This is a genomic window from Mycobacterium bourgelatii, assembly GCF_010723575.1.
GTDB classification, from domain to species: domain Bacteria; phylum Actinomycetota; class Actinomycetes; order Mycobacteriales; family Mycobacteriaceae; genus Mycobacterium; species Mycobacterium bourgelatii.
Genome location: NZ_BLKZ01000001.1, coordinates 4,831,925 through 4,947,267, shown reverse-complemented (window position 1 = coordinate 4,947,267; position 115,343 = coordinate 4,831,925). Strand labels below are relative to the sequence as shown.

Below are 115,343 nucleotides of genomic sequence, written 5' to 3'. Positions count from 1 at the left end.
GAAGGACCGCAGTGAGCGCGCGAATGTTCTGGAACTTAGCCGACCTGGCGTCTACTTCCATGACGTCGCGCCAGTCCTCTATGGCTTGGAAAAGTCGGTCTACCTGACGAATCACACCATCGACCTGTCCGCTTTTTGCCGATGCATCGATGACGCCGGGCTTGGTCACCGGCCCGAGGGCCTTCTTGGTGGAATGCCCTGCGGCACAGATGACGGCGTGCTTTCCGCGGCGACGCGAGTGATCGGTCCGAACGAAGCGGCAGATGAGCGACCGGTGGAGCTATTGCGCCCTCGGTTGAGTTGGAAGAACAAGTCGCGGCAGTGCGATCCGGCGATCGACCGCTGGTGGATCGCCCGTCGATACCGTCGCATGCAGGAAGCGATGGGGCGCAAATGAAGCCGGATCAACTTCGCATCGAGCTACTGTCGATCCTGGCTGCTGCTGAAGAGCCAGTCACGACGACAGACGCCCGGATTGCGATCGCTCGCATGCTTCATGCCCACGACCGTCCGGTGGTGGCCGAACAGGTCTATCGCGCCTTGGTGCTGTTACAGCGGCGGGGGCTAGTGCGTCGCGTCGACGACTCCTCGAGTCGTGGGGTGCGATGGGAACTGGTCGTGCCCTTCTGCGAGATCCCCGGTCCGTTGCGCGGTTACCGACAGCATCCAGTGCAGAGTGTGCGCACTGCGTCATGTTGTGGCCGAACCGGACCCTACAGCGCCGAGAGGGTGTGACTGAACTGAAACTGAATGAAATTCTGCCGAGGAGGTAGATCGCCGGCGAGTGTGCTGCCAGGTTGAGCGCTGTTAAAACTTCGAACTAGCATGTGCTGGAACAGAAATCGCTGCGTTCAGACGAACTGACGCACCGTCAAGATTCTGTGGAAGTCTCGAAATATATTTCTGCACAGAGTATTTCGCTGAAGATCACCGGCGTTTCATCCCCCGCAGTTCCCGGCGGTAGCTAGAATGAGATCCAGTCGGATGTACTTAGGTTGCGTGCGGATTTCGATGAGCCGCGACCTTTTCCCGAGAAGGAGAGTTCGGAGTGTCCGAAGAGGTGGAGGCTGCGGTAGACGGGGCGGCGCTGAAACCTGTATCGAAGGTTGGCTCTCCGATGCGTTGGTTGCGCGGGAGAAATCAGCGTCCCGGGGTGGTGTCGATCGTAAGGGCGGCGCGTCGGAAGCTGCCGGGGGATCCGGAGTTCGGTGACCCGTTGTCGACCGCCGGTCCTGGTGCCCCCAGTGCGGTGGCTCGTACCGCTGATCGGTTGCTGCGAAGTCGTGATGCTGCCTCGCGCGAGGTGAGCCTAGGGGTGCTGCAGGTGTTGCAGGCGTTGTCGGATTCGGTGTCACGCCGGATTGTCAATGAAGAGGTGACGCTGGTTTTCACTGATCTGGTCGGGTTTTCGTCTTGGGCGTATGAGGCTGGGGATGATGCCACGGTGGCGTTGCTGCGCCAGGTGGCGAGCGCGGTGGAGACGCCTTTGTTGGGTGTTCGGGGTCAGGTTGTAAAGCGGTTGGGTGATGGGATTATGGCGGTGGTTTCTGATCCCACCGCTGCGGTGCGGGCCGTTGTTGCTGCCGAGGCTGCCATCAAAGAGGTGGAGGTGCAGGGGTACCGGCCGAGGATGAGGGTGGGTATTCACACTGGGCGCCCGCAGCGGTTGGGGTCAGATTGGCTTGGTGTCGATGTAAATATCGCGGCTCGGGTCATGGAGCATGCCAGCAAGGGTGGGATCATGATCTCTGGTCCCGCGTTGGATCTGATTGCGCAGCAAGATTTGGACGAACTGGGGCTCTATGCCAAGAGGGCGCCGCGGCCGATTTCGGTTAGCAAAGTGACGGGCATTCCGCCCGATCTGGCCATCTACCGTCTCAAGTCGAGTAGTGACTCGACGGCGGTGTTGTGCGGAGACTGTTGTTAATTCACCATTCGTAATGGTAGCCACAAGTGTTTTTGTGGTGACTAGCCACTATCTCGAACTAGGTGAATACGATCGAGGCGGGCCCTCATCAATTCGTGCCCATGAACATTAACTAGCGTTGACTGGTTCGGTTGAGGTGGTCGCCGTCAAACCTGTTCCTGTGGGAGCGCAGGTCTCTGCAGTACCGTGCCCATCAACTGTAGGTGAGAATACGTTGCACGGATATGGCACGAGCTCGCTGGGGGCGAGCATTCGTCTTGGGGGCGAGATGGCATCCGCCCAAGTTCATACCATGCGCATGAGTGGCGTGCGAGACGGTGGCACGGGCAGCATGGTCAAAAGCTTGGAAAGGGCAGTGCAAGGGAATTTGAATCGTCCGGTCGAAGGCAATATCGCGTTGCTTTTCTAAGATCGAACTCTGCGCCCCGAGCAGCTGAATACGGGTTCTACTGCACCGGCTGTCTCTAGCAGGAGGGGTGCGCCAGGTTGCGTTCGATTCCTGCACGTGGCGCCACCACCACGTAGTTTCCTGGGGGTCGCCTCCTCGGCCGGCTCTACCCATCCACGCGGCTTACTCTCGAGACTTGGCCACGAGGTACCTGCCTGGCGCGCATCCCTGGATCTTCGCGCCACCCTATAACGGTCTCCCTCGTAGATGCTTCAACATGAACGGCCGGAGCAACAAATGTCGACTTGCGCTGCGATGCTGAGCTAGTCCCAGATGGGCTATTCCTGCTCGCGCAAACGGTCTGTAAATAGACGCCTGATAGGGCGCTATAGCTGTTTATTTTCGTCAACCAAAACCTGTTCTCGGGTTCGCCAGGGCTAGTTGGGCGCTATAGCGCCATAATTGTTATGCGACTCGTAACGGCTTTCGAAAAGCAGGCAAAATTCGATTTCCTTCTGACTGCAAACTTATGTAGAGTCTGCTGCGGTAGGCAAGGTAGTTTTGGCGCGTCATACAGTGACTCTGTCCGCCCAAATTCAAGCTGGCGACCAACACCGCTTTCTGTTAACTTAGGAGCGCAGCCATGATTTCCAAGCCGTACAAGGTGGATGGAATGTGCTGCGGAGAATGCGAAATGGCAGTCTTGGATGCAGTAGCTCAGGCTCGAGGAGTAGAAGCGGCCGAAGCTAGTGCGCGCACCGGGGTACTCGTCATTGAGAGTTCGCTTCCAGTCGACACCCTGGATGTGCTGGACGCGGTAAAGAATGCCGGTTTTACCGCGAGGTTGTTCTTGTGCGAGCACCCGCTGTCGTCCATCGACTCCGACTCTTGGCGTAGCTCGGCAACGGACGCCTGAACTGGGCAAGAAACTAGGCAAGAGAGGAAGGGGTCTCATGGAGGGGGATTACGTACTATCGGATGGCTTGCGTGGTCCCGATGGAAAGCTTTACCAACTGCGTTTCCGGGGCAACGTGCTGGGCGCGGGCCAACTCATCGGCGTCATCGCCAGAGACGGCTTGGGCGGCGGAGGGTATGTGGAGATTAGCCGACCGAAGGTGCATTTTCACGCTATCGCCCCTGTCCTGCACGGCTTACGGAAGTGGGCCTATTTGACCAATTACTCCGTCGATCTTCTCACCGTCTGCGAGTACATCGATGAGGCCGGATTGGGTTTCGGCGCTAGGGATTTCGGAGCTCACGCTGTTGAAAGCACGAGTGTTGAGCAGCGGCGGTCCGCCTGAGCAAAACTGACGGGCCGGTAGCGCCGCAGCGGTTGCGTCCACGGAAGTGGTGTACGAGTCGGGCTGAGAGTTGAGGGCCGGGCGTAGTAAGAGCGTTGTGTCTGAAGGCGTATCGCTGGAAGTCAAAGGCGGATTCCTGATGTCGTCGAAAGTCTGGGTGAACCGCCCCGGTGAATTCGGAAACTCCAATCAGACTGTGCGCCAAGTGTTTAGTCGCGTTGGGTAGGACGAGTCTGTCTGCTGGTTAAGCAGGGTTGCAGACTTCGTCTGACCGTGTGCGTCAGAAATCCTCGTGGTGATTGCGTCGTGTGTCGTTGCGGCGGAGCCAGCGCGTACTTTCAGGAGGTTTGGGATGCGCAGAGTGTGGCGTGGTGGGGGCGGCCGTTGGTTGGTGATGGGGTTGATGGGGGTCCGGGTTTGCCGGGTGGGGCTGGTGGGTTGTTGTACGGCAATGGTGGTAGGGGCGGTGATGGCGGGGTTGGTCAGGCTGGTGGTGCTGGGGGGTCGGCGGGGTTGATCGGCCATGGTGGGGCTGGCGGTGTGGGTGGTCCGGGTGAAAGCGGTGGTGCGGGGGTAATGGCGGCTGGCTGTATGGGAATGGGGGTGCCGGTGGGTGGTGGGGGTGGGTGGGGTGGGTGGGCGGTCATGGTGGTGGTGGGGGGGCACCAGTGGCGGGGTGGTGGGTGGTGCATGGTGGGGATGGCTGGGGTGGGTTGGCGGGTTTGGGCTGGGTGGTGCAGTGGCGGGTGATTTCGCTGGGGTCGGTGGTGATGGTGGGGCCGGCGGTCATGGCGGTTGGTTGTATGGCGATGGTGGTGTCGGCGGTGCTGGCGGGTCTGCTCTGGTTGGTCATGGTGGCGGGGCCGGTGGTGCCGGTGGTGACGCGGGGTTGCTGGGTGTCGGTGGTGCGGGCGGGGCGGGCGGCAACGGTGCAGTCGTTAATGCGGATGTGGATGCGCACGGTGGGCGCGGTGGTGACGGTGGTGCGGGTGGCTGGTTGTATGGCGCCGGCGGGGCCGGCGGCGCCGGCGGCGTGCGGCCGAGCAATGTCGGTGGGTTTGGTGGCGCTGGCGGTGCGGCAGGGCTGCTGGGTGATGGTGGGGCCGGGGGTGCCGGCGGAGCGGGGATCGGCAATTTCCAATACGGAGGACGCGGGGGCGACGGCGGGGCCGGCGCAACGGCGGATTGCTGTATGGCACCGGCGGAGCCGGCGGCGACGGCGGAACGGGGGGCGGCTCCAAGCAGGACACCGGAGGGCACGGTGGCAACGGCGGGGCTGGTGGCAACGCCGGGTTGCTTGGCAACGGCGGAGGGGGGCGGAAGTGGAGGGACTGCCGACGTTAAGGGGTGGAATGGGATGGCGGAGAATGGGGCCGGCGGGGATGGTGGGAATGCCATACGGTTCGGAAATGGTGGCGACGGCGGGGCTGGTGGCGCCGGCGGGCGTAGGTCAGGGGCACCTGGCTCCGGTGGCCTCGGCGGGGCCGGTGGGTCGTGGTCTGGACAACCCGGCAGGACTGGCCCCAACGGCTGACCCGAATTCACCGCGGCCCGAATCTGGCCCTCGGTGGCGGCCACCGGTCGCGACCGCGATAGCGGCGCCGTCGTCCCGCGATAGGCGGTGTTCACTGAGACGTCGTCGTGGGGGGCGGGCGGACATGCTCGGTGGATGAGATGCAGCGCTGGCCACAACTTCACCGATCGCATTGCATGTCGTACGTGAGCTACTCCGGGCGTACCCGCCGCCCGTCCTGGCGTTTAGAACGCTCCAAAGTCAGCTGTTTTCCCAAATCGCATCGTTGCGAGCAGGTGGCGACCCTGTGAGAAGAACCAGAAGTTTACTGACTGACCTGTTAATTCGCCCTTACGGCACCAGTATGCGAATTATACTTCTGGCGTTCTTGCCAACATGTACTCGGCCTCTACGTAGGAGTTCCTCCGTGAATGGGGTTTATGCATGAGTTCGCTGTCTCGACGGATGTTGCCGACACCAACCTGTCAGCACCAGCGATCAGCGCCGCAGCCGTCAGAGTCCCAGGAGGCGACCGCGACTCCGGAAGTTCCCGCGAAGCCTTCCGCGAAACCTTCCAAACCGGGAATGCGCGCGCCGGAGCCGACATCGGCGTCTACCGAGTTGACCAAGGTGTCGATTTATCTCGACGAGCACGCCGACGCGTTCTTGGAGAGCGTGCGCGCCACGGCACGCACCGCCGAGCCTCGGGTAGATGCCACAAGAAGCGCCGTCGTTCGTCTCGCGCTTACGCGAATGGCTCAGCAACTCAGCGCCGACGAGGTGGTTGCCCAACTTCACCGTCGCGCATCGGACCACAGGGGGCCTGGCCGTAAACGTGCGTGAAGGGGGCGACTTTACGGCCGTAGCCAGGGCGGTGTCCGGATAGTCGCTCGCTAGCCAAGAGGCCCTACGTTTAGCCTCGGTGTTGGGTGATCGCCGGGGCTTGCCCACCCGGGCCGGGCCGCCCCTCAGGGGTCTGGCAATTGGGTGGCGAGGCCCCTTGCGCAGCTACCAAAGCCTGGCTGTGCAACCAATGCCGCCGCCAGTAGTCGATCACGGGTTGTTAGGGCCATCCGTCGGTGCCGGATTTGCCTGGGCTACCGCCGGGTCCGCCTTGGCCTCCGGGGCCGCCCTGACCGCCTTTGGCGGTGCCGCCGCCCGCGCTGGCGTTACCGCCATCACCTCCGGTGCCACCGGTGGTGCCGATGCCGGAGCTGTTTCCGCCGGTACCGCCCTGACCGCCATAGCTGTCGCCTGCGCCCTGAATGGTGCTTGCACCCCCGCCGCGACCGCCGTTGCCTCCTGTAAGACCGGTCCCGCCAGTCCCGCCGGCGTGGCCGATCGCATCTCCAAGTCCGAGGTGGTCCGCCTGGCCGCCGGCACCGCCATTTCCTCCCTTGGTGGCGCCGTTACCGCCGTTGCCGGGTGCGCCGCCGATGGCGGCATCGGTCGAGTCAGCGTTGTATATTACAGCCCGGCCGCCGTTGCCCCCGTTGCCGCCAGCGCCGGTGGTGCCGTGACCCCCGTCGCCCCCGGCGCCAGCGATCGGGGCCGTTAATCCGTTCATATAGACGTTGCCGCCGTGACCGCCGTTGCCGCCGGTGGTGCCGTCGCCGCCAGCACCGCCGGTGCCGCCGATAACCACGCCGGTAGATCGGGGATTAACAACATCCGCTTGACCGCCCCAGCCGCCGTGGCCGCCGGTGCCGGTGGCGCCGCCGCTGGCACCGGGGGCGCCGTCGCCGCCGATCGTGTTGCCGAGGCCGCGGTTCACCGCATCGCCGCCCCAGCCGCCGCTGCCGCCGCCTGCCAGGCCGGTGCCGCCGAGGCCGCCCGCGCCGCCGAGGGCGGCACCTGTTGCCTCACTGTTGTTGATGCGTGCTGCGCCGCCCCAGCCGCCGTCGCCGCCCTGGCCGGTTTCGCTGTTGCCGCCGTTGCCGCCGGCCCCGCCGGTGATGGTGGCATTAGGGGCTATAGGGCTGTCGTAGCCGTTGCCGCCGTCGCCGCCGCGGCCGCCGGTTCCGGTGCCGGCGGCGTTGCCACCGGCACCGCCATCGCCACCGCGCCCTCCGTAGCCTTTTCCTCCGTTGCCGCCGTCGCCGCCGTTGCCGTTGCCGCCTGGGGCGGCGTTACCGCCCGGCCCGCCCGCCCCGCCGTTGCCGAAGGCGCCGCTGTTGCCGCCATTGCCGCCGTTGCCGGCGTTTATGCCGGGGGTCTCGGGGCTGTAGCCGGCCCCGCCGTTGCCGCCGTTGCCGCCGTTGCCGTGGATGGTGACACCTGAGGCTCCGGCGGCGCCGGCAGCGGCGCCGGGGCCACCGGCTAGGCCGCCGGCCCCGCCGCGTCCCACTGCGCCGGGATCACCGCCAGTGCCGCCAGCACCGCCGTGGATGAAGTCGGCGGTTCCGGCGCCACCGGCACCGCCGTTGCCGGGTGCTCCGGGGTTGCCGCCGGCCCCGCCGTCCCCCCCGTCGCCGTAAGCGCCGGCTCGAGACAGCCCGAATTGGCTGGCCAGGGCCGAACCGCGCCCACCGACGCCGCCCCCGCCGCCGGCGCCGCCATCGCCGCCGTCGCCGCTCGCACCCCCGGTGCCGCCCCAGCCGCCGGCGGTGACGGCATCCCAGCCCGCTCCTCCTGCTCCACCGGTTCCGCCGGCCCCGCCAACGCCACCGCGCCCGCCGGCGCCGCCGTCACCGAAGAACAGTCCACCGTTACCGCCGATGCCGCCGTTGCCGCCGATGCCTCCGGTACCGCCGGCGCTACCGGCACCACCGGCCAAGGTGGCGCTGCCTGGTGTGCCGGCGGTGCCTACAGCACCGGCGCCACCTGCCCCGCCGGTGCCGCCGTGGCCGCCGTGGCCGAAGAACAGGGCGCTGCCGCCGGTGCCGCCCATTCCGCCGGGCAAGCCGGCGGCGCCGGTGCCGCCCATTCCGCCGGGGCCGCCGTTGCCCCACAGCCAGCCGCCGGTGCCGCCGGTGCCGCCGGGGCCGCCGCCTACTCCGCCGGTGCCGCCTGCTCCGCCGTTGCCGATCAGCCCTGCCGGGCCGCCGGTACCGCCGGCTTGCCCTGGTGCTCCCGACCCGCCGGCCCCGCCGTTGCCCCAGAGAATGCCGCCGGCCCCGCCGTCGGCGCCGGTTCCGGGTGCTCCGTTGGCGCCGTCACCGATCAACGGGCGCCCCAGCAGCAGGTTGGTGGGCGTGTTGATCACGCCCAGGATACTGTTTTCTACGGTCTGCAGGGAGGGGATATTGGCGGCTTCTGCGCTGGCGTAGGTTGTCGCGGTGCTGGCCAGGGTTTGGGCGAACCGTTCGTGGAAGGCTGCGGCTTGGGCGCTGAGCATCTGGTATTGCAGGCCGTGGTGGGTGAACAACGCCGCGATCGCTGCGGAGACCTCATCGGCCCCCGCTGCCAGCAGTTGCGTGGTGGGCGCCGCTGCGGCTGCGTTGGCCGCGCTCAATGATGAGCCGAGCGTGCTGAGGTTTTCTGCGGCGGCTGACACGGCGTCGGCGCCGATAAAGACATACGACATGGCAAAGCCTTCCTGGCTGATTAATGGGCCGACTGCCGTCGGCTAGCCACTCACCGAACTGCACCACACAAATGTGGTGGATGTAGTTCAAATGCTAATCGGTGTTGATGTCAATATCGTTGACAACAACAAGCCTGGGGGTGCCAACCCGGGGTTCCGGCCACCGTCTAGAGGTTTCTTCCGGTGCGTAATCAACGAGTCCATTCCATCTATGGCGCTATAACGTCTATTTTGACTTGTTTGGGTGCTATAAAACGTCTTTATGGTGGGGTTGTAGCGGGTAGGCGGCATCGATCCGGGGTTGAGAAAACCTGTTCTGGCCTGGTCTTACCTGGTTGGGTGTGGGGTTGGGGTGGTATCTGAATTCGGGGTGGGTGAGGGTGCCTCGTCGTGTATGTGGGTGGTGGTGTCGGGGGTTTATTTGTGTAACTGCTAGGCCTGGTGTGAGGAGGCGTCGTTGATTTGGCGACATAATTAGATCGCTGAGTGTATCGGTCAAAAGTGTGATGTTGTTAATATCGGCGGGCGGAGTTGGCGTGGGCGTGGCATGCTGGTTCGTGGTGGGCTGTTGTGACTTTGTTGTCACTATTTAATGTGACTTTTTAGGGGGCTTGGATGAATTCTTCATTTTCTGCGCGAGGCTTATTAGGTGCGGCGCCGTGCGGTTGGTCGCCCAGTGCTGATGACAGGCGATTTCCCCAGTCCGCATTCCTTACTGAGGCCCTGCTGAGTCAAGCCAGTGCGCGCCGATACGCCAGCGGGCCCGTCCGTCCGACAGCAGAGGCGTGTACGCCGTGAGCGCTTCCGGGGATCGGTTTGGCCGATCTCGGCTTACCTGCCCTAACGACGTCCGCAGCAATCAACCAAGGAGCACCGTGTGAATGCCTTTCTTCCGGCGTATCCGACCGAGTTCAAGGCCAAGGCCGTGTCCCGGGTGATTGATTCCGGGCACACGATCGCCGAGGTTGCCCGCGAGCTTCGCCTCAATGAGTTTCTCTTACGGCGGTGGCTCGCTGACGAGCGAACCTGCAGGTCGATCGGGCAATCAGGCGGAGAAGCCGACTTGCGGTTGGCGGCCGACGATGGCGACTGTGACCGCCGTCGTAGCGGCCGCCGACCATCTCACCGACAAGGCCGCAAAGGTTGACGTCGCACCCAGCCGTCGGGCACGACGGTAGCCGAGCGGGCAGTCGGCAGGGAACCGGGGGAGTTAGCCCATCCCACGGGTACCTACTTCAACAGCGTTGGCAGTCGCTCCAGTAGCCCCGGCAAGGCGCGACTCGCCGACTCGCGGATGGTGAGTGTCACATATGGGGTCAACGGTGTCGGCTCGGGATTCACCTCGACCACGGCGGTGCCGCGCGCCAAGGCCATCTCGGGCAACCCGGCCGCCGGATACACGATCGCTGACGTACCGACTACGACCACTACGTCGGCAGATTCCATCGCGTCAACCGCGTGCCGCCAGGGCCCCTGGGGCAGCGCCTCACCGAACCACACGATGTCGGGCCGGATCAGGCCGCCGCAATGGCAGACCGGTGGCTCCACTTCGATGGTCGGCTCGGTCATCGCCGGCAGCTCTTCGTGAAAGGGCTTATTGCAATGCGCACAACGGAATTCGAACAAGCTGCCGTGCAGATGGTGTACGGGAGAGCTGCCCGCGCGTTCGTGTAGGTCGTCGACATTCTGGGTGATGACGGTGACGTCGGCGTCCTTCTGCCAGTCGGCGATCGCCCGGTGCCCGGCGTTGGGCTCGACCGTTCCGACGAGGTAGTGGCGCCAGAGATACCAGCCCCACACGCGCTCGGGGTTGCGTTCCCAGCCCTGCACACTGGACAGCTCGTAAGGGTCGAAACGGGCCCACAAGCCGTTCTTGTCATCGCGGAATGTCGGCACCCCGCTCTCCGCGGAGATGCCCGCGCCGCTCAGCACCGCCACTCGCATCCCACAAACATAGTCGTGCTTGGTAGATACTGGGGATGTGGAGCTGCGAGATTTACTGCGGGTTGACGTCAAGGCGGGCAAACCGCTGTTCGACCAGCTCAGGACTCAAGTGATCGAGGGCGTCCGGGCCGGCCAGCTGCCGCCCGGCACGCGACTGCCGACGGTGCGCGACTTGGCGGGCCAGCTTGGGGTCGCGGCCAACACGGTGGCCCGCGCCTACCGGGAGCTCGAGTCCGCGGCGATCATCGAAACGCGGGGTCGTTTCGGCACTTTCATCTCCCGATTCGACCCGACTGACGCCGCCATGGCCGCCGCGGCCAAGGAATACGTGGAAGTCGCCAAGGCGCTGGGGCTCACCAAGGAAGACGCCATGCGTTACCTGCTGGCCGTCGACGTCGACGAATAAGCGGACGGTCAGCCAAATTCGAGCAGGGTCAGGACTGGGCGCAGCGAATCGAAGACCGTCAATTTGTAGACCGTCGACAGGGCGGCGTTGAGTAATGCGCCGCGGCCCGGCGGCAGGTGAATGTCGCGAACCGCGCGAACGCCGGGCACCTTGTTCACCAGTTCTGCGGCCTCGCCGACGGACATGCTGAACGGCATCGGCGGTACCTTGTAACGCAACGACGTGCGCATCCCGAGGCGGCTCCAGATCGAGAACCAGCGCGGCGGCAGGTCGAAGAGCATCTGGCCGCCCGGAAACTTCTTGGCACATTGGGCGATCAAATCCATGGACTGCTCGGGTTGTAGGTACATCAGCAGTCCCTCGGCGGTGATGAACACGCCGTCGGAGGGGTCGACCGAGTCCATCCAGCTGTAGTCCAACGCGGACTGGGCACACACCGACACCCGCGGCTCCGCCGGCAGCAGACGCGAGCGAATATCGATGATCGGCGGCAGATCGACTGTCAGCCAATGAAACTGGCCGTCCGGGATCGCGGCGTCCAAACGCCAGAAGCTGGTCTGCATGCCCTCGGCCAGGGCCACCACGGTCGCCGACGGGTGCTGACGCAAGTAGAGCTGCGTTTGGATGTCGAAAGCCCGTGCGCGCAGCGCGATGTCCTGGCCGGTGCGTCCGAACTTGGCGAAGTCGAACTGGATCGAGTCGACCAACTTGACCGCCATCGGGTCGTCGATCAGTGCATCGGGTCGGCGCGCTTCGGCGGCCCGGGCGTTCAGCGTCAGCAGCGCGGTTTCGGAGACTCCGGCCAGAGTGACCTTCGCTCGTGACGCGTCTTCAGAAGAGGTCATCGCAACACCTTGTTCAAGGTCCGCAGATTGCGGGTCGTGGTCGAGGACTTGTAACGCTTCTTGCCCATTGTCTGCCCGATGGTGCTGTCCAGGGTGCTGCCCTTGGGCACCTGCCAGTAGATGACGCCCTCACCGCGGCTGATCCGCTCGTCCGGGCCGGCGGTCAGCGCGGCCAGCTCGTCGAGCACGTCGGCGTCGGCGACGAAGGTTATGTAGGACTGGTAGCCCTCAACCTCCGGCTCGAAGGGGTACGCCGCGACGATCTCGCGGACCGTGTCGATCGGGTAGGACAACACCCACGCGTCGTAACCGAACCGTTCGCGCAGGGCGGCTTCGGCCTTCTTTCGTACCGTCGCGACTGATGAGGTCGATCCCAGCAGGATGTTACCGGTGGCCAGGATGGTGCGGACGTCGGTGAATCCGGCGTCGGTCAATGCAGCGGACACGTCGGCCATTTTGAGGTTGACGCCCCCGACGTTTACGCCGCGCAGGAAGGCCGCGAATTTGGTCGCCTCGGATCGGGTCATGGTCCAATTCCACCAGTCCGGGTAGAGACGTAGGCTTTCGGCATGAGACGCCAAGTCTTCGACGACAAGCTGCTGGCCGTGATCAGTGGGAACTCCCTCGGGGTTTTGGCCACCATCAAGCGTGACGGGCGACCCCAGCTGTCCAACGTCTCCTATTACTTTGACCCGCGTCGCCTGGTGATCCAGGTGTCGATCACCGAGCCGCGCGCCAAGACCCGCAACCTGCGTCGTGACCCGCGTGCGTCGCTATTGGTCGATGCCGACGACGGCTGGTCGTACGCGGTGGCGGAAGGCACGGCGGAGCTCACGCCGCCGGCTGCGACTCCCGATGACGACACCGTCGAGGGGCTGATTGCCTTGTATCGCAACATCGCTGGTGAACATCCTGACTGGGACGAGTTCCGCGAGGCGATGGTCACCGACCGCCGCGTGCTGATGACGATGCCGATCACGCACGTCTACGGCCTGCCCCCAGGTAAGCGCTAACCGCGTTAGGCTGCTGATATGCCTGAATCGGAATCCCCAGCCGACGAGACCAAGCGCAAGTTCCGCGAGGCGCTCGACCGCAAGCTGGCCAAGTCGGCCGGCAGCTCGGACCACAAGGACGGCAGTGACAAGAAGTCACACGGCCCGCACGGCCACGGGCCTGAGGGGAATCGCCGCGAATTCCGGCGCAAGAGCGGCGGCTAGCGTCAGCGGGCGCTCCCGGGAAATTTTCGAATGCATTGCCGGTGAGCCATTTTGGGGCGCTGAGCGGCCGAAACCGCGGGCTGCGCCAAGTCGCCGAGCGGGTGAGAGCTAGAGTTCGACCATGAGTCAGCTCTGCCTCGCACAGGAGCCCGAGGCCGATCAACTGCTAGAGGAAAATCCGTTCGCCCTGCTGACCGGGATGCTCCTGGATCAGCAGATTCCCCTCGAAGTGGCTTTTGCCGGGCCGAAGAAGATCGCCGATCGGATGGGTAGCTTCGACGCCGCCGAGATCGCCGACTACGACCCCGAGAAGTTCGCCGCGCTGTGCTCGGAAAGGCCTGCGATACACCGCTTTCCGGGCTCGATGGCCAAGCGCATCCAGGCGCTGGCACAGATCATCGTGGACCGGTACAACGGCGACGCGGCAGCCGTGTGGCAGGCCGGCGACCCCGACGGGAAAGAACTGCTGAAGCGGCTCAAGGGGCTGCCCGGCTTCGGCGAGCAGAAGGCGAAGATCTTTCTGGCATTGCTGGGCAAGCAGTACGGCGTGCGGCCGCCGGGCTGGCAAGCCGCCGCCGGTGACTACGGCAAACCTGGCAGCTACTTGTCCGTCGCCGATATCGTCGACGCCGAATCCCTTGGGCGAGTGCGTTCCTATAAGAAGCAGATGAAAGCTCAGGCCTCTGAGAAAGCTAAAGGAAAGGCGGCCAAATGAAGACGCACATCACGTGTCCGTGTGGCGAAGCCATCGTCGGCAAGGACGAGGATGAACTGGTCGAGCTGACGCAGGCTCACTTGGCCGCCGTTCACCCGGGTCTCGAGTACGACCGCGACGCGATCTTGTTTATGGCCTACTGACCTCACGGCCCCCCCAGCACCCGCGAGCGCGCGTGTTTGTACAGCGACGCGCCGTGCGCGGCGTACATTTGCGCACCCTCGCGGCAGAAATTTACGGCACCACCGTCGAGCCGATCGTCGGCATGAACTGGCACTGCCGCTCCTTGGTGGTGACCTGCCCGAAGATCGTCGACATGATGCTGCCCGATCCGGTGTCGGCGATCGCGGTCAGCGTCGTCGGGCCGTCCGGGTTGATGTCGGGGCGCGGCTTGAGCGTGACGCTTCCGGATTTGCCGGTGGTGAGGTTTATCCAGGTCACGTTGAGAGGCAATTTTTGCACTTCGGCCGGTCCCGGGGTGCCGACGGCGGTGAACACGTAGGCGGTCTGGCCAGGTCCGGGACCTGGCGCGGGAATGGGGGCCGGACCGGCCACCGACAAGGCCGTCGCGAAGGCGTTAGTGCCGTCGGCAATGCAGTTGGTGCCGATCGACGGGTACATGAAGTCCTGTGTGACAGGTGTGTCCGGCCCGAAACCCGGTGGCGGGGACGCGGCCTGCGCGGGCGCCGGAGTGGGCGCGGATGCCGGGGTCGCCGCGGGCGCGGGTGCCGGAGCGTCCGGCGGGGGAGCGGGTGTGGCCGCGCCCGGCTGCCGGGCGGGGACCTCGGCGCGCACCGGGTCGACGGGGCGCTGCGAGGAAAGGTGCGGTTCCGGAGCCGGCGGCGCAGCCGGCGGCGGCCCAGCCGCGTGATTGGGGTCGATGCCCGTCGGAAGGTGGGGGAGAGTGCCCGGCTGCACCCCCGCCGGAGGCACATGCGGAACGCCCTCGGTCGGGACGACGCCGTTGGGGCCGGACGGCTCCGCGACGAACTCACCGACCGACTTGGCGACGTTCTGGGCCTCGGCGGGGGCCGTGGGATTGCGTTGGGTGAACGCCTGAGCCGCGGCCATCAGCATCTGTGTGGCTTGGCCGGGGTTGGTCGCCGCCTGCTGGATTATCGGGCTCAACTGATCTAACGCGGGAAGCCCCGGTAGCTGTTGGATGGGGCTGGGCGGCGGTGTCGCCGGGTCGGCTGCCGCGCTCGGACTAAGAGCGAGCGCGGCAGCCGATGTGACGACGACTGCGGCCAAACCTTTGGACAGACTCCAAGTGCTTGCCACGGTGTTCTCCCGGTGGTGGTTGTAGTGGTCTAGCCGTCGGACGGGGATCGCTCAGGGCAGCGCTGCAAGCAGCGTCTGCGGCGGAGCCGGAGCGCCCGGGTTAGCCGGTGCCCCGGGAGCACCCGCTGCGGGCAATCCCGGAATTGCGTTGGTCAGACCCGGTAGTGCCGCCTGGGCCAGACCGGGCAAAGCCGATGCGATGCCGGGAAGCGCCGCGGCAGGAGCCGCGGCCGCAGCCGGAGCGGCAGGCGCCGTGAGACCCGGAAGCGGGGTGTTCACCCCGGGGATGGTCGGAACCCCGGCAGGCGGTGCGGTGTTGGCTGCGGCCGGCGTGGCGATGGCCGGGAGCGGCGTGTTGACACCCGGAATGGACGGCACGCTCGCGGGCGCTTGTGCCGGTGCCGCCGGAGCGGCGACGGGGGCCGTGAGACCAGGGATCGGCGTGTTCACTCCCGGAATCGACGGGACCGACGCGGGCGAACCGGCCGGCGCCGACGGTGCGGCCGGGGACAACCCTGGCAGCAGCGAGGTCGCGGCGGGTACTGGGTCGGGTGCCCTCGGTGTGGCCAGCGGCGGGGTGGCGCCCAGCGCCGTCGCCAGGTTTTGCAGGATCTGCGGTGCATTGGCGGCTGAAGCGATCAGCTGCTGCGGAATGTTGCTCACGTCGGGCGCCGGCGCCGGTGCCGGATCTGCGTGGGCGATACCGCCCGTCAATAGTGCGGCGGACGAACCGAGCAGGATGGCGGCGGCTCGTACGACGGTCCAAGTGGTTGGCATGGCTCTCCCTGGTTGTCGATGACAGGTCCCCCACAGGACCTGATGCCGAAGCTATCGCGGTACAGAAGTGACTCAAGTGACACGTGTGGCATTTATGGGATCGTTATTGATACGAGCGGTCGCGGTGACCGGATCCGCGGCCCTCGATAGAGTCGGACGAATAGACACCATCTCGGCCGCCCCGGCGGCACACTCGGGCCAACCACTGGCCAGTCGGATCGCTCATGCGGGGCCGTTACTGCTGGCACTGAGCGTGGCCGTGCGGTTTGCCTTGACCTACCTCGCGCCCCGCGGCGCGAACTTCGTCGACCTGCACGTGTATGTGAGTGGGGCGGCCGCGCTCAACCATCCCGGCACCCTGTACAGCTACGTTTACGCAGATCAGACGCCGGATTTCCCGCTCCCGTTCACCTACCCGCCCTTCGCCGCGGTGGTTTTCTACCCGCTGCACCTGCTGCCGTTCGGGTTCGTGGCGTTCTTGTGGCACGCCGCGATCGTGGCGGCGCTGTACGGCGTGGTGCGGATCAGTCAGCGGTTGATGGGTTCTGGCGACGGCGGCGGAGGCCGGCGTGTCGCGATGTTGTGGACGGCAATCGCGATCTGGCTCGAGCCGCTGCGCAGCAACTTCGATTACGGCCAGATCAACGTGATGCTGGTCTTGGCGCTGCTGTGGGGCGTCTACACCACGCGGTCGTGGCTGTCGGGTCTGCTCGTCGGTGTGGCCGCCGGGATCAAGCTGACACCGGCGATCACCGTCGTCTATTTCCTCGGCGTACGGCGCTGGGCTGCTGCCGCCTTCTCGGTCCTCGCCTTCCTGGCGACCATCGGTGCGTCGCTGCTGATCGTCGGGGAGCAGGCGCGCTTCTACTTCACCGATTTGCTGGGCGACGCGCGGCGGGTGGGGCCGGTCGGCACCTCGTTCAACCAGTCCTGGCGCGGCGCGATCTCCCGGATCCTGGGTCACGACGCCGGCATGGGGCCGCTGGTCCTGGCCGCGCTCGCGGTCACCGCGGTCGTGGCCGTGTTGGCTTGGCGAGCGCTCGACGACGCGGACCAGCTGGGCAAGCTGTTGGTGGTCGAACTCTTCGGGCTGTTGGCGTCACCGATCTCCTGGACCCACCACTGGGTGTGGCTGGTCCCGTTGATCATGTGGTTGCTGCAGGGGCCGATGCGCGACCGGCTGGGCGCGCGAATCCTGGGCTGGGGCTGGTTGGCATTGACCGTCGTCGGCGTGCCGTGGCTGCTGAGCTTCGAGCAACCGACCATCTGGGAGATCGGCAGGCCCTGGTATCTGGCCTGGGCTGGGCTGATCTACGTGGTGGCGACGTTGGCGACATTGGGCTGGATCGCCGGCCGGAATGTGCTGGCGCGCCGCGGTGCGTCGGCGGAGGTCGAGTAGTCACCGGCCGACGTCGTTGCGACCCCGCGCCGAGCGTCACGTTGGTGTGGCCGTCGACGCCGAGCGTCACGCCAGCGTGACGGGCCGATGGTGTTGGGCGGGTGCAGTTTGCGACGACGCGCCGAGCGTCACGTTGGTGTGGCCGTCGACGCCGAGCGTCACGCCAGCGTGACGAGCCGACCGGGCGCCGAGGCTGCAGTTTGTCCAACACGCCACTTTCCGGCGCGTTGCTGGATGACAATACGGTGGCCGCACTAGTGACTCAGGGAGCAGCCATGTCGTCATATGTGATCGCTTTGCCCCAGGTATTGGCCGCGGCCGCAGAGGATTTGACCGGTATCGGGTCGGCGGTGACGGCGGCGAACGCGACGGCGGCGAACTCGACGACGTCGTTGGCGGTCGCGGCGGGCGACGAGGTCTCGGCGGCGATTTCGGCCCTGTTCGGCAGCTATGCGCTTGAATATCAGGCTGTCAGCGGGCAGGTGGCGCAGTTCCATGAGCAGTTCGTGCGGGCGGTGGCCTCGGGCGGGTTGATGTATTCGACCGCCGAGGCCACCAACGCGGGAGTTCTCCAGCCGATACTCGACCTGATTAATTTGCCTACCAACGTATTGTTCGGGCGTCCGTTGATCGGCAACGGAACCGACGGCGCGCCCGGAACCGGCCAGGCCGGCGGGCCGGCCGGCTTTCTCATCGGCAATGGCGGCAACGGTGGTTCAGGTGGGATCGGACAGGCCGGTGGGCCCGGTGGTGACTCCGGTCTGTTGTTCGGCAATGGCGGGGCCGGTGGGGCGGCGGGCCCGGCGCTACGGGCGCGGTGGGCGCGGCCGGTGGGCGCGGCGGGGCCGGTGGGTTCCTGGGCGGGTTTGGCGGACCCGGCGGGCCCGGCGGGACGGGCGGGGACGGCGGTCTCAACCAGGCCGGGGGCGCCGGCGGGGTGGGTGGTGCCGGCGGCCTCACCAGGGCGCTGCTGTTGAACATGGGCGGGGCCGGCGGCCCAGGCGGTGCCGGCGGTACGGGTGGCCCGGGCAGTCAAAACGTTCCCCCGGTGCAGGGGGCTTCCGGCGCGCCTGGAGGTGAAGGTGGGGCAGGCGGTGCCGGCGGCCAGACTCTGGGGCTGTTCGGGACCGGCGGGCCCGGCGGGACCGGTGGTGCAGGCGGGATCGGTGGCGTCGGCGCCGACGGTGCTTCAGCCGCGTTGCCTGCCGTAGGGGCTGGCGCGGGTGGTAACGGCGGCATCGGTGGCAACGGTGGTCCCGGCGGTGTCGGTGGGATCGGCGGATTCTTCGGGTTCGAGGGCGATCGGGGCCTCTTCGGTAACGGTGGCAACGGGGGTGCCGGTGGAACGGGCGGCGCGGGCTACAACGCGGCTACCGGCCTGATACCGGGGGCATCCGGTGAGGTGGGCGGTCAGGGCGGTAACGGCGGTCAGGGCGGCAATTCTGGGGCCGGTGGCACGGCCGGCAGCGGCGGCAAGGGCGGCGCTGGCGGTCCCGGCGGCAATGGCGCCGACGGCGCCGGGTTGGTTTCTAACGGCGGTAACGGCGGGCCCGGTGGTACCGGAGGTGTTGGCGGGGCGCCCGGCAGCGGCGGCAACGCGGGCGGTTGGGGTGATGGTGGTGCAGGCGGTCAGGGCGGAGCCGGGGGTAACGGCTCGGCGGCCATCGTGGCCGGCGCAGCGGGGGGATCCGGCGGTAATGGTGGTGCCGGCGGCACCGGCGGGGCGACCAATGGAACCGGCGCCACAGCCGGCCGCGGTGGCAACGGCGGCAACGGCGGTTCGGCTCTACCGGCGGCAGCGGCCTCGGCGTCGACGGCGGTGTAGGCGGAGATGGCGGCAACGGCGGGGCGGGCGGGTTCGGTGGCACCGGCTTTGCCGGCGCCAACGGGGGTCTAGGCGGCATCGGCGGCAACGGTGGCGGCGGTGGTCAAGGCGCCACCGCACAAGGCGGTCTTGCCGGCCAAGGCGGCAATGGTGGCCGAGGCGGCGGTGGGGGCACCGGCGGCGACTCCAGCGGCACAGGAATCAACGGCAGCGGCGGGGCCGGGGGCAACGGCGGCACTGCCGGCAACGGGGGGCCGAGCACCAAGCCTGCGATCCTAGGCGCGACCGCCGGCGCTGGAGGCGGAGGTGGTGGCGCCGGAGGCTCAGGCGGCAACGCAGGCACAGGTGGTGTGGGCGGCATTGGCGGTGACGGCGGCGCCGGTGGAAGCGGCGGTGTCGGCGGCGGTGCGTCCTCCACCGACTTGGGCGGCGGGGGAGTTAGCACAGGCGGTGGAGGTGGGGCCGGTGGCGCCGGCGGCGCCGCCTCGGGCGGTGCCGGCGGGTTAGGTGGCGGGGGCGGTGGCGGCGGGGCAGGTGGCTATGCGTTTGGCCCGGGCGCTGTCGGCGGCGGTGGTGGCGGTGGCGGTGCGGCCGGGTCGGCGGACAAGGCCGCAGGCGATGGCGGTGCCGGCGGCAACGCCAACACGTTTGCCGGCGGTGCCGGCGGGATCGGCGGCACCAACCCCACCGGCACCGGCGGTGGTGGCGGTAGCGGCGCCGGCTTCAACACGCCGCAATCCGGCATCGGTAACGGCGGCGACTCGGGCGCAGACGGTGGCGCAGGTGGCACCGGCGCCTTCGGCAACGGCGGCGGTAGCGGCGGCGCCGCATTGGGCGAAGGAGGCGGCGCCGGCCTCAGCAACGTGGGCGGCGTCAGCAATGGCCGTCCCGGTCAGTCCGTCCAGTAGTACGGAGGCCAGTCACAAGGCTAGGCGGAGGTACCGTCGCCGCGGTCTAGCTTCCGAGGATCCCGTTGATGTCGCGCGCCATGTCGATGTCGTTTTGCGTGATCCCACCCGCGGAATGCGTCACCAACTTGAAAGTGACTGTCCGCCAACGGATATCGATATCGGGGTGATGGTCCTTGCGCTCGGCGTGCTCGGCGACCCGGCGCACGGCGTCGATGCCGTCCAGAAACGCCGGGAATTTGATGGAGCGGCGCAGGGCGCCGTCGGCACGCTCCCATCCATCGAGTTCGGGCAGTGCGGCGTCTACCTGGTCATCCGTTAACACAGCCATATGTCCGACGGTATACCGTCCTGCCCATGCCGACCCAGATCGTCGTCGCCGGAGCCATCATCTGTGGTTCGACCGTGCTGGTGGCGCAACGGGTTCGGCCGCCGGAATTGGCCGGTCGTTGGGAGCTGCCCGGCGGCAAGGTGGCCGAGGGGGAAACCGAGCAGGCCGCACTCGCCCGTGAGCTGGCCGAGGAACTCGGTCTGCAGGTCGACCAGATGACGGTGGGTGCTCGCCTGGGCGGCGACGTCGCGCTGAACGACAAGATGACACTGCGCGCCTACCGCGTAGACCTGCTTCGCGGAGAACCGCACCCCCACGACCACCGGGCATTGCGCTGGGTCACCGCGGCCGAATTGGGCGACGTGGACTGGGTGCCGGCCGACCGTGCCTGGTTATCCGACCTGTCCGAGGCGTTAGAAGCGTCGGGCTGAAACATCCTTTTGCCATGAGCAAAGCACACAGTTGCTTAACAGCAATAATTCAGCTTTGTTGAAGATATCCGTAGTCAACTGTATTTGATGGCAACTAAACAATCCGGGACAAATGAGGTCATCCGGTGACGGTCATACCTCGTGTCGGCGGACCGCTCGAGGAGTTGTTACAGCGTAGCGGGCGCTTCTTCACCCCCGGTGAGATATCGCCTGACCTGCGCACGGTGACCCGCCGCGGCGGCCGCGAGGGTGACGTTTTCTACCGGGACCGGTGGAGTCACGACAAGGTGGTTCGGTCCACTCACGGCGTCAACTGCACGGGCTCGTGCTCGTGGAAGATCTACGTCAAGAACGGAATCATCACCTGGGAAACCCAACAAACGGACTATCCGTCGGTGGGGCCCGACCGCCCCGAATACGAGCCGCGCGGCTGCCCCCGCGGCGCGTCGTTCTCCTGGTACAGCTATTCGCCGACCCGGGTGCGCTATCCGTATGCCCGGGGGGTGCTGGTCGAGATGTATCGCGAGGCCAAAGCCCGCCTGGGGGACCCGGTGTTGGCGTGGGCCGACATCCAGTCAGATCCCCAGCGCCGTCGCCGCTATCAGCAGGCTCGCGGCAAGGGCGGACTGGTCCGGGTGAGCTGGCCCGAAGCGACCGAGATGATCGCGGCGGCCCACGTGCACACCATCAAGACGTACGGTCCGGACCGGGTTGCGGGCTTCACGCCGATCCCGGCGATGTCGATGGTCAGCCACGCGGCAGGTTCGCGTTTCATTGAACTCATCGGCGGCGTGATGACGTCGTTCTACGACTGGTACGCCGACCTGCCGGTGGCCTCGCCGCAGGTCTTCGGTGACCAGACCGACGTGCCCGAGTCCGGGGACTGGTGGGACGCTTCGTATTTGGTCATGTGGGGTTCCAACGTGCCGATCACCCGAACCCCCGACGCGCACTGGATGGCCGAGGTCCGCTACCGCGGGACCAAGGTGGTGGTGGTCAGCCCAGACTATGCGGACAACACCAAATTTGCCGACGAGTGGATGCGTTGCGCCGCGGGCACGGACGCCGCGCTGGCCATGGCGATGGGCCACGTAATTCTCACCGAATGCTATGTGCGCAAACAGGTTCCGTTCTTCGTAGACTATGTGCGTCGCTACACCGATCTGCCGTTCCTGATCAAGCTGGAACGCCGGGCCCAGGGACTGGTGCCAGGAAAGTTCCTGACCGCGGCCGACATTGGCCAGGAACTCGACAATGCGGCGTTCAAACCGGCGTTGCTCGACCAGGTCACTGACTCGGTCGTCGTGCCGCACGGTTCGCTCGGATTCCGCTACGGCGAGGACGGCGTCGGAAAGTGGAACCTGGACCTTGGGTCGGTGATCCCCGCGCTGAGCGTCTCCGGCTCCGGCGATGCCGAACTCGTCGAGTTGCCGCGCTTCGACACCGTCGACGGCCACGGCGAAACGGTGTCGCGCGGCGTTCCGGTGCGTCGGGTCGGCGAGCATCTTGTGTGCACGGTGTTCGATCTGATGCTGGCGCACTACGGCGTGGCGCGCGAGGGTCTGCCCGGGCACTGGCCCGCTGGCTACGACGACGCCACCCAGCAGAACACCCCGGCGTGGCAGGAGACGATTACCGGTGTGCCGGCCGCGCAGGCCATCCGTATCGCCAAGGAATTCGCCCGCAACGCAGAGGAATCCGGCGGCCGATCGATGGTCATCATGGGCGGGGGCATCTGTCACTGGTTCCACAGCGACGTCATGTACCGATCCGTGCTGGCGCTGCTGATGCTGACCGGGTCGATGGGGCGCAACGGCGGGGGATGGGCGCACTACGTGGGCCAGGAGAAGGTCCGCCCGCTGAGCGGGTGGCAGACGATGGCCAACGCGACCGACTGGGTCCGGCCCCCGCGGCAGGTCCCGGGTGCGTCGTACTGGTATGCGCACACCGACCAGTGGCGCTACGACAGCCACGCCGCCGACAAGCTGAGCAGTCCGCTGGGCCGTGGCCGGTTCGCCCACAAACAGACCATGGACCTGCTGGCGTCGGCGGCGGCGATGGGGTGGAGCCCGTTCTACCCGCAGTTCGACCGGTCCAGTCTGGACGTGGCCGACGAGGCGCACGCCGCGGGACAAGACGTCTCGGCATACGTCACCGACCAACTGGCGCAACGCAATTTGAAGCTGGCCGTCACCGATCCGGACAACCCGGTCAACTGGCCGCGGGTGTTGACCATGTGGCGGGCCAACCTGATTGGCTCTTCCGGCAAGGGTGGCGAGTACTTTCTGCGGCACCTGCTGGGTACCGATTCCAACGTGCAGGCGCAACATCCGGACCCCGACATACCGGAGGGCAAGCTCGACCTGATGATGTCGATCGACTTCCGCATGACGTCGACGACGTTGATGTCGGACGTGGTGCTGCCCGCCGCCACCTGGTACGAAAAGGCCGACCTGTCCAGCACCGACATGCACCCGTATGTGCATGCGTTCAGCCCGGCGGTCGATCCGCCGTGGGAAACGCGTTCGGATTTCGATGCATTCGCCGCCATCGCTCGCGCGTTCAGCGGGCTGGCCAGGCGCCATCTCGGCACCCGGACCGACGTGGTGCTGACCGCGCTGCAGCACGACACCCCCGACGCCATGGCCTATCCCGATGGCACTCAACGGAACTGGTTGGAGACCGGCGAGACACCGGTGCCCGGCAAGACCATGGGCAACCTCACCGTGGTGGAACGCGACTACGCAGCAATCTACGACAAGTTGCTCTCCCTGGGCCCGCTCGTCGAGCGGTTCGGGATTACCGTCAAAGGCTATACCGTACATCCCTTCCGCGAGGTCAGCGAACTGGCGGCCAAGTTCGGGGTGATGAATTCCGGTGTTGCAGTGGGCCGCCCGGCGATCACCACCGCCCAGCGGATGGCCGACACCATTCTGGCGCTGTCCGGGACGTGCAACGGCCGCCTCGCCGTCGAAGGGTTTCTGGAGTTGGAGAAGCGCACCGGGCAGCGGCTGTCACAGTTGGCCGAAGGCAGCGAGGAGCGCCGCATCACCTACGCCGACACCCAGGCGCGTCCCGTCCCGGTGATCACCAGCCCGGAATGGTCGGGCAGTGAGACCGGCGGGCGCCGCTATGCCCCGTTCACCATCAACATCGAACACCTCAAACCGTTTCACACCCTGACCGGCCGGATGCATTTCTACCTGGCCCATGACTGGATCGAGGAGCTCGGCGAACAGCTGCCGGTATACCGGCCACCCCTGGACATGGCGCGGCTGTTCGACCAGCCGCAGCTCGGACACTGCGTGGACGGAATCGCCCTCACCGTAAGGTATTTGACACCGCATTCGAAGTGGTCGTTTCACTCGACCTACCAGGACAACCTGTACATGCTGTCGCTGTCGCGCGGAGGGCCGACGATGTGGATGAGCCCCGGCGACGCCGCCAAAATCAGAGTGCGCGACAACGATTGGGTGGAGGCGGTCAACGTCAACGGCATCTTTGTCTGCCGCGCGATCGTCTCGCACCGCATGCCCGACGGGGTCGTGTTCGTCTATCACGTGCAAGAGCGCACCGTGGACACGCCACGCACCGAGACCAGCAACAAGCGCGGCGGCAACCACAACGCGCTGACCCGGGTGCGGATCAAGCCCAGCCATCTCGCCGGCGGCTATGGCCAGCACGCGTTTGCCTTCAACTACCTAGGCCCCACCGGAAACCAGCGCGACGAGGTGACCATCGTGCGCCGTCGCAGCCAGGAGGTGACTTACTAGATGAAAGTCATGGCGCAGATGGCGATGGTGATGAACCTCGACAAATGCATTGGCTGCCACACCTGTTCGGTGACCTGCAAGCAGACTTGGACCAACCGGCCCGGGACCGAGTATGTGTGGTTCAACAACGTCGAAACCCGTCCCGGCGTCGGCTATCCACGCGCGTACGAGGATCAGGACCGGTGGCGCGGTGGCTGGGTGCGCGACAAGCGGGGGCGGTTGCGCCTGCGCGACGGCGGCCGAATCGAAAAGCTGTTACGGATTTTCGCCAACCCCAGGCTCCCGACCCTCGACGACTACTACGAGCCGTGGACCTACGACTACGAGAACCTGACCCGGGCGCCGGCTGGGGACACATTCCCGACCGCCGCGCCGCACAGCCAGATCACCGGTGAACCGATGAAGGTGTCGGCGGGTCCGAACTGGGACGACAACCTGGCCGGCTCAACGGAAAGCCTGCCCAATGACCCGATCCTGCAGAAGATCAGCGCCGAGGTGAAACTCAGGCTCGAAGAGACCTTCATGTTCTACCTGCCACGGATCTGCGAACACTGCCTCAACCCGTCGTGTGTGGCCTCGTGCCCGTCGGGCGCAATGTACAAGCGCGCCGAGGACGGCATCGTGCTCGTCGATCAGGACAGGTGCCGCGGCTGGCGGATGTGTGTGTCGGGATGCCCTTACAAGAAGGTGTATTTCAACCACAAGACCGGCAAGGCCGAGAAGTGCACCATGTGCTATCCGCGCATCGAGGTCGGGTTGCCGACGGTCTGCTCGGAAACCTGTGTCGGACGGCTGCGCTACCTCGGGTTGGTGTTTTACGACGTCGACCGGGTGGCCGAGGCGGCGTCGGTGGAACACGACACCGATTTGTATGGTGCGCAGTGCCGAATCCTGTTGGATCCCAATGATCCCGAGGTGATCGCGGGTGCGCGTGCGCAGGGCATCTCCGAGGAATGGATCGACGCCGCACAGCGCTCGCCGGTGTATGCGCTGATCAGCACCTACCGGGTGGCACTGCCCCTGCATCCGGAATACCGCACCATGCCCATGGTTTGGTACATCCCGCCGCTGTCGCCGGTGGTCGACGCGGTCAGCCAGAGCGGGCACGACGGCGAGGATCTGGGCAATCTTTTCGGTGCGCTGGACGCGCTGCGCATCCCCATCCAGTATCTGGCCGAGCTGTTCACCGCGGGTGACACCGAGGTGGTCGCCGGGGTGTTGCGGCGGTTGGCGGCGATGCGGTCCTACATGCGGGATATCAATCTGGGCCGCGAAACTCAGCCGCACATCCCGCACGCCGTCGGAATGACCGAAGAGCAGATTTACAACATGTACCGGCTGCTGGCCATCGCGAAATACGAAGATCGGTATGTTATTCCGACCGCGTACGTGGGGGAGCTGCCCGACGACGGAATGTCTGACGAAATGGGCTGCTCGTTGTCGTTCGAGGGCGGGCCAGGAATGTACGAAGACGCTCCGGTGCCGGTGGCCGTCGAGAGCTTCCATGCCGTGCGTGAGCCGCGGACCAACTTGCTGAACTGGGACGGCAGGGGCCAGCCGGCCAGTCTGTTCCCGCAACGGGTCCAGTGATGAAGTCGTTAACCAAAACCAGGGGCGGCGGTAGCGGGCTGCAAGACCGGCTGGTGTGGCAATGCGCCTCGCTGTTGCTGGGCTATCCCGACGAAAAGTTCGGTGACCGACTGGATACTGCCGAAGAACTGCTTGGTCACATCGGTCGGACGACCACGGCGCTGCTTGGGGAGACGCTCGCGGCGCTACGTGCCCGCGAGCCGATGGCCGCGGCGACAGAATATGTGGCGACTTTCGACATGCGTCGGCGCGCCACGATGTACCTGACGTATTGGACGGCCGGCGACACCCGCAACCGAGGCCGCGAGATGCTGGCCTTCGCCGATGTCTACCGGGATGCCGGGGTGGAGCCGCCACACGGCGAGGCACCGGATTATCTGCCGCTGGTGCTGGAGTTCGCCGCGACCGTCGCACCGGTCTCCGGCCGGCGGTTGCTCACCCAGCATCGGGTGCCGATCGATGTGCTGCGTGGCGCCCTGGCCGAGGCCGGATCGCCCTACGAGCACACGATCGCGGCGGTATGCGCCACCCTGCCCGTCGCTTCCGATCAGGATGTACGCCGTGCGCAACACCTGGCCCAGGCCGGACCCCCGGCGGAAGCCGTTGGACTGCAGCCATTTACGCTGACGGTCCCGCCGAGGCGGGGTGGATGACAGTGAAGTTGATCGAAATCTTTTGGGACGACGTGCCGTACGTCGTGTTGGCGATCGTGGTGATCGGCGCCTGGTGGCGGTATCGGTATGACAAGTTCGGCTGGACCACCCGTTCGTCGCAGCTCTTCGAGTCACGGTTGCTGTCCATCGGCAGTCCGTTGTTCCATTTCGGCAGTCTCATGGTGATCATGGGACACGTTGCGGGGCTGTTCATTCCGGAATCCTGGACGCGGGACATGGGGATGACCGATCACCTGTATCACTTGCAGGCGCTGCTGCTCGGCGTTCCCGCGGGCACGGCAACGTTGGTCGGCATCGGGTTGTTGATCTACCGGCGACGGGTGAACACCCGAGTTCGCCTGGCCACCTCCCGCAACGACAAGGTGATGTACGTGGTGCTGGTGTGCGCCCTGGTGGCCGGCATGTCCTGCACCCTGATCGGCGCCACACATTTCGGCGAGCTGCACGACTACCGGCAGCGGGTGTCGGTCTGGTTCCGGTCGATTTGGATCCTCGATCCGCGCGGTGACCTGATGTCCCAGGCCGCGTTCTACTACCAGTTGCACGTGCTGCTGGCGATGATGTTGTTCGCGCTGTGGCCGTACACCCGCTTGGTGCACGCGTTTAGCGCTCCGGTCATGTATCTGTTCCGGCCCTACATCGTCTATCGCAGCCGAGACGTGGCCGACAACAATCAGTTAGTGGGTTCAGCGCCGCGCCGGCGGGGTTGGTGACTGATCGGCTGAGCGGGCCGTGATCAGCGCGGCCACCACCCAGAGCAGGCCGATGGAGGCTCCGAGCACCAGTTGTAGCGACCCAATGCGCACATCCAGTGGGCGCGCAAGTGTGTCGAGCAAGGCCAGCGCCAAGACACCGAGGCCGCAGATCAGGTATCCGCGCGCCAGGGCGGGGACTCGGGGGTAGAGCGGAACGGCCGCAGAAAGAACGCCGGCGATCCCGAGGAAGGGGGTTAGTTCCCAACCCAGCAGTCGAAAAAGCAAGGTGCCCAAGCCCAGCGTGACAAGTGCCCGACCCGCCATGGTCCGAACGACGTGTGTTCGCTCGCGGCCCAGCGCCAACAACACCAGCCCCGGGATCACGGTAAGGATGCATGCCCACATGAAAAGGCTTGGGATAGCGCCGTCCTTCGGATCCCAGCTGGCATCCCGCCATGGGGCCAGCAGACCCGCCGTCACCGACCACAACACCACCACGCCGAACAGCGCATACGCGAATGTCCCGAGGCTGATGGCGGGTTCGAGAGGCTGGGTTTCGGGCGCTGCTGATGCTGCCGGCTCCGCCGGCCTGGACGGCTCTGGCGGCACGGCGGATTGCGGCTGCGGGGCCGGCTGACCCAGCGCTTGCTGCGCGGCCTCCGCCAGTTCGGCGGCCGATTGATACCGCTCATTGGGTTCCTTGGCCATCCCGCGGGCGATGACTTCATCGAATCCCGCTGGGATATCGGGATTCGACGCGTTGGGCTTGGGCGGCTCCTTGCTCAGGTGTGCGGCGATCTGCTGTTCCATGCTGGTGCCGCGGAACGGCGTCGTGCCGGTCAGGCATTCGTGCAGCACGCAGGTCAGCGCGTAGACGTCGGCGCGGGCGTCAATAGACCCGCCTTCGAGAAAGCGTTCCGGCGCCATGTAGGAGCAGGTGCCGATCATCGCCCCGGTCTGGGTCAGGCGGGTCGCCTCGGCGTCGTGGGCGATGCCGAAGTCGATGAGGTAGACGTGCCCGTCGGACGTCATCAGTGCGTTGGACGGTTTGACGTCGCGGTGCACCAGGCCGTTTCGGTGCGCCGCATTCAGCGCCGCGGCCAACTGTTCAATCACCCGCACCGCCTGTGGCGGGCTCATCGGTCCGTCCCGCCGCAGCAAGGTCTGCACGTCGACGCCCTCGACGATCGGCATCACCAGGTAGAGGCGTCCGTCGATCTCGCCGGTGTCGTGGATGGGAATGATGTGCGGCTCGGTCAGGCGGGCGGCGATCTGGGCCTCGCGGCGGAATCTCTCCCGATAGCCGTCCAGGGTGGCCATTTCGGGTGGCAGCACCTTGATAGCGACGTCGCGGCCGATCGCGGTGTCATGGGCCTTGTAGACGTGACCCATGCCACCTTCACCGATCAATTCGTGCAATTGGTAGCGCCCGAACGCCACCTCATCCATAACGCCGACCCATAGCGGTGGATGCTACCCACGAAAGCCCCGCTCAGACCCTATTTCGACCCCATTCACTCTGCGTGTATGGCGAAGAAGTCCGAGAAGACCCCGCCAAATTCGCAGTCTCAACGGAGGCGGCCAAACCCGTCATCACTGACACTGCGCGTAGGGCGACAAAAGGCGAGAAGACGCCGCCAAAACTGCAGTCTCAACGCCAACGCCCAGCAGCCAGTTCGCTATCCGGGACCGTCACTGCCACAATCACCGACGTGTCATTCCGCAATGTCGCCATCGTCGCGCACGTCGACCACGGCAAAACCACGCTGGTCGACGCGATGTTGCGGCAGTCCGGAGCGCTGCATGAGCGCGGTGAAGTGCAGGAACGCGTCATGGACAGCGGTGACCTGGAGCGGGAGAAGGGCATCACGATCCTGGCCAAGAACACCTCCGTCCACCGGCACCACCCGGACGGGACGGTGACAGTGATCAATGTCATCGACACTCCCGGACACGCCGATTTCGGCGGTGAAGTCGAGCGTGGACTGTCGATGGTGGACGGGGTGCTGCTGCTCGTAGACGCCTCCGAAGGACCGCTGCCGCAGACGCGCTTTGTATTAAGGAAAGCCCTCACCGCCCACCTGCCGGTGATCCTCGTCGTCAACAAGACCGACCGGCCCGACGCCCGCATCGCCGAGGTGGTGGAAGCCAGCCACGACTTGTTACTCGACGTTGCGTCCGACCTCGACGACGAAGCAGCCAAGGCCGCCGAACACGCGTTGGGCCTACCGACTCTGTACGCATCCGGGCGTGCCGGTATCGCCAGCACCACTCAACCCGCTGATGGCGAGGTTCCCGACGGGACGAACCTCGATCCGCTGTTCGAGGTCCTCCTGAACCACGTCCCACCGCCGAAGGGCGACCCCGAAGCGCCGCTGCAGGCCCTGGTCACCAACCTCGACGCGTCGGCCTTCCTCGGCCGGCTCGCGCTCGTCCGCATCTACAACGGCAAGCTGCGCAAGGGCCAACAGGTGGCGTGGATGCGCGAGGTGGACGGGGTGCCGGTCATCACCAGCGCCAAGATCACCGAACTGCTGGCGACCGAGGGCGTCGAGCGCAGCGCGACAGAGGAGGCGACAGCAGGAGACATTGTTGCCGTCGCGGGACTGCCCGACATCATGATCGGCGACACCCTGGCCGATCCCGACCATGCCCACGCCCTGCCCCGCATCACCGTCGACGAGCCGGCTATTTCGGTGACGATCGGTACCAACACCTCGCCGCTGGCGGGCAAGGTGTCGGGGCACAAGCTGACCGCGCGCATGGTCCGCAACCGCCTCGACCAGGAGCTGGTCGGCAACGTCTCGATCCGGGTCGTCGACATCGGCCGTCCCGACGCGTGGGAGGTGCAAGGCCGCGGCGAGCTGGCGCTGGCCGTGCTGGTCGAGACCATGCGCCGGGAGGGCTTCGAGCTCACGGTCGGCAAGCCGCAGGTGGTCACCAAGACGATCGACGGCCAGCTGCACGAGCCGTTCGAGGCGATGACCATCGACTGCCCCGAGGAATTCGTCGGCGCCATAACGCAATTGATGGCCGGCCGCAAAGGCCGTATGGAGGAGATGACCAATCACGCCGCCGGGTGGGTCCGGATGGACTTCATCGTGCCCAGCCGCGGACTGATCGGCTTCCGCACCGACTTCCTCACGCTGACCCGCGGCACCGGCATCGCCAACGCCGTGTTCGACGGTTACCGGCCGTGGGCGGGCGAGATCCGCGCCCGTCACTCCGGCTCGCTGGTGTCTGACCGCACCGGCACCATCACTCCGTTCGCGCTGCTTCAGCTCGCCGACCGGGGGCAGTTCTTCGTCGAACCGGGGCAGGACACCTACGAGGGCATGGTCGTGGGAATCAACCCCCGCCCGGAGGATCTCGACATCAACGTCACCCGGGAAAAGAAGCTGACCAACATGCGGTCTTCCACTGCCGACGTCATCGAGACGCTGGCCAAGCCGCTCGAACTCGACCTGGAACGCGCCATGGAGTTCTGCGCGCCCGACGAGTGCGTCGAGGTGACCCCGGAGATCATCCGGGTGCGCAAGGTCGAACTGGACGCCACCGCACGGGCCCGCAGCCGTTCGCGGGCAAAGGCTCGGGGCTGACAGGGTGGCGCGGTGCCCGTTTCGAGGCCGCTGGCTACCCTGATGCTCGTGCTGCTTCGCGCCCGTCCCGTGCTTGTGACGGTCGGCGCGCTGGTTTCCCTGTTGGGTTTGCTTGCGGCCTGTACGGTCAGCCCGCCACCGGCTCCGCAAAGTACCGACACACCGCACAGCACGCCGCCGCCTCCGCAGCGACCCACCCAGATCATCATGGGAATCGACTCGATCGGCGCCGGGTTCAACCCGCATCTACTGTCCGACCTGTCGCCGGTGAACGCCGCGATCAGCGCGCTGGTGCTCCCTAGCGCGTTCCGGCCGGTACCCGATCCCACGACGCCGACCGGCTCGCGGTGGGAAATGGACCCGACGCTGTTGGTGTCCGCCGAGGTGACCAACGAGAAGCCGTTCACCGTCACCTACAAGATCCGCCCCGAAGCGCAATGGACCGACAATGCACCGATCGCTGCCGACGACTTCTGGTATCTGTGGCGGCAGATGGTCAGCCAGCCGGGTGTGGTCGACCCCGCCGGGTACCAGCTGATCACCGGGGTTCAGTCGCTCGAGGGTGGCAAGCAGGCGGTCGTCACCTTCTCGCAGCCGTACCCGGCGTGGCGGGAGCTCTTCAACAACATCCTTCCGGCTCACATCGTCAAGGACGCACCGGGTGGTTTCGCGGCGGGCCTGGCCAGGGCGTTGCCGGTGACCGGCGGCCAGTTCCGGGTGGAAACCATCGACCCGCAGCGTGACGAGATCTTGATCGCCCGCAATGACCGCTATTGGGGACCTCCCGCCAAACCCGGCCTGATCCAATTCCGACGGGCAGGTGCGCCCGCCGCGCTCGCCGACTCGGTGCGCAACGGCGACACCCAAGTGGCTCAGGTGCACGGCGGCTCGGCGGCCTTCGCGCAGCTGTCTGCCATCCCGGACGTGCGGACGGCTCGCATCGTCACGCCGCGGATCATGCAACTGGTGTTGCGTGCCAGCGTGCCCAAGCTTTCCGATGTCCAGGTGCGCAAGGGGATCTTGGGCCTGCTCGACGTCGACCTGCTGGCCGCCGTCGGCGCCGGCAGCGACAACACCGTCACCTTGGATCAGGCGCAGATCCGCTCACCCAGTGACCCCGGTTATGTGCCCACCGCGCCGCCCGCGATGACGACGGCCGCGGCGCTGGCACTGTTCTCGGAAGCGGGATTCCAGGTCGAGAGCAACAATTCGGCCTCGTCCGCCCCGCCGCCGCCCGGCACGACCACCACGCCGACCGTCGAGGACACGCCGGAGACCATTCACGGCCGGATCAGCAAGGACGGCAAGCAGCTGTCGCTGGTCATCGGGGTGGCCGCCAACGACCCGACCTCCGTGGCCGTCGCCAACACGGCCGCCGACCAGCTGCGCAACGTCGGTATCGCGGCATCCGTGCTCGCACTGGATCCGGTGGTGCTCTACCGAGAAGCGTTGAAGGACAACCGGGTCGACGCGATAGTGGGTTGGCGCCAAGCCGGCGGAAATTTGGCGACGTCGCTGGCGTCCCGATTCGGTTGTGCGGCACTGCAAGCCACCGAGGTGCCGCCGCCGAACGCGACGACAACGGCCGGCTCCACCGGAGCGGCGCCGTCGGCAACCCCCGAATCGGGGACACCCGCGCCGCCGACGACGACTCGTCCGCCCGATCCTGGAGCGTTGGTCAAAGCGCCGTCAAACCTCACCGGAACCTGCGATCGCAGCATCCAATCGAACATCGATGCCGCGCTTAGCGGTACCAAGAACATCAATGACGTGATCACCGCGGTCGAACCGCGGCTGTGGAACATGGCGACGGTTTTGCCGATCCTGCAGGACACCACGATCGTCGCGGCCGGCCCCAGCGTGCAGAACGTCAGCCTGTCGGGCGCGGTGCCGGTGGGCATCGTCGGCGACGCCGGCGACTGGGTCAAGACCGGGTCCTAGGCCGGTAGCCGCTGGTCAGGCGGGATTTTCGGGGCCTATTTTCGCCGTCGCCAAATCGTTATCAAATCCAGGTTTGAATAGCCGTGCGCCGGGGGAAAACACCCGCTGCGTGGTGGCCTTCGTCGGGGAGGGGCTGCCACATTCATGACAGGACCGGTCGGGGGAGTGGCTGATATGTCCTTTGTTTTTGTTGAACCGCAATTGATGGCATCGTTCGCTGCTGACTTGGCGGGAATTGGTCAGGCGCTGAGCGCTGCCAATGCCGCCGCAGCGGCCCAGATTAGTGGCGTGACCGCAGCGGCAGCCGATGAGGTTTCCGTGCAAATCGCCGCGCTTTTCTCGCAAAGTGCTGCGGGATACCAAGAAGTCAGCGCACAAGCGGCGGCGTATTACGAGCAATTCATCAGGGCGCTGACTGCCGGCTCGAATGCGTATGTCGCGGCCGAGAGCGCCGCGGCGCAGGTCATCGGGAGTGCCGCAAGTGTGGAAACGGCTCTGCAACTGGCCCTTTCGGGTAACTTCTCCGGCCTCGCCGCGGAATTGAGTGCGGGCCTGTCGGGCTTGGGCGCCCAAATCAGTACCGCCTTGTCGGGCAGTTTCAGCGGGGGGCTGCCGGGTCTCGCCGCTCAGCTGGGTGGCGCATTCAATGGGAATTTCAGTGGCGGGCTGCCCGGGATTTCCGGGTTCGTGCAGACCGGACAGTCGCTGGCGGCAAATTTGAATTCCGCAGTGTCGGCAGGGCTTTCGGGTCTCGGCAGCTTCGGCGCCGGTCTGCCGGCGATCGCGGGTCAGTTCAGCGCCGGTCTGCCGGCGATCGCCGGTGACTTCAGCGGCGGCCTGCAGGCGCTGGGTGCGGCCTTGACGGGCGGGTTCGGCGCAAACATTCCGGGGTTGGCCGGCAGCTTTGGTGGCCAACTTTCCAACCTGGGCGCCAACCTTGGTGCCCAACTCAACGCCGCCCTGTCGGGCAACTTCAGTGGTGGGCTGCCGGGGTTTGCCGGGTTGGTGCAGACCGGTGAGTCGCTGGCGGCCAATCTCGCTGCGAATCTGAACGGCGGCCTCGCCGGCCTATCCGGCCTGGCGGGCAACCTCAACGTGAATGTGCCGGCGCTGACGGCCGCTCTCGGTGCTGACCTGTCGGGGCTGGGGGGCCGGCTCGATGCCGCTGTCACCGGCGCGTTGAGCGGTGACATGACCGAGTTCTCGGCGCTGGTCGACGCCACGGCCGCACTGCCGACGCTGACGGTCGACGTGGCGGGAGTGACCCAAGCCAACCTGTTGGCCGACATCGTCGCCGGCCAAATCGATTTCAACCAGGCCTTGGTCGCCAACGAGATCGCACTGCAACAGGCCATCTTCGGCGAAGCCCTGAACCCGGCCGTCACCGCGGGCTTCAACGCCTTCAACCTGCTGGTCGGCACCGGCGAGCAAACCATCAATGCCCTGCTGGGCGCCCCGATTCCGGCCGACTTCACCAGCAGCCTGGTGATCGGTGCCGACATCGAAGGGGGCATCCCCACCGGTGGTCTGATCGGTGTCCTGGAGCAGGGGTTGGCCCTCAATGCGGCCTTGGGCGGACCGGCGATCGACGGCTCGTTCCTGGGGCAGCTCCAGCTAACCGGTGCCAACATCGTCAGCGACCAACTGGCGTTCAACGCCGCAGCGGTTGCCAATGTGATCGGATTGCAGGAATCCCTGTTCGGCACCTCGAGCGCGTTCAACGGCGTCATCAACAACGCCTTCAACATGGTGGGCGGCGTGGTCGTCTCCGGCCAGCAGGTCTTCAACACCCTGCTCGGGTTCCCGATGCCCCCGGGCTTCGGCGCCAGCTTGATTGCCAACGGCTCCGCGGACATGTTCGGTGGCGTCGCAACCGGCGGCCTGTTGGGTGCCTTCGAGAACAAGTGGCTGATGGATCTCGCGTTCCTCAGCAACCTGGCGTACCCGATCCAGGTGACCCTCAACGGCAGCTTGCCGGAGGTCCTGGCCAACCTGAACGCGGTGTTGACCGGGAATGTCTCTGTCGGTGGTGAAGTCGGCGGTGAAGTCGGCGGGGAGATCGAACTCTAGAACAAGCCGTCATCGACCGCGCTGGGTGGCCCGAAGCGAAACGCCGGGCCACCCAGCGAATATTTCCACCGCAACTTGGAAAAAAGCACCGCGACGGGAACGCTCCCTCGATAGCCTCCGATCAAGGGGGCCCTGCGTCACTGGTCCCTGCACTCAGGGAGGGAGGCGTTCGGTGTCTTTTGTAGTTACGGCACCCCAGCTGTTGCAGGCCGCCGCGACGGATCTGGCCGGCATCAATTCGACGATCAGCGAGGCCAACAGCGCCGCCGCGACAGCAATCAGAGGATTACTACCGGCGGGCGCGGACGAGGTCTCGGCCGCCATCGCGGCGGTTTTCGATGCGCACGGCGCGACCTACCAGTCGCTCAGCGCCCAGGCGGCAAAGTTCCACGAAATGTTCGTGCAAACCCTGACCGCGGGCGCCGGGCAATACGCCGCGGCGGAGGCCAATACCGTGCAACTGTTGGCGAGTCAGGTGGGGGCGGCCGCCCAAGCCACGCCGGCCGAATTCATCCAGGGAGTGGAACAGGCGCAGATCGCCTTCAACACCAACCTGGTCAACTCCGAACTTGCCTTCAACAAGTCCCTGGTGCTCAACGAGGTCGCTTTGGAGCGGGCAGTTTTCGGCACCGACAGCGCCCTGAACGGGGTGATCAACCGGGGCTTCAACGCGGGCAATCTGTTGTGGGGCACCGGCCAGCAACTGATCAACACCGTGGTGGGCGCGCCGGTTCCGGCCAACTTCACGTCCAGCCTGCTGATCGGCAGCTCCGCTCAGGTCTTCAACGGCGGCCAAATCGGCGGCCTCGTCGGGGCTTTCGACCAGAGTCTGGCCGGGGCGGTCAACGTGGCCGGTCTTGTCGTAGGCAGTCCGCCGGGCCAGGCGCTGCTGAGCCTCGCCCCCGCACCCGTTCAGTCGGCGTTGGCAAGTCCAGGCGCTTTCTTGCAGCAGCTTGAGCAATCACAGATCGCGTTCAACACCAACCTGGTCAACTCCGAACTTGCCTTCAACAAGTCCCTGGTGCTCAATGAGGTGGCTTGGGAGCGGACGATTTTCGGCACCGACAGCGCCCTGAACGGGGTGATCAACCGGGGCTTCAACGCGGGCAATCTGCTGTTGGGCACCGGCCAGCAACTGATCAACACCGTGGTGGGTGCGCAAGTGCCGGCCGACTTCAACTCCAGCCTGTTGATCGGCAGCGGGGCTCAGCCGTTCAACGGCGGCGAGATCGGTGGGCTGCTAGGCGTGTTCGACCAGAGCATGATGGCCGGCGTCAACTTCCTCGGCCTCATAACTGGCCGTTAGCGCTCGCTTTCTCTACCGCTCCCGCTGTCCCGGTCTCCCCGGCGCGCGGCGGGATGACGGTGTCGACGATCTGCAACAGTTGGCGCCGGGTGGGTGGCGTGCCCAACAGCATGAAGTGCTGGTTGATCAACGCCGGCCCGACACGTGCGCTCAGCGGAGTCAGGTGAGCGGGGTCAAGGTCACCGTCGCGGACCGCCGCCTGCAGGATCGACTCGACGATTTTCAGGCGGGGGAACACGACCGCGTCGGCGAAGATGGCACGCAACTCGGGCTCGTGCACCAGCTGGCCGACGATGACCAGGCCTGGGAATTCGGTCTTGCCCGCCAACACATCCCGGTGCGCGGTAAAGACCGTCAGCAGGTTCTCCCGCGCCGAACGCCCAGGCCGCGGCTCTGGCAGGGGCGGCACGGCGAACAGCAATGCCGATCGCACCAAATCGCGCTTGTTGGCCCAGCGTCGGTACAACGCGGCTTTGCCGGTTTGGGCGCGGGCGGCGATGCCCTCCATCGTGAGTCGGCCGTAACCCACGTCCGCGAGTTCGGCTAGGGTCGCTGTGTAGAGCGCGCGTTCGAGAACCTCGCCGCGCCGTCTGCTGCGGCCGGCTCGCGGTTTCGGTGCGGTTAGCTGCGGCATCCCTCGATAGTAGCCGGTAGCGTTCCTTTTCGCGCGATCCTGTTGGAAGTCGTCGGAACCATTTTGGACGGCGAGTAGGGTCCGGTTCCATGTCCGAGACCCCGCGACTGCTATTCGTGCACGCACACCCCGACGACGAGAGCCTCAGTACTGGGGCAACCATAGCCCATTACGCCGCGCTCGGCGCGACGGTTCGGGTGGTGACATGCACGCTGGGTGAAGAGGGCGAGGTCATCGGCGACAAGTGGGCCCAACTCGCCGCCGATCACGCGGACCAACTGGGCGGCTACCGCATCGGTGAACTGACGGCGGCCTTGCGTGCGTTGGGGGTCAGCGGACCCCACTACCTGGGCGGCGCTGGGCGGTGGCGCGATTCGGGAATGGCCGGCACCCAGCCGCGAAGTCAGCGCAGGTTTGTCGACGCCGACGAGAACGAAGCCGTCGGGGAACTGGTGGCGATCATCCGGGAGTTGCGACCGCACGTGGTGGTGACCTACGACCCGGCCGGCGGCTACGGCCATCCCGACCACATACGCACCCACGAAGTCACCACCGCGGCCGTGGCGGCGTCCGGTTCCGCCGCCGAGGACTATCCCGGTGAGCCGTGGGCCGTGCCGAAGTTCTACTGGACGGTCTTTTGCCGCAGCGCGATGCTCGCCGGAGCGCAGGCCCTTACCGCCGATGACCTGCTTCCGCAATGGACGGTGCCCGCGCCGGAAGAGATTCCGTTCGGGTATTCCGACGACAGCATCGACGCCGTGGTGGAGGCGGACGCCGCTGCGCGCGCCGCCAAGGTGGCGGCGCTGGCCGCGCATGCCACCCAGGTTCTCGTCGGCCCGACCGGGCGGGCCTGCGCGCTGTCCAACAACTGGGCGCTGCCGATCTCCCATGCCGAGCATTACGTGCTGGCCGGCGGGTCCGCGGGCGACCGCGACGGGCGCGGCTGGGAAACGGATCTCCTCGCCGGTCTGGGCTTCCCGAACCTCGGCGCATAGGCTGTCACTGAGCGGTATGCCGGTAGTCACGGAAGGAATTCGTATGGACCCCGACCTGGACCCCAACATGCAGCACTGGCAAGACCGGCTGGACAGCTTTCAATGGATCTTCGGTTCGATAGTCTCCCAGCTCGATAGCATCCCGACCTGACCGAAACCGAAACGCGCGCCGCCTCAATGGTTGAAGAAGGGGGCGCGACCGATCCCGCAATTCGATTCGTCGTCTTAGCGCTGCTCGCTGTCGACGGTGTTATCTCCGCTCTGATCGGAGCCCTGCTGCTGCCGTTGTACATCGGCTCCGTCCCGTTCCCGATCAGCCCCTTGATCAGTGGGCTGGTCAACGCCGCCCTGGTGTGGGCGGCAGGAAAATGGGCCCGGTCGCCGCGCGTTGCCGCGTTGCCGCTGTGGACCTGGCTGTTGACGGTGGCCGCGATGAGTCTGGGTGGCCCGGGCGGCGATGTCATCCTGGGCGGCCAGGGTTTTATGGCCTGGGGCGCGTTGCTGCTGATCGTGCTGGGGGTCGTGCCGCCGGCGTGGGTGTTGTGGCGCCGCTGAGGTGATCCGGTGCCGGTCAGACAACCGGCGGCCAGGGCGGCAGCGGCGGGAAGAAGCTGCGGATCCACCAGATCTCGGTCTCAATGAAGAAGTTGACCGAGGCCGCCGTGGTGGACCAGAAGTTCTCCCAGCCCGTCGCGAAGGCGATCGATCCGTCCAGCCAGTCCAGGGTGTTGAACAGGCCGGCCTGCACCATCGGCTCGAAGAGGTTGTAGAAGAAGTTGATTTGGGGCGCCAGAATCCCGACATAAGGCACCCACCCCGCCAAATAGGCGGCGAGTTCGAAGCCGTACTGCACATACGGCTCGAAGACGAGGTAGGCGTTCTCGATGGCGGTGGCCCAGCTCACCGGTATCACGGCCGCCGGCGCTATCTCGGCTGCCGCCGGGCCCAGCAGCGCGCCCGCCGACGTCAGCGCCCGGATCCCGCCGGTGGGTGCCGCCGCCAGCGCGTTGATTGCGCCGGTTGCGTTCGAGACGGCGCTTTCTACCTGGCTCACGGCGCCGGAGACGCTAGAGGCAAAACCGCTGCCCAGGCCGCTCGCGACGCTGCCCGGGCCTACCAACGGCTGACCCAACAACGCTGCAGCCGGCGCATTCACCGAGCTCGACAGGCTTTGCGCCGCGGCGGCCTCGGTGGAGGCATATGCGTTCGCGCTGGCGGTCAGCGTCTGGGCGATGTGTTCGTGGAACGCCGACAACTGTGCGCTGATCTGCTGATACCCCTGGCCATATTTGGAGAACAAGGCGGCCACCTGGGCCGAAACCGCATCCGCGGCCGCGGCCTCGATAGATGTCGTCCCAGCCGCCGCGGCGGCGTTCGCCGCCGTGATGTCCGACCCGATGCCGGCGACATTAGAAGCTGCCGCCGTCAGGGCCTGCGGCCCCTCGAGGAAAAACGACATCCCTTAACCACCCCTTGTTTGACCTGAGCGTATGGTATCGCGATCGGCTGTGTACGGAGTCGAACTGACCAATTACGGTGCTGGTCAGTCGCCGACGAGAGTTGGCCGGTCGCTACTGTTGCCACATGGCAGGCGCCAGGATTTGGATTGTCGAGACGCGCGGATGAAATTCGATCGCGGGGAAGTTACACCAAAGTGCCTTTAACGCCGGAACCGCCGGAGGCGCCCGACCACACGGTGCCGGACAATGCGGGGCTTACGATGCTGCCCACCCCTGAGGCCCTGCCCACTGGGCTTACAGGGCCCACAGTGAGCGCGTCGGCAATGCGGCGCGTGCTGCGGCGGGCGCGAGACGGGGTCGCGCTCAACGTCGACGAGGCGGCCGTCGCGATGACCGCGCGCGGCGACGATCTGGCCGACCTGTGCGCCAGCGCGGCGCGGGTGCGCGACGCGGGGCTGGAGTCCGCCGGCCGACGGGGACCGAATGGCCGGCTGCCGATCAGCTATTCGCGCAAGGTGTTCATCCCGGTCACCCATCTGTGTCGCGACAACTGCCACTACTGCACGTTCGTCACCGTGCCGGGCAAGCTGCGGGCCCAGGGCGCGGGCATGTACATGGAGCCCGACGAGATCCTCGATGTCGCCCGCCGCGGCGCCGACCTGGGATGCAAGGAGGCGTTGTTCACCCTCGGCGATCGGCCCGAGGCACGCTGGCCCGAGGCGCGCCAATGGCTTGAGGAGCGAGGGTACGACTCCACCCTGTCCTACGTACGGGCCATGGCGATTCGGGTGTTGGAGGAAACCGGGCTGCTGCCGCACCTGAACCCCGGGGTGATGAGCTGGTCGGAGATGTCGCGGCTCAAGCCGGTGGCGCCGTCGATGGGCATGATGCTGGAGACGACGTCGCGGCGGCTGTTCGAGACGAAAGGGCTTGCGCACTACGGCAGTCCGGACAAAGACCCGGCCGTGCGGCTGCGCGCGCTGACCGACGCCGGGCGGCTCTCCATCCCGTTCACCACCGGTCTGCTGGTCGGCATCGGTGAGACCCTGGTCGAACGGGCCGACACGTTGCACGCAATTCGCAAGCTGCACAAGGAGTTCGGGCACATCCAAGAAATGATCGTGCAGAACTTCCGGGCCAAGGCGCACACCGCGATGGCCGCCGTACCCGACGCCGGCATCGAGGACTATCTGGCGACGGTTGCGGTTGCCCGCCTGGTGCTGGGGCCGGGCATGCGCATTCAAGCGCCCCCCAACCTGGTGTCGCGGGAGGAGTGCTTGGCGCTGATCGCCGCCGGCGTCGACGACTGGGGCGGCGTGTCCCCGTTGACGCCCGACCACGTCAACCCCGAACGTCCATGGCCCGCTTTGGATGACCTGGCCGCCGTGACCGCGGAGGCCGGATACGACTTGGTGCAACGGCTGACCGCACAGCCGAAATACGTGCAAGCCGGTGCGGCGTGGATCGACCCGCGGGTGCGCGGACACGTTGTGGCGCTGGCCGATCCGGAAACCGGGTTCGCCCGTGACGTCAACCCGGTCGGCATGCCGTGGCAGGAACCGGACGACGTGGCGTCGTCCGGCCGGGTTGACCTCAACGCGGCCATCGACACCGAGGGGCGCAACACCGAAGCCCGCAGCGACCTGCAAAGTGCGTTCGGTGACTGGGAATCGATCCGAGCCCACGTCCACGACCTGGCGGCACAAGGCGCCAAAGCGCCCGAGCGCCTAGACACCGATGTGCTCGCCGCATTGCGGTCCGCCGAGCGCTCACCGGGCGGTTGCACCGACGACGAATACCTGGCGTTGGCCACCGCTGACGGACCCGCCCTGGAAGCTGTTGTGGCCCTCGCGGATTCCCTTCGTCGCGATGCCGTCGGCGACGATGTGACGTTCGTGGTCAACCGCAACATCAACTTCACCAACATCTGCTACACCGGCTGCCGGTTCTGCGCTTTCGCTCAGCGCAAAGGTGACGCCGACGCGTATTCCCTTTCGGCCGAGGAGGTGGGCGACCGCGCGTGGGAGGCCCACGTCGCCGGTGCGACCGAGGTGTGCATGCAGGGTGGGATCGACCCCGAACTGCCGGTCACCGGCTACGCCGACCTGGTGCGCGCGGTCAAGGCCCGGGTGCCGTCGATGCACGTGCATGCGTTCTCGCCGATGGAGATCGCCAACGGTGTCACCAAGAGCGGCTTGAGCATTCGCGAATGGCTGATCGCCCTACGCGAGGCCGGCCTGGACACCATCCCCGGCACCGCCGCCGAGATTCTCGACGACGAGGTGCGGTGGGTGCTCACCAAGGGCAAGTTACCGACGTCGCTGTGGATCGAGATCGTGACGACCGCGCACGAGGTGGGTCTGCGGTCATCGTCAACGATGATGTACGGCCACGTCGACAGTCCGCGGCACTGGGTGGCCCACCTCAATGTGCTGCGCAATATCCAGGACCAGACCGGCGGTTTCACCGAATTCGTGCCGCTGCCGTTCGTGCACCAGAATTCGCCGCTGTATCTGGCGGGCGCGGCACGCCCGGGGCCGACTCACCGGGACAACCGGGCGGTCCATGCGTTGGCCCGAATCATGCTGCACGGGCGTATCTCTCACATCCAGACCAGCTGGGTGAAACTGGGCGTCGAACGCACGCAGGTCATGCTCAACGGCGGCGCCAACGACTTGGGCGGCACGCTGATGGAGGAAACGATCTCGCGGATGGCCGGCTCCGAACACGGGTCCGCTAAGAGCGTTGCTGAATTGGTGGCGATTGCCGAGGGGATCGGGCGTCCCGCGCGTCAGCGCACGACGACCTACTCGTTACTGGCGGCATAAAGCCGCGAGCGCAACGCCAGCTCGGCTCTTGAGAGCCTCGCCGCGGCGTTGCGCCCGCGGACCGAACTCAGTAGTTGTTGCAGGACCCCGCGACGATGCCGAGGTCGTTCACGTACTGCTGGGCGCCCGGGTAGGCGGACAGCTGCGTCAGGATCGCTCGACGGCCGGCCGGACCGGAGCTCAGGAACTCGCTGACCTTCGCCCGTGCGATCGGGCTGGCCTGCAACTGCGCGGCGGCCGCCGGGTCGGTGGCGTTAAGCGCGGCGATCACCTGGCCGTAGTTGCACGTCGTGTTGATTGCATCCTCGATCGGATCTGCCGAGGCGATGCCGGCTCCCACGGTCAGCGACAATGCCAACCCGCCTACACCGGCCGCTAACGTTTTGGACAACCTCATTTTGTGGACACCTTCCCCAACTATTGCACCGTCAATTTCGGCGGCGACGACATATGCCCAGCGGGTTGCCGTCATTAGGCGAGGCTACCAGGCCCCCCGGGCTTGCTCTATCGCTTTTGTTATCGCAAGGCGCCTTTCATACGTAACTCTTAGCTGGTCAGGGGGCATTTTGACGGGGTTTCGCCGGGGGCTGACGGCGCCCGAAAACTAACGGGATTCTTAACCAAGGTCGCCACCCGACCATTGCCAGACGGTGCCCGACGGCACCCAGACCTAGAGCCGGGCCGCCAACTCGGTGCCCTCCCTGATCGCCCGCTTGGCATCCAATTCGGCCGCTAACGCCGCACCCCCGATGATGTGCGGGTCGACGCCGCGGCGCCGCAGTTCGTCCTCCAGATCGCGCACCGGCTCCTGCCCGGCGCAGACCACCACGGTGTCGACGGGCAGCATCTGGCGTCGCTCCCGTTTCGAACCAAAACTGATGTGCAGACCCTCGTCGTCGATCCGCTCGTAATTCACCCCGGACAACTGGTGTACACCCTTGGCCCGCAAGGACGCCCGGTGTACCCAGCCGGTGGTCTTGCCCAACCGCTTGCCTTGCGGGCCCTTGCTGCGTTGCAGCAGATAAATTTCGCGGGCCGGTGGTGCCGGCCGGGGAGTGGTCAGGGCACCGCGCGCCTCTTGCGGGTCGGCGACACCCCACTCGGTCTTCCAGTCCTTGAGATCGAGGGTCGGTGAATGTTCGGTCGCCAACAATTCACCGACGTCGAAACCGATGCCCCCCGCGCCGATGACGGCCACCTTCTTGCCGACCGGTTTGGCGCCGGTGATGGCCTCGGCGTAGGTCAGCACTTTGGGGTGGTCGATGCCCGGGATGGACGGCATGCGCGGCGCCACGCCGGTGGCCAGAATCACGGCGTCATACCCGGGGTCGTGCCCCGTCAGCTCGTCCGCCGTCGCCCGGGTGCCCAACCGCACCTCGACGCCGTGCTTGGCCAGCATGGCGGCGAAGTATCGGATGGTTTCGCTGAACTCTTCCTTGCCCGGAATGCGCCGGGCCATGTCGAACTGGCCGCCGATGAAGTCGTTGGCCTCAAAAAGGGTGACCCGATGGCCCCGCTGTGCGGCGCTGACGGCCGCGGCCAATCCAGCGGGACCCGCCCCGACGACCGCCACCGAGCGAGCGTGACGCGTCGGCGACAACACCAACTGGGTCTCGCGCGCAGCCCGCGGGTTGAGCAGACACGTCGCCGTCTTCTTGACGAAGACATGATCCAGGCAGGCCTGGTTGCACGCGATGCAAGTGTTGATCTCGTGGGCGCGGTCGGACTGCGCCTTGCGCACCCACTCCGGATCGCTGAGTAGGGGCCGGGCCATCGAAATCAGTTGCACCCGAGTGTCGGCCAGGATCTGTTCGGCGGCCTCGGGCATGTTGATCCGGTTCGACGCGACCACCGGAATGCCGACGTGTTGCGCGACCGTGTCGCTGATGTCGACGAACGCGCTGTTGGGTACGGAGGTGACGATGGTGGGCACTCGTGCCTCGTGCCAGCCGAAACCAGAGTTGATGATGGTCACGCCCGCGGCCTCCACTTCGGTTGCCAGCGCGACGGTTTCGTCCCAGCTTTGACCGTCCTCGACGTAATCGGCCATCGACATCCGATAGCTGATGATGAAGTCTGGTCCCACTGCGGCGCGGGTACGGCGCACGATTTCGACCGGGAAGCGGCGGCGGTGGGCTGGTGTACCGCCCCAGCGGTCGGTGCGCTTGTTGGTGCGCGGCGCCAGGAACTGGTTGACCAGATAGCCTTCGCTGCCCATGATTTCGACGCCGTCGTAACCGGCCTCGCGCGCCAGTCGCGCGCACCGGACGAAATCATCGATGGTGCCCTCGACGCCGCGGTTCGACAGGGCTCTGGGGCGAAAAGGGTTTATCGGAGCCTTGATCGACGACGCGCTTACCGAAAGTGGGTGGAAGGCATAACGGCCGGCGTGCAGGATCTGCAACAGGATCTTGCCGCCCGCATCATGCACCGCGCCAGTGACTCGGCGATGCCGGCGGGCCTGCGCCGAGGTGGTCAACTCCGCGGCGAAGGGCAGCAGCCAACCGGTGCGGTTGGGTGCGTAGCCGCCCGTGACGATCAGTCCCACGCCCCCGCGGGCGCGTTCGGCGAAGTACTCGGCGAGCCGATCGATGTGACCGGCCCGGTCTTCCAGCCCGGTGTGCATGGAACCCATGACCACCCGGTTGCGCAACGTCGTGAAGCCGAGATCCAGCGGCGACAGCAGGTTGGGGTACGGGCTCAGCATGGCCTCTCCTGAAGTGCCCAAGCGACCTCGTCGAAGCACTCGACCGCGCGCTGCCGGGCCAGTCGAGCGGGCAGCGCCACTCGGGCACCATAGAGGCGGCTGACGTTGCCAAGCAACCAAGTGCATATGGTGCTCGAAACGACGGGTGTGCCAAATGTTGAGGGTGTATGTGCAACGTCTAGTATCAGTAACCAAACTTGTCGCCGGGAAGCAGCCCTGGCGGCGTGCGTGACCCAGCAGCCCACACTGAGCAGCACTAGAGGAACGTTGAGGAGACGTCCGTGACGTACACGATCGCCCAACCTTGCGTCGACATCAAGGACAAGGCCTGCATTGAAGAGTGCCCGGTCGACTGCATCTACGAGGGTGCCCGGATGCTGTACATCCACCCTGACGAGTGCGTTGACTGCGGCGCCTGCGAACCGGTCTGTCCGGTCGAAGCGATCTACTACGAAGACGACGTGCCTGAGCAGTGGAGTCAGTACACGCAGATCAACGCCGACTTCTTTGAGGAGTTGGGCTCGCCGGGCGGCGCCGCCAAGGTCGGATTGACCGAGAACGACCCGCAGGTCGTCAAGGATCTGCCGCCGCAGGGCGAAGACTGAGCGGGTTCGACAAGCCGCGGCTTCCCAGGCACCGCCGGGTGGTCTCGGCGGACCTGCCCGAGTTTCCCTGGGACACCCTGACTGACGCGAAGGCGTTGGCCGGGGCCCATCCCGACGGCATCGTCGACCTGTCCGTCGGAACACCGGTCGACCCGGTGGCGCCGCTGATCCAGGACGCGCTCTCGGCGGCCAGTTCCTCGCCGGGATACCCGACAACCGCCGGCACCAAGGCGCTGCGTGAGGCCGCCGTAGCGGCGCTGGCCCGCCGGTACGGCATCACCGGCGTGGCCGAGTCGTCGGTGCTGCCGGTGATCGGCTCCAAGGAACTCATCGCGTGGCTGCCCACGCTGCTGGGTCTGGGCGCGGGCGACCTCGTCGTGGTGCCCGAATTGGCGTATCCGACGTATGATGTAGGTGCCCGACTGGCCGGTGCCCAGGTGGTGCGCGCCGACTCGTTGACCCAGTTGGGTCCGCAGAACCCAGCTCTGGTCTACCTGAACTCGCCGAGCAACCCGACCGGACGGGTGCTGGGCGTGGACCACCTGCGCAAGGTGGTCGGGTGGGCCCGCGACCGCGGGGTTCTTGTCGCTTCCGACGAGTGCTATCTGGGTTTGAGCTGGGACGCCGAACCGCTGTCGGTACTGCATCCGTCGGTCTGCGACGGCGACCACAGCGGGCTGCTGGCCATCCACTCCCTGTCCAAGACTTCGTCGCTGGCCGGCTACCGGGCCGGCTTCGTCGCGGGTGATCCGGAGCTGGTCGCCGAGCTGCTAGCCGTGCGCAAACACGCCGGAATGATGGTGCCGACGCCCGTGCAGGCCGCGATGGTTGCCGCGCTGGATGACGACGATCACGAGAAGGTGCAACGGGAGCGCTACGCGCGTCGGCGCGAAATTCTGCTGCCGGCGCTGCGGGGGGCCGGTTTTACCGTCGAGCACTCCGAAGCGGGTTTGTACTTGTGGGCCACCCGCGGCGAGGCGTGCGCCGACAGTGTGGCCTGGCTGGCCGAGCGCGGAATCCTGGTGGCGCCCGGCCACTTCTACGGCCCCGGCGGCGCCCGGCATGTGCGCGCGGCGCTGACCGCCAGCGACGAACGCATCGCCGCCGCCGCCGCGCGCCTCACCTAACTTTTGTGCTCGCGAGCAGACATAAACTTGTACCAAAGTGGCCCGATTCGTACGAGTTAGCGTCTGCTCGCGGGTAGTTAATATTGTGTCGCGGTTGGACGACGGAGGGACAACTATGAAGCGATTGTTGGCCGCGCTGGGCACGCTCGCGTCACTGCTGGGGTTGGCGTACACGGCCAACGGCTACCGGCCGCTGGCCAAGCGCGGGTACGGATCGCTCTCTGCCTTTGCCTACGGTCTGTTGGCCTCGGAACTGCCCAAGCCGTCACTGGGCGCTCACGCGGTTGCGCTGGCCGCCGCCACGCCGCACCTGCCGCCGCGCCTCCGTCGGTTCACTTGGCTGACATCGGTGCTGTCGTGGGTGGGCCTGCTGGGTCTGCATCACCTGGGGCACTCCGCTGACGAGACGTTGACCGCGGCGTTGGACGAAGGGCTCGGCCCCGACCGGCGCAAAGAGGCGGGCGACATGTGGAAGCGGCCGGCACCGGGCGGTGCCACGGCGAAGAAGCCCGGCGTCCTTCGCATGATGCGGATCTATCGCGACTACACCCACGACGGAAACATCAGCTACGGAGAGTTCGGGTCGCGCAACCGCCTGGACATCTGGCGCCGGCCTGACCTGGACCGCAACGGCAAGGCTCCGGTGCTATTGCAGGTCCACGGTGGCGCCTGGATGGTGGGTGACAAACGGGGACAGGCGCATCCGTTGATGAGTCACCTGGCCGAACTCGGCTGGATTTGCGTGTCGGTCAACTACCGGCTGAGCCCGCGCGGGACCTGGCCCGACCACATCGTCGACGTCAAGCGCGCCATCGCTTGGGTCAAGGAGCACATCGCCGAATACGGTGGCGACCCGGACTGGATCGCGATCACCGGCGGTTCTGCCGGCGGGCATCTGTCTTCCCTTGCTGCCGTTACGCCTAACGATCCGCGGTTCCAGCCCGGCTTTGAGGACGCCGACACGCGGGTGCAGGCGGCGGTGCCCTTCTACGGCGTCTACGACTTCACCCGCCCCGAAGCCTCGAATCCGCTGCTGCTCCCGATGGTGGGCAAGCGGGTGTTCAAGCTGAGTCGCACGGAACTCGAAGAACCGCTCCGTCTCGCGTCGCCGATCTCGCACATCTCCGAAGATGCGCCCCCCTTCTTCGTCTTGCACGGCGAAAACGACACGCTGGTCCCGGTCGAGCAGGCCCGCAGCTTCGTCAAGCGGCTGCGCGAGGTCAGCCGTCAGCCGGTCGTATATGCCGAATTGCCGTGGGCGCAGCACGCTTTCGACATCTTCGGGTCGGTGCGCGCGGCGCACACCGCAGTAGCGGTCGAGCAGTTCCTGGCCGAGGTCTACGCGGCCAGCCACGCCGAGAGCCGCACCGCGTCCGCGGTGTAAGTCTCCGTTTCGACTGCGGCGCAACGACTTCGCTGCCCGCGTACCAACGCGCGTAGAGTGACTCCGTGGCCTCGTCGAATCAAGTCTCATCGACTCAGGGCTCGACGAATCAGCGGATGATCGCGGGAGTGGCCGCCGCGGCCGTCGCGCTCGGGGTGGCGCAGTTGGTGGGTATCCCGTTCGGTGCGCGAGCCGACGCGCGGGCCGCGGTCGGCTCGGTGGTCGTCGACCTGACGCCAGGGCCCGTCAAGGAATGGGCGATCCAGACTCTGGGCACCATGGACAAGCTGTTCCTGGCCGTCGCCATGCTGATCGTCATCGCCGCCATTGCCGCCGTTGCCGGAAGTTTCGAGACTCGGCGCCGTCCGGTCGGCAGCGTCGCGATCGCCGCTGCGGGCGCGCTCGGCTGCGCGGCGGTGCTGTCGAGGCAAGGGGCGACGGCGGTGGACACCATCCCCACCATCGTGGGCGCCGCGTGCGGCGTGGCCGCTTTGCGCTGGCTCATCCGCCGGCTCGAGCCTGCCTCGCTCGGCTCGGAAGACTCGGACGGCTCGGAGGACTCAGAAGACGGCGCCGACGACGACCGTGATGCGCGCAGGCGTTCGTTGCTGACGTTGGGGTTGCTGGGGATCGGGGTCGTCAGTGGGGTAGCGGGCGCGGTCATCACCCGCATGGTGCATTCGGTGGCCGGTGACCGCACCAATTTCGCGCTTCCCCCACCGCGAACGCCCGCGCCACCGATACCTCCCGAGGTCCAGCCGAAGGGCGTTGAACTGCCGAGCTTTATCACTCCCGCGGCGGACTTCTACCGGGTGGACACCGCGCTGGCGACTCCCCAACTCAGCCGCGGTGACTGGCGGCTGCGCATCCACGGCCTGGTGGACCGCGAAACAACTCACAGTTTCGCCGATTTGGAGCGCTTCGAGGTGGTCGAATCGGTGACGACGCTGACCTGTGTGTCGAATCCCATTGGGGGCAACCTTATTTCGACAGGGATCTGGACCGGCTACCGGCTAGCGGACCTGCTGGCGGTGGCTGGCGTGCACCACGACGCCGACATGGTCCTGTCGAAGTCGATCGACGGGTTCACCGCCGGCACGCCCGTCGAGACACTCACCGACGGCCGTGCGGCGCTCTTGGCGATCGGCCTCAACGGCCAGCCGCTGCCCGTCGAACATGGTTACCCGGCCCGGCTGGTGGTGCCCGGCCTCTACGGCTACGTGTCGGCCACCAAGTGGGTCGTCGATCTGGAGCTGACCCGCTTCGACAGGGCCAAGGCGTACTGGACGCGTTATGGCTGGGCGGCACAGGCACCCATCAAGACCGAGTCGCGCATCGACGTGCCCAAACGGGGTCAACGGGTGCCGTCGGGCCCGGTGGTGTTCGGCGGTGTCGCCTGGGCGCAGAACCGCGGCGTGCGGGCCGTGGAGGTTCGCATCGGCGATGGCGAGTGGCAGCCGGCCCAGTTGGGCGCGAGCTATTCCAACGACACCTGGCGGTTGTGGAGCTTGCCCTGGGAGGCGAAAACCCCTGGGAGTCAGAGCATTACCGTGCGTGCCATCGACAACAGCGGAGCCGTACAAACGTCAGACCAGGCTCCACCCACCCCCGACGGCGCGACTGGCTGGCACACGGTGAACTTCACCGTGGCAGAGGCGTAGGGCGCTACTTCGCCGAGATTTTGCGCCAGCTGAAGACCGCGAGCGCAATGCCGATCAGCGAGGTGATCGGACCGATGATCGACCAGGTCGTCGTGTTGCTCATCGGGCTGCCCTGCAGCACGCCGAATCCTTGCAGCGCCCAGATCAGACCGAACAGTGCGACGATCACCCCGAGCGCCAACGTGACGACGAAAGTTCTGTTCATATAGGAACCCTACGCGCGGGGGTGTCGTGCTACGAGTTGCCTTACCCTGCGTGCAGCCCTCATCGAGGCCGCACGCCGCAAGGCCGCCGCGACCATCCGTGCTGAGGCGGAGGCACTGGCTGCTGACGAATCCGACCGCGTCGAGGCCACGCAGGTGCTTCGCGATATGGAGACGCTGCGGGCGTGGTGAGGTCTTCCCGCTGCGCGCTCAGCGCGGGGGATCTGCGCCGCGTCGACGCCGCACTGCGAATCGTGTTGGACCTGTAGCGGCGACGAGCAATCAGACGCTGACGCCCCAATGGAAGACCCGCGACGTCAGCAACACAATGCCCAACGAGACCACTGCGACGACCGTCAACCCGATGACGGCTACTACCAGCGGGCGCCAACCGGTGCGGGCGATCTGGCGGATGTCGGTGTTGAGGCCGACACCGGCGAAGGTCAGCAGGAACGCCCACTTCGACACGTTGGCCAAGTTCGCGGTCTGGCCCTTGCTCAACCAATGCAGCGTCGTGACGGCTGAGACCGCCAAGAAGCCGAGCACGAACTTCGGGAACTTGCGCCAGATGAACCCGGCCTTGGCGCGCACGCCGGGCGCGACCTCGTCCGCCTGCCCGCGCGCGGCCCAGAACAGCGCGAAACCCAGTACCACGAAACCGATTAACGCATTCCGGACGGACTTCACCAGCACGGCGATCTTGCCGGCGTGATCGGAGAACAGATAGCCGGTAGCGGTCGTCTCCGCGGTGTTGTCCACCGACAGACCCGCCCATAGGCCGAATTCGTAATCGCTGAGCCCGATCACATGCCCCAACCACGGCAACGTGAACAACCCCACCGCGCCGAGCGCCAGGATCGCCGCGATGGCGTAGCTGACGTCGGAATTGCGGGCCCGAATCGCGCCTTTCGCGGCGATGATGGCCGACACACCGCATATCGAGGTGCCAATCGCCAGCAACGAACCCAGCTTGCCCGATAACCCGAAGGCCCGGGCGGCGAGCAGGATGATCGTGCCCGCGATCGTCATGTCGACCAGGATCTGGACCAGGCTGGCGCCACCGAGCTTGGCGATGTCGCCGAGCAGAAACCGGGAGCCGAGCAAGACGATCCCGACCTTGAGCCAGGATTCGTAGGTCAGCACGCCGGGGCGGAACACCCTGTGCAGCCCAACCGTATTGGTGATCAGCAGTCCGATCACGATCGCCCACAACACGTACTCGATATCTGGCGCCATCCAATGTTGGTGCCGGGCAAGGGAGTTCCACCAGACCTGGGCGTACTTACCCAGCAAGCCCACCGTGACCAACAGCAGAATGCCGGGCAGGTAATCCAGCGGTCGCGTGCTGGGAAAGCCCGCCTCTTCCGACTCCACCGGCTCGGTGGTCGCCGTGCTCACGATGTTCACTGCAGGGTCACCAGGGGATCCGGGGCAGCACGTCGGCCACCGCCAATGCGACGATCACGCCCGCCAGCAGCGTCGCCCACCAATCCACCGATACCGCGTGGAGCCGTCCCCACCCGTTGTCACTCACGCCGCCATGGTTTCCCAGCGGCCCTGCTCCACCAAGTGATTGGCTCGCGGTGAATCTAGATCAACACCAGCTAGCGCGGGCTGCGTTCGTTGAGCAGCGCGATGACCTGCGCAACGAGTTCGTCGATGTCGGCGCCGGTGGTGTCCAGCACCAGATCCGGATCCTCCGGCGGCTCATAGGGCGCGTCCACACCGGTCAAGCCCTTCAGTTCGCCCTTGCGTGCTCGCGCATACAGCCCCTTGGGGTCGCGCTTTTCGCATTCCTCAAGGGAGGTGCTGACGTGAACCTCGATGAACGGAAGTTTGGCGGCGTCATTGAGCGCGCGGGCCGTCTCACGGTCCGACTTCAGCGGCGACACCAACGATGCCAGCGCCACCACGCCGGCGTCCGCCAGCAATCGCGTCAAATGCCCCACCCGCCGGATGTTTTCGGTCCGGTCACCGGGTGAGAAGCCCAGATCGTCGGACAGGCCGTGGCGCAAGTTGTCGCCGTCCAGCAGGTACGCGATCCGTCCCGACTCGACCAGTGCGCGTTCCACGGCGACCGCGACCGTCGACTTGCCCGAGGCGGGCAGGCCGGTGAACCAGATGGTCGCGCCGGACTGGCCGGTCGCTTTCCAGCGGTGCTTGCGGTCCAGTGCCGACGGATGCCAACGAATGTCGGTGCGGGCGTGGGTACCCGGCTTGACCTCCCGGGCTTCGATGATGGTGCCGGCGCCGACGGTGTCGTTGGTGGTCTCGTCGATGAGGATGAAAGCGCCGCTGTCCCGATTGTTGTCATAGGGGTCGGCGACGATGACCGAGCTGGTCCGCAGCGTCACCGTGCCAATGTCGTTGAGGGTCAACTCAACCGGCTGATCCAACTCGTCAAGCGTCTCGGGGTCCAAGCGCGAGTGCAGCTCCTGGACGGTGGTCCGCACCGTCTTGGTGGTCTGCTTGAGCGCCAGCCGGTCACCGGCCCGCAACGGCGAGTCGACGAACCAGCAGACGTGTGCGTCGATCTCACGGGCCAGCACGGGTGGAACGGCATCCTCGGCGCCGCTGATGAACACGTCGCCGCGACCCACGTCGATGTCGTCTTCCAGCTCGATCGACACCGACAGCGGCGCAACGGCTGTCGTACGGTCATCGTCCAGAGTGTCCAGCGCGGTCACCCTCGAACGCGTTCCGGCGGGCAGCGACACCACCTCGTCGCCAACGCTGAGAGTTCCCGCCGCGAGCCGCCCGGTGTAGCGACGACGTTGGTCGTCCGTCGGACGCGAAACCCACTGCACTGGCAGGCGAAGCCGGGACGGCTCGGGCTGGGGGGCGGCCAATTCGACGTTTTCCAGGTAGTCCAGCAGCGTCGGACCGTCATACCACGGCGTTCTCGTGGAGCGGTGTACGACGTTGTCGCCGAGCTTGGCCGCGATCGGGATCGTCTGGATGTCGACGTCGCCGAGGCGTTCGGCCGTCTGGTTCAGTTCTTCCTCGACCCTGCGAAACGCATCCTCGTTGAAGTTGACCAGGTCGATCTTGTTCACCGTTGCGACAAAGTGCTTGATACCCAACAGCTTTGCGATACGCGCGTGCCGGCGCGTCTGGCGCAGCACACCGGCGCGGGCATCGACCAGCAGGATCGCCACGTGCGCGTTGGAGGCGCCGGTGAACATGTTGCGGGTGTAGCGCTCGTGGCCTGGTGTGTCGGCCAGGATGTAGCTGCGGGTGGCGGTGGAGAAGAACCGGTAGGCCACGTCGATCGTGATGCCCTGCTCGCGTTCTGCGCGCAGACCGTCCGACAGCGCGGCCAGATCCGCGATTCCTTCTTCGTCGGTGACGGCGGCCAGATGGTCCAGCGGCAAGCTGTCGGTGTCGTGCAGCAGCCGTCCGATCAGCGTGCTCTTGCCGTCGTCCACCGAACCCGCGGTGGCGATCCGCAGCAGCTGTCGCGTTATGCCCTTGGCCGGCTGGTAGCTTTCGGCCGGCTCAGACTTCTCGGTGGTGGTCATCAGAAGTAGCCCTCTCGCTTACGGTCTTCCATCGCGGCGGCCGAAGTGCGGTCATCGGCGCGGGTCTCGCCTCGTTCGGACACCGTCGCCGCCGATATCTCCTTGATGACCCCGGCGATGTCGGTGGCCTTGGAACGCACGGCGCCGGTGATGGTCAGGTCCCCGACGGTGCGGTACCGCACCCATTCCTTGGACGCCTGCTCGCCGTCCTGGGGGCTGGCGTATTCCGAGACCGCCAGCAGGATGCCGTCCCGCTCGAACACCTCGCGTTCGTGCGCGTAGTAGATGGACGGGATTTCAAGCTGCTCCAGCTCGATGTAGCGCCACACGTCCAGCTCGGTCCAGTTGCTCAGCGGGAACACGCGTACCTGTTCGCCCTTCTTGATCCGCCCGTTGTAGAGCGTCCATGGCTCGGGGCGCTGGGCACGAGGGTCCCATTGGCCGAACTCGTCGCGAAAGCTCAGAATGCGTTCCTTGGCGCGGGCGCGTTCCTCGTCACGGCGGGCACCGCCGAACGCCGCGTCGAATCCGTTTTCTTCCAGCGCGTCCAACAGCGTGCGGGTCTGCGCCCGGTTGCGCGACGCGGTCGGACCGGGGTCGGGAACACGGCCCTTGTCGATCGATTCCTGCACCGAGGCCACGATGAGCCGGTGGCCCTGGCCGGTGACCCTACGGTCCCGAAATTCGATGACCTCCGGGAAGTTGTGCCCGGTGTCGACGTGCATCACCGGAAACGGCAGTGCAGACGGGCGGAAAGCCTTCTCCGCCAAGCGAAGAAGCACGATGGAGTCCTTGCCCGCCGAGAACAGCAGGACCGGCTTTTCCAGTTCGGCGACGACTTCGCGGATGATGTGTACCGCCTCGGCCTCCAATAGCCGCAGTTCGTCGACGTGCAGAGTCTCCGCGGTTGCGGTCATGTCGGTAGTCCCTCTCTTTCGGCATCCGCTCGGTATCGGTCTACCCATTCGTCCGAGCGTTGATCGGCCTGGCGCTGCAGCACCGGTTCCGGTGCCAGCCGCGGGTCGAGACCGAGGCGCTCAAGGATGTCGCCCACCACCTGAGTCAGGTTGCGCCACAACACCGGATACGAAATCTCGATCGGTTTGACATTCTCCTCGACAAACCAGTTCCGCCAGCCTTCTTCCTGGGCGCGCAGCATCTTGACGACGTAAGCGATCGCCCCCGCGTGGTAGGTGGCGCGCGCATCCCGGACCGGGTCCGGCCGGCCTCGCCACACCCGGGTCTGGACGGCTCGCCAGAAAGACACCGCCTGCGAGACCACATCGGGCCGGTGGATGTGAATGAGCAGCGGATCCTCGCCGACGACGTCGCGAATCGCCGACAGCAGACCCTCGCCCGATCGATCGGGTAGTCCGGCCGCGCGTTCCAACAGTAGCGGCGTCTGGTTCCACATCAGCTTGCCGCCCCACACGCCATTCGGGGTTCGGCCGACCGTGCGGATGTAGTCGCGCCAGATCTCCGGCGGCGCGAGGTCGGGTTTTCCTTCGTCCAACGGATCGAGCAGGCTCAGAATCGACTCGTCGTCGACGTCTGCGAACCACTCCCGCGGCTGGGGAGATTGGCTGGTGGTCGGCAGGTACTGAAAGAACTCCTGAGGCTCGCCGGCCACGCCGGTAGCGCGCAGCGATTCGACCAGCAACGTGCTGCCACTGCGTTGCGAGGCCAGCACCAGGTAGGACTTCGGGGGATCTGCCATCCGCAAAGCCTAACCGCACGCAAATCCGGTGCAACACAGGGATTTACCTTCATGCTGAACTTAACTCTTGCACTGAAATGCGATTAGTTCGATCGCGTATGCACTGTCGAATTCCATTTCGACAGGGCTTCGGCATTAGCGTCGTTCACTCACCGGTGCGCACCAATTCGACCGTTTCATTATATGAAGCGGTGCAACGAGTTTGGCCCGTGACGTTGCGATGTCCGTTACCGGTAAGCGTGCTGATCGGTTCTTCGTGCGGTTCCGGCAGGGGGTATTCCAAATGAATTTCCGAGTGCGCCGTGCCATTATCGGCATTGCACTTACTATCGGTGTCCGTATCGTGCGTCCATTTATCGTGTGCAAACAGGTATCGTGCAAACCAGTCTTCAGAGCCGGTCAACAAACTGATGCAGCGCTCGCCGGTGCGTAGGCAGTGCGTCTCAACGGACGCTTCCCATGACCACGGCGGCCAACCGTTGTCAGGGGTTTCCGTTCCGCGGTACTGGCCGTAGAACCCTTGGGCGGCAGAAGCCGTCCACGCCGGCAGGTTGACCGGATTGCTGGCTTCGTTTTCCGTGGCGTCGCCGACCCGGGTGAAGGTGACGGTTCGCTCGGTGCTGCATGAGGTTTCGGTGATGCTGCTCTCTGCGCGGTAATCGCCCGTCATGGTTCCGTCCGACTGAGGCTGCAGGGTGATGACGGTCCAGTACTCACCGGGGAACTTGCAGCCCTTGAAGCCGGTGACGCCGTCGGGCGCGGTGGTGGGCCAGGAGGTGCTGACGGATTGCCACTTGCCGTCGACTTCGTCGAAAACGAAGTCCGACAACAGGGTGGGACCGCCGTTCGCCGAGGCGGTGGCCACGCAACCGTTGGATCCACATTCGGAGCGGACGGACCACTGTCCGGTTGACGCCGTCCCGCCTTCGTCGGCTTTGCCGTTGGTGGCCGACGGGCCGAAGTCCGCGCGGTACAGACCGGCCGGAAAGGAGGCCAAGCGCGTGGTCGGCGGTATGGGTGCCGGCTCGTCGTTACCGCGGAACGCAATCACCAGGCCGGCGACGACGGCCGCGATGACAACGACAGCCGCGGCCGCCCAGGCGCCCCGGTGCTTGCGGCGTGGTTGGTCACCGGCGGGCGGGGCGGGCTCCGGCGACGGTGCCGGTGGCTGCGCGGGCAGGAAAGAAACGGGACCGCGCCGCTCGGTGGGCTCGCTGGTGGGGCCGCTGGTGGGGACAGACCGTGGCTGGGGCTGCGCGTAGCTGGGGCGGGCCGGCGCGGGGATGGGGTCAGACGGGGCAACGGGTTGCGGTCCGGATCGGGGTCCGGACTGGTAGGCCGGCGGCCGGGCGGGCGGTGCGTACCAAGGTTGGGCCTTGGGCGGGGCCTTCTGTTGCGGCGCGGGCTGCGGTTTGGGCTTCGGCTTCGGCTTCGGCTGCGGGGGTGACTCGGGTGGCGGCGGGGGCCGGCGCTGTTTGACGGGGGCCGTTATGGCGTTGCGAGCCGCGACGGCCAGTTCTCTGGTGCTGCTGAATCGCTCCGCCGGCTTCTTGGCCATGCCCCTCGCGATCACGTCATCGATGTCGGGGGGCAGGTTGGGGCGCATCTTGGATGGGCGTGGGGGCGGTGCGGTGAGGTGGGCACCCAATTGCTGTTCGAGACTGTCGCCCGGGAAGGGCTGGCTGCCGGTGAGGCATTCGTGCAAGACGCAGGCCAGCGCATAGATGTCGGCGCGATGGTCACTGCGGTCACTGGTCAAACGTTCGGGTGCCAGATAGGCCCAACTTCCGATGACGCTTCCGGTGTTGGTCAGGGAGGTCTCCCCGGTCGTGCGGGCGATGCCGAAGTCGATCAGGTAGGTGAAGTCGTCATCGGTGACCAGGATGTTGGAGGGCTTGACGTCGCGGTGGACCAGGCCGATGCGGTGAGCGGCGTGCAGCGCCGCGGCCACCTGGTCGATGATGTAGACCGCGCGCTCGGGCGGGAGCGGTGCGCGTGCCACCAGGGTCTGCAGGTCGCAGCCCTGAATCAGACGCATCGTGACGAACAGGCGTCCGTCGATCTCACCGAAGTCGTAGATGGGCACCACGTGCGGCTCGTCGAGTCCCGCCGCGGAGCGGGCTTCGCGACGGAATCGTTGCTGGAAGGTCTCGTCGTCGGCGAGTTCGTGGGGCAGGACTTTGAGCGCGACCACCCGCTCGGTGACGGTGTCGAATGTTCGCCACACCTCGCCCATGCCGCCACGACCCAGCACCTCGATCAGGCGGTAGCGGCCGAACGGCGTCCCGTCCAAGTGGCCTCCCCGTTAACTGCTATTCGCTAACCATAGAGTTCGCCAACGGGTTCGCCCAGCGAAATCGGCAATATCGGCGTCGAGCGACGGTGCTGCAACTTCGCTCAGCACCGTCATGGGGGCGGAAGTGTCGTACCGGTTTGTTTGCGTCTCGGGCGCCAAATTAGCCCCAGCCAAAATCGCAATTACCCAACCGATAGTGATCACGGTGCCAATAGCCACGCCGCGCTTCGGGTTAACCGGTCCGATTGAGCTGGAACAAAAGCGATGATTGCCAACTTGACGCAGGCGCGGATGGGGACGCGACGGCGAGCCCGTACTGGGGCGCTAACCAAGTATTACCCGGCTACCGCGGTCTCTCGAGTGCCCGCAGTGCCAGCGAAAAGACCAGTCGGGCATCCGGATCGGCCAGTGAGGTCGACAACAGTTTCTCGATCCGTCGCACCCGGTAACGCACCGTGTTGGGATGCACCTGCAGCGTGTTTGCCGCGACTGCGACGTCGCCGAAACTGTCCAAGTACGAACGCAATGTTTGCGCCAGCACCGGATCTTGTTGCTGCAGTTCACGTATCCGTTCATCGATGAGCCGCGGGTCGGCGGAGACCATGGTGACGATCTCATCGAGCAGAACGGTGGTGCGCGCCTCCTCCAGGGATGTGACCGGCTTGATCGAGATCGGGTGCCGCTCAGCGCTATCGAGCACCCGGTCCACTTCGCTGCGTGCCGTCGCGATTGCGCTCAGCCCGGCGATGGGCGCAGCGATCGCCGCCCGCAGTTCCACGCCCAACTGACTGCGCAACGCGCCGATCGTGCCGCGCACCCAGGAAGCAATCGAGCGACTGGCGGTGATCTGCGGTAGCAGCACGTAAACGCGTGAGCCGTTCGAAGCTACCTGGGCATCAGGACGAAATGCGCTGGCGCTCAGAGCCAAAACGTCGGTCAGCCGAGCATGGCGGGCATTCGTTCCGTTGGCATCGGCGGCATCATTGACGGCATCGGTGGTGTCGAAGCCGATCAGCGCGGCGTTGCCGGCGTTGCTCCCGGTGGCCAGGCCGAGCTCGCGGGCGATCATTTCCACGTCGCCGGCGTCGCCCTGTTCTCCGGGGCCGCCGGGGTCCAAGCCCAACAGCTGCTGCACCCGTCGGGCGTGCGCGGACGGTTGGCTCGCCAGGCGCTTCATGATCCGCGCAGCCAATACCGCCGCGCCCCGCATCATCTCCTCGGCGTCATCGGCCAGCGGCCGCGTGCCCTGCTGAACCCAGATCGCACCGGCGAACACCGGCGGCCGTCCGGCTTGCGGTTGATGGATGCCTATTGCCAGACGCGGACGCAGCCCCAGTTCCGGACGTTCGGCCACGCGCACCACCTGGTCACCGGCCCGCAGCGCGTCGAAGATGCCCCACTGGCCGATCCACTTGAGGTGCTCTGGCGGGCCGGCGCGTCCCAGGATGGACAGCCGGCGCAATTCGTCGGCCTCGTCGTTGGAGGCCGAATAAGCCAGCACGTGTGACTGCGCATCTTCGATGCTGACCATGCCGTGGATGCGGTCGGCCAGGGACTGCGCAAGTCCAAACAAGTCAGTACCCGAGTCGTCGGTCGTTGGGTCGCCGTGGTGCTCCAAGACGTGATTGACCAGCCGGTAGAGGCGTTCCCAGCGGGCCTGTGGCTCGACGGCCACGACGGCCGATCCGGCGCGGACCGCCGTCGTCACGAGTGCTTCCGAGGGTTGCTTGACGAAGATCGCCACCGGCGCGTTCGTGCGCCCCTGGATATGCCCCTTGATCCAGTGCAGCGCTTCGTCGGCTGTCACGCCCAACAGGAAAAACACGTCCGCCGAGCTGGACGCGGGCGCCAGGCCCAGGCGCACGTCGTCGGAATCGATCAGCGCGGCCGATGCGACCGGAAGGTCCAGGCCGCGCGGGGCGCTGACCAAATTGACCATGGTCGCGTCCAGCGCCAGCAGCAGTTGACCCAGTCCCACACCGGTCGTGCGCATATTGTCCGATTCTACTAGTAAGAGTCATATGTCTTGTCCGACACGACAACCATCTCGAGCGGTTCCGGGGGGATCCTGGCAAACATGGACGCCATCACCGAGGTTCCCGTACCGGCCAACGAGCCGGTTCATGACTACGCACCCAATTCCCCCGAGCGCGTCCGGCTGCGTGCCGCGCTCACCGCGCTCGCTGACCATCCGATCGATCTGCCGCACGTCATCGGTGGCCGGCACCGAATGGGCGACGGCGAGCGCATCGACGTCGTCCAACCGCACCGGCACTCGGCCAAGCTCGGCACCTTGACCAACGCCACCCACGCCGACGCCACGGCCGCCATCGATGCCGCCATGGCCGCAAAAGGCGACTGGGCGGCATTACCCTTCGACGAACGGGCTGCGGTCTTCCTGCGCGCCGCCGACCTGCTGGCCGGGCAGTGGCGAGAGAAGGTTGCTGCCGCGACCATGCTGGGTCAGTCAAAGTCGGTGTATCAGGCTGAGATTGACGCGCCCTGCGAATTGATCGACTTTTGGCGGTTCAACGTCGCGTTCGCGCGGCAAATCCTGGCGGAGCAGCCGATCAGCGGCCCGGGGGAGTGGAACCGCATCGACTACCGCCCGTTAGACGGGTTCGTGTATGCGATCACGCCGTTCAACTTCACCTCCATCGCGGGTAACTTGCCGACCGCCCCGGCATTGATGGGTAACACCGTGGTGTGGAAACCGTCGATCACTCAGACATTCTCGGCCTACGTGCTGATGCAACTGCTGGAGGCCGCTGGGCTGCCACCTGGCGTGATCAATCTGGTCACCGGCGACGGATTCGCGGTTTCGGATGTGGCACTGGCCGATTCGCGGCTAGCCGGCATTCACTTCACCGGGTCGACGGCCACCTTCCAACACCTCTGGCGGGAGGTGGGCGCCAACATCGGTACCTACCAGAGCTACCCGCGGCTGGTCGGCGAGACCGGGGGGAAGGACTTCGTGGTCGCGCACGCCTCGGCGCGCCCGGATGTGCTGAGCACCGCGCTGATCCGCGGCGCGTTCGACTACCAGGGCCAGAAGTGCTCGGCGGCATCGCGGGCCTTCATCGCGCACTCGGTGTGGCAGCGGATGGGCGATGACTTCTTGGGTGCCGCTTCTGAATTGCGCTATGGCGATGTCACCGACCTGTCGAACTTCGGCGGTGCGTTGATCGACGAGCGTGCCTTCGTCAAGAACGTCGACGCCATCGAACGGGCCAAGGGCGCCGCCGGGATGACCATCGCCGTCGGTGGCGAATACGACGACAGCGAAGGGTATTTCGTGCGCCCGACGGTGCTGCTGTCCGACGACCCGACCGACGAAGCGTTCAGCACCGAGTACTTCGGCCCGCTCTTGTCGGTCCACGTCTACCCCGACGACCAGTATGAGCGGATCCTCGAGCTTGTCGACTCCGGCACCCGCTACGCGCTCACCGGGGCGATCATCGCCGACGATCGCCAGGCGGTGCTGACCGCGCAGCACCGGTTGCGGTTCGCGGCGGGCAACTTCTATGTCAACGACAAGCCGACCGGCGCCGTGGTCGGACGCCAGCCCTTCGGCGGATCGCGCGGATCGGGAACCAACGACAAGGCCGGGTCGCCGTTGAACCTGTTGCGTTGGACGTCGGCCCGCACCATCAAGGAGACGTTCGTCCCCGCCACCGACTACCAGTACCCGCACATGGCGGTCGACTGATGGCCGGAATCTTCGCTCACACCGTACGACCGGCTCTGTTGGGCGCCAGTCGGTCCACCGGGCTACGCCGCGTGGTGGAGCGGTCACCGGTCAGCCGCCAGGTGGTGCGCCGGTTCGTGCCCGGGGACACCCTGGATGACGTGATGGATACCGTTGTTGTGCTTCGTGATTCGGGAAGATTCGTCAGCATCGACTATCTCGGCGAGAACGTTACGGATGCCGACGATGCGACCGCCACGGTGCAGGCCTACCAAGGGCTGCTGGACCGACTGGGTCGCCGCGCCGACGCCGTGGCGGAAGGGGTGCGCCCGCTTGAGGTCTCGCTCAAGCTGTCCGCGCTCGGGCAGGCCCTCGAGCGAGACGGCAAGAAAATCGCCCTCGACAACGCGCGCATCATCTGTGAGCGGGCCGAGCAGGTCGGTGTCTGGGTGACCGTAGATGCGGAAGACCACACCACCACCGACTCGACCCTGTCGATCGCAGGGGATCTGCGAGTCGACTTTCCTTGGGTGGGCACGGTTTTGCAGGCATATCTGCAACGCACCGTAGGTGACTGCGAAGAGTTGGCCGCCGTGGGCGCGCGGGTGCGGTTGTGCAAGGGTGCCTACGACGAACCCGCGTCGGTGGCCTATCGGGACGGTGCGGACGTGACCGATTCGTACCTGCGGTGTCTACGGGTGCTGATGGCGGGATCGGGGTATCCCATGGTGGCCTCGCACGACCCGGTGCTCATCCAGGCCGCGGCGGAGATGGCCCGCGAATCAGACCGTGGTGCAGGTGATTTCGAGTACCAAATGCTGTACGGCATTCGCGACGACGAACAGCGGCGGCTGGTTGCCGCGGGCAACCAGGTACGGGTCTATGTTCCGTTCGGAACCCAGTGGTACGGGTACTTCATGCGACGGTTGGCCGAACGTCCCGCCAACCTCGGGTTCTTTGCGCGAGCATTGGCGCACCGTGGACGGTAAGCCCGGCGCAGAGTCGGGCACAAACAGCGGATCGCCAACGCGGATCGGCGATATGATCGCTGAACGCGCACTGGCACGCGAGCTGTAGCCAGTGTCGGGGGAGGTGCAAGATGTCGTTTCTACTCGCCCAACCGGAGATTCTGGACGCAGCAGCCGCAGACTTGTCCGGCATCGCCGCCGCGATCCGCAGTGCCAACGCGGCCGCCGAAGGCCCTACGACCAGACTGTTGGCCGCCGCCGCCGACGAGGTTTCGGTGGCCGCCGCGAGGCTGTTTGGTGCGCAGGCGCAGTCGTATCAGGCGCTGAGCGCCGAAGCGGCCGCGTTTCATCAACGGTTCGTGCAAGCGCTGAGCACCAGCGCCAGCGCGTATCTCACCGCCGAAGCCGCCAGCGTGAATCCGCTGCAGGCCTTCGAAGAGGCGGTACTGAACGCCATCAACACCCCGACGATGGTGTTGCTCGGACGTCCGTTGATTGGCAATGGCGCCGATGCGACCGTGGCCGGCCAGGCCGGTGGCGCCGGCGGAATCTTGTACGGCAACGGCGGAGCCGGCTTCACCAGCACGACTTCAGGTGTGCCGGGAACCAACGGCGGAAGTGCCGGCCTGATCGGCAATGGCGGCAACGGGGGAAGCGGCGGCGCCGGCGCGGCGGGCGGTCACGGTGGCACGGGCGGGATCCTGTTTGGTCACGGCGGAGCGGGCGGGAACGGCGGAGCGACTCTGAATCCCCTCTTCGCCGGCGGTGCCGCAGGTTCGGGAGGCGACGCACTGTTGTTCGGCCATGGCGGCGCCGGTGGCGCCGGCGGGGCGGGTAGGTCCGGTTCGACCGGCGGCTCCGGAGGACTCGGCGGGTTCTTCTGGGGCAACGGCGGCAACGGCGGCGCGGGGGGTGAAGGACTGGTCGCCGACGGCGGCACGGGCGGTGCGGGTGGCGCCGCGGGGCTGTTCGGTCAAGGCGGAGCCGGCGGCCATGGTGGCGTCGGCAATTCAAATGGCGGCGCGGGCGGATCCGGTGGCACCGGCGGGCTGGTCGGGGACGGCGGTGCCGGAGGCGCTGGCGGCGATGGGCTACGGCTGGGCGGGTCGGGCGGCGACGGCGGCTCGAGCCGATGGATCGGTCAGGGCGGCGTCGGTGGCGACGGCGGCGGCGGCACCTCGGCGGCCACCGGGGTCGGCGGAGCAGGCGGCAACGGCGGCACCGGCGGGCTGCTCTACGGCGGCGGCGGCAACGGCGGCGTGGGCGGAGTTGGTGCCGCGGACGCGGGTGGCGCCGGCGGTCAAGGTGGCGCGGCGGGGATGATCGGTCGCGGGGGAGCTGGCGGCTCTGGCGGGGCCGCCCCCAGCGGCGTGGGGGGCCACGGTGGCTCCGGCGGCAAAGGCGGCTGGTTTGGCGACGGCGGATCCGGCGGGTTCGGCGGAGCCGGCAACTTCGGTGGCGGCGCCGGTGGCAACGGAGGCATCGCCGGCTTGATCGGCATGGGCGGTGTCGGTGGTAACGGCGGCGCCGGCAATATCGTGGACGGCCGCGGCGGCAACGGCGGCGACGGCGGGATGTTCTACGGCAATGGCGGCAACGGCGGCAGCGCGGGTGGCACCGGTACGAGCGGCGCCAACGGCGGCAACGGCGGGAACGCAATACTGATCGGCAATGGCGGCACTGGCGGGGCTGGCAGTGGGGGCCAGCACGGTGGTGCCGGTGGATCGGGCGGGCGAATCTCTGGCGCCGACGGCTTGCCTGGCTGAGGCGGCGGCCCGGGGGCTAACCCCCGCGCCTGGGCCGTGGACGCTCACTGGCAAACCCGCGCACCACATGCGCGCGCACGAACTCCGCCACCACCTCGGGGTCGTCCAAGTTCAGCGACGATGACGGAGTACTGAAGAGCGAGAACAAGATTCGGGCGAACCACTCGCCGGCCGCCGCCACGTCGAGGTCCTTGCGGACCTCTCCGGTGATCTTGGCGGCGGACAGGTGCGGGGCGAGGAAGTCGACGCATTCACGCAGCAGCACTCCGGCGTCCTTGGTCAGCAGCAGGCTGACCGCGTCTTCGTCGAAGTACTTTTCGGCGGCGATCGCCCGTCGGGCCTGGCTCACGAAAACCGCCGCCTGGCTGAGCTTCTCCTCCAAGGTCTCGCCCTGACTCATGGCCTTGGACATCTCCCGGTAGAACTGCTCGGAAGCATGTTCCGCGCTGGCCTCCAGGATGGCGGCCTTGTCGGTGAAGTACTCGTAGACCGTGCTCCGGGATACGTTGGCCGCCTTGGCGATATCGACGATCGTCGTCTTCTGCAGCCCTTGCTTCCGAAAGCACGCGTAGGCGGATTCGATGATGAGTGTGCGCGTGTCCGTTGCTTGGTTCGCCGCAGAAACCGGGCCCATGGGCTATCTCGCCGGCTCGAGAATGAGACCGCTGGTGGGTACCCCGGTGCCGGACGTGACCAGGACGTGTTCGACGTTGTCGACCTGGTTGTACGACGTGCCGCGCACTTGGCGCACGGCCTCGGTGATGCCGTTCATGCCGTGGATGTACGCCTCGCCCAGCAGGCCGCCGTTGGTGTTGATCGGAAACTCGCCACCCAGTGACAGCCGCTCGACGGTGGCGAAGTCCTTGGCCTCGCCGCGACCGCAGAACCCGAGCTCCTCGAGTTGGGTAAAGACGAACGGCGTGAAATGGTCGTAGATGAAAGCGGTTTGGATGTCCTGGGGCTTGAGGCCCGAGTCCCGCCACAACCTTTCCGCGACCACGCCCATTTCGGGCAGCCCGGTGATGTCCTCGCGGTAGTAGCTGGTCATCATCTCACCGTCGGCCGCCGCGCCCTGTGCGGCAGCAGTGATGATCGCCGGGGGCTGGCGCAGGTCGCGGGCGCGTTCGGCGCTGGTCACCACCAGCGCGACACCGCCGTCGCTTTCCTGGCAGCAGTCGAGGAGGCGCAGCACGGGTTCGACGATCCAGCGCGAATTCTGGTGGTCTTCCAAGGTGATTGGCCGCTCATAGAACCATGCGTCGGGGTTTCGGGCGGCGTGCTTGCGATCGACTACCGCGATGCGGCCGAAGTCTTCGTTGGTGACCCCGTAGGTCGACATGTAGCGCTGGGCATGCATGGCGACCCAGCCCGCCGGTGTTATCAGCCCGAATGGCGCGTAATGCGCCATGAAGAGCGGAGTTTCGGCGCTGGTACGTCCGCTGCCGCCGAAGCGGAAACCGGACCGCTCGTTGAAAGCCCGCCAGCACACCACCACGTCGGCGACGCCGGTCGCTACGGCCATCGCCGCGTGCACGACGGTGCCCGCCGCCGCACCGCCGCCATGGTGAACGCGGCTGAAGAAGCTCAGGTCGCCGATCCCCACATTGCGCGCGATGTCGATCTCGTCGCTGGCATCCATGGTGAACGTCACCATGCCGTCGACATCGCTGGGCGCCAACCCGGCATCGTCGATTGCGGCACTGACTGCCTCACAGGCCAATTGCAGCTCGCTGCGCCCGGAGTCCTTGGAGAACTCGGTCTGGCCTATGCCGACGATGGCCGCCGCGCCCGGCAATATGCTGCTCATGCGGCGGGGCCGTCCAACAAGCTGATGATGGCCGTGCCCGACACGTGGTTGCCAAGGCTGTTGGCGCCCTGGAAGGTCACCTCGACGAAGTTCTCGCCCGGCAGGTCGTCCGCGCCGCCTTCGGACTTGCCGGTCACGCTGCCGGTGAAGCGCAACGGGTCGTCCGGAAAACTGGGCACTCCCAGCCGAATCGACAACTTCTTGACCTTCGCCTCGGGTCCTGCCCAGTCGGTGAGAAACCGCACGCAATATCCGTTGGTGGTCAGGATGTTCATGAACAAGTTGGGCGAGCCCTGTTTCTTGGCGTACTCGTGGTCGTGATGCACCGGCATGAAGTCACGCGATGCGATCGCCCCCGCGACGATCATCGTTGTGGTGATGGGTATTTCGAGCGGGGTAACCTCGTCACCGACAGAGATGTCCTGCCAGCGCAGCGTCTCGAACTTTGAGGCACGGGTGGCGGCGGTCATTGAAGTCCTTTCGGCCGAAACTGGTGCAGCACAAGATCGCCGGAGGCGCCTTCGAACGTCTCATAGAAGACCTCGACCGGCATGCCCACCGTGACATCGTCCGGGTCGATGTCGCGGAGATTGGACAGCACACGCACCCCCTCGGACAGTTCGACCAGCACCACGATGTACGGATAGTCGAAGAACGGGAATCGAGGTTGATGCGGCATCACGTAGCTGTAAACCGTTCCCTCGCCGGAGGATTCAATCGCCTCCCAGGACAGCGACCGGCACTGCGGGCACATCGGGCGTGGGGGATGCCGCAGCTTCCCGCACCCGCTGCAGCGCTGAATGAGCAGCTTGTGCTCGCGCAGCCCGTTCCAATAGAACTCGGTGTCCCGGCTGATGGTCGGGGCCAGTCGGGTGCTCATCAGCGTGCCGGCTTGAATCGCAGGACCCGGAACCGCTGTCGGCCCAGTACTTCTCCATCTTTGTTGGTATAGGTCGTCAACCACGTCAGGAAGAAGCCGGTACCCAGCGCGGTCTTCTTCTCGTCGGAAACCGATTCGTAGACCGTCGTCGCGCTGATGTGGTCGCCCAGTCGTGGGTAGCGCTCGATTTCGAATTCCGAGTTCGTCGCCACCGTGCTCGTGTACCCGGCCTCATCCAGGAAGGCGGTCGGATTGTTCTTGATTTCCATTGGAGCGCCGCCACGTTCGCCGATCCCCTCCAGTTTCGGCGACGGCATGGTCCACGTCTGCAGCATTACCGGAGGTGACACGATGCCGCCGAAACGCGATCTGGCCGCGAATTCCGGGTCGAGATAGACCGGGTTCATGTCGTTGAGTGCATACGCCCAGTGGCGAATCATGGGCTGGTTCACCGGGTCCGGCGCCACCGATGGCTTTCCGGTGCCGCCGGTGGGCTGGCCGACGAGAGCCCGCACTTTGGCCTGAACGTCAGAATCGGTCACTTAGGCAGTCCTCCTTGCCGGATGTCCTCGTGCTTGACCGGCGCCCGAAAGTCAGTGACGAGGGCGGCGCAGAATCGGCGTGCACGGTACACCTCCCGAGACCCTCGATCCGACAGATTTAGCCAATCTGTCCTGCGAAATGTGTCTACTCTGCGTCCTTGACCGCTGTCAACACAGCGTCAACACCGTGGAATGTCCGTGGAATTCGACTTGCAATTCGACCGGTGATCATTGACTGGCGAGTCCGGCCGGGTGTACACCGGGTGTTTAGATGACCGACGCCTGGTGAGGAAAAGCGCATGGCGGAATTACCTCAGTTAGTTGACACCTACCAGCTGTACATCGACGGGCGATGGGTCGAGCCGGAAAGCGGTCGCTACGACGACATCTCCCCGGCCACCGAGGCGGTCATCGCAACCGCACCCGACGCCAGCGTCGGCCAGGTCAGCGAGGCGATCGCCGCCGCGCGTCGCGCGTTCGACGAAGGCCCATGGGGCACGATGACCAACCAGGACCGCGCGGCGTGCCTCAATCAGCTGGGCGAGGCTCTGATGAAGAACGCCGACGAGTTCTTCGCGCTGTCCCAGCTGGAGTGGGGATGCATCGCGAACGAGCGCGTAATGCAAGTCGACGGCGCGGCTTTCATGTCCATGTACGCGGCGCAGCTCGCAGCGGAGTTGGCGGACGAACCCGTCACCGGGATCGGCGCCGGCACCACGCTGCTGCGTCACGAGCCGTTGGGCGTGGTGTCGATTCTGACGCCGTGGAACTTCCCGCATTGCCTCAATGTGATGAAGCTGAACAACGCGCTGGCGGCGGGCAACACCGTCGTCCTCAAGCCGTCGCCGCTGACCCCGCTGGCCGGGCTCGCCCTGGCGCGGATCATCGACGAGCACACCGACATTCCGCCGGGTGTGGTCAACGTCGTCACCCCGTCCGGCATCGATGCCGCCAAGCTGCTCACCACCGACCCGCGCATCGACATGATCAGCTTCACCGGTAGCTCGGTGGTCGGACGCCAAGTCATGTCTGCCGCGGGCGACACCCTGAAGCGAATTCTGTTGGAGCTGGGGGGCAAATCGGCCAGCATCGTGCTGGACGACACCGAGGTCACCGACGCCATGCTGGAGCAGATGCTGTTCGACTGTTGCTCGCTGCACGCCGGGCAGGCCTGCATCCTGCACAGCCGCCTGCTGCTGCCCGACTCGTTGCACGACGACGTCGTCGACCGACTCGTCGCGCTAGCCCGCGAGGTCAAAGTCGGTGACCCCACCGATCCCGACGTGCAGATGGGTCCGCTGATCAGTGCGGCACAGCGCGAGCGCGTGGAGGCCCACGTCGCCGGCGCGGTGAACGAGGGAGCCAAAGTGGTGACCGGTGGCGGCCGCCCAGCCGGGCTGGACGTGGGCTTTTACGTCGAACCGACGATCCTCACGGACGTCGATCCGAATTCGACGGTTGCTCAGGAAGAAGTGTTCGGGCCGGTGCTCAGCGTGCTGCGCTACCGCGACGACGACGATGCGGTCGCGATAGCCAACAACTCCCAATACGGGCTGTCGGGCGCGGTCTGGGGCACCGACGTCGACCGTGCCCTCGGCGTGGCCCGCCGCATCCGCACCGGCCAGATCGCCGTGAACGGCGTCGGCCCGGGCGCCGCTCCGTTCGGCGGCTTCAAACTCAGCGGGTTGGGCCGGGAGGGTGGCGGCATCGCCGGCCTGCACCAATACATGGAGCTCAAGGCGATCGGGGTTCCTGCGTAGCGGACACACGCTCGTGAAAAGCTTCGGGCATGGTCGTACCGATTGCCCGCCCCAAGCTCGAGGGGAATATCGCTGTCGGTGAGGACCGGCAGATCGGATTCGCCGAGTTCGGCGCCCCACAAGGACGCGCGGTCTTCTGGCTGCACGGAACTCCCGGCGCGCGTCGGCAAATCCCCACCGAAGCCCGCGTCTACGCCGAGGAAAACGACATCCGTCTGATCGGCGTCGACCGGCCGGGAATCGGCTCCTCGACGCCCTATCAGTACGAATGCATCTTGGCTTTCGCCGACGACCTGCGGACCATCGCCGACACGCTGGGCATCGACAAGATGGCCGTCGTGGGCCTATCCGGCGGGGGTCCGTACGCGTTGGCGGCCGCGGCCGGCCTGCCCGACCGCGTGGTGACAGCCGGGGTGCTCGGCGGTGTTGCGCCGACCCGAGGCCCGGATGCCATCCGAGGCGGGCTGATGGACCTTGGCTACGCGGTGGCGCCGTTGCTGAAGCTGGGCGGCGCCCCGTTACGGATCGGCGCGACCCTGTTGATCCGGGCCGTCCGGCCGGTCGCGTCGCCCGCGCTGGACATCTACGCTTTGTTGTCGCCCGAGGCCGATCGCCATCTGCTGACCCGGCCCGAGTTGAAGGCGATGTTCCTCGACGATCTGCTCAACGGCAGTCGCAAGCAGCTCGCCGCGCCCTTCGCCGACATCATCGCCTTTGCCCGGGACTGGGGATTTCGACTCGAGGAGGTGAAGGTCCCGGTCCGGTGGTGGCACGGTGACCACGACCACATCATCCCGTTTTCGCACGGCGAACACGTTGTCTCCCGGCTGCCCGACGCCAGATTGTTCCATCTGCCCGACGAAAGTCACCTGGCCGGCTTGGGGCGTGGCGAGGAGATCTTGGCCACGTTGATCGAGATTTGGGACGCTGAACTGCAGAAATAGTTCGCATGTGAGCCATCCGATACAAATGTGTATCGCCAACGCGGTTGTATGTGACAAACTATTGCCGTGTCCCAGCCTTTCGACAACCGTCCGGCCGACGCCCCCGCGCTGTTCCTCTACCTGACCGACATACCGCGCGCCGGCATCGAGTACGGGCAACTGCTCACCGTCCTACCGCTGCAGCGGGTGCTGCCTGCCGGCGACGGCCACCCGGTGCTGGTGCTACCCGGCCTGATGGCGGGTGATGGGTCCACCTGGATCCTGCGGCGCATCCTGAACCGGCTCGGGTATCCGGCGTACGGCTGGGGACTCGGGCGCAACATCGGTCCGACGGCCAAGGTCGTCAACGGGATGAGCGAACTGCTCGACAAGCTCCAGGCCCAACACCAGGCCCCGGTCAGCGTGATCGGGTGGAGTCTGGGCGGCATCTTCGCGCGGAATCTGGCCCGCAAGAACCCGTCTGCCGTGCGGCAGGTGATCACCTTGGGTAGCCCGTTTGGGATGCGGCACGCCAGCGAGTCCCGTTCCACCTGGAGCTTCAACCGCTTGTCCCACCTGCACGCCGAGAAGCACGATTTGCCGCTGCAGATGGAACGCGAGCCCATGCCGGTGCCCACCAGCGCGATCTACTCGCGGTTGGACGGCATGGTGGCCTGGCGGACGTGCATGAACCCGCCGTCGGAACGTGCCGAGAACATCGCCGTGCGCAGCAGTCACATCGGTTACGGCCACAACCCGCCGGTGATCTGGGCGATCGCCGACCGGTTGGCGCAGTCCCCAGATTCCTGGGCGCCGTTCCGGCCGCCGCCCGTGCTGCGACCGTTCTTCCCGAAGGTTGATGAGGCGCCCGAGCGGCATGCGTCCGCCGATCCGGAGATGCGTCCGGCGTAACCTGCACACGTGCTGCTGGCTTCACTGAATCCTTCGCTCGTCAACGCCACCGATATTGCCGACGCGGTCAGCATCGACGGGGTAACCCTCAGTCGCAGTGACCTGGTGGGGGCGGCAACCTCGGTCGCCGAGCGCGTCGCCGGCGCACATCGCGTCGCCGTGCTTGCGACGCCGACGGCGTCGACCGTGCTCGCCATCGTCGGCTGCCTGATCGCCGGAGTGCCCATCGTCCCAGTGCCTTCCGACGTCGGCGTGGCCGAACGTCGGCACATGCTTTCCGACTCCGACGCGCAGGCCTGGCTGGGGCCGGTGCCCGACGAGCTGGAAGGGTTGCCGCACATCCCGGTGCGCTTGCACGCACGCTCCTGGCATCGCTACCCCGAACCGTCGCCCGATGCCGTCGCGATGGTGATCTACACCTCGGGCACCACCGGCGCGCCCAAGGGTGTTCAGGTGAGCCGACGGGCCATCGCCGCCGACCTGGATGCGTTGGCCGAGGCGTGGCAATGGACGGCCGACGACGTGTTGGTACACGGCCTGCCGCTGTATCACGTGCACGGCTTGGTGCTGGGTCTGCTTGGATCGCTGCGCGTCGGAAATCGCTTCGTGCACACGGGAAAACCGACACCGGCCGGATACGCGGCGGCTGGCGGGACGTTGTATTTCGGCGTCCCGACGGTGTGGTCGCGGGTGGTCCGTGACCAAGCTGCGGCCGAGGCCCTGCGCCCGGCACGGCTGTTGGTATCCGGGAGCGCGGCGCTGCCGGTGCCGGTGTTCGAAGGGCTGGAGCGGCTCACCGGACATCGACCCATCGAACGCTACGGCGCATCGGAATCGTTGATCACCGTGTCGACCCGCGCCGACGGCGAACGCCGCCCCGGTTGGGTGGGATTCCCGCTGGCGGGTGTGCAGACGCGACTGCTGGACGACGCCGGCAACGAGGTGCCGCACGACGGTGAAACCGTTGGCAAGCTTCAGGTTCGGGGACCGACCTTGTTCGACGGGTATCTGAACAGGCCGGAAGCCACCGCCGAGGCGTTTGACGACGACGGCTGGTATCGCACGGGCGATGTCGCCGTCATCGACGACGGCGGCATGCACCGAATCGTCGGGCGAGAATCCGTCGACCTGATCAAGTCGGGCGGATACCGCATCGGCGCGGGCGAAATCGAGACGGTGCTGCTTGGTCATCCGGGCGTGGAGGAAGCCGCGGTGGTGGGCGTCCCGGACGAGGATCTGGGCCAGCGGATCGTGGCCTACGTCGTCGGCTCGGCTGGCCCTGATGACCTCATTCAGTTTGTGGCCGAACAGCTTTCAATGCACAAGCGGCCGCGCGAGGTGCGCATCGTGGAGTCGTTGCCGCGTAACGCGCTGGGCAAGGTGCTCAAGAAGGTATTGCTCGCGGAGGGCTGAGCTTTTCTGGGCGCGAGGGCGCCCATATGTACGTCTGTTGCGGGGTTTTGGCGTACATATGGGGACGCTCGCCGATGCTCGAGAAGCCGGCGGGCGACGTTATGGCAGCCCGTTGACGCCGTCGGAGCCCAAGATCGGTCCGGCCGCACCGCCGGCTCCGGGGCTGCCGGGAATCTCGCCGTCGCCGCCGTTGCCGCCGTTGCCACCGTTGCCGACGAGCCCTCCGCCACCGCCGACCCCGCCGTTACCGCCAGTAGTGCCGGGGTCTGGCAAGACGGGGAATTTGCCGGACCCACCGGCGCCGCCCGCGCCTCCGTTGCCCACCAGCTGACCGCCCTGACCACCGTTGCCACCGGCCCCGGCTACCCCGAGGAACGGGGCGGCTCCGCCGATCCCGCCGGTCCCGCCGTTGCCGATCAGCAACGCGTTGCCGCCGTTGCCGCCGACGCCCCCACCACCGCTGCCGAGTCCTCCGTTGCCGCCGTTGCCGCCCGTGGACATCAGCATCCCGCCGTTGCCACCGTGGCCGCCGGCACCACCGGTCGCACCGGCGAGAGACAAGACCGTTCCGCCTTGCCCGCCGGCGCCGCCGTTGCCGAACAGCAGTCCGGCGTTGCCGCCTGCTCCACCCGTCGCGCCAACGGCGTTCCCGGGGGACGTGCCCGCATCGCCGCCGGCGCCACCGGCCCCGGTCAACATGCCTGCGTTGCCGCCAGCTCCGCCGGCGCCCGATGCGCCATCTCCGAATCCGCCGCTCCCGCCGTTGCCACCGCCCGCGCCGGCCAGCCCGCCGGTCCCACCGGCGCCACCGGCCCCGCCTGTGCCCGCGAAGCCAGCCCCTGTCCCGCCGGTACCGCCGTGTCCGCCGGCGCCCATCAGCGCTCCGGCCCCACCGTTACCGCCCCACCCCCAACCGCGCCTGCGAAGGTGGTTAACCCGCCGTTGCCGCCAATCCCGCCGGAACCGAACAGCAGCCCGCCCGCCCCACCGTTACCGCCGGCCCCACCGTCACCGGTTGACGAGCTTCCACCCGCCCCACCGGTGCCGCCGGTACCCCACAGGCCGGCAACCCCGCCGTCACCACCTCGCGCGCCCGGCCCGCCTGAACCACCGGCCCCGCCGTCGCCGAGCAACCATCCGCCGGGGGAGCCTGGCAGTCCGCTGCCCGCGGGTGCGGGTGTGCCGTTGCCGATCAGCGGGCGCCCAGTCAGGGCCTGGATGGGCGCATTCACGGCCACGAGAGCCTGCTGTTGCAGGATGTGCAGGGGATTAGTGCTGACGGCGGCATTGAACCCGTCCGCACCCAACAGCAGCCCGCTGGTACCACCGACGCCGGTGCCTCCGTGAGTCGCGCCGGTGCCGCCCACACCGGCGTTGCCGCCGTTGCCGATCAGCACGCTGGCCCCGCCGGCCCCGCCGCCTGCACCCGCGCCGGTCAGGCTGGATCCGCCCGCGCCGCCCGCGCCGCCGTTGCCCCACAGTAGGCCGGACCGCCCGCCGATTCCGCCGCCCCCGCCGGGGCCCTCGGGACTGGCGCCGCCGGCCCCACCCACACCGCCGTGTCCGAACAGGCCGGCATGACCACCCGCCCCGCCGGCTGCGCCCGCTCCACCGCCCACGTCGCTAGCGGTCGATCCGCCAGGCCCGCCGGCACCGCCGTTGCCCCACAACAGACCCCCGTTGCCGCCATTGCCACCGATTCCTCCATTGCCGAAGCTGCCAGCCCGCCCGGCGGCCCCGCCGGGGCCACCGGCGCCGCCGTTACCCCCGAGCAGCCCACCGTCTCCGCCGTGGCCGCCCGCACCTCCCTCGAAGCCCCCGAAACCGCCCGCCCCGCCGTGGCCGCCGCTACCGCTGAGCAGCCCGGCAAACCAACCCGCTGCGCCGCCGTTGCCGCCGTCCCCGCCGATGACGCCCGGTGCGCCGGCACCGCCTGCGCCCCCAGCACCAAATAACCCGCCGATACCGCCCGCTCCGCCGAACCCGCCAATTCCCAGAGCGGCTGCACCGCCGGGCCCGCCCGCCCCGCCGGTGCCCCAGAACTCGCCGCCGGCCCCGCCAGCCCCGCCCGCTCCGCCTCGCCCGCCGGAGGCTGTCGCGAACCCGCCGGCGCCGCCGGCCCCGCCTGTGCCCCACAGACCGGCTGCCCCACCGGCGCCGCCTGGCCCGCCATCGGGGCCCTGCACACCCGAACCCCCGGCCCCGCCGTTGCCGAACAACCATCCACCCGGCGCACCGTTTTGACCAGTGCCCGGAGCGCCGTTGGCCCCGTTGCCGATGAGGGGTCGTCCGGTGGCGGCCAGGACCGGCCCGTTGATCGCGTTGAGCAAGCCCTGCTGCACCGTCTCCGCCGGATTGGCCAGTGCCGCGGCGGCGGCCGTTTCGGCGTTGGCATAGGACCCCGCGCCCAAAGTCAGTGCCTGTACGAACTGCGTATGAAACGCCGCCGCCTGCGCACTGAGCTGCTGGAAGCTCTGAGCGTGTCCGGAAAACAACGCCGCGATCGCCGTCGACACTTCGTCGCTGGCCGCTGCGACTACCGATGTCGTCTGGGTGGCCGCCGCGGCATTGGCCGAATTTAATGTGGAGCAAATACGAGATAAATCGGCAGCAGCTACAGCCAGCGAATCTTGCACCACAACAACAAACGACATCAGAGCCTCCAGACATGTGCCCGAGCACCTGTCATGCTGCGCATTTTGGCGCCTTGATCAATGGTGCTCGTTGCGAGGAAAGCTTAGCGCGATTCGCGTTAATACCGTCCAGTAGAATGGATTTAGTCGAGGACACTGAGAAGGAACTCGAGGCACTCCGGAGCGTCAGCCATCCGTTTGGGCTTGCGTAGCCTCGATGACTCCCGCTTACAACAGTCAATTTGACCCATTGTGTCAGCAAACTTAACTAATTGTTTCAAAAGCGCGGTGGGTAAACGTTTACTGCGGCTTCATCGGTCGACGGAGCGTCCCAGGATGTTGACAGGATTTTCACGGGCGGAAATCGGGGCAAGACCAAGCGTCATCACATACCGTCGTGCCGTGTACAGCCCACCCCTCACATCGATGAAGCGTGTGGCGACCGCCTGTCTCGTCGGCTCGACGATCGAGTACTACGACTTCCTGATCTACGGGACTGCCGCGGCGCTGGTGTTTCCGACGGTCTTCTTCCCGCATCTCAGTCCGGCCGTGGCCACCGTCGCCTCGATGGGCACCTTCGCCGCGGCGTTTGTCACCCGGCCGATCGGCGCGGCCGTCTTCGGGCACTACGGGGACCGGCTGGGCCGCAAGAAGACCCTGGTCGCCACGTTGCTGATCATGGCGGTGTCGACGGTGGGCGTCGGCCTGGTCCCGAGCGCGGCGGCCATCGGCCAAACGGCTCCGTTGATTCTGACCGGCCTGCGCCTGCTGCAGGGGTTTGCGGTCGGGGGCGAATTCGCCGGCTCAGCGCTGTTGAGCGCCGAGTACGCGCCCCCGGACAAGCGCGGCCTTTACGGCATGTTCACCATCATCGGCGGCGGAGCGGCGCTGGTGGTGACCAGCCTGACCTTTCTGGGCGTGAACTACACGATCGGGGAGCGCAGCCCGGCGTTCATGCAATGGGGTTGGCGCATACCGTTTTTGGTCAGCGTGGTGCTGATCGCGATCGCGTTGTATGTCCGGCTCAACATCGACGAAACACCGGTGTTCGCGCGCGAGAAGGCTCGCAGCGGGGGATCGGAGGCGCCGGTCGCCGAGGTATTGCGTCGGCAGCGCCGAGAGATTGTCCTGGCCGCCGGCGCCGGCATGAGCGGCTTCGCCTTCGTGTACCTGGCCAGCACCTACTTCGCCACGTACGCCCGCACCCAGCTGGGGTATTCACGCGGGCTCATATTGTTCGACGGCGTGGTGGGCGGGTTGACGTGCATCGTGTTTGCCGCGTTCGGGGCCGCGCTGTCGGATCAATTGGGGCGCCGCCGCATCATGCTGCTGGGGCGGACGCTGGCGCTGCCCGTGGCGCTGGTGGTCATGCCACTGATCGACTCCGGCCGTCCCGAGCTGTACGCACTTGCCCTTATCGGCATGTATGCGGTCGCGGCTTTCGGCGCCGGACCCACGGCGTCGTTCATCCCCGAACTGTTCGCCACTCGCTATCGGTATACGGGCACCGCGCTGGCGGGCAATCTGGCGGGCATCGCCGGCGGCGCGATACCGCCGCTGATCGCCAGCACCCTAATGACGGCCTACGGCAGCTGGGCGCTGGGCGTGATGATGACCGCCTTGGCGCTGGTCAGCCTGCTCTGTACCTACCGGCTTCCGGAAACCGCCGGAGCGGAGCTCGCCGCCGTCTAGTTGGCGTGCAGATCCTCGTTGAGTGCAATGCCATGGGTGTCTCGGGAGACCACCTCGACCGTGCCCGTCAGCGAATTGCGGCGGAACAACAGATTGCTGCTGCCGGACAGTTCCCGCGCCTTGACCGACGTGCCGTCGGGCAGGGTGACCTTGGTTCCGGCGGTCACATACAACCCGGCCTCCACCACACAGTCGTCGCCGAGTGAAATACCCACTCCGGCGTTGGCGCCGAGCAGACACCGCTTGCCAATAGAGATGACCTCTTCGCCGCCACCGGACAGCGTGCCCATGATCGAGGCGCCGCCGCCGACATCGGATCCGTCGCCAACCACCACACCCGCCGAGATTCGGCCCTCCACCATGGATGCGCCCAGAGTGCCGGCGTTGAAGTTGACGAACCCCTCGTGCATCACGGTGGTGCCGGGGGCCAGGTGGGCGCCCAGGCGTACCCGGTCGGCGTCGGCGATGCGCACACCGGAAGGCACCACGTAGTCGACCATCCGGGGGAACTTGTCGACCCCGTACACCGTCACCGGACCGGTGCGGCGTAGTCGGGCCCGCACCGCTTCAAACCCCTCGACAGCGCAGGGACCCCGGTTGGTCCACACCACATTGGTCAATACACCGAAGAAGCCGCCGGCGTTCAGTCCGTGCGGCGCCACCAACCGGTGCGACAGCAGGTGCAGTCGCAGGTAGGCGTCGTAGGCGTCGGCGGCCGCATCGTCCAGCGAGCCGATCACCGTGCGAACGGCGACGGTTTCGGTGCTGCGGTCGTCGTCGCGGCCGACCAGCGCGGCCAGCTCGGCGGGAACGTCGGACAAGGCCAATCGCGTGGTGGCACTGGTCCCCGGCCCCGTCAGTTCCGGCGCGGGGAACCAGACATCGAGGACCGAACCGTCGGAAGCGAGGGTCGCGACCCCAATACCTGCAGCTCCAGTCACGGACGAACAGGCTACTTCCCCCGTCGAGCAGACACAAAAGCTACGGCTTCCGCAAACTAAGCTGGCCACGTGCTGGACTTGCGCGGGGACCCCGTAGACCTGACCGCAGCGCTCGTGGACATTCCCAGCGAGTCGCGGGACGAGGGGCGCATCGCCGACGAGGTGGAAGCGGCGCTGCGTGCGCAGACCTCCGGGTTCGAGATCATTCGCAACGGCAACGCAGTGCTGGCGCGCACGGCATGGGGCCGGCCGTCGCGGGTCATGCTGGCGGGCCACTTGGACACGGTCCCCGTCGCGGACAACCTGCCCAGCCGCCGCGCCGGCGGCGTGCTGCACGGCTGCGGGACGGCAGACATGAAGTCCGGTGACGCGGTCTTCCTCCATCTGGCCGCGACCGTGGCCGAACCCGCGCACGACCTCACGCTGGTCTTTTACGACTGCGAGGAAATCGATTCGGCGGCAAACGGGTTGGGGCGCATCCAGCGCGAGCTGCCCGAGTGGCTGGTCGCCGATGTGGCCATCCTGGGTGAGCCCACCGCGGGTTGGATCGAAGCCGGCTGCCAGGGCACCCTGCGGGTCGTCATAAGTGCCAGCGGGACTCGCGCCCACTCGGCTCGATCGTGGTTGGGCGACAACGCAATTCACAAGTTGGGTGCCGTGCTGGACCGGCTGGCCTCGTATCAGGCACGCAGCGTCGACATCGACGGATGCGTCTACCGTGAGGGTTTGTCGGCCGTGCGCGTCGACGGCGGCGTGGCAGGCAACGTGATTCCGGACGCGGCTTCGGTCACGGTCAATTTTCGCTTTGCTCCGGACCGATCGGTGGAGGCCGCGCTGCAGCACGTCCGCGACGTATTCGACGGTCTCGATGTGCGGATCGAAGTGACCGATACCGCCGCGGGTGCCTTGCCGGGGTTGGCGCAGCCCGCCGCCAAGGCCTTGGTCGACGCCGCGGGTGGCCAGGTGCGGGCGAAGTACGGCTGGACGGACGTGTCTCGCTTTGCGGCCCTTGGCATTCCGGCGCTCAACTACGGCCCCGGTGACCCGAACCTGGCGCACAAGCGCGATGAGCGGGTCGACGTCGAGGAGATCACCGCTGCGGTGGCCATGCTGCGCCGTTACTTAAGCGCGTAGCGTGCTGGCCCCTGCTACAGCGCAACCGAAATCGGCTCGTCTTCAACACCCGTAACGGCGACGACTTCGCCGGCCTGGCAGGACTCGCTCGGGGCAGGGGTATCTGCCTCAGCTGACGAAAAACTGTCCAGTCTCGCGGCGGTAGTCAGGTTAGCGCTGATATTGGCAGTGACTCGGTCGGGCGTCCAGCCCGCGTGTTGACAAGCGCGCACCACCAGTTCGGGATTGTCGGACTTGAACACGCCGTAGAGCACATCGTCACTTGGAGCGACCAAGGTCAACTCCAAACGAACCTCCGCCCCGCCAGCGCTGATCGTCGCAGCGCTGGCCTCCAAGGCTGCGGTGGTCCGCGCCAGCGGCGCGCCGGTCAATATCGCGTCATACCACTCGACCAGGTAGAGCTCAGTTGGCCGTGAAGTTGGGTCCACGGGCTCAACGGTAGTCATCGGCATCCTCCGGGGAACCAGGGTTTTCCCTGGAGTTTGGCGGTGAGTTTGGGGGTCGTAGCCGGGCGTGCAGCTGCGATCGGGAGCGGATCCCGAGTTTCCGGTACACGCGCGACAGGTTCATCTCGACCGTCTTCGGAGATAAGAAGAGTTCGGCGGCGATGTCGCGGTTGGACATGCCTGCGGCCGCTCGTTCGGCCACGTTGCGCTCCGTAGGGGTCATTTCGGTTCCGTCGCTGGGGGAGACGTTGACGCGGGCCAGTTCGGCACGGGCGCGTGCGGCCCAGAGCGGGGCGCCGACGCTCTCGAAGGTGTGTAGCGCCTCTTGAAGGATCTGGGCGGCGGCCTGCTTGCGGCGGCGGCGGCGCTGGAGTTGGCCGACGACGAGTTGGGTGCGGGCGCGCTCGAAGGGCATGGGTAGCCGGTCGTGATGCTGCAATGCTTCCTGTGCGGCGGCTGCGGCGGCGTCGAGGTCGCCGTCGGCGGCCAGCAGGAGAGCTCGGCCGCGGGCGCCCATGGCCAGCATCCAGGGCCGGTCCAGTCGCGTGCCGTTCGTTTCCAGTGCAGTAACCAAGGGTCTGGCCTCGTCGAGGCGGTCGAGCGCGACCAGCGCCTTGATCGCGTCAGGCAGATACCCGCCCACCACAATTTCGGTGTCGTGGGCGGGGTCAAAGTTGGCTAGTAGCGGCTTGAGGATGGTCGCGGCGGCCTCGTAGTTAGCGAGCGAAACCTCCAAGAACGCCAGGGCAGCCGTCGCGGCGATGGTCTTGAAGTGGATGCCATAGTCGCGGGCTATCTCGATGGCCTTGAGTGCCGCGCGGCGGGCCTCGTCCTCGCGACCGCGCTGCGCGGCGACCGCGGCCTGACAGTTCAGCACCGTAGCAAGAAGGGTGTAGCTGTCGAGCTGTTCAGCACGCTGCACGGCTTCGTCGGCGCGGCGCGCCGCGTCGTCGACGTGGCCCAGCCAGAGGTCCACCAGTGTGGTGAACTCGGCTATCGAGACGATGTCGAGTTCGTTGCCGCGGTCCACACATATCTGTTCAACCTCGGCCAGTTTGACGCGGGCTTCGTGCAGCTTGCCGGTCCACGCGCAGTTGATCGCCGCGACGGTGGTGGCGCGCAGGGTGGCGGGTCCGGTGCTGTCATGGTCCTCTAGCTCCAGCGCGGTCGCGAGCGCCTTTTCGTCGGTGCCCAGGCCGTGCATGAAACCGATGTGGACCCACAGCGCGAGTGCTTGGCTGCGCGGACCGGGGGCGCCGAGTTGTTGTGCATCGGCGACCGCGCGGCGCGCATATGCCACCGATGCCGCCAGATCGCCGGTGAGGCCGACGGCCAGGGATAACAACATCAGGCCCTGCAGGCGCAAGGGGGGAATGTCGCGGGCTTCGGCGACGACTTGGGACAGTGCCTCGACGGCCTGGGGTAGTCGATCTCGGTAGCCGTCAATCGCTCCGCGCAGCATTAGCGCGAGCGTCCGCAGCGTTCCGGGTTCCAGAACGCCCATGATCGATTGCAACCGGTCGTCGGCTTTGGCGAAGGATCCGGCCCGGAAGTGTTGTTCGGCGGCGCGTAGGCGCCGCACTGGATTGTCGCCACCGAGGCTGATTGCGAGGTCGAGCAGTTCGGCCGCTGCGCTCGGGGCGCCGCGGGCGGCAACGGCGTCGACGGCGGCATCGATGGCTTGCAGGGTCGTTTCGTCGGCGGTGACAGCTGCCTGGGCTAGGTGACCGGCGCGCAGTTCGGGCACTTCGGTCAGTTCAGCCAGCTTGCGGTGCATGGCGCGGCGTTGCGCGGCGCGGGCCGCTGTGTAGATGCCGTGGGCCAGCAGTGGGTGGGTGAACTGCAGCCGGTTTCCGTCCAGCGTGATGATGCCCTGAGTTTCGGCGTGTTCGAGCAGGTGGATCGTGTCATCCACGGTGGTGCGTGTTACTTGGGCTAGCTGGACCACTGTGGGGTTGGCTGCGCAGGAGGCAGCCAGCAGCAGCTGAGAAGTCTTTTCGTCCACAGTGCCTATGTGCTGGCGGACAACTTCGTTGAGCGACGCGGGTAGCTGTAGTCGGCCCAGGGGCGTGGAGTCGTCGAGGGCGCGGGCCAGTTCCAGGGCGTAGAACGGGTTACCTCCGGAGACCTGGTGTATTCGGGTGATTACCGGGCGGGAGAGAGTGCGGCCGAGTCGGGCTTTGATCACCCCGTGCAGCCCGCCCAGGCTTAGCGGACCCAAGGTCATGCGGGTCAGCTGGTCGGGGTGAGGCAGGTGCAACCAGGAGGGGACTGGGTTCTTGTTGTCGGTGCGGATCGTGGCTGTGATCCCGACACGACCGGTGAGTCGGCGTGCGGCGAAGGCGACGACGGCGCGGCTGGGGGAGTCCAGCCATTGCAGATCGTCGATGGCTACCAGCACCGGTGATTGTTGAGCCAACAGGCGCAGGACCGACAGGAATGCCGCGGCGGCCGCGTGTTCGTCGGTGTCCGGGCCGTCGTGGCCGCGCAGCAGCACCCGGTCGAGGGCAACACGCTGCACCGGGGGGAGCTGGTCGAACAGAGCGGGCTCGAGGGTGGCGAGCAGGTCGGCCAGGGCCGCGTACGACAGCTTGGCTTCGGCGGCCGATGCCCTAGCGGTGAGCACGCAAAAGCTCGACTCGGTAGCACGGCGGATGGTCTCCAACCACACCGTGGTCTTGCCGATCCCCGCTGCACCCTCGAACACCAGTCCAGCCGGGCCGCCTTCGATGCGGGCCAAGAACTTCGATGACTCGCGAGACTCAGCCTCCCGAATCGTCGAAAGGTTGCCCACGCGCGGGATTTTCGCAGTTCATGGTGGCCTACCGCACCATATTCATAGCATTTTCATAGAACCCTGTTGGGGTGCATGAGTGACATCCGCGAGGGGGCCCAAGGGTGCGGGACGCGAACGCGGTGTGCGGGCGCAGACGATCGCGATCCTGGCACCCGGGGGCATGGGAGCGGGAGGGGACGTGAAATCTCACTCGGTCGTGCGCCGGGTGGTTCCCGCGTCTTGATCGGGTCTCAACTCCAGGGAAATCCCTGTATCGGTGCGGGGTTGTGCGCCTTACTGTTCGACCAGTTCGTCGACCACGGGACGGTTGCGCCCACTGTGGCCGAGGTGCTTTCAGTCTCGTCGTTCGACGGGTCTGCCTGGGGAAGGGGGCCGGTGATGTCCTATCTGGTGGCGGTGCCGGAGTTGGTGACGGCGGCGGCGACACAGGTGGCGGGTATTGGCTCGTCGTTGAGCGCAGCCAATGCGGCGGCGGTGCCGATCACCGGGTTAGCGGCCGCAGCCGGCGATGAGGTGTCGGCGGCGATCGCGACGTTGTTTTCCAACTATGGCCAGGTGTATCAGGCGCTAAGCGCTGAAGCGGCGGTGTTTCAGAGTCAGTTTGTGCAGGCGTTGAGTGCTGCAGGTAATGCATTTGCGGTTGCCGAGGCGGCTAACGCATCGCCGTTGCAGATGCTCGAGCAGCAGTTGCTGGGTGTGATCAATGCTCCGACCAATTTGTTGTTGGGGCGTCCGTTGATCGGTGATGGTGTCGATGGCGCGGCGGGAACTGGGGCAAACGGTGGGGCAGGGGGGATTTTGTGGGGCAGTGGCGGTCGGGGTGGATCGGGTGCGCCCGGACAGGCCGGTGGTAGGGGTGGGGATGCGGGGTTGTTCGGTAATGGCGGTGCCGGCGGCGCGGGTGGGGTTGGCATCGGTAACGGCGGCGCGGGGGGTAATGGCGGTGCGGGGGGCAATGGCGGGTTGTTCGCGGGGAATGGTGGCGCTGGCGGTGCGGGTGGGGCCGGCGCGGCCGGCGTGATCGGGACTGCTGGCACGGTGGCATCGATCCACGGCGGTGTGGGTGGTGTTGGGGGCGCGGGCGGCATGGGTGGGGCCGGTGGTAATGCGGGGTTGTTCAGTGGTTCCGGTGGGGCTGGTGGGCAAGGTGGAGCCGGTGGTGTGGGCGGTGCTGGCGGGGCCGGTGGTTTGGGGCCCATGAGTGCGACCGGTGTGGGTGGGACCGGTGGTGATGGCGGTGATGGCGGCACGGGTGGTCAGGGTGGTGCTGGCGGCGCTGGTGGTCGGGGTTCGGCGTTGTTCGGTCAGGCCGGTGCTATGGGCAATGGTGGCGATGGGGGTACTGGCGGTAACGCCGGAGCGCCGGCTGATGGTGGTGTGGGCGCGGCGGGGACGGTCGATAGTCCCGATGGCGCCGCCGGTGGTGCCGGCGGTAATCCAGGCAATGCGGGTGTGGGGGGTGGGGGTGGCGCCGGGGCGGTGCAGGGTGCCCAGGGTGCATCGGGGATGCCGGTGCTCAGTGGCGGGAACGGCGGTGCCGGTGGTGCGGGGTATGACGCGGTGGCGCCGGGCCAGATCGCTGGCAATGGCGGGGCCGGTGGCGCCGGGGGTAAGTACGGCAACGGCGGCGAGGGTGGTCGCGGTGGCCATGCCGTTCCGGCCGGCGGTGGTTTCGCCGGTGGTGTCCCTGCCGGGGGCGGTTTTAGTCTGTTCAGCCTCGACGCGCCGGCTGAGGGAGTCGGCGGTACCGGTGGTGCGGGGGGTACGGGTGGTGTGCTCGCCGGTAGCGGCGGTACCGGTGGTGCGGGCGGCAACGGTGCCGATGCCGGTGCCGGCGGTCATGGTGGCGATGGCGGTCAGGCCCTGGCACTAGGGGCGGCCGGCGGTGATGGCGGTGCTGGTGGGGCTGGTGGCTTGACCGGTAATGGTGGGGCGGGCGGCAACGGTGGGACGGGGGGCCCGGGTGCCCCCGGTACTACCGGCGCTGACGGCAACGGCACCGAGGGCGGTGCCGGTGGGGTGGGTGGTAGCGGCGGCGCGGGCGGGTCAGCGGGGCTGTTGGGTGGTGATGGCGGTGCCGGCGGGAACGGCGGGGCTGGCGGGGTCGGCGGGACCGGCGGGACCGGTGCCAACGGTGCGGATGCCACCGTCGCCGGTGGCGCTGGTGGTGTCGGCGGCGACGGGGGTGCCGGCGGGGTCGGCGGGGCCGGCGGGATTGGGGGTGCTGGCGGCGCAGCGCCTAACGGTGTGGCCGGGCCCAACGGCGACGGCGGCGCCGGTGGTGCCGGCGGGGACGCGGGGGCGCCTGGCGATGGGGGTAAGGGTGGTGCCGGTGATGCGACCACTCCCACCGGTGGGCCTGGTGGCTCGGGGGGTAAAGCCGGTCCCGTTGGCGGTGGCGGGCAGGGTGGTGCGCCCGGCACGGGGGGTTTGGAAGGCAGCGGTGCCAGTGGGGCCTCGGGTGCCGCTGGTGCCGAGGCCTACGGGGTGGGCAACGGCGCTGATGGGGGTGATGGTTTTAACGCCACGACCCCGGACGGGAATGGCGGCGACGGCGGGCATGGCGGTGATGCCACCACCCCGGGTGCCCGGGGTGGGCATGGCGGTAACGGGGGCAATGCGTGGCTGACCGGAAGCGGCGGTAACGGTGGTAACGGCGGCAAGGGCGGAGCGGGGGTCGATGGCATCACCGGCGCCGACGGCAACGGCACCGCTGGCGGTGCCGGCGGGGCTGGCGGTAACGGCGGCAACGGCGGGTCGGGTGGCTCACAGTCCGGTAACGGCGGTCATGGCGGGCACGGGGGCACCGGCGGGACCGGGGGGACCGGTGGTACTGGGGCCAACGGTGCGGACGGGGTCTCTGCCGGCGGCAGTGGTGGTCACGGTGGTAGCGGCGGTGCCGGCGGCGCCGGCGGTGCCGGTGGTAATGGCGGTGCTGGTGGATTGGCGCCCGGCGGTATCGCGGGCAAGAGCGGGAACGGGGGTGCTGGCGGGATTGGGGGTGCGGCCGGTACCCCCGGTAACGGTGGCAGGGGTGGTGACGGTGATGCTGCCAATCCCCATGGTGGTGATGGTGGCATGGGTGGTGACCCGGGTGTTGCGGGTAAGGGTGGCGATGGTGGCGCCGCGGGGGGCCCCGGCGCAATCGCTGGGGCTAAGGGTCCTGATGGTGCCGCCGTCGTCAGTGGTGGCGATGGTGGTGACGGTGGGCATGGGTTCTATGGGGTGGTGCCGGGCGGTAGTGGTGGCCACGGCGGTAATGGGGGTAGGGGTGGAGCAGTCGGTAACGGCGGTAACGGCGGCTATGGGGGCAATGGTGCGGCCGGTGCTAGCGGCGCGCCGGGTACCGGCGCTTTCGGCGGTGCTGGCGGTGCTGGGGGTAACGGCGGTAGAGGCGGTGATGGGGTCAACGGCGGCCACGGTGGTATCGGCGGGGCCGGTGGCGCCGGTGGCGACGGCGCCGACGGTGCGAATGCGTCCTCGCCAGGCGGTTACGGAGGTGATGCTGGCAACGGTGGTGACGGGGGTGCCGGCGGTTTCGGCGGCGACGGTGGTAATTCCACTGCAGGGGGTGTGAACGGCAACGGTGGCGCGGGCGGGTTTGGTGGTGCCGCGGGGATGCCAGGTAATGGTGGTTGGGGCGCTGACGGTGATGCCGACAACCCCCATGGTGGACATGGCGGCAACGGCGGTAACCCCGGTGCTGTGGGCGTGGGCGGCCTCGGGGGTGCGGCGGGCATAGGAGGTGCTGGCGGGACCGCTGGGGTCCAGGGCACCGACGGTAACCCGGTCATCAGTGGGGGCCACGGTGGTGACGGTGGAAATGGCTTCTATGGGGTGCTGCCGGGCGCCAACGGCGGCCACGGCGGTAATGGGGGTCACGGTGGAGCGGTCGGTAACGGCGGTAACGGCGGCCACGGGGGCAACGGTGCGTACGGCGCTAGCGGTGTCAATCCTGGTGACAGCGGCGGGGCCGGCGGGGCCGGTGGTAACGGTGGTTTCGGTGGCAATGGGGTCAACGGAGGTCACGGTGGCGCCGGCGGGTTCGGTGGCTTCGGCGGCAATGGTGTGGGTGGCGCGGATGCGGTGTCCGCCGGTGGTCACGGCAACGATGGTGGCAACGGTGGTGACGGGGGTGCCGGTGGTTTCGGCGGCGCCGGTGGCAGTGCCGCTGGGGGTGTGGACGGTGACGGTGGCGCGGGCGGGTTCGGTGGGGCCGCGGGGATGCCCGGTGATGGCGGCAGGGGTGGTGACGGCGATGCCGGCACTCGCAACGGTGGGCATGGTGGTGACGGCGGTAACCCGGGTGCTGTGGGTGTGGGGGGTGACGGTGGTGCAGCGGGAGGCCCCAGCGGAGTCGCTGGGGCTAAAGGTGCTGATGGTCTCGCCGTCATCAGTGGTGGCCATGGTGGTGACGGTGGGCATGGATTTGCGGGTGATTTTCCGGTCATTAGTGGTGGTCACGGCGGTAATGGGGGTAATGGTGGAGCGGTCGGTAACGGCGGTGACGGCGGCCACGGCGGCAACGGTGGGGTCGGCGCCAGCGGCGCCCCGAATACCGGCTCCTTCGGCGGTCTCGGCGGGCCTGGGGGTAACGGCGGTAGAGGCGGCGATGGGGTCAACGGCGGCCACGGTGGTATCGGCGGGTCCGGTGGTGCCGGTGGCAACGGTGCCGACGGTGCGAGTGCGTCCTCGGCCGGAGATTTCGGCGGCAAGGGTGGCAACGGTGGCAAGGGGGGTAGTGGCGGTGCCGGTGGCGCCGGTGGCAACGCCGTTGCTGGGGGTGTGAATGGTGACGGTGGCGCGGGCGGGATCGGTGGTGCCGCGGGGATGCCCGGTAATGGCGGTCGGGGTGGTGACGGTGATGCCGGCACGCCCAATGGTGGGGATGGTGGTGACGGCGGTAACCCCGGTGCTGTGGGTGTGGGTGGGCTCGGGGGTCCGGCGGGCACGGGAGGTAGCGGGGGAACCGCTGGAGCCCAGGGCGCCGACGGCAACCCGCTCGTCAGTGGTGGCCACGGTGGTGACGGTGGACATGGGTTCTTTGGTGCCGGCAATGGTGGCCACGGCGGTAATGGCGGTCATGGCGGTGTGGTCGGCAACGGCGGTAACGGGGGCGACGGAGGCGACGGCGGAACAGGTAACGCGACTGGCGGCAACGGCGGTCACGGCGGTAACGGCGCCGTATTCGGTGGCAACGGCGGTGCTGGCGGCAACGGCGTCGGCACCGGAAATGGCGGGAACGGCGGGAAGGGCGGCAATGCGACCGTTACGAACAGCGCAGCTACGGATACCGCGATCGCTGGTGGCGGCGGGAAAGGCGGGGCTGGCGGGGGGTCCGGCGGGTTGGGCGGAGCCGGTGGTGCTGCCACGAACTGGGGAACCGGAGGCGCAATAGGAGGTACGGGTGGGGACGGCGGCTTCGGTATCGGTAGCGGCACCGGAGGCGCCGGCGGCAGCGGTGGCGCCGCTGCCGTCATGAACAACTCCGCTACAGGTGCCGCTAGCGGTGGTCGGGGCGGCGACGGCGGGAGCGGCGGGACCGGCGGGACCGGAGGCAACGGCGGTGCCGCTACTAACGACGGTACTGGCGATGCCAACGGCGGAGCGGGCGGAATGGGTGGCCAGGGCTTCGCCGGCTCCGGCGGCAAAGGCGGGAGGGGTGGCGTTGCCACAGTGGTCGACGGATCTACCGGTGTTGCGCGTGGTGGCCGCGGCGGCGACGGCGGTAGCAGCTCGGGCGCTGGTGTCGACGGTGGCGACGGCGGCGACGGCGGCGACACCTACGGAACCAACTTCGTCGTGGGTATCGGCGGGAAGGGCGGTAGCGGCGGGCCTGGCGGTTCACCCGGTTCATTCGGCAAGGACGGAGTGCCACTCTAGGGCGCGGCGCTTATCCGCTTAATCGATGTGCGACTGTCCCGTGTTGCCGTACATTTGAGCGCCGTCGGGGCGCGGCGCCAGCGCGAGCGCGTCCAGAATGCCGCCGCGGCGGCCCGGCCGGGGTCTGATACGCCTGCGGTCGTCTTAGGTCTTTCATCTGCGGTGCAGCGCCCGATTTGGCGGCGGCGATAGACGCTACGAACCGCCGCAGCCCTGAGCCTGCAGGGTGGCATCGGTGGCTGCCGCAACCATTCCGACTGCGGCGAGTTCGTCGGACACCGCGGCCAAAGCCCCTCCGTCACTATTGACCAGCGCCCGGGCATGACGCACGATGATTTGCCCTATAGCGCAATCGATTTCGCCCACCAACCGAGTCACCGGCTCCAGCGCACGGATATCTCCGAGACGAATGGCGTCATGCCAAACCAGCAGCGCCACCGCCGATTGCCCCGCCCGCTCGGCGGTCCGGGCCGCCTCCCGCACCGCCGTCAGCGCACCGGTCTTGTCCCGCGCCGTCGCCCTGGTCCAGGCCCGTGCCACCCCAAGCTCGGGTGCAAACAGCGCGGACTTCGTCCCGTGCCGAATTTCCGCGCGCCGGAACGCTTTTGCAGATCCCGGTATGTCCCCCTGCTGCGCAATAGCCGTCGCCGACAACGTCAACGACAGTGGACCCCACGAATAGCCGGACCGCTCCAACACTGCACTAGCCGGACCCAAAAGTGAGGCGGCGGCCGCGAACTCACCCTTGATGAGCAACACATACGCCAACAACACCTCACCAACGGACCGGCCCGGCTGCTGCAGTTCGGCAAAATCGGTGAAGCGTTGAGCAAGTGCCTGAGCTTCCTCGATCTGCCCGGCCATCACCAACGAAATGATCTGGCCCAGGCCAACAGTGAATCGCAGCAACCCGGGATGCTCGACTTCCGCCGCCCTCTCCGCTAACCGATCGACATCGGCCAGTCGGCCCATTCGTGCTGACGACAACACCCCCGCGCTTGCCGCCCAGGCCACGGCCTGGTCGCCGGCGTCCGGAACGGACAACACCTGATTAGCCAAAGATATTGCGCGCGTCAGATTCCCGGCGTTCATTGCGAACGTGGCCGTCAGGCCATCCAGCGTGGTACGTGCGGCAGGCTCGGTGACCCGGTTGCGGGTCGTCTGCAGAAACGCCGTGGCCTTTTCGGGTTCGCCGAGCATCCAGAACTGATTCGCCGCCCTGGGCACCGCCCAGGCGATCAACTCGGTCTCCGACAAATCCGCGGGATTCACGGCGGCCAACACCACGCCCGCCTCGCGGCCCCGACCCTGCCACGCCAGTGCCTGGCCTAGCACCAGGCGCGCCTCGAGCCCCTCGGAACGATCCAGCGCCGCCCGCGCCAACCGTTCGGCGAGCTTGAGATCACCAAGGCGCAGTGCCTGCTGCGCGGCGTCGACAACGTCAGCCACCGGCTGCGGCGCGTCGCTGTCCACCGCCAGGGACGCCAACCGCAATCGGTCGCTGAGGTGTTCGCAAGGATGGCCCGACAGCAGCCTGACCACCTCGGTGCGACGCTGGCGTGTTCCTTCGGTGCCCAACAACAAGCGTGCGCGCGCGCCGAACAGCGGATGCGCCGTGTACACCACGGGTTCGTCGTCGTCATGGTTGCGTACGCGGGTCTCGGCCGCGCCCAAGTCCTCCGCTTGACGCACCGCTCCGTCACCGGCCAGGACGGTGAGGTCGGCGACCGTCAGCGGCTCGGCGATGGCCAGATAGTCCAGTACCAGCCGAGCGGGTGCGGGCAGCCCGGCCAGGAACGCGTCTACCTCCGCCGGGGTCGATTGCCTCGCCGCCCCCGGTGGCGGCTCAAGGTCTATCCGCTCCAACAAACCATCGGTCCACAACGCCGCGATCGGCTCAGGTGCGACGTCGGCACGGGCGGTGACGATCATGCGCGCCGCCCCGGCAAGAGCCAGTTGATACACCAGGGTGGCTGACAGGACGTCCAGGTCGTGCGCTTCATCGACGATGAGCAGCAGATCGCTCTCCTGGCCGGCGCGGACCAGCGAGGCGCGGGCAGCCCGCAAAAGCCTTGCCGGCTTTCCGATTTCGGAGATGTCAACCAGGTGGCCGAAGGCGCCGAACGGAACCATTCGCTCGGTCGGGGTGCCCACGACCCACCGTGTCAGCGTTGCCGGATGGCGCTCGCAGAGTTGTTCGGCGGCCTGGCGCGCCAACGTGGATTTGCCGACCCCGTCGGGTCCAAGGACAACCGCGCCTCGATGTGCTTCGTCTTCCAGTGCGGCGTTTAGCCGCTCCAACGCCTCCGCGTGCTGCGGGACGTCCCATCGAATCGACACTGCCGAATTATCCCTTGCGTCATGAGTATGTCGGCGACTTGGTCTACGTTTCGGTATATGTCCCGTGACGCCGCGTCCACCGAGTGGGCGATATGCGTGTATTGCGCCGCCGGTCCCACCCACCCGGAACTGCTCGGGCTGGCCGCAGAACTCGGCGAGGCGATCGCTGAGCGGGGCTGGACTCTGGTGTGGGGCGGGGGGCATGTCTCGGCCATGGGTGCCGTGGCGACTGCGGCGCGAGCACGCCGTGGCTACACCGTCGGCGTCATCCCGGAGGAGTTGATGCGACGCGAGGTGGCCGACACCAACGCCCACGAGCTGATCGTCACCGCCACGATGCGGCAGCGCAAGCAGGTCATGGAGGACCGTGCCGACGCGTTCATCGTGCTGCCGGGCGGTGTCGGCACGCTTGACGAGATGTTCGACGCGTGGACCGGCGGCTATCTCGCGGCGCACGAAAAGCCGATCGTTTTGCTTGACCCGTGGGGCCACTACGACGGCCTGATTGTGTGGCTGAACGGGTTGGTCGACAGGGGTTACATCACCGAGGCAGCGATGGAACGGCTCACACTGGTCGATAAGGTGAGCGCGGCGCTGGAGGCGTGCTCGCCGGCTTGAGCGGAAAACTCAATCTCACCGCGAAGCGAGGATTCATTGGCTAATCACGACGACAGCGCGAAGGCAAGCGTCAAGTTCAGGCACATCGCATCCGAACTGCCCAGCCTGCTGGCCGACACGCCGTCCATTTTGCGCGGGGTGCGCACCGGACTGCTCGCGCTGCCCACGTCCAAGGTATCGATCGGCAGCGTCTTCCAGGACCGCGCCGCTCGCTACGGTGACCGGGTCTTCTTGAGGTTCGGCGACCAGCAGCTGACCTACCGCGACGCCAACGCGGCCGCCAACCGGTATGCGGCTGTGCTCGCCGCCCGCGGAGTCGGCCCCCACGACGTCGTCGGCATCATGCTGCGCAACTCGCCTAACGCGGTGTTGGCGATGCTGGCGGCGGTCAAATGCGGAGCCGTCGCCGGGATGCTCAACTACCACCAGCGCGGCGAGGTGCTGGCGCACAGCCTGGGCCTGCTCAAGTCGAAGGTGCTGATTGCCGAGTCCGACCTGGTCAGCGCGATCAGCGAAAGCGGCGGTATGGCCGGTGACGACGCCGGCGAGGTGCTGACCGTCGAGGACCTGGAACGGTTCGCCGCGACGGCGCCGGCCACCAACCCGGCATCCGTGTCGTCGGTGCGGACGAAAGACACCGCGTTCTACATCTTCACTTCGGGCACCACCGGGTTCCCCAAGGCCAGCGTGATGAGCCATCAGCGGTGGCTCCGTGCCCTGGCGATCTTCGGCGGATTGGGGTTGCGGCTCAAGCCATCTGACACGCTCTACTGTTGCCTGCCGCTGTATCACAACAACGCGTTGACGGTCGCGGTGTCCTCGACGATCAATTCGGGTGCAACGTTGGCCCTGGGCAAGTCGTTCTCCGCGTCGCGGTTTTGGGATGAGGTGATCGCCTACGACGCCACCGCGTTCGTTTACATCGGGGAGGTCTGCCGGTACCTGCTCAACCAACCGGCCAAGCCCACCGACCGGGCCCACAAGGTGCGCGTGATCGCGGGGAACGGGCTGCGGCCGGAGATTTGGGAAGAGTTCACCTCGCGCTTCAACATCCCACGGGTCTGCGAGTTCTACGCTGCCAGCGAGGGGACTTCGGCGTTCATCAACATCTTCAACGTGCCCGGGACCACCGGTATATCGCCGATACCGCTGGCTTACGTGGAGTACGACCCGGACACCGGAGAGCCGCTGCGTGACCAAAACGGACGGGTGCGACGGGTGCCCTCTGGCGAGCCCGGCTTGTTGCTCAGCCCGGTCAACAGGTTGCAGCCGTTCGACGGCTACACCGACAAGTCAGCGAGCGAAAAGAAGTTGGTGCGCAACGCCTTCAAGGAGGGCGACTGCTGGTTCAACACCGGTGACGTGATGAGCCCGCAAGGTCTTGGCCACGCCGCGTTCGTCGACCGCTTGGGTGACACCTTCCGGTGGAAGGGTGAGAACGTCGCGACCACCCAGGTCGAAGCCGCGCTGTCCTCGGACAAGAACGTCGAGGAATGCACGGTTTACGGCGTCGAGGTGCCGAATACCGGCGGGCGCGCCGGGATGGCGGCGATAAAGCTGCGTGAGGGTGCGGAGTTCGACGGCAAAAGGCTGGCCAGCACCGTGTACGGGGAGTTGCCCGTCTACGCGCTGCCACTCTTTGTGCGGGTGGTCGAATCGCTGGAGCACACCACCACGTTCAAGAGTCGCAAGGTGGACCTTCGTAAAGAGGCGTACGGCCCCGACATCGAAGACCCGCTGTATGTGCTGGCTGGGCGCGAGGAGGGCTACGTGCCTTACTACGACGAGTACCCCGCCGAGGTGGCCGCCGGTAAGCGCCCGCGCTAGCTCGTTCCTCTTCGCGTTGACACTGCGCTTTTGGCGGCGCCTTCTCGCGTTTTCCCGCCCAGGACGCAGAGTCAACGCGACGGGAGGAGCTGGTGGCGTTGACACTGCGCTTTTGGCGGCGCCTTCTCGCGTTTTCCCGCCCAGGACGCAGAGTCAATGCGACGGCAGGGGCTGGTGGCGTTGACACTGCGCTTTTGGCGGCGCCTTCTCGCGTTTTCCCGCCCAGGACGCAGAGTCAACGCCCCTTCGCAGCACTCCAGGCTTTTCTTACGCGACGGATCACGTCGTCCCGCCGGTGGCGGCCGACCACCCTGATATTGGTCCAGCCGACGTGGGTGATGTACTCCTGGCGGTCTACGTCCCGCGCGTGTTGAGCCGGGTCGGTCCAATGTTGCTCACCGTCATATTCGGCGGCCACCATCATGTCTTCCCAGCCCATGTCGAGGAAGTACTTGGGACAACCGTCTGGGCCGAGCACCGGAATCTGCGTCCGAGGCTTCGGGAAACCCGCTTCGATCAACAGCAGTCGCAGCCAGGTTTCTTTCGGCGATTGCGCACCGCCGTCGACGAGGTCCAGCGTCTTCTCCAATTGACGCAGGCCTCGCGTGTGACGATGGTTGCCAGCCAACTCCTCGACATCGCGCACCTTGAAGTCGACGGCTGCGGCAAGCGCATCGAGTCTTGCCACGGCGCGGCCTATGGAGCCACGCCGTCCGATGTCGAATGCCGTGCGCTCCGGCGTTGTGACCGGAATCCCGCGCAGTTGCTGAATTTCGCCTTCCAGCAGGCGGTCGTTACGCGTAATGATGCCCTGCGGCGCTCTGGCGTTACCCCAGATCAATTCGATCGGCGTCGCGTCGTCGACCCATTTGGCGCCGTGCAGCGCCGACGCCGCGGCGCCCGCCACCACAGCCTCTCGGCGCGACCACAGCCAGGCACCGACCGTGCGATGTTGCAGCGCCGGCTGGACCCGCTTGTCCAGGTAAACGCCCGGGAAGATGGGGCGGTAGTACATGCGCAACTCATGCCGCGTCAACCTCCCCTCGGCTAGTGCCTCACTGCCGATGAATGGTTGCTGCCCAGGCCCCATGCCCAGCCATAATGGTCGGGCACACCGACACCGCAATTGACTCTGCGTCCTGGGCGGGATTGTGCGAGAAGATGCCGCCAAATCTGCAGTGTGAACGCGATCTCCCCAGGCCACCGCAATTGACTCTGCGTCCTGGGCGGGAAAGAACGAGAAAATGCCGCCAAATTCGCAGTGTCAGCGCGATCTCCCCGGGGCCCCGCGTTGACTCTGCGTCCTGGGCGGGAATGTGCGAGAAGATGCCGCCAAATCTGCAGCGTCAGCGCGATCTCCCCAGGCCGCCGCGATGACTCTGCGTCCTGGGCGGGAATGTGCGAGAAGATGGCGCCAAATTCGCAGTGTCAGTGCCACCCCCAGCGCCACGCCCCACGCCACCCGCGCCGCTGCCCCCACCCAGACTCTCGACCCCACCAGGCACTATGGAGGGCGTGCAAACGACGCTCTGCGGCCGACCGGTCGCCGGGGATCGCTCACTGATCATGGCGATCGTCAACCGCACCCCGGATTCGTTCTACGACCGGGGTGCGACCTTCAGTGACGACGCCGCCCGCGACGCCGTGCACCGCGCCATCGCCGAAGGCGCCGACGTGATCGATGTCGGCGGCGTCAAGGCCGGACCAGGTGAAACGGTCGACGCAGAAACCGAGGTCGCGCGGTTGGTGCCATTCATCGAGTGGATCCGCGTAACCTACCCTGACCAGCTGATCAGCGCCGACACGTGGCGTTCTGAGGTGGCCAGGCTGGCCTGCGCGGCGGGCGCTGACCTGATCAACGACACCTGGGCCGGTGTGGACCCAGCCCTGCCCGAAGTGGCCGCCGAATTCGGCGCCGGACTGGTGTGCTCGCACACCGGCGGGGCGCAACCCCGCACGCGTCCGTTCCGCGTGAATTACGGTACGACTACCCGGGGAGTGGTGGACGATGTACTTCGCCAGGTCGTCACCGCCGCCGAACGGGCCGTCGCGGCCGGCGTAGCCCGCGACAGGGTGCTGATCGACCCGACGCACGATTTCGGCAAGAACACCTTCCACGGACTGGTCCTATTGCGCCACGTGGGCGATCTTGTTAAGACCGGGTGGCCAGTGCTCATGGCTTTGAGCAATAAGGACTTCGTCGGGGAGACTTTGGGAGTGGAGTTGACCGAGCGCCTGGAAGGGACGCTGGCAGCCACGGCGCTGGCTGCGGCAGCCGGTGTCCGCATGTTTCGGGTGCACGAGGTTGTCGCCACGAGGCGAGTGCTGGAAATGGTGGCCTCGATCCAGGGGACGCGCCCGCCGACGCGCACGGTGAGGGGACTGGCATGACAGCTTCGGAACTCGTCGCAGGTGATCTCACCAGCGACGGAGTCCACGTATACGGCCGTCCCACCTGGACGGTCAGCGAGCTCGTAGCGGCCAAGGAAAAGTCGGGCCGAACGATCTCGGTCGTCCTGCCGGCCCTCAACGAGGAAGAAACCATCGAGTCGGTGGTGGAGAGCATCTCACCGCTGCTCGACAACCTGGTTGACGAACTCATCGTGCTGGACTCCGGCTCCACCGACGACACCGAAATTCGCGCCATCGCCGCGGGCGCCCGCGTGGTCAGCCGCGAACAAGCATTGCCCGAGGTGCCGACCCGGCCGGGCAAAGGCGAGGCGCTGTGGCGCTCATTGGCGGCCACCAGCGGCGACATCATCGTGTTCGTCGACTCCGATCTGATCGACCCACACCCGATGTTCGTGCCGTGGCTGGTCGGCCCGCTCCTGACCGGCGAGGGCATTCACCTGGTCAAGAGCTTCTACCGGCGTCCGCTCAACGTCGGCGACGCCGACGGCACCGCGGGTGACACCGGCGGGGGACGGGTTACCGAACTGGTGGCACGCCCACTGTTGGCGGCACTGCGGCCGGAGCTGGGCTGCGTGCTGCAGCCGTTGGGCGGCGAGTACGCGGCCAGCCGGGAGTTGCTGACGTCGCTCCCGTTCGCCCCGGGATACGGCGTGGAGATCGGATTGTTGGTCGACACCTTCGACCGGTTGGGCCTGGAGGCGATCGCGCAGGTCAATCTCGGCGTGCGAGCGCACCGCAACCGGCCCTTGTCGGAACTCGGCGCAATGAGCCGTCAGGTGATCGCGACATTGCTCTCGCGGTGCGGAGTCCCCGACTCGGGGATCGGCCTGACGCAGTTCGTCCCGGTGGGAGATGGCTTCAGCCCGCACACATTGCCGGTCTCGCTGGCCGACCGCCCGCCGATGAAAGTGCTCAGACCCCGCTAGCCAGATCTTGTCGGTGCCATAAGGCAATATCGTTTTCGTGGCGTTGGTCTTGGTGTACCTGGTGGTACTGGTCCTGGTGGCACTCGTGTTGTTCGGCGCGGCCGTGCTGCTGTTCGGTCGTGGTGAGCAGTTGCCGCCCCTGCCGCGGGCGACGACGGCGACGGTCCTGCCCGCGTACGGGGTCACCGGCGCCGACGTCGACGCGGTCAAATTCACCCAGGTGCTGCGCGGCTACAAGACGAGCGAGGTCGACTGGGTGTTGGACCGCCTCGGCCGAGAAATCGAGGTGCTGCGCGGCCAACTGGCGGCAACTCGCGCATCTCCCAGTCCGCCGGTCGAGGACAAATCCGAGGACAAATCCGAGGACGAATCCGAGGAGCCGGAGCTCGCGGAGGGCGAAGCAGTCGTGCAAGAAAGGTCGGGCCCCACATGAGCGCCGCTTCCGAGCTGGACCTGGTGCGGTGCTCCTGGGCGGAGTCGTTGCGTGAGGGCCCTGACGCCGAGTTGTACCGCAAATACCACGACGAGGAGTGGGGTCGACCGCTGCGGGACGGCACTGCGCTTTTCGAACGGATGTGCCTGGAAGCGTTTCAGAGCGGCCTGTCCTGGTTGATCATCCTGCGCAAGCGGGAGAACTTCCGACGCGCCTTCGCTGGGTTCGACATCGAGCAGGTCGCGCGTTTCGGCGACGGCGACGTCGAGCGCTTGCTTGGCGACGCGGGAATCGTGCGCAACCGGGCAAAGATCGAGGCCACGATCGCCAACGCGCGAGCGGCCGTGGAGCTGGGCTCACCGGAGGACCTGTCGGAGCTGCTGTGGTCCTTCGCGCCGCCGCCGCGGCCCAGGTTTGCCGAGTTCTCGGAGATCCCCGCTACCAGCCCCGAGTCCAAGGCCATGGCCAAGGAGCTGAAGCGTCGCGGTTTCCGGTTCGTCGGACCCACCACCGCCTACGCGTTGATGCAGGCTACCGGCATGGTTGATGACCATGTGCTGGCTTGCTGGGTGCCATCTACACACTGACGTGGGAGGTCATAAGTTGCCAGGGAGGCGCTCAATGTGGACTGAAAACCGGGTCTCGTACACCCCGTCACGCGGATAAGGAACAATAGAGGCGTGATTTGGCAGTTCAGTGCCGGGCATGGCTGGAAATCCAACGGCGGGGCATGCTCGGCGCCGGCCAGGTCCGCAGCGACGGGCCAGCTCGAATTCGGAGGGAGCACTCGATGGCGGCGATGAAGCCCCGGACCGGCGACGGTCCTCTGGAAGCAACCAAGGAGGGGCGCGGCATCGTGATGCGGGTACCACTCGAAGGTGGTGGACGTCTGGTTGTCGAGTTGACTCCTGACGAGGCCGCCGCACTCGGTGATGAGCTAAAAGGCGTCACCAGCTAGACCCGCGCCAGACCGGACGTATGCCGCGTGGCTTGGGTTACGCGCATACCTTCCGGTAGATCTCTAGCGTCTGCTCGGCGATCTGGCCCCAGGAGAATTCCTCGATACAGCGCTGACGCCCCGCCTGGCCGTATCTCCCCGCTCTGGCCGGGTCGGCGACCAGCGCGTTGACGGCCTCGGCGAGTCCGGCCTCATATTTGTGCGGGTCGTCGGGGTCGTAATGCACCAGCGTCCCGGTGATGCCGTCGGAAACGACCTCGGGTATGCCGCCCACGTCCGAGGCCACCACCGCGGTTCCGCATGCCATCGCCTCGAGGTTCACGATCCCCAACGGTTCGTAGATCGACGGGCACACGAAAACCGTTGCCGCCGACAGAATTTCCCGCAACTTGCCGATCGGCAGCATGTCCCTTACCCAGAAAACCCCGGTGCGGCTACGCGCGAGTTCGGAGACCGCCGAGTCGACCTGCTCGGCGATCTCGGGGGTGTCGGGCGCGCCGGCGCACAGCAGCAACTGAATGTCGGGGTCGAAATCGTGGGCGGCCGCCACCAAGTGGGAGACGCCCTTTTGCCGGGTGATGCGCCCGACGAACGCGACGATCGGCCGGTGCGGGTCCACTCCTAGCTCGGTCAGCACCGACCCGGTGCGCACGGGTCCACCGGGGTACCACACGTCGGTGTCGATGCCGTTGCGGATCACGTGGACCGCGGCCGGATCCAGGGCGAGGTAGACCCGCAACATGTCCTCACGCATGCCGGAGCTGACGGCGATTATTGCGTCGGCCGCCAGCACGGCGGTGCTTTCGACCCACGTCGAGATCCGGTAGCCGCCGCCGAGCTGCTCGGCCTTCCACGGTCGCTTCGGTTCCAGCGAGTGCGCGGTCAGAACATGCGGGATGCCGTGCAGCAACTTGGCCAGATGACCCGCCATCCCGGTGTACCAGGTGTGGGAATGCACGACGGTGGCGGCGCTGGCGGCGTTGGCCATGACCAGGTCCGACGACAGGGTGGACAGCGCCGCGTTCGCATTGCGCAGCCGTGGGTCGGGCTGGTAGGCGAAGGCGCCGGGCCTGGGCGCGCCCATGCAGTGCACGTCTACCGCACACAGCCTGCGCAGCTGCGAAACCAATTCGGTGACATGCACCCCGGCTCCCCCATACACCTCGGGTGGGTACTCCCGAGTCATCATCGCGACGCGCACAAAGGCACCCTAACCGCGAAGGTGCAGACCTCGCAGCGCGCCAAGGCAAGCCGAACAATCCGATCCCGCCGAGCGCCACCCGAGCGCCACCCGAACGCCACCTGTAAGCGCTTCATCTTGGTCCAGAAAGACCAAATACCTTGACGGACAGCCCGTCAGAACGGCCGGTATCGCGCTGTTCCCCTGGCAGGGGTCCGCAGGTGCCGATAGGTTTGACCCATGAGGGAAGTGCCACACGTGCTGGGTATCGTCCTGGCCGGCGGTGAGGGCAAGCGGCTCTACCCGTTGACGGCGGACCGGGCCAAGCCCGCCGTCCCCTTTGGTGGCGCATATCGGCTGATCGACTTCGTGCTCTCCAACCTCGTCAACGCCCGGTACCTCAGGATCTGTGTTCTGACCCAATACAAGTCGCACTCGCTCGACCGCCACATCTCGCAGAATTGGCGGCTGTCGGGCTTGGCCGGTGAGTACATCACCCCGGTGCCTGCCCAGCAGCGTCTCGGTCCGCGCTGGTACACCGGCTCCGCCGATGCGATTTACCAATCGCTCAACCTGATCTACGACGAAGACCCGGATTACATCGTGGTTTTCGGCGCCGACCACGTGTACCGCATGGATCCCGAGCAGATGGTCCGGTTCCATATCGACAGCGGGGCCGGTGCCACCGTGGCCGGCATCCGGGTTCCGCGCGCTAACGCGAGCGCATTCGGTTGCATCGACGCCGATGAGTCCGGCCGCATCCGCAACTTCATCGAGAAGCCGCTGGACCCGCCCGGAACGCCCGACGACCCGGACAGCACCTTCGTCTCGATGGGCAATTACATCTTCACCACCAAGGTGCTCATCGATGCGATCCGCGCCGACGCCGACGACGACCATTCCGATCACGACATGGGCGGCGACATCATCCCCAGGTTGGTGGAGGACGGCCAGGCCGCGGTCTACGACTTCAGCGACAACGAAGTGCCCGGCGCCACCGATCGGGACCGGGGCTACTGGCGCGACGTCGGGACCCTCGATGCTTTCTACGACGCCCACATGGACCTGGTGTCGGTGCACCCGGTGTTCAACCTGTACAACAAGCGCTGGCCGATCCGCGGCGAGTCGGAGAACCTCGCACCAGCCAAGTTCGTCAACGGCGGCTCTGCTCAGGAGTCGGTCGTCGGGGCCGGGAGCATCATTTCGGCGGCCTCGGTGCGCAATTCGGTGCTGTCATCGAACGTCGTGGTCAACGACGGCGCGATTGTCGAGGGCAGCGTGCTCATGCCGGGCGTGCGGGTGGGCCGCGGCGCGGTGGTGCGCCACGCGATCCTGGACAAGAACGTAGTCGTCGGGCCCGGTGAGATGGTCGGGGTGGATCTGGAAAAGGACCGGGAGCGGTTCGCGATCAGCGCGGGCGGCGTCGTCGCCGTCGGCAAGGGCGTCTGGATCTAGCGCCGAACCGCCACGCGCCGGCTCACCGAGGGATCTGTGGGGTCAGCAGGTGTGCGTCGTAGCGCGGCCCCCAGCGCAGCGTCACCAGGCCGCGCGGCGGGTCGGGGTAGGCCGCCGGGAACTGACCGGTCAACGGGTTGCGCGGCGACAACCAGCGTCCGGCGACGACGAGCCGAAGCTGCTCACCGGCGCGAAACAGCGTCGCCGACGGCCCAAGCGCCACATCTACCGCGACGACTTCGCCGGACTTGACCGGCGCAATCCTGGTGCAGGCCGGCACCGGCTCCCACGGACGCGACAGCTCGGGGTCGAGTTCGCGCAACACCACTCGCTGCCATCCCGTGGTGACCCGGTCGCGGCCGTAACCGTAGGACCCTTCGAACCCGACGAACTCCCCAGCGCGCCACTTCTCCACACCCACGAACAGGTGCGCATCGTCGCAGCCGTCCAGCTGCACCCAAAGACGTGCCGCCATCGGCCCGGTCAATTCAATGTCGTCGGGCACCGTCCAGTTGAAAGCCGCCGCCCGAGAGTGGGTTTCGAACGTGATGCTGCCGGATATGGTCGGCCGCTCGGGCGTTAACAGGCCGGCGCCGGCTAAATACAGGGGACACCAACGGGTGCGCGCCAGCGGCCATTCGGTCTCCTCGCGCACCTCGGCAATGGTGCCGCGGTTTTCCCGCACCTCAAGGCGCACACTGCGGGAAGCGCTGTCCGAAGCGGGCCCGCCGTCGTCCGATACACCGGTGCCGTCCAACACATTTCGAAAGAACCGCAGCTGCTCGGCCCGCGCGTCGTCGGAATAGAACGACTCCCATTTCCCGCCGCGATGGGTGTAGAGCCGGGCGTGCTTGGAGCCGGACCGGGTGAATGCCCGCATCGAACCCCGACTGTGCAGGTTGTTGTCCGAGAAGCTGCCGCAGACCAGCATCGGCACTTCGATGGCGGAAAGGTCCGGTACCACCGACTGCCAGTACTCGTCCCGCAGCGGATGTTCCTCCTGCATTTGCGCTAAGTCGTGGCTTTGCCGGGTGGCGCGACGCACGTTGCGTGCCCACATCCGGGTGAAGCCGAACTCCCGAACGCCACCGGGAAACAGCAGGTCGCGATAGGCGTCGGTGAACCCCTCCCACGGGCAGATCGCCCGCAACGCCGGCGGTTGCAGCGCGGCCACCGCGTACTGGCTGATGGCCAGGTACGACACCCCGAGCATGACGACCCAGCCGTCGCTCCACGATTGCTCGGCCGCCCACTGCACCAGGTCGTAGGTGTCCTCGGCTTCCTGGCGTGACATCAGATCGCCGGTGCCGTCCGAACGGCCGCAACCGCGTAAGTCGGCGTTGACGACGACGAATCCGTGCGGGAGCCACCAGGCCGGATCGGGGGCCTCCCATCCGGTGAGGGCCGAGAAGGTCAGGGGCTTGGGCTGGCGCAGCATCCGGTACTGCGGCGAGTACGTCCACCGCTTGCGCCTGCGGGTGGGCAGGTTGTCCTTTCCGTACGGGTGGATGCTCACGATGACCGGCCGCGGACCGAGTTCAGGCTTCCGAAAGACGTTGATTCGCAATAGTGTTCCGTCGCGGGTGGGCACCTCGACGTCGCGTTCGACGACGATGTCGGTTGGGGGGTCGGTCACCGTGACGGGTGGTTTGGCAATCCCGCGGATCCGTTCGAGCGCATACCGGAAGGCGCCGGGGCGCCGCCACGGTCGGTCCAGTGCGGGTGCCGGATCTCGGGCCACGCCGATACCTTAGACGCGCCATGGGCCAGTGCGCGAGCACCCGCCTCGACGCTGCTGGTGCCCCGTCTAGCAGCGCAGGTCGCGGCGGCGAAAAGCCGTGGCCCCCAGCGTGATCAGCACCGCATCGATGCCCAGCAGCCACAGCAGCGGTACGGCGGTGAAGTCGCTGCCGACACGGGGGGTGTGCGCGAACGGTTCCAGATTCAGCAGCCATTGCGGTGATCCCGCCAAGGAACCGAGCAGATACAGCGCGACGAAGCCGACCAACACGCCCCACGCCACCGGCGTAAACCGCGGCGCAATTCCAAACAGCGCGATGGTCACCGCGGCGAGCAGCCAGACGGCGGGCAGTTGGACCGCCGCAGTGCCCAGCACGCCGGGCAGTTTCCCGCCGACGTCACCGGCGGCCGTTCCGTAGGCCAGGCCGGCGGCCAAACCGGAAATCAGGATCGCGGCCGCCGATCCCCCGAGTGCAATCGCCAAATGGCTTGCCAGCCATCGTGTCCGGGACACCGCACCGGCGAGCACGGTTTCGCCGCGTAGCGCGGTCTCGTCCTGGTGCAGGCGCAGTGTCAGCGAGATGGCGAACGCTGCCGCGATCATGCCCAACATCCCGAACCCAACCGTGATGAAGGCTTCCTCCATCGCGCCGGTTCCGCCCATCCGCGCGACGATGTCGCGCGCGGCCGTACTGTTACCCAGCGCGTCACCGATGCCGTGCACCACGCTGCCGATCAACAGGCCGTACAGGGCGAGTCCCACCGTCCACACCAAGAGCGCGCCGCGGTCCAGCCGCCACGCCAGCCCGAAGACGTTGCTCAGGGCCGGTCCGGCCGAGCCGGGGCCGGCGCGCTCGGCGATCAGTCCGGCGCCGACATCGCGGCCCGCCAGCAACCAATAGGCCGTCGCGGTGAGTACGGCCGTGGTGGCCAAATGCAGCGTCAGCACCCACCAGTGGTCACCCGCGTAGGGCTTGACCAGTAGCGACCAGCCCAACGGCGAAAACCACGAGAGCCCACCGGAGCCGGCGTCACCAATCGCGCGCAACGTGAACGCCGTGCCCAGCGCCGCGAACGCGAAGCCGCGGGCTACGCGGGCGCTGGGGGACAGCTGGGCGGCGACGGCGGCCACAGCGGTGAAGACCAACCCGGAGCCGGCCAGCGCCGCGCCGAAGGCCAACGATCCGCTCGCCGGAACGGCCGTGGTGAGCAGCCCGGCCGCGCCGATCGCGCCGGTGGCCATCGAGGCGCCGAAGCACAGCAGTAACGCCGCGGTGAGGCTGGCGTACCTGCCGACCGCGGTCGAGTCGATCAGCTCGGCCCGTCCGCTCTCTTCGTCGGCGCGGGTGTGGCGAATCACGGTGAGGATCACGGCCACCGCGATGAGCGCGTGAAACATGCTCGCTTTCCACAGGCTGACCGAGCCCAGGGTGTCGTTGTAGATCTGGCCGTACAGCGCGCGCTGGGCGGGACTTGCCATGATCGAGGCCACCAAACTGGCCCGATCGGCGTGGGTGGGGTAGACACTCTCGACGCTGCCGACGTAGACGGTGGCCAGCGGCGCCGACAGCAGCAATACCCAGAGCGGCAGCACCACCCGGTCGCGGCGCAGATATAGGCGGAGCAACCGCAGCGTGCCGACGAAATCCGAATTCCATTTCGACACATGAAATTCAGGCGGACGATCTAGCAGTGCGGTACTCATCGGGACGGCACCTCCGCGCGCTCGCCGTTGACGTTGTAGTGGCGAAGGAAGAGCTCCTCGAGGGTGGGCGGCTGACTGACCAGGCTGCGCACACCCGCGTCACCGAGCACCCGGATGAGCTCGCCGAGGCTTTCGCTGTCAACCTGTGCCCGCACCGTGGTGCCCTCCACGCTGACGTCCTCGACGCCCTTGATGCGGCTGAGATCGGTTGGCACATTGATCACTTCGGCCGTTATCGAGGTGCGGCTGAGGTGGCGCATCGATTCCAGCGAACCGCTCTCCACGGTCTTGCCGGCTTGGATGATGGTGACCCGTTCGCACAGCGCCTCGGTTTCGGCCAGGATGTGGCTGGACAGCAGAACGGTGACTCCGCGGTCGCGTGCTTCACGCACACATTGCTGAAATACTTTCTCCATCAATGGGTCCAAGCCGCTGGTGGGCTCGTCCAGCAACAGCAGCCGGGCCCGCGACGAGAAGGCCGAGATGAGGGACACCTTCTGGCGGTTGCCTTTGGAGTAGGCCCGTACCTTCTTGTGCGGGTCGAACTTGAAGCGCTCGACCAACTCCGCGCGGCGCGCCTCGTCGATGCCGCCGCGCATGCGGGCCAGCAGATCGATGGTCTCGCCGCCGGTGAAATTCGGCCATAACGTGACATCACCTGGCACATAGGCGATTTCACGATGTAGTCGCACCGCATCGGTCCACGGGTCGCCGCCGAGCAGGCGCGCGGTTCCGCCGTCGGCCTTCACAACGCCCAACAGGACGCGAATGGTGGTCGACTTGCCGGAGCCGTTGGGGCCGAGAAAGCCGTGCACTTCGCCTTCCCGCACGGTCAAGTCGAGGCCGTCAAGCGCCCGAACGGCACCGAAGTTCTTGGTAAGACCGCGAACATCGATGGCTGCTGGGGAATGGTTACCTGACATGCGATTCTCCTGTCCCTGCTAAGGGATCGTCCTGTTGCAAAAAGGCCTCATACATCGTGCGATCAACCATCAGCCCGTCGGTGTAGAGCTCGAGGGCCGGCAACACCATGTCGCGTGCGTAGTCGCGCAGCACCGCACGCAAATCCGTTGGCGTTTCATGCATCTGCAGATACAGCAGAAAGCTTCCGCCATTGGCCAGGGCCAGAAACCTGGCCCTGGCCTGAGGGTCACGGCTGGGCTTGATGGTGCCGGCCGCCACGCCCTCCTGCATGTATTGATGTGTGTTGTCAATCATGCGCTGCCAGAACATGGTTGCCAGTTCGCCGCCGGACTGCATGCTGCGCACCAGGTAGGCCATCATTGGCGCGTAGGACTCGATCTCCGCCAGTGCGGCCAACCAGGTTGCGGGGTCGTTGGACTGAATCGTGGCGGACTTCTCGCTGCGGATCTCTTCGGCGATGTAATCGTCGCACGCTTTGCGTAAGCCGTCCTTGGAGCCGAAGTGATGGATAACCAGCGCGGGGCTCACTCCGGCCGCCTCGGCGATGGTGCGCAGTCCGACGCCAAAGCCGTGCTGGCCGAATTGGTCGATGGCCGCATCACGGATTCGGGCGGTAGCGGTCAAGTCGACTGAACGCATGTTCAGTATGCTAAACATTCGTTCAGTGCGCGTCAAGGAACCGGCGTGGAGGCCGTCAAGGGCCCTCATTGGCGTAGTTCAACGGCGCCATGAATGTGCGCAGATTGACGGGAGTATTGGCGTGGCGGCGTGCCGACACGCACGCTCGCCGGGAGAAGCGAGCGGGTAGCTCAGCTACTAGTCGCGGACCGCGGCCAGCACGCCGTCACCCAACGGCACCAACGCCGGGGTCAGCCGCTCGTCCTCCGCGATGAGCCGCGCCGCTTCGCGGACGGCAAGAACGTCAGCGTCGCGAGCCGACGGGTCGCCGGCCCGCCCACCCAGGGCGGCCCGGTGCACCACGACGACTCCGCCCGAGCGCAACAGGCGAACGGCCTGCACGACGTACTCCGGCTGATCGATGGGATCGCCGTCGATGAACACCAGGTCGTATGACTCGTCGGCCAGCCTGGTCAGCACCTCCTGGGCGCGGCCGCTGATCAAGCGTGTGCGCGACGGGCCTACGCCCGCCTCGAGGAACGCCTGCTTGGCCAGCCGGATGTACTCGGGCTCGATATCGATGGTGGTCAAGACGCCGTCTTCGCGCATGCCGGAGAGCAACCACAGTCCGCTGACGCCCGCGCCGGTGCCCACCTCGGCGACGGCCTTGCCGCCGCTGAGCTTGGCCAGCAGGCTGAGCAGGGCGCCCACCGCGGGCGTCACCGCCCCGGCCCCGATGTCGACGGCGCGTTCGCGGGCGCTCGCCAGGACCGCGTCCTCAGAAATCGACCCTTCGGCGTGCGCGGAGATCGCCTCGGCTCGACTAGGGGACCGGGTGGGCGTTTCCTGGCCCTGAGTGTCGTCGCCCTGGTTGTCGTCGCTGCTGGCCATGTCCGCAGCGTATGCCAAGTCGCGGCGCAGTCAGGCACAACGCGCCCGCCGACACGCCCGGCGCCGGCGACGCGACAAAGGTCACATCGGGGCTAGCTAAGCATGAAAAAACCCTGGGCAGGGTACGTAACAGTATGGTTTCTCAGCTAAACCTCAGTTTGCTCATACGTCGCGCTCACTCGGGTAAGTGACGGTAATGCGTATGGATCGCGGAGGACGCTGGGCCGGGAATACGGATTGGCAGTGTCGCGTTGCCGAAATTGACGAAATGCCAACCCTTGACCACAAGGCGAAGCCGGAGGAATTCATCATCACCACCTTGAGCCCGACCACTATGTCTCACCCACAAGAGTTTCGGGACGACGAGTGGGTGGAGCCCGCTGACGGACTGCAGGGCACCGCGATTTTCGACGCGACCGGGGACAAGTCGACGATGCCGTCGTGGGATGAACTAGTACGGCAGCACGCGGACCGGGTGTACCGGCTGGCGTACCGGCTGTCCGGCAACCAGCAGGACGCTGAGGACCTGACCCAAGAGACCTTCATCCGGGTGTTCCGGTCCGTCCAGAATTACCAGCCCGGAACGTTCGAAGGCTGGCTGCACCGGATCACCACCAACCTGTTCCTCGACATGGTGCGCCGGCGCGCGCGTATCCGGATGGAAGCGCTGCCCGAGGACTACGACCGGGTGCCCGCCGATGACCCGGACCCCGAGCAGATCTACCACGACTCGCGCCTCGGTCCGGACTTGCAGGCGGCGTTGGATTCACTGCCGCCGGAGTTTCGTGCCGCGGTCGTGTTGTGTGACATCGAAGGTCTGTCCTACGAAGAGATCGGGGCCACCTTGGGCGTCAAGCTTGGCACCGTGCGCAGCCGTATCCACCGTGGCCGCCAGGCTCTGCGCGACTACCTCGCCGCTCACCCCGAGCACAGCGAGTTCGCCCGGCCGACGGTAAAGGTCGGTTAAGACCGCAAACGGGCCCGAGCCATCGGTTTGGCCACCGCAAGGTTGCCAAGAGGTCCCAAATCCTAGGGTTTTAGTTGCTGAACATGGTTATCAGGCACCGCTCCGCGCTACATTCGAAATCTGAGGGTTTGGTAAGGCCCCTGCAGATGGGGAAGGAGCGGGTGATGGTCGAACGGGGACATGTGTTTCGGCGCGCGTTCTCGTGGCTTCCTTCCCAGTTCGCCTCCCAGAGCGATGCGCCGGTAGGGGCGCCCCGCAAATTCCGCTCGACCGAGCACCTGTCCATCGAGGCCATCGCCGCCTTTGTCGACGGCGAGTTGCGGATGAATGCACACCTGCGCGCCGCCCATCACCTCTCGCTGTGTCCGCAGTGCGCGGCCGAGGTCGAGGATCACACGCGCGCACGCGACGCGCTGCGCGACTCGCACCCGATTCGTATTCCGAGCACGCTGCTCGGTCTTCTGTCAGAGATTCCGCACTCACCGATCGATGAAGCGCCACCGATCGCCGGCCAGTTCACCGAGCGCGACGCTCGTGACGAGCGGAAACGTCGCTAGCAACCAGGAACAGCGCCGAATACGTGGATACTAGGGTGGACACGGGTTGTGGCGTGCTGTTCAGCGCCGCGTACTCGGCCGAATCCCAAATTGCTCAGAAGAGGATCACGTGACGTCCGACCAAGGCAACAACATCGGCCAAGACGGCACCCCTCGCCTGGCGCCGCGTCCGATCTTCCGGCCACCCGTCGACCCAGCATCCCGCCAGGTGTTCGGGCGTCCACCCGGGTTTCAGGGCTCCTTCGTCGCCGATCGGGTGCGTCCCTCGAAGTTCCAGCACCAAAGCGAATTCAGGCCGCAGGAAAAGCCGGCCGACCCGGTGCTGGAAGAGGCGTTCGGCCGCCCCTTCGACAGTGCGGAATCGCTGCAGCGCCATCCCATCGACGCGAGCGCGTTGGCGGCCGAGAAGGACGGCGGTCAGCAGGACGAGCCCGACGACCCCTGGCGCGATCCTGGGGCCGCGGCCGCGTTGGGGAGCCCGGCGGTAACGCCACCACCACCGCGTCCGGCTCCGGGCTACACCGGCAAGCTGGGCGTGCGCGACGTGTTGTTCGGCGGCAAAGTCTCCTACCTCGCCCTGGCCGTCCTGCTGTTGATCGCATTGGTGATCGGCGCCATCGGTGGGGTCATCGGCCGCAAGACCGCAGAGGTTGTCGAGGCTTTCACCACCTCGAAGGTGACCCTGTCCACCTCCGACAATCCCGAGGGGCCGGCAGGCAGATTCACCAAGGTGGCGGCGGCTATCGCCGACTCCGTGGTGACGATCGAAGCGAAAAGCGACCAGGAGGGCATGCAGGGTTCCGGTGTCGTCATCGACGGCCGCGGCTACATCGTCACCAACAACCACGTGATCTCCGAGGCGGCGAACAATCCCAGCCAGTTCAAGATCTCGGTCGTGTTCAACGACGGGAAGGAAGTGCCGGCCAGCCTGGTAGGCCGCGACCCCAAGACCGACCTGGCGGTGCTCAAGGTCGACAACGTCAACAACCTGAGCGTGGCCCGGCTGGGTGATTCCGACAAGGTGCGGGTGGGCGACGAGGTGATCGCCGCCGGAGCCCCGCTTGGTTTGCGCAGCACGGTGACGCACGGCATCATCAGCGCGCTGCACCGGCCCGTGCCACTGTCGGGGGAGGGTTCGGACACCGACACCGTCATCGACGCCCTGCAGACCGACGCGTCGATCAACCACGGCAACTCCGGTGGTCCGCTCATCGACATGGACTCCCAGGTCATCGGCATCAACACCGCCGGCAAGTCGCTGTCCGACAGCGCCAGCGGATTGGGCTTCGCGATCCCGGTCAACGAGATGAAGGTGGTCGCGCAAACCCTCATCAAGGACGGCAAGATCATGCACCCGACGTTGGGCATCAGCACCCGCTCGGTGAGCAATGCGATCGCGTCGGGTGCGCAGGTGGCCAACGTTAAGGCGGGTGGTCCCGCGCAGAAGGGCGGAATCCTGGAGAACGACGTGATCGTCAAGATCGGCGACCGTACCGTGGCCGACTCCGACGAAGCCGTCGTCGCCGTCCGACAATTGACCATCGGGCAGGACGCGCAGATCGAGGTCGTCCGCGACGGTCGTCACGTCACCCTGACCGTCAAGCCCGAACCGGATACCAGCTAGTGATGCTGACCTAGTGTTCGCCAATATCGGCTGGGGAGAAATGCTCGTCCTGGTGGTGGTCGGGCTGGTCGTGCTTGGCCCGGAGCGGCTTCCAGGTGCCATCCGTTGGACGGCGGGTGCGCTACGGCAGGCACGCGACTACCTCAGCGGCATGACCAGCCAGCTGCGTGAGGACATCGGCCCCGAATTCGACGATCTGCGGGGCCAGCTCAGTGAGCTGCAGAAGCTGCGCGGCATGACACCGCGCGCCGCGCTGACCAAGCACCTGCTCGACGGTGACGACTCGATCTTCACCGGCAACTTCGACCGGCCGACGCCCCCGTCAACCCCCACAACATCGCCGGCCGGAAGCCTCAGGGAGCCTGCGGACCCGTCCGGACCTACCGGGCCGACCAGCCGAGCGGCCCGAGCCGACGCCGACGATGCCACCGACGCTGACCAGGCGCCGCGCGTTCCGTTCGACACCGACGCGACCTGACGCAACCCCCGGTCACGTCACGGGCGGATCAGTGCCGCGTCGGGTCCAGCCCCAGCGACATGCCCGCCAAGCCCCGGCGCCGCGACGACAACGCGTCGGCGATGCGGCGCAGTTCTTTGCCCACCGGCGAGTCCGGCGCGCTCAACACCTGCGGTACCCCCGCGTCACCCGCGGCCACCAGGGCGGGATCCAGCGGTATCTGACCCAACAACGGCACCTCGGCGCCCACCGCGCGGGTTAGCCGCTCGGCGACCTGCTTGCCGCCGCCCTCGCCGAAGACCTGCAGCGTGGTGCCATCGGGCAGCGTGAGGCCGGACATGTTCTCCACGACGCCGGCGATGCGCTGGCGGGTCTGGATCGCGATGCTGCCGGCTCGCTCGGCCACCTCGGCGGCGGCCGCCTGCGGGGTGGTCACCACCAGGATCTCGGCGTTGGGCAGTAGCTGGGCCAGCGAAATGGCGACGTCGCCGGTGCCCGGTGGCAGGTCGAGCAACAAGACGTCCAGGTCTCCCCAGTAGACGTCGGCCAGGAACTGTTGCAGGGCGCGGTGCAGCATCGGCCCGCGCCAGACCACCGGCGCGTTGCCCTCGGTGAACTGCGCGATCGAGATGACCTTCACGTCATGGGCGACGGGTGGCAGGATCATCGACTCGACCTGGGTCGGTCGGTCGGTGGTGCCCATCATCCGCGGGATCGAGTGGCCGTGGATGTCGGCGTCCAGCACGCCGACGGCCAAGCCGCGGGCGGCCATCGCCGCGGCCAGGTTGACCGTGACCGTCGACTTGCCCACCCCGCCTTTGCCGGAAGCGACCGCATACACCCGGGTCAGCGAATTGGGCTGGGCAAACGGGATCACGGGTTCGGCGGCATCTCCGCGGAGCTGCTTGCGCAGCTCCGTGCGCTGCTCGTCGCTCATCACGTCGAGGCTGACTCTTACCGCGCCGGTACCGGGCACATCGGCGACCGCCTGGGTGACACGCTCGCTGATCTCAGCCTTCTTCGGACAGGCGGCGGTGGTCAGGTAGATCTCGACGTGCACGTCCCCGCCGGGCGCGACGTCAATGCTCTTGACCATCCCGAGTTCGGTGATCGGACGCCGTAGTTCGGGGTCAATCACCTTGGCCAACGCGCTGCGAATGGCGTTGGGAAGGTCAGCTGCGGCGTCACTGTGGGTTCCAGACATCACCGCCGAGTGTAGGCGGCTCGGCTCGGAGAGCAGGCGTCCGGTTGGTCAGCTCACCGGAGCAAGTGCCGGCTCGCCCGGCGCGGGCGGGACCGGCGCCGGCGCCCGCGGGGCCGGGTTCGCCGGGTTCGGCGGTGCCGCTGGGGCCGGCGGTGCAGGCGGTGGCGCCAGCGGGTTGGCCGCAGGTGGCGGCGCGGGAGGAGCCGGGGCCAACGGGGGCGGCGCGAACGGGTCCGGGAGCGGCGGCGCAACGTTCGGAGGCGGCGGCGCGATCACGATGCCGCCGTTGGGTACCGGCGGGGCGCCCGGCCCCGCCGCCGGCGCCTCCGCAGGAGTCTGCGAGCGGATGCAGATCAATGTGCAACCGGGCTGCGGCGTCACGGGCTGCGGAGTCGGCGTCTGCTGCATCCACGGGGGTTGCTGCATCCACGGCGGCACCTGCTGCATCCATGGCGGCGCCTGCTGCATCCACGGCCACTGCGCCATATTCGCCGTGTCGGGCGGCCCGAACTCGATCAACGGCATGCGTTCGGCGAACGGATCGTAGTTGGCGCCGGGGCCTTTGACGGCGAACGGCAGATTCGGGCCCAGCCCCTCTCCCTCGCCATGTTCGAGGTGTGCGTCGCCGATCGGCGGTGGCGGCCCGGTGATCGGCGGCAAGTCCACCGGCACCACGCCCGTCGCGTACGCCGCGGCCCAGCCCAGCACGTTCTGGGCGTACGACATCGAGTTGTTGTAACGCAGGATCGCGGCCATGACCTGGCTCGGATCCCGCAGGTTCAGTCCGCCGCTGCACAGATACTGGGCGGCGGCCAACGTGGAGTCGAACAAGTTCTGCGGGTCGGGCACCCCGTCGCCGTCGCCGTCGGCGGCGTACCGCGCCCAGGTGCCGGGCAGGAACTGCATCGGCCCCAGCGCACGGGCGTAGGTGACCGTGTTGCCGACGTTGCTTTGCACGATGACCTCGTTGCCGGGCAGCGAGCCGTCCAGCGCAGGACCGTAGATCGGGTTGATGGCGGTGCCGCGGGAGTCGGTGGCGCCGCCATTGGCGTGCATCGACTCGATGCGCCCGATGCCGGCGAGCAGGTTCCAGCTGACACCGCACTCTGGCGCCGCACCGGCCATCTTCTGCTCGGCATTGCGATACGCGGACAGGGCCATGATCGGAATACCCAGCGCACCAGGCGAATTCACGATCCTTGGCGGGGGTGGTGCAGAACTTGCGGCGACCGCGACATGGAAGCTGGTGGGCGGACGCGCGATCGAGACGACGGTCGGTCCGCTCATGTCGATGCGCGGGGCCGGAACACTTCCCGTGGCAACGGCAGCCGCGTTGGAGATCGCCGTCTTCGCCGCTGCCGGAAGCCTCGGGTGCAAACTGGGTGCGGCACCGGCAACGGCACCAGCGAAGACCAACGGAGTAATGACCGCAACGCCGAATGCAGGCGATCGCGTAACGCGGGTTGTGCCTTGCCGTACCGCCGCAGCGGCCGGGCGGGCACCCCAGCGACCCCCTATGCGCACCTGGCCGTCCTAGTTGCTTCGTCGGTTGTTTGGTCGGAACTACAACGCTTCTTAGCTTCGTGAACTAGATCACCATACATAACTCTCGTAACGGGAGTTGCGCAATGGTCAGACTCTTTCTCAGCCCGATTTCTTAGCACGCCGTGTGATCTCGTCGGCCACCCGCGTTGGCGCATCGTCAGATTCGGCGGGCTGCAGCTCTGCCAGCAAGGCCCGCAGGCTGTCCAGCTCGTGCCGCAGGTAGTCACGGGTGGTCACCTCGCCGATGGCCAGGCGCAGCGCCGCCAGCTCACGCGCCAGATACTCGGTATCGGCCTTGGTCTGTGCGGCCCGTTGCCGATCATCTTCCAGCGCAACGCGGTCGCGGTTTTCCTGACGGTTCTGTGCCAGCAGAATCAGCGGCGCGGCGTAGGAGGCCTGCGTGGAAAAAGCCAGATTGAGCAGAATGAACGGATACGGGTCCCAGCGCAGGCTGGCCGCGAACACGTTCAGCAAGATCCACACCGTCACAAAGATTGTCTGCACCAGCAGGTATCGGCCGGTGCCGAAGAACCGCGCGATGGCCTCGGTCGTCCGACCCACCGCATCGGCGTCGAAGTGCGGGGTGAACTTGCGCGAGGTGCGCGGGGTGTAGAGGCCCCGCTGCGGCGCCTTGGTCACAGCGAACCTCCGGATCTCGCGGGCCTGCCCGCGGGGTCGAGTTGCTGTACGTCCACTCGCCAATCATGGGGCAACAGGTGATCGAGCAGGTCGTCCACCGTGACCGCGCCCACGAGGTGTTGTTCGGCGTCCACGACCGGCCCGCACACCAGGTTGTATGCGGCGAAGTAGCGGGTGACGGCCTGCAGCGGAGTCTCCGGGTCCAAGCTGAACAGATCGGTATCGACCAAGGCGCCGACCAGTTCGCCGGGGGGCTCGCGCAGGAGTCGCTGCAGCGGTACGCAACCCAGGTAGCGTCCGGTCGGCGTGTCCGTCGGCGGACGCGCCACGAAAGCCATCGACGACAGCGCTGGGGTCAGATCGGGATCGCGCATCCGGGCCAGCGCTTCGGCGACGGACGTGTCCGGCGTCATGACCACCGGCTCGGACGTCATCAACCCACCCGCGGTGTCGGGGGAGTGTTTCAGCAGCCGTCGCACCGGGTCGGATTCGTCCGGATCCATTTCGGTCAGCAGCATTTCGGCGTCGGTGGGACTCATCGCCCCCAACAGGTCGGCGGCGTCGTCGGGATCCATCTCTTCCAGCACGTCGGCGGCCCGTTCGGTGCCCAGTTGCGACAGCGCCTCCGCCTGGTCCTTCTCGGGAAGCTCCTGCAGGATGTCGGCGAGGCGTTCGTCGTCGAGCGCCTGGAAGACCTCGTAGCGGCGTTTCGACGGCAGCCCGCGGATGACGTCGGCGACGTCGACCGCACGCCGCCCCTCGAACTGATGCAGCAGCTGCGCCACGTCTTGACCCGGCATCGCCAAGGCCGACGGGGTCAACCCCTGCACGTGATGCCAGTCGACGACATGCACCGGGCCGCGCCGCCCCAGGCGGCGCTGGCTGCGCACGGCGACGCGGGTCACCACCCAATCGCGGGTTCGGGTCTGCTCGATGCCCAGGTCGGTGATGACCAGGTCGACGTTCGCCAGTTCCGGGAGTTCGGGGTCGGTGACCCGCACCGGGGTATCGAGCACTTGGCCCAGCGCCAGCACCTCGCCCGGGCGCTGCTCGAAGTGGCGCAGTGAGACCTTGCCGGTGTTGAGGGTCACCGCCTGGGGCTCGATGGCCGTGACCCGCAGGATCGGGATGAAGATGCTGCGACGGGTCGCAAGATCGACCACCAACCCCAACACGCGCGGCTGCTGTCGAACAATGCTGATACTGATCACGACATCGCGGACGCGGCCGAAGGATTCGCCATAGGGGCCCAGCACCATCATTCGCGAGAGCCGCGCGACGTACACCCTGTTAACCGATGCCATGGTTATTCAGCGTAGGAGCGCCGCCCGGACTTAGCTTGCCAAGCCCGTCCTAACCGCCGCCCAGAGGAACCGTTCGTCAGCGACTGTTCGCCGCGATCGCGGCCACGCCGATGATGAAAAAGATCGCGAGCAACCCCAACGTCACGGCGCTCGTCCAGATGCCCGCCAGGGCCATGCCGCGACCCGGCTGTTGGGACTGCTTGATCTGATTCAGCGCGATGACGCCGAGAATCAGCGCGACGACGGGGATCACGAACCCGATGTAGCAGAAGAAGCCGAGCGGAAGCCCGATCACCACGCCGGCGATGGCGGTGACCAGCGACGCGACGGCCATGCCGTTGTTGCCCGACTGCCCGGAGTAGTACGGATTGCCCGCAGGTCCTCCCGGGTACTGCGGGTAGCCGGCGCCCGGATATAAGGGCGGCGGAGGCGGGGCCGCCGGATACGGGGCCGCGGGGTAGTCAGGCGTGGGTGCGCCGTACGGCTGCTGACCAGGTTGGCCGTAGCTGGGTTGCCCATAACTAGGTGGAGGTGGGTAGCCGCCGCCCGGCGGGTTGGGCGGATATGGCGTAGGCCCCGACTGGTAGCTCGGTGGCTGCGGTGGCTGTGGGGTCGGCGCCAGCCAGGTGGCGTTCGGATCCTGCTCCCCCCCGGACGGAGGTGGCCAGGACGAGCCGTCATCGCGGGGAGCCGTCATGATCTCAACCTAGCTCATGAACGGCCGCTCAGTGCTGCTTGATTTGATTGCCCGCGCCCCACCTGAGCGGCCTTAGCCAGCAGCAATACGCCGTAGCGGGATCGCTGAGGACGATTCGCAGCGAGCGAACGTGTGCTGGGCCTTGACTGGACGTGAAACTATGTTCCAGGCAGAGGAGAATGAGGATCGATGAGTAGCCCATTCCAACCCGGGCAGGGTTCCGGTGCGTCGTCCGCAGGTCGCGCGGCGGGTCGCCGCGCCGTGCCCGGTTTGCCTACCCCACCCAAGGGTTGGCCGGTGGGGTCCTACCCCACTTATGCGGAGGCTCAGCGCGCCGTCGACTATCTGTCCGACCAGGAGTTCCCGGTCCAGCAGGTGACCATCGTCGGCGTCGACCTCATGCAGGTCGAACGCGTCACAGGCCGGCTGACCTGGGGGAAGGTGCTCGGCGGCGGGGTGCTCAGCGGAGCGTGGCTGGGCCTGTTCATCGGTTTGTTGCTCGGCTTCTTCAGTACCAACCCGTGGGGTGCCCTGATTACCGGTCTGGTTGCCGGGGTGTTCTTCGGACTCATCACCTCCGCGGTTCCCTATGCCATGGCGCGGGGCACCCGGGATTT

92 protein-coding genes and 4 pseudogenes (2 of these 96 running past the window's edge) are annotated in these 115,343 nt (G+C 66.8%); 53 read left to right on the top strand and 43 right to left on the bottom strand.

What is annotated here, in order from left to right:
* Positions 1 to 169: the 5' portion of a hypothetical protein gene (locus G6N68_RS30275; protein ID WP_205351401.1), read on the bottom strand. The gene continues 143 nt to the left of window position 1, outside the view; the window shows 169 of its 312 coding nt (coding positions 1–169); the start codon lies at positions 167 to 169; its stop codon lies beyond the left edge, outside the window.
* 948 nt (positions 170 to 1,117) lie between these two features.
* On the opposite strand from G6N68_RS30275, the gene G6N68_RS21205 reads away from it, so the two are divergent.
* The 4 genes and pseudogenes from G6N68_RS21205 (at position 1,118) to G6N68_RS21185 (ending at position 5,150) form a co-directional block, all read left to right on the top strand.
* Complete coding sequence (locus G6N68_RS21205) at positions 1,118 to 1,927, top strand: adenylate/guanylate cyclase domain-containing protein (RefSeq protein ID WP_163718839.1); 810 nt, start codon at positions 1,118 to 1,120, stop codon at positions 1,925 to 1,927.
* 1,031 nt (positions 1,928 to 2,958) lie between these two features.
* Entirely contained in the window at positions 2,959 to 3,231 is a 273-nt protein-coding gene (locus tag G6N68_RS32195; protein ID WP_163716539.1) for a heavy-metal-associated domain-containing protein, read from the top strand.
* 37 nt (positions 3,232 to 3,268) lie between these two features.
* Entirely contained in the window at positions 3,269 to 3,616 is a 348-nt protein-coding gene (locus tag G6N68_RS21195) for a hypothetical protein (protein ID WP_163716536.1), read from the top strand.
* Between the two features lie 384 nt (positions 3,617 to 4,000).
* Positions 4,001 to 5,150 (top strand): annotated as a pseudogene (locus G6N68_RS21185) (PGRS repeat-containing protein).
* Between the two features lie 1,042 nt (positions 5,151 to 6,192).
* On the opposite strand, the gene G6N68_RS21180 reads toward G6N68_RS21185, so the two are convergent.
* On the bottom strand, positions 6,193 to 8,655 hold the full coding sequence (locus G6N68_RS21180; RefSeq protein ID WP_163716533.1) for a PE family protein: 2,463 nt from the start codon (positions 8,653 to 8,655) through the stop codon (positions 6,193 to 6,195).
* Positions 8,656 to 9,532: 877 nt separating this feature from the next.
* Between G6N68_RS21180 and G6N68_RS32190 the strand changes: the two are divergent.
* Positions 9,533 to 9,628 (top strand): annotated as a pseudogene (locus G6N68_RS32190) (hypothetical protein); the annotation flags it as partial.
* A gap of 13 nt (positions 9,629 to 9,641) precedes the next feature.
* Positions 9,642 to 9,833: a hypothetical protein gene (locus G6N68_RS31025; RefSeq protein WP_240355547.1), complete on the top strand. Its 192-nt coding sequence runs from the start codon at positions 9,642 to 9,644 to the stop codon at positions 9,831 to 9,833.
* A 52-nt stretch (positions 9,834 to 9,885) separates the two neighbouring features.
* On the opposite strand, the gene G6N68_RS21170 is transcribed toward G6N68_RS31025, so the two are convergent.
* On the bottom strand, positions 9,886 to 10,599 hold the full coding sequence (locus G6N68_RS21170; RefSeq protein ID WP_163716528.1) for an NAD-dependent deacylase: 714 nt from the start codon (positions 10,597 to 10,599) through the stop codon (positions 9,886 to 9,888).
* Between the two features lie 37 nt (positions 10,600 to 10,636).
* Between G6N68_RS21170 and G6N68_RS21165 the strand changes: the two genes are divergently transcribed.
* Positions 10,637 to 11,005 carry an Rv1152 family transcriptional regulator gene (locus tag G6N68_RS21165; RefSeq protein WP_163716525.1) on the top strand — a complete coding sequence of 123 codons (369 nt, stop codon included), beginning with the start codon at positions 10,637 to 10,639 and terminating at the stop codon, positions 11,003 to 11,005.
* Between the two features lie 8 nt (positions 11,006 to 11,013).
* Here G6N68_RS21165 and G6N68_RS21160 read toward each other — a convergent pair whose 3' ends face one another.
* Positions 11,014 to 11,850, bottom strand: coding sequence for a class I SAM-dependent methyltransferase (locus tag G6N68_RS21160; RefSeq protein WP_163716522.1), 837 nt, complete (start codon positions 11,848 to 11,850; stop codon positions 11,014 to 11,016).
* Positions 11,847 to 12,377: a DUF1697 domain-containing protein gene (locus G6N68_RS21155; protein WP_163716519.1), complete on the bottom strand. Its 531-nt coding sequence runs from the start codon at positions 12,375 to 12,377 to the stop codon at positions 11,847 to 11,849. The genes G6N68_RS21160 and G6N68_RS21155 overlap by 4 nt, the downstream gene beginning before the upstream one ends.
* A 42-nt stretch (positions 12,378 to 12,419) precedes the next feature.
* Here G6N68_RS21155 and G6N68_RS21150 point away from each other — a divergent pair, with 42 nt between their 5' ends.
* From G6N68_RS21150 to G6N68_RS21135, 4 genes are all read left to right on the top strand, one after another.
* Positions 12,420 to 12,863, top strand: coding sequence for a PPOX class F420-dependent oxidoreductase (locus G6N68_RS21150; protein ID WP_163716516.1), 444 nt, complete (start codon positions 12,420 to 12,422; stop codon positions 12,861 to 12,863).
* A gap of 18 nt (positions 12,864 to 12,881) precedes the next feature.
* Positions 12,882 to 13,067 carry a DUF5302 domain-containing protein gene (locus G6N68_RS21145; RefSeq protein ID WP_163716514.1) on the top strand — a complete coding sequence of 62 codons (186 nt, stop codon included), beginning with the start codon at positions 12,882 to 12,884 and terminating at the stop codon, positions 13,065 to 13,067.
* 121 nt (positions 13,068 to 13,188) lie between these two features.
* On the top strand, positions 13,189 to 13,782 hold the full coding sequence (locus tag G6N68_RS21140) for an HhH-GPD-type base excision DNA repair protein (RefSeq protein WP_163716511.1): 594 nt from the start codon (positions 13,189 to 13,191) through the stop codon (positions 13,780 to 13,782).
* Positions 13,779 to 13,925, top strand: a complete 147-nt coding sequence (locus G6N68_RS21135) for a DUF1059 domain-containing protein (RefSeq protein WP_069419838.1) — start codon at positions 13,779 to 13,781, stop codon at positions 13,923 to 13,925. Before G6N68_RS21140 ends, G6N68_RS21135 begins: the two co-directional genes overlap by 4 nt.
* A gap of 91 nt (positions 13,926 to 14,016) precedes the next feature.
* On the opposite strand, the gene G6N68_RS21130 is transcribed toward G6N68_RS21135, so the two are convergent.
* Entirely contained in the window at positions 14,017 to 15,063 is a 1,047-nt protein-coding gene (locus tag G6N68_RS21130; protein ID WP_163716508.1) for an Rv1157c family protein, read from the bottom strand.
* A 51-nt stretch (positions 15,064 to 15,114) separates the two neighbouring features.
* Complete coding sequence (locus G6N68_RS21125; RefSeq protein WP_163716505.1) at positions 15,115 to 15,840, bottom strand: hypothetical protein; 726 nt, start codon at positions 15,838 to 15,840, stop codon at positions 15,115 to 15,117.
* 124 nt (positions 15,841 to 15,964) lie between these two features.
* Here G6N68_RS21125 and G6N68_RS21120 point away from each other — a divergent pair, with 124 nt between their 5' ends.
* From G6N68_RS21120 to G6N68_RS32375, 3 genes and pseudogenes are all read left to right on the top strand, one after another.
* Positions 15,965 to 17,239, top strand: a complete 1,275-nt coding sequence (locus G6N68_RS21120) for a mannosyltransferase (protein WP_240355546.1) — start codon at positions 15,965 to 15,967, stop codon at positions 17,237 to 17,239.
* A gap of 275 nt (positions 17,240 to 17,514) precedes the next feature.
* Positions 17,515 to 19,396 (top strand): annotated as a pseudogene (locus G6N68_RS32185) (PE family protein); the annotation flags it as partial.
* A gap of 18 nt (positions 19,397 to 19,414) precedes the next feature.
* Positions 19,415 to 19,972: a hypothetical protein gene (locus G6N68_RS32375; RefSeq protein ID WP_205351398.1), complete on the top strand. Its 558-nt coding sequence runs from the start codon at positions 19,415 to 19,417 to the stop codon at positions 19,970 to 19,972.
* A 46-nt stretch (positions 19,973 to 20,018) separates the two neighbouring features.
* Here G6N68_RS32375 and G6N68_RS21110 read toward each other — a convergent pair whose 3' ends face one another.
* On the bottom strand, positions 20,019 to 20,303 hold the full coding sequence (locus G6N68_RS21110) for a 4a-hydroxytetrahydrobiopterin dehydratase (protein WP_163716502.1): 285 nt from the start codon (positions 20,301 to 20,303) through the stop codon (positions 20,019 to 20,021).
* A gap of 26 nt (positions 20,304 to 20,329) precedes the next feature.
* On the opposite strand from G6N68_RS21110, the gene G6N68_RS21105 reads away from it, so the two are divergent.
* The 5 genes from G6N68_RS21105 (at position 20,330) to narI (ending at position 27,484) form a co-directional block, all read left to right on the top strand.
* On the top strand, positions 20,330 to 20,734 hold the full coding sequence (locus tag G6N68_RS21105) for a (deoxy)nucleoside triphosphate pyrophosphohydrolase (RefSeq protein WP_163716500.1): 405 nt from the start codon (positions 20,330 to 20,332) through the stop codon (positions 20,732 to 20,734).
* A 125-nt stretch (positions 20,735 to 20,859) separates the two neighbouring features.
* A complete protein-coding gene (locus G6N68_RS21100; RefSeq protein ID WP_163716496.1) occupies positions 20,860 to 24,507 on the top strand; it encodes a nitrate reductase subunit alpha in 3,648 nt (1,215 codons plus the stop codon).
* Positions 24,508 to 26,097, top strand: a complete 1,590-nt coding sequence (gene narH / locus G6N68_RS21095; protein ID WP_163716494.1) for a nitrate reductase subunit beta — start codon at positions 24,508 to 24,510, stop codon at positions 26,095 to 26,097. It abuts the gene before it with no gap.
* Entirely contained in the window at positions 26,097 to 26,750 is a 654-nt protein-coding gene (gene narJ, locus G6N68_RS21090) for a nitrate reductase molybdenum cofactor assembly chaperone (protein WP_163716491.1), read from the top strand. Before narH ends, narJ begins: the two co-directional genes overlap by 1 nt.
* Complete coding sequence (narI, locus tag G6N68_RS21085; protein ID WP_163716487.1) at positions 26,747 to 27,484, top strand: respiratory nitrate reductase subunit gamma; 738 nt, start codon at positions 26,747 to 26,749, stop codon at positions 27,482 to 27,484. Before narJ ends, narI begins: the two co-directional genes overlap by 4 nt.
* Here narI and G6N68_RS21080 read toward each other — a convergent pair.
* The gene (locus tag G6N68_RS21080) at positions 27,458 to 28,915 is read right to left on the bottom strand and encodes a serine/threonine-protein kinase (protein WP_163716483.1); all 1,458 of its coding nucleotides are present in this window, start codon (positions 28,913 to 28,915) and stop codon (positions 27,458 to 27,460) included. The two genes, narI and G6N68_RS21080, sit on opposite strands and share 27 nt — an antisense overlap.
* A 263-nt stretch (positions 28,916 to 29,178) precedes the next feature.
* Between G6N68_RS21080 and typA the strand changes: the two genes are divergently transcribed.
* The 4 genes from typA to G6N68_RS31585 all read left to right on the top strand — a co-directional run bounded on the left by typA (position 29,179) and on the right by G6N68_RS31585 (position 36,382).
* Positions 29,179 to 31,065, top strand: a complete 1,887-nt coding sequence (typA, locus tag G6N68_RS21075; RefSeq protein ID WP_163716480.1) for a translational GTPase TypA — start codon at positions 29,179 to 29,181, stop codon at positions 31,063 to 31,065.
* 42 nt (positions 31,066 to 31,107) lie between these two features.
* The gene (locus G6N68_RS21070) at positions 31,108 to 33,006 is read left to right on the top strand and encodes an ABC transporter family substrate-binding protein (RefSeq protein ID WP_163718837.1); all 1,899 of its coding nucleotides are present in this window, start codon (positions 31,108 to 31,110) and stop codon (positions 33,004 to 33,006) included.
* A gap of 174 nt (positions 33,007 to 33,180) precedes the next feature.
* Entirely contained in the window at positions 33,181 to 35,076 is a 1,896-nt protein-coding gene (locus G6N68_RS31590) for a PE family protein (protein ID WP_163716475.1), read from the top strand.
* 172 nt (positions 35,077 to 35,248) lie between these two features.
* Positions 35,249 to 36,382, top strand: coding sequence for a PE family protein (locus tag G6N68_RS31585; RefSeq protein WP_163716472.1), 1,134 nt, complete (start codon positions 35,249 to 35,251; stop codon positions 36,380 to 36,382).
* On the opposite strand, the gene G6N68_RS21055 is transcribed toward G6N68_RS31585, so the two are convergent.
* Complete coding sequence (locus G6N68_RS21055) at positions 36,366 to 37,016, bottom strand: TetR/AcrR family transcriptional regulator (RefSeq protein ID WP_163716469.1); 651 nt, start codon at positions 37,014 to 37,016, stop codon at positions 36,366 to 36,368. The two genes, G6N68_RS31585 and G6N68_RS21055, sit on opposite strands and share 17 nt — an antisense overlap.
* An 89-nt stretch (positions 37,017 to 37,105) precedes the next feature.
* On the opposite strand from G6N68_RS21055, the gene mshB reads away from it, so the two are divergent.
* Complete coding sequence (gene mshB, locus G6N68_RS21050) at positions 37,106 to 38,011, top strand: N-acetyl-1-D-myo-inositol-2-amino-2-deoxy-alpha-D-glucopyranoside deacetylase (RefSeq protein WP_163716465.1); 906 nt, start codon at positions 37,106 to 37,108, stop codon at positions 38,009 to 38,011.
* A 177-nt stretch (positions 38,012 to 38,188) separates the two neighbouring features.
* The gene (locus G6N68_RS21045) at positions 38,189 to 38,566 is read left to right on the top strand and encodes a hypothetical protein (RefSeq protein WP_163716462.1); all 378 of its coding nucleotides are present in this window, start codon (positions 38,189 to 38,191) and stop codon (positions 38,564 to 38,566) included.
* Positions 38,567 to 38,582: 16 nt separating this feature from the next.
* On the opposite strand, the gene G6N68_RS21040 is transcribed toward G6N68_RS21045, so the two are convergent.
* On the bottom strand, positions 38,583 to 39,470 hold the full coding sequence (locus tag G6N68_RS21040) for a PE family protein (RefSeq protein WP_163716459.1): 888 nt from the start codon (positions 39,468 to 39,470) through the stop codon (positions 38,583 to 38,585).
* 261 nt (positions 39,471 to 39,731) lie between these two features.
* Between G6N68_RS21040 and G6N68_RS21035 the strand changes: the two genes are divergently transcribed.
* Positions 39,732 to 42,299, top strand: coding sequence for a bifunctional FO biosynthesis protein CofGH (locus G6N68_RS21035; protein ID WP_240355810.1), 2,568 nt, complete (start codon positions 39,732 to 39,734; stop codon positions 42,297 to 42,299).
* A gap of 67 nt (positions 42,300 to 42,366) precedes the next feature.
* On the opposite strand, the gene G6N68_RS21030 is transcribed toward G6N68_RS21035, so the two are convergent.
* Both G6N68_RS21030 and G6N68_RS21025 read right to left on the bottom strand, forming a co-directional pair.
* Complete coding sequence (locus tag G6N68_RS21030; protein WP_163716453.1) at positions 42,367 to 42,696, bottom strand: hemophore-related protein; 330 nt, start codon at positions 42,694 to 42,696, stop codon at positions 42,367 to 42,369.
* 273 nt (positions 42,697 to 42,969) lie between these two features.
* Positions 42,970 to 45,006 (bottom strand): NADPH-dependent 2,4-dienoyl-CoA reductase, encoded by a 2,037-nt coding sequence (locus tag G6N68_RS21025; protein WP_163716450.1) that lies wholly within the window; start codon positions 45,004 to 45,006, stop codon positions 42,970 to 42,972.
* 281 nt (positions 45,007 to 45,287) lie between these two features.
* Between G6N68_RS21025 and fdxA the strand changes: the two genes are divergently transcribed.
* The 4 genes and pseudogenes from fdxA (at position 45,288) to G6N68_RS21005 (ending at position 49,783) form a co-directional block, all read left to right on the top strand.
* The gene (gene fdxA, locus G6N68_RS21020) at positions 45,288 to 45,611 is read left to right on the top strand and encodes a ferredoxin (protein WP_163716446.1); all 324 of its coding nucleotides are present in this window, start codon (positions 45,288 to 45,290) and stop codon (positions 45,609 to 45,611) included.
* Positions 45,612 to 45,649: 38 nt separating this feature from the next.
* Positions 45,650 to 46,738 carry a succinyldiaminopimelate transaminase gene (gene dapC, locus G6N68_RS21015; protein ID WP_163716443.1) on the top strand — a complete coding sequence of 363 codons (1,089 nt, stop codon included), beginning with the start codon at positions 45,650 to 45,652 and terminating at the stop codon, positions 46,736 to 46,738.
* 388 nt (positions 46,739 to 47,126) lie between these two features.
* Positions 47,127 to 48,122, top strand: a pseudogene (locus tag G6N68_RS21010) (alpha/beta hydrolase fold domain-containing protein); the annotation flags it as partial.
* Between the two features lie 116 nt (positions 48,123 to 48,238).
* Entirely contained in the window at positions 48,239 to 49,783 is a 1,545-nt protein-coding gene (locus G6N68_RS21005; protein WP_163718836.1) for a molybdopterin-dependent oxidoreductase, read from the top strand.
* Between the two features lie 4 nt (positions 49,784 to 49,787).
* Here the strand turns inward: G6N68_RS21005 and G6N68_RS21000 are convergent, their stop codons facing one another.
* From G6N68_RS21000 to G6N68_RS20965, 7 genes are all read right to left on the bottom strand, one after another.
* Complete coding sequence (locus G6N68_RS21000; protein WP_163716437.1) at positions 49,788 to 49,988, bottom strand: hypothetical protein; 201 nt, start codon at positions 49,986 to 49,988, stop codon at positions 49,788 to 49,790.
* Between the two features lie 280 nt (positions 49,989 to 50,268).
* Positions 50,269 to 51,393, bottom strand: coding sequence for a YeiH family protein (locus G6N68_RS20995; protein ID WP_163716434.1), 1,125 nt, complete (start codon positions 51,391 to 51,393; stop codon positions 50,269 to 50,271).
* 197 nt (positions 51,394 to 51,590) lie between these two features.
* Positions 51,591 to 53,507: an adenylyl-sulfate kinase gene (gene cysC / locus G6N68_RS20990; protein WP_163716432.1), complete on the bottom strand. Its 1,917-nt coding sequence runs from the start codon at positions 53,505 to 53,507 to the stop codon at positions 51,591 to 51,593.
* The gene (gene cysD / locus G6N68_RS20985; RefSeq protein ID WP_163716429.1) at positions 53,507 to 54,424 is read right to left on the bottom strand and encodes a sulfate adenylyltransferase subunit CysD; all 918 of its coding nucleotides are present in this window, start codon (positions 54,422 to 54,424) and stop codon (positions 53,507 to 53,509) included. The genes cysC and cysD overlap by 1 nt, the downstream gene beginning before the upstream one ends.
* Positions 54,421 to 55,224: a trehalose 2-sulfotransferase gene (gene stf0 / locus G6N68_RS20980; RefSeq protein WP_163716426.1), complete on the bottom strand. Its 804-nt coding sequence runs from the start codon at positions 55,222 to 55,224 to the stop codon at positions 54,421 to 54,423. Before stf0 ends, cysD begins: the two co-directional genes overlap by 4 nt.
* A gap of 145 nt (positions 55,225 to 55,369) precedes the next feature.
* On the bottom strand, positions 55,370 to 57,517 hold the full coding sequence (locus tag G6N68_RS31005) for a serine/threonine-protein kinase (protein ID WP_240355544.1): 2,148 nt from the start codon (positions 57,515 to 57,517) through the stop codon (positions 55,370 to 55,372).
* Positions 57,518 to 57,863: 346 nt separating this feature from the next.
* Positions 57,864 to 59,513: a PucR family transcriptional regulator gene (locus G6N68_RS20965; protein ID WP_163716419.1), complete on the bottom strand. Its 1,650-nt coding sequence runs from the start codon at positions 59,511 to 59,513 to the stop codon at positions 57,864 to 57,866.
* An 84-nt stretch (positions 59,514 to 59,597) separates the two neighbouring features.
* Here G6N68_RS20965 and pruA point away from each other — a divergent pair, with 84 nt between their 5' ends.
* The 3 genes from pruA to G6N68_RS20950 all read left to right on the top strand — a co-directional run bounded on the left by pruA (position 59,598) and on the right by G6N68_RS20950 (position 63,942).
* Complete coding sequence (gene pruA / locus G6N68_RS20960) at positions 59,598 to 61,229, top strand: L-glutamate gamma-semialdehyde dehydrogenase (RefSeq protein ID WP_163716417.1); 1,632 nt, start codon at positions 59,598 to 59,600, stop codon at positions 61,227 to 61,229.
* Positions 61,229 to 62,197 (top strand): proline dehydrogenase family protein, encoded by a 969-nt coding sequence (locus G6N68_RS20955; RefSeq protein ID WP_163716412.1) that lies wholly within the window; start codon positions 61,229 to 61,231, stop codon positions 62,195 to 62,197. Before pruA ends, G6N68_RS20955 begins: the two co-directional genes overlap by 1 nt.
* Positions 62,198 to 62,307: 110 nt before the next feature.
* Positions 62,308 to 63,942: a PE family protein gene (locus G6N68_RS20950; protein ID WP_163716409.1), complete on the top strand. Its 1,635-nt coding sequence runs from the start codon at positions 62,308 to 62,310 to the stop codon at positions 63,940 to 63,942.
* Positions 63,943 to 63,958: 16 nt separating this feature from the next.
* Here the strand turns inward: G6N68_RS20950 and G6N68_RS20945 are convergent, their stop codons facing one another.
* Genes G6N68_RS20945 through G6N68_RS20925 form a run of 5 tightly spaced genes read right to left on the bottom strand, consistent with a single transcriptional unit; the run spans position 63,959 to position 67,171 of the window.
* On the bottom strand, positions 63,959 to 64,576 hold the full coding sequence (locus tag G6N68_RS20945) for a TetR/AcrR family transcriptional regulator (RefSeq protein ID WP_163716408.1): 618 nt from the start codon (positions 64,574 to 64,576) through the stop codon (positions 63,959 to 63,961).
* A 3-nt stretch (positions 64,577 to 64,579) separates the two neighbouring features.
* Complete coding sequence (locus G6N68_RS20940) at positions 64,580 to 65,749, bottom strand: lipid-transfer protein (RefSeq protein WP_163716405.1); 1,170 nt, start codon at positions 65,747 to 65,749, stop codon at positions 64,580 to 64,582.
* Positions 65,746 to 66,219, bottom strand: a complete 474-nt coding sequence (locus G6N68_RS20935) for a MaoC family dehydratase (RefSeq protein ID WP_163716403.1) — start codon at positions 66,217 to 66,219, stop codon at positions 65,746 to 65,748. The genes G6N68_RS20940 and G6N68_RS20935 overlap by 4 nt, the downstream gene beginning before the upstream one ends.
* Complete coding sequence (locus tag G6N68_RS20930) at positions 66,216 to 66,629, bottom strand: Zn-ribbon domain-containing OB-fold protein (RefSeq protein WP_163716399.1); 414 nt, start codon at positions 66,627 to 66,629, stop codon at positions 66,216 to 66,218. The genes G6N68_RS20935 and G6N68_RS20930 overlap by 4 nt, the downstream gene beginning before the upstream one ends.
* Complete coding sequence (locus tag G6N68_RS20925; RefSeq protein WP_163716396.1) at positions 66,629 to 67,171, bottom strand: FAS1-like dehydratase domain-containing protein; 543 nt, start codon at positions 67,169 to 67,171, stop codon at positions 66,629 to 66,631. Before G6N68_RS20925 ends, G6N68_RS20930 begins: the two co-directional genes overlap by 1 nt.
* A gap of 299 nt (positions 67,172 to 67,470) precedes the next feature.
* On the opposite strand from G6N68_RS20925, the gene G6N68_RS20920 reads away from it, so the two are divergent.
* The 4 genes from G6N68_RS20920 to G6N68_RS20905 are packed head-to-tail and all read left to right on the top strand — an operon-like array spanning position 67,471 to position 72,179.
* Positions 67,471 to 68,931 (top strand): aldehyde dehydrogenase family protein, encoded by a 1,461-nt coding sequence (locus G6N68_RS20920; RefSeq protein WP_163716393.1) that lies wholly within the window; start codon positions 67,471 to 67,473, stop codon positions 68,929 to 68,931.
* Positions 68,932 to 68,960: 29 nt separating this feature from the next.
* A complete protein-coding gene (locus G6N68_RS20915; protein ID WP_163716390.1) occupies positions 68,961 to 69,875 on the top strand; it encodes an alpha/beta fold hydrolase in 915 nt (304 codons plus the stop codon).
* A gap of 60 nt (positions 69,876 to 69,935) precedes the next feature.
* The gene (locus tag G6N68_RS20910) at positions 69,936 to 70,766 is read left to right on the top strand and encodes an esterase/lipase family protein (protein WP_163718835.1); all 831 of its coding nucleotides are present in this window, start codon (positions 69,936 to 69,938) and stop codon (positions 70,764 to 70,766) included.
* Between the two features lie 9 nt (positions 70,767 to 70,775).
* On the top strand, positions 70,776 to 72,179 hold the full coding sequence (locus tag G6N68_RS20905; protein ID WP_163716387.1) for an acyl-CoA synthetase: 1,404 nt from the start codon (positions 70,776 to 70,778) through the stop codon (positions 72,177 to 72,179).
* 99 nt (positions 72,180 to 72,278) lie between these two features.
* On the opposite strand, the gene G6N68_RS32180 is transcribed toward G6N68_RS20905, so the two are convergent.
* Together G6N68_RS32180 and G6N68_RS20895 are read right to left on the bottom strand one after the other, a co-directional pair.
* The gene (locus tag G6N68_RS32180) at positions 72,279 to 73,055 is read right to left on the bottom strand and encodes a PE-PGRS family protein (protein ID WP_371871640.1); all 777 of its coding nucleotides are present in this window, start codon (positions 73,053 to 73,055) and stop codon (positions 72,279 to 72,281) included.
* Positions 73,055 to 74,833, bottom strand: a complete 1,779-nt coding sequence (locus G6N68_RS20895) for a PE family protein (RefSeq protein WP_163716383.1) — start codon at positions 74,831 to 74,833, stop codon at positions 73,055 to 73,057. The genes G6N68_RS32180 and G6N68_RS20895 overlap by 1 nt, the downstream gene beginning before the upstream one ends.
* 405 nt (positions 74,834 to 75,238) lie before the next feature.
* Between G6N68_RS20895 and G6N68_RS20890 the strand changes: the two genes are divergently transcribed.
* The gene (locus tag G6N68_RS20890) at positions 75,239 to 76,504 is read left to right on the top strand and encodes an MFS transporter (protein WP_163716380.1); all 1,266 of its coding nucleotides are present in this window, start codon (positions 75,239 to 75,241) and stop codon (positions 76,502 to 76,504) included.
* Here the strand turns inward: G6N68_RS20890 and dapD are convergent.
* On the bottom strand, positions 76,501 to 77,445 hold the full coding sequence (gene dapD / locus G6N68_RS20885) for a 2,3,4,5-tetrahydropyridine-2,6-dicarboxylate N-succinyltransferase (protein WP_163716377.1): 945 nt from the start codon (positions 77,443 to 77,445) through the stop codon (positions 76,501 to 76,503). The two genes, G6N68_RS20890 and dapD, sit on opposite strands and share 4 nt — an antisense overlap.
* 69 nt (positions 77,446 to 77,514) lie before the next feature.
* On the opposite strand from dapD, the gene dapE reads away from it, so the two are divergent.
* Positions 77,515 to 78,579 (top strand): succinyl-diaminopimelate desuccinylase, encoded by a 1,065-nt coding sequence (gene dapE, locus G6N68_RS20880; protein ID WP_163716374.1) that lies wholly within the window; start codon positions 77,515 to 77,517, stop codon positions 78,577 to 78,579.
* Between the two features lie 14 nt (positions 78,580 to 78,593).
* On the opposite strand, the gene G6N68_RS20875 is transcribed toward dapE, so the two are convergent.
* Positions 78,594 to 79,007, bottom strand: coding sequence for a hypothetical protein (locus tag G6N68_RS20875; RefSeq protein WP_163716372.1), 414 nt, complete (start codon positions 79,005 to 79,007; stop codon positions 78,594 to 78,596).
* Positions 79,008 to 79,011: 4 nt separating this feature from the next.
* Complete coding sequence (locus G6N68_RS20870) at positions 79,012 to 81,819, bottom strand: LuxR C-terminal-related transcriptional regulator (RefSeq protein WP_163716370.1); 2,808 nt, start codon at positions 81,817 to 81,819, stop codon at positions 79,012 to 79,014.
* Between the two features lie 381 nt (positions 81,820 to 82,200).
* Between G6N68_RS20870 and G6N68_RS20865 the strand changes: the two genes are divergently transcribed.
* A complete protein-coding gene (locus G6N68_RS20865) occupies positions 82,201 to 87,705 on the top strand; it encodes a PE family protein (protein WP_163716367.1) in 5,505 nt (1,834 codons plus the stop codon).
* Between the two features lie 195 nt (positions 87,706 to 87,900).
* On the opposite strand, the gene G6N68_RS20860 is transcribed toward G6N68_RS20865, so the two are convergent.
* Complete coding sequence (locus tag G6N68_RS20860) at positions 87,901 to 90,045, bottom strand: ATP-binding protein (protein WP_163716364.1); 2,145 nt, start codon at positions 90,043 to 90,045, stop codon at positions 87,901 to 87,903.
* Positions 90,046 to 90,102: 57 nt separating this feature from the next.
* Here G6N68_RS20860 and log point away from each other — a divergent pair, with 57 nt between their 5' ends.
* Together log and fadD6 are read left to right on the top strand one after the other, a co-directional pair.
* Positions 90,103 to 90,663, top strand: coding sequence for a cytokinin riboside 5'-monophosphate phosphoribohydrolase (gene log, locus G6N68_RS20855; RefSeq protein ID WP_163716361.1), 561 nt, complete (start codon positions 90,103 to 90,105; stop codon positions 90,661 to 90,663).
* Positions 90,664 to 90,699: 36 nt separating this feature from the next.
* On the top strand, positions 90,700 to 92,490 hold the full coding sequence (gene fadD6, locus G6N68_RS20850; protein WP_163716358.1) for a long-chain-acyl-CoA synthetase FadD6: 1,791 nt from the start codon (positions 90,700 to 90,702) through the stop codon (positions 92,488 to 92,490).
* 235 nt (positions 92,491 to 92,725) lie between these two features.
* On the opposite strand, the gene G6N68_RS20845 is transcribed toward fadD6, so the two are convergent.
* Positions 92,726 to 93,580: a type IV toxin-antitoxin system AbiEi family antitoxin gene (locus G6N68_RS20845; RefSeq protein ID WP_163716356.1), complete on the bottom strand. Its 855-nt coding sequence runs from the start codon at positions 93,578 to 93,580 to the stop codon at positions 92,726 to 92,728.
* Between the two features lie 416 nt (positions 93,581 to 93,996).
* On the opposite strand from G6N68_RS20845, the gene folP reads away from it, so the two are divergent.
* The 5 genes from folP to G6N68_RS20820 all read left to right on the top strand — a co-directional run bounded on the left by folP (position 93,997) and on the right by G6N68_RS20820 (position 97,219).
* Positions 93,997 to 94,881, top strand: a complete 885-nt coding sequence (folP, locus tag G6N68_RS20840) for a dihydropteroate synthase (protein ID WP_163716353.1) — start codon at positions 93,997 to 93,999, stop codon at positions 94,879 to 94,881.
* The gene (locus G6N68_RS20835) at positions 94,878 to 95,828 is read left to right on the top strand and encodes a glucosyl-3-phosphoglycerate synthase (protein WP_163716350.1); all 951 of its coding nucleotides are present in this window, start codon (positions 94,878 to 94,880) and stop codon (positions 95,826 to 95,828) included. The genes folP and G6N68_RS20835 overlap by 4 nt, the downstream gene beginning before the upstream one ends.
* A gap of 37 nt (positions 95,829 to 95,865) precedes the next feature.
* Entirely contained in the window at positions 95,866 to 96,261 is a 396-nt protein-coding gene (locus tag G6N68_RS20830; RefSeq protein WP_163716347.1) for a DivIVA domain-containing protein, read from the top strand.
* On the top strand, positions 96,258 to 96,848 hold the full coding sequence (locus tag G6N68_RS20825) for a DNA-3-methyladenine glycosylase I (RefSeq protein WP_163716344.1): 591 nt from the start codon (positions 96,258 to 96,260) through the stop codon (positions 96,846 to 96,848). The genes G6N68_RS20830 and G6N68_RS20825 overlap by 4 nt, the downstream gene beginning before the upstream one ends.
* 203 nt (positions 96,849 to 97,051) lie before the next feature.
* Positions 97,052 to 97,219, top strand: a complete 168-nt coding sequence (locus G6N68_RS20820) for a DUF3117 domain-containing protein (protein WP_003406247.1) — start codon at positions 97,052 to 97,054, stop codon at positions 97,217 to 97,219.
* A gap of 37 nt (positions 97,220 to 97,256) precedes the next feature.
* On the opposite strand, the gene glgA is transcribed toward G6N68_RS20820, so the two are convergent.
* Positions 97,257 to 98,420 (bottom strand): glycogen synthase, encoded by a 1,164-nt coding sequence (gene glgA, locus G6N68_RS20815; protein ID WP_163716341.1) that lies wholly within the window; start codon positions 98,418 to 98,420, stop codon positions 97,257 to 97,259.
* A gap of 219 nt (positions 98,421 to 98,639) precedes the next feature.
* Here glgA and glgC point away from each other — a divergent pair, with 219 nt between their 5' ends.
* Positions 98,640 to 99,854, top strand: a complete 1,215-nt coding sequence (gene glgC / locus G6N68_RS20810; RefSeq protein WP_163716339.1) for a glucose-1-phosphate adenylyltransferase — start codon at positions 98,640 to 98,642, stop codon at positions 99,852 to 99,854.
* Positions 99,855 to 99,876: 22 nt separating this feature from the next.
* Here glgC and G6N68_RS20805 read toward each other — a convergent pair whose 3' ends face one another.
* The 5 genes from G6N68_RS20805 to G6N68_RS20785 form a co-directional block, all read right to left on the bottom strand.
* Positions 99,877 to 101,595, bottom strand: coding sequence for a CocE/NonD family hydrolase (locus G6N68_RS20805; RefSeq protein ID WP_163716336.1), 1,719 nt, complete (start codon positions 101,593 to 101,595; stop codon positions 99,877 to 99,879).
* A 66-nt stretch (positions 101,596 to 101,661) separates the two neighbouring features.
* Positions 101,662 to 103,299 carry an ABC transporter permease gene (locus tag G6N68_RS20800; RefSeq protein ID WP_163716334.1) on the bottom strand — a complete coding sequence of 546 codons (1,638 nt, stop codon included), beginning with the start codon at positions 103,297 to 103,299 and terminating at the stop codon, positions 101,662 to 101,664.
* On the bottom strand, positions 103,296 to 104,222 hold the full coding sequence (locus tag G6N68_RS20795) for an ABC transporter ATP-binding protein (protein WP_163716331.1): 927 nt from the start codon (positions 104,220 to 104,222) through the stop codon (positions 103,296 to 103,298). Before G6N68_RS20795 ends, G6N68_RS20800 begins: the two co-directional genes overlap by 4 nt.
* A complete protein-coding gene (locus G6N68_RS20790) occupies positions 104,212 to 104,862 on the bottom strand; it encodes a TetR/AcrR family transcriptional regulator (protein WP_163716327.1) in 651 nt (216 codons plus the stop codon). The genes G6N68_RS20795 and G6N68_RS20790 overlap by 11 nt, the downstream gene beginning before the upstream one ends.
* 177 nt (positions 104,863 to 105,039) lie before the next feature.
* Positions 105,040 to 105,732, bottom strand: coding sequence for an O-methyltransferase (locus G6N68_RS20785; RefSeq protein ID WP_163716325.1), 693 nt, complete (start codon positions 105,730 to 105,732; stop codon positions 105,040 to 105,042).
* Positions 105,733 to 105,934: 202 nt separating this feature from the next.
* On the opposite strand from G6N68_RS20785, the gene sigE reads away from it, so the two are divergent.
* The 4 genes from sigE to tatB all read left to right on the top strand — a co-directional run bounded on the left by sigE (position 105,935) and on the right by tatB (position 109,358).
* On the top strand, positions 105,935 to 106,699 hold the full coding sequence (gene sigE, locus G6N68_RS20780; RefSeq protein WP_163716322.1) for an RNA polymerase sigma factor SigE: 765 nt from the start codon (positions 105,935 to 105,937) through the stop codon (positions 106,697 to 106,699).
* A 164-nt stretch (positions 106,700 to 106,863) separates the two neighbouring features.
* Positions 106,864 to 107,256, top strand: a complete 393-nt coding sequence (rseA, locus tag G6N68_RS20775) for an anti-sigma E factor RseA (RefSeq protein ID WP_163716318.1) — start codon at positions 106,864 to 106,866, stop codon at positions 107,254 to 107,256.
* 109 nt (positions 107,257 to 107,365) lie between these two features.
* Positions 107,366 to 108,880: a serine protease HtrA gene (htrA, locus tag G6N68_RS20770; RefSeq protein WP_163716315.1), complete on the top strand. Its 1,515-nt coding sequence runs from the start codon at positions 107,366 to 107,368 to the stop codon at positions 108,878 to 108,880.
* Between the two features lie 13 nt (positions 108,881 to 108,893).
* Positions 108,894 to 109,358: a Sec-independent protein translocase protein TatB gene (tatB, locus tag G6N68_RS20765; RefSeq protein ID WP_163716311.1), complete on the top strand. Its 465-nt coding sequence runs from the start codon at positions 108,894 to 108,896 to the stop codon at positions 109,356 to 109,358.
* Positions 109,359 to 109,386: 28 nt separating this feature from the next.
* Here the strand turns inward: tatB and G6N68_RS20760 are convergent, their stop codons facing one another.
* The 5 genes from G6N68_RS20760 to G6N68_RS20740 all read right to left on the bottom strand — a co-directional run bounded on the left by G6N68_RS20760 (position 109,387) and on the right by G6N68_RS20740 (position 114,726).
* A complete protein-coding gene (locus G6N68_RS20760) occupies positions 109,387 to 110,541 on the bottom strand; it encodes an Mrp/NBP35 family ATP-binding protein (protein WP_163716308.1) in 1,155 nt (384 codons plus the stop codon).
* A 48-nt stretch (positions 110,542 to 110,589) separates the two neighbouring features.
* A complete protein-coding gene (locus G6N68_RS20755; protein WP_163716305.1) occupies positions 110,590 to 112,065 on the bottom strand; it encodes a lytic transglycosylase domain-containing protein in 1,476 nt (491 codons plus the stop codon).
* Positions 112,066 to 112,185: 120 nt separating this feature from the next.
* Positions 112,186 to 112,725, bottom strand: coding sequence for a DUF1003 domain-containing protein (locus G6N68_RS20750; protein ID WP_163716303.1), 540 nt, complete (start codon positions 112,723 to 112,725; stop codon positions 112,186 to 112,188).
* Entirely contained in the window at positions 112,722 to 114,029 is a 1,308-nt protein-coding gene (locus G6N68_RS20745) for a magnesium transporter MgtE N-terminal domain-containing protein (RefSeq protein WP_163716300.1), read from the bottom strand. Before G6N68_RS20745 ends, G6N68_RS20750 begins: the two co-directional genes overlap by 4 nt.
* A 76-nt stretch (positions 114,030 to 114,105) precedes the next feature.
* On the bottom strand, positions 114,106 to 114,726 hold the full coding sequence (locus G6N68_RS20740; RefSeq protein WP_163716297.1) for a DUF4190 domain-containing protein: 621 nt from the start codon (positions 114,724 to 114,726) through the stop codon (positions 114,106 to 114,108).
* Between the two features lie 189 nt (positions 114,727 to 114,915).
* Here G6N68_RS20740 and G6N68_RS20735 point away from each other — a divergent pair, with 189 nt between their 5' ends.
* Positions 114,916 to 115,343, top strand: the 5' portion of a protein-coding gene (locus tag G6N68_RS20735) for a YflT domain-containing protein (RefSeq protein WP_163716294.1). Its footprint extends 100 nt past the window's final position; 428 of the gene's 528 nt are visible here — the first part of the coding sequence; its start codon is at positions 114,916 to 114,918; the stop codon falls past the right edge of the window.

Excerpts from the sequence above, each read along its gene's own strand:
- G6N68_RS21205 (WP_163718839.1), top strand. The coding sequence starts at position 1,118 with ATGCGTTGGTTGCGCGGGAGAAATCAGCGTCCCGGGGTGGTGTCGATC.
- G6N68_RS32195 (WP_163716539.1), top strand. The coding sequence starts at position 2,959 with ATGATTTCCAAGCCGTACAAGGTGGATGGAATGTGCTGCGGAGAATGC.
- G6N68_RS21195 (WP_163716536.1), top strand. The coding sequence starts at position 3,269 with ATGGAGGGGGATTACGTACTATCGGATGGCTTGCGTGGTCCCGATGGA.
- G6N68_RS21180 (WP_163716533.1), bottom strand. The coding sequence starts at position 8,655 with ATGTCGTATGTCTTTATCGGCGCCGACGCCGTGTCAGCCGCCGCAGAA.
- G6N68_RS31025 (WP_240355547.1), top strand. The coding sequence starts at position 9,642 with ATGAGTTTCTCTTACGGCGGTGGCTCGCTGACGAGCGAACCTGCAGGT.
- G6N68_RS21170 (WP_163716528.1), bottom strand. The coding sequence starts at position 10,599 with ATGCGAGTGGCGGTGCTGAGCGGCGCGGGCATCTCCGCGGAGAGCGGG.
- G6N68_RS21160 (WP_163716522.1), bottom strand. The coding sequence starts at position 11,850 with ATGACCTCTTCTGAAGACGCGTCACGAGCGAAGGTCACTCTGGCCGGA.
- G6N68_RS21155 (WP_163716519.1), bottom strand. The coding sequence starts at position 12,377 with ATGACCCGATCCGAGGCGACCAAATTCGCGGCCTTCCTGCGCGGCGTA.
- G6N68_RS21150 (WP_163716516.1), top strand. The coding sequence starts at position 12,420 with ATGAGACGCCAAGTCTTCGACGACAAGCTGCTGGCCGTGATCAGTGGG.
- G6N68_RS21145 (WP_163716514.1), top strand. The coding sequence starts at position 12,882 with ATGCCTGAATCGGAATCCCCAGCCGACGAGACCAAGCGCAAGTTCCGC.
- G6N68_RS21140 (WP_163716511.1), top strand. The coding sequence starts at position 13,189 with ATGAGTCAGCTCTGCCTCGCACAGGAGCCCGAGGCCGATCAACTGCTA.
- G6N68_RS21135 (WP_069419838.1), top strand. The coding sequence starts at position 13,779 with ATGAAGACGCACATCACGTGTCCGTGTGGCGAAGCCATCGTCGGCAAG.
- G6N68_RS21125 (WP_163716505.1), bottom strand. The coding sequence starts at position 15,840 with ATGCCAACCACTTGGACCGTCGTACGAGCCGCCGCCATCCTGCTCGGT.
- G6N68_RS21110 (WP_163716502.1), bottom strand. The coding sequence starts at position 20,303 with ATGGCTGTGTTAACGGATGACCAGGTAGACGCCGCACTGCCCGAACTC.
- G6N68_RS21105 (WP_163716500.1), top strand. The coding sequence starts at position 20,330 with ATGCCGACCCAGATCGTCGTCGCCGGAGCCATCATCTGTGGTTCGACC.
- narH (WP_163716494.1), top strand. The coding sequence starts at position 24,508 with ATGAAAGTCATGGCGCAGATGGCGATGGTGATGAACCTCGACAAATGC.
- narJ (WP_163716491.1), top strand. The coding sequence starts at position 26,097 with ATGAAGTCGTTAACCAAAACCAGGGGCGGCGGTAGCGGGCTGCAAGAC.
- narI (WP_163716487.1), top strand. The coding sequence starts at position 26,747 with ATGACAGTGAAGTTGATCGAAATCTTTTGGGACGACGTGCCGTACGTC.
- G6N68_RS21080 (WP_163716483.1), bottom strand. The coding sequence starts at position 28,915 with ATGGATGAGGTGGCGTTCGGGCGCTACCAATTGCACGAATTGATCGGT.
- G6N68_RS21070 (WP_163718837.1), top strand. The coding sequence starts at position 31,108 with ATGCTCGTGCTGCTTCGCGCCCGTCCCGTGCTTGTGACGGTCGGCGCG.
- G6N68_RS31590 (WP_163716475.1), top strand. The coding sequence starts at position 33,181 with ATGTCCTTTGTTTTTGTTGAACCGCAATTGATGGCATCGTTCGCTGCT.
- G6N68_RS21055 (WP_163716469.1), bottom strand. The coding sequence starts at position 37,016 with ATGCCGCAGCTAACCGCACCGAAACCGCGAGCCGGCCGCAGCAGACGG.
- mshB (WP_163716465.1), top strand. The coding sequence starts at position 37,106 with ATGTCCGAGACCCCGCGACTGCTATTCGTGCACGCACACCCCGACGAC.
- G6N68_RS21045 (WP_163716462.1), top strand. The coding sequence starts at position 38,189 with ATGGTTGAAGAAGGGGGCGCGACCGATCCCGCAATTCGATTCGTCGTC.
- G6N68_RS21040 (WP_163716459.1), bottom strand. The coding sequence starts at position 39,470 with ATGTCGTTTTTCCTCGAGGGGCCGCAGGCCCTGACGGCGGCAGCTTCT.
- G6N68_RS21035 (WP_240355810.1), top strand. The coding sequence starts at position 39,732 with ATGCTGCCCACCCCTGAGGCCCTGCCCACTGGGCTTACAGGGCCCACA.
- G6N68_RS21030 (WP_163716453.1), bottom strand. The coding sequence starts at position 42,696 with ATGAGGTTGTCCAAAACGTTAGCGGCCGGTGTAGGCGGGTTGGCATTG.
- G6N68_RS21025 (WP_163716450.1), bottom strand. The coding sequence starts at position 45,006 with ATGCTGAGCCCGTACCCCAACCTGCTGTCGCCGCTGGATCTCGGCTTC.
- G6N68_RS21005 (WP_163718836.1), top strand. The coding sequence starts at position 48,239 with ATGATCGCGGGAGTGGCCGCCGCGGCCGTCGCGCTCGGGGTGGCGCAG.
- G6N68_RS21000 (WP_163716437.1), bottom strand. The coding sequence starts at position 49,988 with ATGAACAGAACTTTCGTCGTCACGTTGGCGCTCGGGGTGATCGTCGCA.
- cysC (WP_163716432.1), bottom strand. The coding sequence starts at position 53,507 with ATGACCACCACCGAGAAGTCTGAGCCGGCCGAAAGCTACCAGCCGGCC.
- cysD (WP_163716429.1), bottom strand. The coding sequence starts at position 54,424 with ATGACCGCAACCGCGGAGACTCTGCACGTCGACGAACTGCGGCTATTG.
- stf0 (WP_163716426.1), bottom strand. The coding sequence starts at position 55,224 with ATGGCAGATCCCCCGAAGTCCTACCTGGTGCTGGCCTCGCAACGCAGT.
- G6N68_RS20965 (WP_163716419.1), bottom strand. The coding sequence starts at position 59,513 with ATGCGCACGACCGGTGTGGGACTGGGTCAACTGCTGCTGGCGCTGGAC.
- pruA (WP_163716417.1), top strand. The coding sequence starts at position 59,598 with ATGGACGCCATCACCGAGGTTCCCGTACCGGCCAACGAGCCGGTTCAT.
- G6N68_RS20955 (WP_163716412.1), top strand. The coding sequence starts at position 61,229 with ATGGCCGGAATCTTCGCTCACACCGTACGACCGGCTCTGTTGGGCGCC.
- G6N68_RS20950 (WP_163716409.1), top strand. The coding sequence starts at position 62,308 with ATGTCGTTTCTACTCGCCCAACCGGAGATTCTGGACGCAGCAGCCGCA.
- G6N68_RS20945 (WP_163716408.1), bottom strand. The coding sequence starts at position 64,576 with ATGGGCCCGGTTTCTGCGGCGAACCAAGCAACGGACACGCGCACACTC.
- G6N68_RS20940 (WP_163716405.1), bottom strand. The coding sequence starts at position 65,749 with ATGAGCAGCATATTGCCGGGCGCGGCGGCCATCGTCGGCATAGGCCAG.
- G6N68_RS20935 (WP_163716403.1), bottom strand. The coding sequence starts at position 66,219 with ATGACCGCCGCCACCCGTGCCTCAAAGTTCGAGACGCTGCGCTGGCAG.
- G6N68_RS20930 (WP_163716399.1), bottom strand. The coding sequence starts at position 66,629 with ATGAGCACCCGACTGGCCCCGACCATCAGCCGGGACACCGAGTTCTAT.
- G6N68_RS20920 (WP_163716393.1), top strand. The coding sequence starts at position 67,471 with ATGGCGGAATTACCTCAGTTAGTTGACACCTACCAGCTGTACATCGAC.
- G6N68_RS20915 (WP_163716390.1), top strand. The coding sequence starts at position 68,961 with ATGGTCGTACCGATTGCCCGCCCCAAGCTCGAGGGGAATATCGCTGTC.
- G6N68_RS32180 (WP_371871640.1), bottom strand. The coding sequence starts at position 73,055 with ATGGGCGCCGGCGGACACGGCGGTACCGGCGGGACAGGGGCTGGCTTC.
- G6N68_RS20895 (WP_163716383.1), bottom strand. The coding sequence starts at position 74,833 with ATGTCGTTTGTTGTTGTGGTGCAAGATTCGCTGGCTGTAGCTGCTGCC.
- G6N68_RS20890 (WP_163716380.1), top strand. The coding sequence starts at position 75,239 with ATGAAGCGTGTGGCGACCGCCTGTCTCGTCGGCTCGACGATCGAGTAC.
- G6N68_RS20865 (WP_163716367.1), top strand. The coding sequence starts at position 82,201 with ATGTCCTATCTGGTGGCGGTGCCGGAGTTGGTGACGGCGGCGGCGACA.
- log (WP_163716361.1), top strand. The coding sequence starts at position 90,103 with ATGTCCCGTGACGCCGCGTCCACCGAGTGGGCGATATGCGTGTATTGC.
- G6N68_RS20845 (WP_163716356.1), bottom strand. The coding sequence starts at position 93,580 with ATGGGGCCTGGGCAGCAACCATTCATCGGCAGTGAGGCACTAGCCGAG.
- folP (WP_163716353.1), top strand. The coding sequence starts at position 93,997 with ATGGAGGGCGTGCAAACGACGCTCTGCGGCCGACCGGTCGCCGGGGAT.
- G6N68_RS20835 (WP_163716350.1), top strand. The coding sequence starts at position 94,878 with ATGACAGCTTCGGAACTCGTCGCAGGTGATCTCACCAGCGACGGAGTC.
- G6N68_RS20825 (WP_163716344.1), top strand. The coding sequence starts at position 96,258 with ATGAGCGCCGCTTCCGAGCTGGACCTGGTGCGGTGCTCCTGGGCGGAG.
- G6N68_RS20820 (WP_003406247.1), top strand. The coding sequence starts at position 97,052 with ATGGCGGCGATGAAGCCCCGGACCGGCGACGGTCCTCTGGAAGCAACC.
- glgC (WP_163716339.1), top strand. The coding sequence starts at position 98,640 with ATGAGGGAAGTGCCACACGTGCTGGGTATCGTCCTGGCCGGCGGTGAG.
- G6N68_RS20800 (WP_163716334.1), bottom strand. The coding sequence starts at position 103,299 with ATGAGTACCGCACTGCTAGATCGTCCGCCTGAATTTCATGTGTCGAAA.
- G6N68_RS20795 (WP_163716331.1), bottom strand. The coding sequence starts at position 104,222 with ATGTCAGGTAACCATTCCCCAGCAGCCATCGATGTTCGCGGTCTTACC.
- G6N68_RS20790 (WP_163716327.1), bottom strand. The coding sequence starts at position 104,862 with ATGCGTTCAGTCGACTTGACCGCTACCGCCCGAATCCGTGATGCGGCC.
- G6N68_RS20785 (WP_163716325.1), bottom strand. The coding sequence starts at position 105,732 with ATGGCCAGCAGCGACGACAACCAGGGCGACGACACTCAGGGCCAGGAA.
- sigE (WP_163716322.1), top strand. The coding sequence starts at position 105,935 with ATGGATCGCGGAGGACGCTGGGCCGGGAATACGGATTGGCAGTGTCGC.
- rseA (WP_163716318.1), top strand. The coding sequence starts at position 106,864 with ATGGTCGAACGGGGACATGTGTTTCGGCGCGCGTTCTCGTGGCTTCCT.
- G6N68_RS20760 (WP_163716308.1), bottom strand. The coding sequence starts at position 110,541 with ATGTCTGGAACCCACAGTGACGCCGCAGCTGACCTTCCCAACGCCATT.
- G6N68_RS20745 (WP_163716300.1), bottom strand. The coding sequence starts at position 114,029 with ATGGCATCGGTTAACAGGGTGTACGTCGCGCGGCTCTCGCGAATGATG.
- G6N68_RS20740 (WP_163716297.1), bottom strand. The coding sequence starts at position 114,726 with ATGACGGCTCCCCGCGATGACGGCTCGTCCTGGCCACCTCCGTCCGGG.